Raw genomic sequence first — 115,343 nt, 5'->3', positions numbered from 1 at the left:
AATTTCCAAATAAACCTAACTTTTTATCCTTAGAAACTTCACCTGCCAAAGTATACTGGCATCCAAGTTCTTTACACTTTTTTATTATAACTTCACTGGCCTCTTCAGGCATTTCCCCTATAACCACAGGCACTCCTGCTTTAATGATGCCAGCCTTTTCCCCAGCAATCTCTCCAAGAGTATTTCCCAGGTACTGTGTATGCTCCAAACCGATAGAAGTGATTGCACAAACCTCTGGCTTCACACTCAATCCATTGGTTGAATCTTTCGCTCCACCAAGACCTGTTTCAAGTACCACATATTTAACATTTTGCTCTTTAAAATAGAGCATCGCCATTGCTAACCAATAGTCAAACATAGTTGGTTCTAGATTCAACTCTAGTGATAGTAAGCGTTCTCCCAACCTAGTCACATCTTCTCTGGATATTTGCTTTCCATCGATTTGAATACGCTCTGTGTACTCAATAAGATGAGGCGATGTGAAAAGACCTACCTTAAAATGCTCCTTAGATGTAAAAGAAGCAGCCTGTAAGATACTACTCACAAAAGCTGCTACTGAACCCTTACCGTTGGTTCCAGCAATGTGAATGATATGTAAATCCTTCTCAGGATAGTCCAGAGCTTTCATAAGCTCCTTCGTTACATCTCTTCCACATGCTTTGCCAAATCGGCGTTTATTATCAATTGTAAAAACTATTTCTTCGTATGTCATTGCACTTAAATGACCATTATCAAGCCTCCGTCATTGGCATACATGCTGCTGACGCCGCGTGTATCAACAATGAAGATTTCCTTGAACTTAGCCATAGACTCCATTTTTTCCTTTAATGATAAAGCACGCTCTAAACAGTTGCAATGAGATATTGCAAGAATCTTCTCCTCGCAGTTTTCTGTAACATCTACAAGACACTGGCCCATTTTATCCAAAGCCTTTACCATGCCTCTTGCCTGACCAAGCTGCTGAATGCTGCCCTCGTCAGTAGAGCCCATAACAGGCTTGATATTTAATGTGCCGGCAATAGCTGCCTTTAGATTAGAAAGACGACCTGCCTTCCTGAGTGTTTCAAGTGTCTCAAGAACGAAGAATGTGTGCTGACCTGCAATGTATTCTTCAACTGTTTTTACTACCTCTTCAAAGGACATACCCTTGTTTTCGCACTCGGCAATCTTAAGACCGATAAGTGTTTCACCAATGGATGCTGACTTTGAATCAAAAACATATATCTGCTTTGACTCATCGTCCTCTTCATATAAATCCTTTGCGAGGCATGCACTATTATATGAACCAGATAATTGTGCTGAAAGTGTAACAATGTAGATTCGCTCTGCATCGCACTCCATCTCTACCATATAGGCATTTGGTGAAGGGCAAGCTGATTTAGGAGATGTGCTGCATTCTGCAACAGCCTTTAAAAATGATGCCTGATCAAAAGTCTCATCATCGATGATTTGCTGTTCTCCTACCTCCAGAGTGAGAGGGACGTTAACAAAATGTCCATCCTCCTGCATTTCTTTTGTTAACTCTCCACAACTATCAATAATAACTCTATACATGGTATACAATTCCTCCGTGGTACTTATTATAGCACCCCTATTGTTCCACGTAAATAGTTTTTATTAATTCATCATGTAGTTTTTAAAACCACATGTATATTATCTCCATTTTATAGTTATTACATTTGAGTTTTCGTCCAATAGATAGTAAACGGACTGTAGCTCCTGTATATAGTCGGAAATGTGCTTCTCATCAAAGAAGTAGGTCTGCACTCTTGTGTATAAATCGGAATTACTAAACTTTAATGATATCTCTTCATCTCCGGCATTGTATGATTCTGCTAATCGATTACCAATAGAATCTACGCCAAACCAGTCATAATAGAGGCCCTTTTTCACAAAATAATTGTCTGCATTAGAAAGACATTCTGGAACCTCAAATGATGATGTTATAACGTGATTTTGGCTGATTTCCTCTGTCGTCATAGCAAGGTATGCGTAGTTGATTCTTTTTGTTGTGTCGTTGTTGTCATCCAGATATTTGCTATTTCCCCATGTAACATCCATGTAGTAATAAGCATCGTCTAAGTACACCAAATTCCATGCATGGCTTTCGTTATTGGCTGTTCCTGTAACTATAGTGCTCTTTATACCCAGCTGATCCAGTAGATACCACGCCGCATCTGCATATCCTTGGCACACTGTAGACTGATATAAAAATACGCTTAGGATGTTTTGATTCTCCTCACTGTCTGCATCATAATCAACCTTTTCTATTAAGGTTTCAAATACATAAAGTGCCTTATCAAAATCACTTGCCTCTGGATTTATGCCATACAACCAATCAGCAACCACCGAATCAATCTTGACCTGGTAAATATCCCTTTGCTCCTGATTCATGGTGTATTTAGGTTCAAATTCAAGTCCCAGGATATTACTACCAGATGCATATGTATTGTATTGGTAACCACTTACCCAGAACAAGTTACCGTAATCTGCCATTACCCCTTCATAGGCCTTGGCAAGCACATCTTTATCCTTGGTAGAAAGGGTAATCTTGTCCTTATAGTTAATAATGCAGTCATATATCTGATCGTAGGTTTCTTTCTCCTCCTCTGAAAGGGTCTGGTATACGTATCTGTCATATGATACAGACTCTACAATGACTGGTTCCCCAATCATTGCCTCCATGGATTCCCCCTTGTACCAGTCAACTAAATCATCAACACTTCTAACGCTAGTCAGCCCCTCTAAATCAAAGTCCTCTTTTGTAAAACTGAGAAATAAACAAACTGCCATGAACAAGCCTGTCATTATCAACAGTGCAGCTATTAAATTAACAATAGTGTGTATAAATCTTTTCAAACTTTCTCCTAAAAAAACAAGGCAGCGTAATTTCTTACACTGCCTCTCCCCTTAATCTTTTTTGTATTGCCTTAAAGCTTGTTTTTCATAACATAACCAAAGGTATCCGAAAAATAGATTAATGAATAAAAAATTGATTAACGTACAACTGTTACGTTAACAGCCTGTGGTCCCTTTGCCCCATCAGTTACTTCATACTCAACTGTAGCACCTTCTTCGAGAGTCTTGAATCCCTCTGAGTTGATGCCGCTGAAGTGAACGAATACATCGTTTCCAGCTTCGTCTGAGATAAATCCGTAGCCCTTTGAATTGTTGAACCACTTAACTGTACCTTTGCTCATGCTAAAGTACCTCCAATATATTACTTGCCAAGCTTTGCTTGACTAAACTTAGTTTAACAGAACACTTATTCAAAGTAAAGAAAATGTCCGAATATTTTGAACAAATTTTTATTTTCGTTACTTAATGCCTGTTAATGCCTCTTAATACTGGAGTTACATAACAGTAAGTCATTAATTAGCAGCTGCTTTTTCAGGTATCATACCAGTTGTCCTAACAAGGATTCTAGGACCACCTTTTTTCTCTATATAATCCTCAGTGATGATTACCTGACCAATATTATCATCCTTAGGAATTTCATACATAATATCCAGCATAAATTCCTCTATGATAGAGCGAAGACCTCTGGCTCCAAGCTTTTTATCAAGAGCCTTTCTAGCAATAGCATGAAGCGCCCCATCCTCGAAATCAAGCTTAACCTCATCAAGCTCAAGAAGCTTCTGGTACTGCTTGATAATTGCATTCTTTGGCTCCTTGAGAATACGAACAAGCATATCCTCATCAAGCGTTTCTGTAGCAAATACAATTGGAAGACGTCCGATGAATTCCGGAATCATACCAAACTCTCTTAAATCCTCCACTGTAACCTTCTGAAGGATGTTTTTATCGTCGTCATATTTATCCTTAAGATCTGCCATAAATCCCATAGATGAATGCTTATTAAGACGAGCCTTAATAATCTCATCCATAGCTGGGAAAGCGCCACCGCAAATAAATAGAATATTGCGTGTGTTGATTGTAGTGGTAGGCACCATAGCGTTCTTGCTGGAAGCTCCGATAGGTACTTCAACGTCCGCACCTTCAAGAAGCTTAAGCATACCCTGCTGTACAGATTCGCCACTTACATCACGCTGATTTGCATTTTTCTTTTTTGCAAGCTTATCAATCTCATCGATGAATATGATACCCTGCTGACAACGCTCAACATCGTTTCCAGCTGCTGCAAGAAGCTTGCTGACTACTGATTCGATGTCATCGCCAATATAGCCTGCTTCTGTAAGAGATGTGGCGTCTGTGATAGCAAGAGGCACATCCAAAAGACGAGCTAATGTGCGAACAAGATAAGTCTTTCCTGAACCTGTAGGTCCAAGCATAAGCATGTTTGACTTTTCGATTTCAATATCATCCATTGTGCCAGTAGCCACACGCTTATAATGATTGTAAACAGCAACAGACATAACCTTTTTAGCATAATCCTGTCCAACCACATACTCATCAAGCATAGCCTTGATTTTGTGAGGAGGGATGATGTTGTTGATGTCAATTGCTGGTGCTGGTCTATCTTCTTCCTTTTGAGTTGAAGCACCGTGAGCATTCTTTACCTTTGGTCCTTCGCCGAAGAGACTTCCAAGATTCAAAAAGCTGATGTTTGGAATCTTGTTCATATCAACATTGCTCTTTGAATTGTCGCCTCCACCGAAACCAAATCCTCCCATGGAATCGAAAGTGTGCTGCATGCACTCGCGGCATACACTCATTCCTGGAGCCATTTTAATTAATGGACCTGTGATATTGTCTGGTCTGTGGCAGATATAGCAAAACTCTGTTGGCTTATCTTCGTGGTCTGCTTTATCCTTTTTTACTTCCTGACCTGTAACTTCCTCTATAACCTCGTCTGAGATATCTGTAGTAGATTTCTCATCTGGGTCAAATTCTCTAAAATCTTTATCTGACATTACTAACTCCTATTCTAAACCCTGCATAAAACTAAACACTTCGTTGTAATACTCAATGATAATGTCATCTGTAGCATTGAATATTTCATGCTTGCTGCCTTCGAATCTTTTAAGCTGACAGTTCTGTGCCCGCTTTGAAAATTCGTTTTGAGCTTCTGGCATTACCAGAGTATCCATCGCTGCTTGCATTATTATAACAGGAATTTTTACTAGGCTTGCGTTTTTTAGAATTTTTTTAGAAACATTAAATGCCTCCCTGGACCAGCCAAAGGTGCATCCGTTTGTACGATAATGCTTTTCTCTTTCACGTTCCTCATATTGGAATGTGTATCTTGCCTTTGATAAAGCCGAGCATCTAGGATATTTGAAAGTGTGATCATAATCATGATACCCTGGCAAATATCTCTTTTTTAAGAATGGTATATAAGATAGCAACGCCAACATCTTTACAACTATTTTGCTGGTATCACCAGTAGAAAGCTCTATCATAGGTGATGAAAGAATAGCTCTTTTAAACACATCTGGGTATTGCTCCAAATATAATGCACCAATTCCTCCGCCCATTGAATGTGCAAACAGGATTAAACGCTCCGTAACACTTTCCGGCCTAACTATCTTTTCAATGAATTCGTTAAAATCCGATACGTAATCCTGAAAGCTGTTTACATGGATTTTGTAGTATCCATCCACTTCTCTATCAGAAAGGCCATGACCTCTGTGATCCAAAATAAACACAGAATAACCCATCTGATAGAAGTAATATAGCATCTCAGAATACTTGGTTGTGAACTCGCAATAGCCATGAGAGATAACAATGGATGCCTTTTCATCTGGGCGTACCAGCATTGCATAATGCAACTTCAAACCATCTTTATTCTCAAAATATCCTTCTTTAGTTTTATCCTTTAGAAAAGGAAGGACTTTGCCCTTCATAGTGTTGGCAAAATCCTGCTCCTTGATAAATATATCTTCAAATTTCATTTTAGTCCCAATTATAGCTGTTTACTATTTCTAATGCTTTGTCCGGATAGTTAGTAATGATACCATCCAATCCCATTTCGCATGCCATATGCATGTACTGCTTAGAATTTACAGTCCATGTGTTGATTTTCAATCCAAGCTCATGACATCTTTGTACGTAATTAGGATACTGCACATTATAAAGAGCAGGGTGAAGCGCTTCTACACCATGTTCTTTACCATATTCTGGCATATTTAGAGTGCCATCCATATAGAGGAATCCTGTCCTAGCAGTAGGATCAAGCTCCTTTATTTTCATGATACTGTAGTGATTGAAGGATGAATAGATTACCCTGTCTTCCATGCCAAATTCCTTGGTCATAGCAAGAATATCTGCCTCTATTCCCTCATAAAAAACGATACCTGTTTTAAGCTCAATATTGATGATTAGATTAGTTGGCTTAATAAGCTCGAACACTTCTCGCATGGTAGGAATAGGCGCTTCCTTACACTCTGGATGAGTTGCATTGTAATTGAATTGTCTAAGCTCATCTAAAGTGAAATCCTTAACATCTCCCTTGCCATTAGAAGTTCTATCGATTTTTTCGTCATGGATGACAACAAGCTGTCCATCCTTTGTCTTATGTATATCTAACTCTATACCGTCTGCCCCCATTCTAACTGCCTCTTTGAAGGCAGGAAGAGTGTTTTCAGGGAAATAACCGCTGGCTCCCCTGTGAGCAAATACTAATGGTTTATTCATTGTTTTATTACCTCTTTTCCTTGCTTTTGTAACATCAATCCATATCTTCAAAAGCTTCCAAGCCGCGTTTAGCCTCCACATTTCCATCTCCATGTTTTACAAACATCATTGTTATAAATGCCATTATCGCAAATACGGTAGCATATGGGAAAAGTGTGATATATCCCACATGTAAAAGTAACCAACCTGCAACAATAGGAGTTACAATTTGTGCCGCCATAGAGAATGTGTAGTAGTATCCTGTGAATTTGCCGATATCCGAACCCTTACACATTTCTACAACCATAGGAAGCGAATTTACATTGATAAATGCCCAACCTATACCCACACATGCAAAAAGAACATAAAGCAGTGGTGAAAAGCTTGGATGAATCAATGTAAATATGAAACCTGCAAAAAAGCTACCTCCCAGAATTACGATTCCAAGAAGAATTGTCTTCTTTCTGCCTATCTTAGATGCCACAATACCGGATGGTATAAAGAAAACAATAGCACCTGCTGTAGCTACAAGAAGACATAATGAAGCATCTCCTAATGCCATATCCCACATTCTGACTGCATAGGTGGTAAACCAGGTCTCCATGCCATTGTAAGCAATGAACCACAGTGCTACAGAAATAAGTAAGAATACTAATGAACGCTTTACGTCCTTTGGAAGCACTTCATTTCCTGATTCATCCTCGATTGTGAACACTTCCTCTGGATGAAGAAGCTCATAGTTTTCCACCTGCTTGTTAAGTGCCACCTCATCTACAGTGATCATTACGATGCAAAGAGACACAAGCATGATTCCTGCTACTACTGCAAACACCAACATGTAATTTACGTGCTCCAAATCCTTTATCTTTGAAGCAGGGTAAAGAACTGCCGCAACTCCAAGATAAATGATTCCTCCAATGGCTCCCATCAAATTGATGATAGCGTTGGCTCTTGAACGGAATGGCTTGATAGTACAATCTGCCATAAGAGCAACGGCTGGACTACGGTATGTACCCATTGCCACAAGAAGTGCGCCAAGTATTCCAATGAACAAAATCTCTTTTTCAATTGTTGGATTGGCAAAATAGCTATTATCAACAATTGGCAACAGCATCATAAGAATAACTGCTGCGATAGTTCCAAAAAGAATGAATGGCTTACGCTTACCCATCTTGCTTTTGCACTTATCTGATATAGCACCAAACATTGGTAGTAAGAAAAGTGCAAGCACATTATCCATGGCCATAATTACCCCGGATATGGTCTCATTTAGATGAAATGTGCTTGTAAGTACAAGCGGAATCAACGCGTTGTACATCTGCCAAAATGCGCAAATCGAAAGAAATGCAAACCCCATTTGCACTGTCTTCTTAACATCTAATTTCATTATTTAATTCCCCCCTATACTACGCTGGTTACGATAACAAGCCTGCTGATTTCTCCGCTCGATAACATATCTCGCTTGAGAAATAGTAGAGCTTGTTATCTATCAGCTCATTGTGCTCTGCTATTAGATTCACTATGCACGATAAATCAGCATCTGCTCCTCGTGCTGAGCCACTACGTCATCGATAGCCTTTATACGTCCCTTTATTGCATATTCAATCTGCTTGATTTCCTTTGCAAGCGGATTGAGCTCTTTATAGATTGCCTCCATATGCTGCTTCATATTGTCTGTTTCGTACCCCTCAGGAAACTCCAATACTACTAAATGACGAACAACCTTTGTATCCTCTTCAACCTTTGTAAGGAAGCTGATAGATTTAATATCATCATGCTCCTGTCCATATTCCTTAAGCTTGCTACGAATAGCAACAACCTCTTCTGTCTCCTTTGGAACACCAAGAAGTATTCTCTTTCCTGCTGGAATCTTCTGCTCCTGAACAGCGCCTGCTCCATCTTCCTTGATTCCGAAATCGTTTTTGTAGCCCGGTGTGTTTGTGATAGTGTCCAAATATGGAATTGGAAGTGTACATGGAACTTCGTTAAATGGATTAACAGCAATTCCTGAATAAACATTTCCGCGCTTAAGCATTCCGTATACATCCTGGAATGAAAGGATTTGAGTGTGCACTCTCTGTCCATCCTTTGCAAGATTCTTCCATCTGCGAAGTGATGCCCAGTCTGTAAAAAGTGGAAGTACTAAGCTGTCTTTACCTTCTGGTGTGCCAGTAAGCTTAATCTGAGACTTAAGCATGTAGAATCCGATTTTTGTATCCTTGCTAATTTTTGCAACACCATTTTCATTAAGCTCAGGCTCAATATCCATTTTGATTGGTGTAATGAAATGACCATGACTAAGCCAATAAGCAAGTGTTGCATGGAAGCCATTATCCTTGCCAAACTTAACCATACCATTAATAATTCCTGCTAATGCTGGATTTTCGATAGAAACCCTTGGGTCCACCTTTTCCTGTGGCTTAAGATTTGTGATGACAGCATACTTACGAACTGCCACCTCGTCTGGAAGATTGAGCTGTAGAGAAACTGATGTGTTCTCTGCCTCATCTACGATTGAAGTCTTTTCTTCAATAAGAGCCTCAACAGCCTGAATTTCGCATTCTGCAACCTGTGCATTGGCCTGATATAAATATACCTGGTCGCCCTTGTGGAGCTGGCCGTAAAGCTGTCCTGAAATAATGCTTCCATTTCCGTCAAGCATTGATGTGACACCCTCTACCAATACGAAGAATCTATTGCTAGTATCTACCTTGTCAGTCACGTCAGTATCTTCGATATTGAGGTTTTCAGTTGCCTTTGTGTTAACCTCTTGTTCTTTTTTCTTTTTGTCAAATAAACCCATAACAAATTCTCCTGATTTAATAATTCGATTATTCTATTATAATCGAAACCAACATAAAAAAAAACCTCTCACACGCCTGTGTGAGAAGTCTTTCTTTATCAGTAAAATAGGCTTATAAAGCCTCGCCGAATGTGTTTGAAGTAACCAATCCATAGTATTTTACATACCAGTCAATTGCCTCTTCGATTTCTGCTTTACAATCGGCTTCTTTTTCATATCCATAATAATTAAACTTTTTGTCAAACTTTGTTTCGTATTGTACTGTTGTGGTGGTTGTACCAAGAATCTTTTCATAGCCACATTCACCCTTTTCATTGATGCTAACATTGTTGATTTCAACATATGTATAGAATGTAAATGTATCTGTGTCTAATGAATCTGTATCAGAAAGCATCACTGAACACTCAAAAACAGCAATTACTTCATTTCCTTCAGAGTAATCTGCCTCCTGGAGAAGGTATGAACCTAAGTACTTTATGCTCTGCATTTCCTCCATTTCACTAAGACGAGAAACATCCGTAATCTTCTTTTCGCAATCTTCGATTACAGAACCCATGCTCTCCTCAGTAATCTCTGTAGAATCCTTAAGAAGATGTCCAAGGCCCTCTACTTTGTAATCCTTTGTAACAGCTGTTGGAACCATGCCATATTTCTCTGCACACATTTCAGCAAGCTCATCCTCACTGTATGATGGTGCAAATGTTACGGTAATGATATCTCCCTCTGATAAGTAGTAGCTCTGGCTTGATGAATATGAGAAATCGTTATAAACTGCATCTTCCTTAACTACCTTGATAGATGCCTTACCTTCTCCATCAATACCTGTATAAGAAATTTCGATTCCATCGAATGGATCGAACTCTTTGACCTCTTCAAGCTTTTCTACTGTGTATGTAGTATCCTCGTACTCAACCTTGACACCATATTTCTTTTCGATGGAATCAGCCTTTATCTTCCAAGAAACTGATACTTCATCTCCGTTTGAAAGCTTCTTTTCTGGATCCACATCATAGCTGATTTTATTGCCAACTGCTTCTTCCATATAATCTGCAGGGCCATAGTGTGAAGTGAATGACTTCTTTACCTTTGATTTATCATCAAATCTAGACTTGCTATATAAATCTTCCCAGAATGACTCATCGATTGTAACTTCAGCCTTGCCCATTGAATCATAGCCTGTGAACTCTACAGTCACGTAATCATTTACATTGATTGTCTTTGAACGATGTAAAACAAATACTGCTGCTACAGCTGCTGCAACCACTAGAACTGCAATAATAATCCACACAAAAATTGGTGGCTTTTTGCTTCCGCCTTCATTATTTGCCTTGGCAGCTTTCTTAGCAGCCTTAGCTGCTCTCTTTTCAGCCTTCTTCGCTTCCTTGGCAGCCTTTTTTGCAGCTTTCACATCCACCTGCTGAGGCATAGGTTGTGGAGCTGGCTGTGGAATTGGCTGTGGTTGTACTGGTGGAACTGGCTGTTCTACTGGAGCCTGTTGCTGAGGTACTGGCTGAGGAGCTGGCTGTTCAGCTGCTTGTACTGGAGTACCACATCCAGTACAGAATCTAGTACCTGGAATTATTTCTCTACCGCATTTTACACAAAACATTTAGATTAATCCTCCCTCTAAATCTGTTCGCAATTTGTATATTATGATTTTGCCAAATATTAAGTATAAAATCAATACTTATTTTTCAAATTTTATTATTTTTACATTTTGAACTAAATTTTAATATTCTAGTAGTAGATTATTGTTTAAGATTATTGCCAATATCTGTTTAAATCGGTAAAATAAATGTGTTTAATGTATTTCACACTTTTCATTTATAGGGAGGTAATCTATGGGTAAAAAAAATGGTTTTATTTCTGAGTTTAAAGAATTTATTCTTCGTGGAAATGTAATGGACATGGCTGTCGGTGTTATCGTAGGTGGCGCTTTCACAGCTATCGTGACTTCCCTTAACGAAGATATCCTCACTCCAATCCTTGGAATCTTTGGAGGAACAGATTTTTCTGAGTTAAAGGTTACCCTTGGAACTGGAGAGGCCGCACCTGTTCTTACATATGGTAATTTTATTACAGCAATTATCAATTTCCTTATTACTGCTCTTGTAATCTTCTGCATTATCAAGGGTATCAACAGAGGAACAGAAAGAGCCGCTGCTCTTTTAAAGAAAAATAAAGAAGAGGCTGAGGCAGCAGAGCCAACCGAGAAGGATTGCCCATACTGCTACAGCAAGATTCACATCAAGGCAACTCGTTGCCCACATTGTACAGCTCAGCTTTAATATTGATTAAAAAATGCAGTGGGAATTATTCTTCCCACTGCATTCCTTTTTCATACATTCTATCCAACAGCTCATTAAGAGGCATAGGTTTTCCGAAGTAGAAGCCTTGAGCCCTTTCACAACCAGCTTCCTTAAGGAATTCATAGTGTTCCTTAGTCTCAACGCCTTCACATAGAGGAGATGCTCCCAATTGATTTGCGGTCTTTATAATATAACTCATTAAAGTTTTAGTCTTTGGATTTTTATCTGCGCTTCGCAGAAATACCATATCAAGCTTCAATACATCGAATTGATAATCTGCCAGGGTGGTAAGTGATGAATAGCCACTGCCAAAATCATCAATCCAAATCTCGTAGCCTGCCTCGCGGATTCTGCCTACCTCTTCTTTGATTAGTCCAGTATTATCTGTAAAGGCACTTTCTGTGATTTCCACATCTATCATGTTTCTTGGAACTTCGTATATTTCACAGAAATCCGAAAGAAGCTTATATACATTACAAATCTCAAAATCCAGCCTTGAAATATTTACTGATATTGGAACCAAAGATTCTCCCTCATCAGCAAGCTTTCTATAATCCTGACAAACTTTTTTTACTACGAATTCATCTACAAGATGAATTAAATGAAAATGCTCCAATGTTTCAATAAAGTATCCTGGAGGAAGCATTCCATTTTCAGGATCCACCCATCTTACAAGAGCTTCATATCCACATATCTTTCCTGTGTTGACTCTTATAATTGGCTGATAGAATACCTTTATATAATCCTTTGCAATGGCCTCATCAATATGGTCAACAACAAACTGCTGACGGCGCAGGCCATCACGAATAATATCATCGTAAACACGATAGTTTACATCATGTCGGCTTTTTATACTATTACAAGCAAGTCTTGCATGATCGCATGCTAATCCAACTTCTGCACGGCGGTCTTCCATGAAATATATACCTGCTTTTATTTTTACTTTTTTATTTACATCATCTGTGAGAAGCATTCTACGGTATACTTCTTCAACACACTCAATAACTTCTTCCTTTGGAGTTGTGCAATACACTACAAAGTGGTCATCTGAAAATCTTGCTACAGTACCACCATAGAAAACTTCGCTTATAGTCCGACCAAAATCACACAAAAGCTCGTCGCCCATCTTGAAACCATGGCGCTCATTGTAGAGTTTGAAGTTTGGAATATCAAAATGGACAAAGGACGCAACTTGTCTGCGTGACTCTGGAGCTGTCAAAAGCACCTGAACCTTATTATAGAAATAAGCCATATTTAATAAACCTGTAAGCTCATCTGTTTCTCTATTTGCTGACAGCACCTCTGCCTCAGCATAGGAATTACTTGTAGTGTTCAAGTATTCATTTTGATCAACGTCAACTATGAATACAGAATAGTAGCTCTTTCCATCGCCACAGTGAAGAAGATGCCCAAAATCTTCAATATAGCGTAAGTCTCCTTGCTTGGTAATTATTCTATATCGCACATAATCATGTCTTTTTTCTGCATAGATGGTCTGGGCCTCGATTTGATTTTCAATTTTATATAAATCGTCTGGGTGAACCATTCCTTTAAAATTGCCGCCAACCAGTTCCATAAACTCATCAAAGCTATCACAGCCAAACAGCCTTACTACATTTGGCTCAGCAAATACTATATGTTCATCGCCACCTGCTTCGTAAACAAAAAAGCCGCCTGGTAGCCCCTTTGGAATTTGCCCAGTCATTATGGTGTCGTTGTGTTCTTCTCTCATTCTTACCCCCAAAGTATGCAAAATAAAGATAGTTTACCAATTTACTTACATATTCTTTTTTGATTCTACTATACAATTGTGTCTAAAAAATGGAGATTTCCGACTATTATGTCCTTTATGTGAATTAATATACACCCCCTTGTTTCTTTCAAAACAAAGAGTATAATGTGTAAGAACTTTTAAGTTATATTGAGGTATACCAATGAAATATTTAAAACAATTCTTAATCATTCTTGCAGTTTCACTTCTTGGAGAGATTTGCAAAGCAGTTCTCCCACTTCCTATACCTGCAAGCATTTATGGCATGGTCTTTATGTTTATTTTTCTTCTCACAGGAATTCTCAAGCTTGACCAGGTTAAAGAATCAGGAAAATTCCTGATTGAAATTATGCCTGTTATGTTTATCCCAGCAGGAGTTGGTCTTATGTCATCTTGGAATGTACTTGAGCCTGTTCTCATACCAGTTTCAGTAATTACTGTTATCACAATCTTTACAGTAATGGCTGCTACAGGATTAGTATCACAGGGAATTATTCGTATGGGAAAGAAGGAGGAAGCATAATGACAGAGTTTATGGCGACCAGCGCATACGCTGGAGTAACAATCAGCCTCGTTTCCTATGGTTTAGGTGCATGGTTAAAAAAGAAATTTGGATTTGGATTCTTTAATCCTCTTCTGATATCTATCATATTTACAATCATTTTTTTATGTACATGTGGCATCAGCTACGAAACATACAATGAAGGAGCCAAGTATTTAAGCTGGCTTTTAACACCTTCAACAGTATGCCTTGCTATTCCACTATATGAAGAATTTGAGCTTCTCAAGAAGAATGCCAAGGCCGTAATTCTTGGTATAACAGCCGGTGTTCTTACTAGCCTTGTCACAGTATTTGTATTAGCAAAGCTTATGGGACTTTCCCATGAGAACTACGTTACACTTCTTCCAAAGTCAATCACCACAGCTATCGGCATGGGTGTTTCAGAAGAGCTTGGCGGATATGTAACAATCACCGTTGCAGTAATTGTTATCACCGGAGTAATCGGAAATATTCTTGGAGAATTCATTTGCAAGCTGTTTAGAATCCACGAGCCAATCTCTAAAGGATTAGCCCTCGGCACTGCTGCCCACGCTATTGGCACAGCAAAAGCTATGGAAATCGGTGAAATTGAAGGCGCTATGAGTTCTCTTTCAATCGCCGTTGCCGGCATCCTTACAGTTGTGTTTGCCACTGTATTTGCTGGATTAATTTAATGTTTGAATAAAAGTGGTCAAAATCGACCACTTTTTTTATAGCTTTGTATATCCTATTTCATCAGCTCTATCTTGCAGTACTGCATCAATTCCGTCTTGGTCATATATCAAATATCCTTCATCTTTGAATCGAACTCCAAGCTCCGCCAAATCAGCCTTCCCTTCTTCAGTCTCCACTTTCTCATAGTTATCATCAAAGGTATAGAACGAATAGAAGTATTCTCTATCATCATAATTCTCTTCGAAATAGTACTCTAGGACAGCTATATGCTCAGCATCAAGGCCTTCGGTTGAAATTGAAGTCTTTGAATCACCTTGATAAATATCATATGTATCTAATAAAGAAAGCGTTTCTGTAACACCATAGAAAAACTTATATTCTCCGTCTGCATCCACAAAAGAATATTCCGTATCATGAATATTATAAGCAGAACTCAAATAACGTTCGATTGTTCCATCTTCATTGATTTTTTCCGTTGCTCTATCTGAATTGTCCCTGGCGTAACAAATAACAAATTTATCATCTACTTTTTTTATTATCATATCCAGGCTATACATCGCACTAAGCTGCGCCTCAACAAGAAGCTCGCTCTCACCATCACTGCCACAATCAATTATTAAGTATGTTATATCTGCCTCGTTCTGAAAATCTTCTATCTGATTTAAAGCTTCACAGATTTCATCTATGGTATAGCTTTCACTTTTGGTCAGGACCTGTGATAATTCTAAATAAACTGTGCTATCCCCTTTTCCAGTATATTCAACCTTTGCATTCCCGCTTTCAACATCCGCATAAACTGAATCAGCGATATTGTCCTCTGTGCTATCTGTTGATTGTTCAGTGGCATCTTCTCCAGTATGTTCTGCTGCATTATCTACTATGCTCTCGCTAACATTTTCTGATACATTTTCTCCACATCCAGCCATTGTGAGTGCCGCAAATGTAGTCATGACTATGGCCATATATTTTTTTCTTTTCATATACATTATTCTTTCTTCTCCTTTTTTATTCCCAGAACACACCACCTTATGAAAGGTATGCGGCTCATGATTTCATACAGAAGGTAGGAGCCTGCGAATGCTGCTATTGCAACCAACAGGTATACGATGACAGGGGCAAGGAACGGACATAATGTATGCAGATACCATCCGCTGACCGCTATCATCAGATAATGGAATACGTAGAGGCCCCATGATTTTCGGCACATCCACTTAGAGAAAGCATTCGTGAAATTTCCCCATTTTTTCATGAAGGCAAGTATACCGAGAGTCCCAAACCATGCGTATACATTGCACATGATTGTATCCAGAACCACATGATCCGGATAAGACTGACCTATATATAAAATCACGAAAGCTATGCAGGATGTGAGGGCAAGGAAGCTCAATAACAGCCAGTTTTTGCCAAGTCGATCCATCACGACCTCATGGGACAGTACAAAGTAGCCGATCAAAAAACCCAGTCCGTAGATACCGAATCTGTACACCACTATTATCGGTGTGTTAAGTATCTGCGCCGCTCCGAATACAGGTATGACAAGAAGTATAAGTATCAAAAGATTGGCTTTGCCGCAGACATTATAGAATCTGTCTTTTTCAATCCTTCTGATCAGTACCAGCATCAGGCTAAAGAGCCATAGCATCTGTATGTACCACAGAGGGCCTGAGCCGCTGACTGCCATTATCAGGAAAAGGATTGGCCCCGGTACATTGCCCATGAAATCAAATGCACCGGAAATCAGCATATTGTAGTAACCAAGAACCCAGCCGAAAACCAGAAGACCAATTGTTGATGGCACAAGATATTTTCTCGTCCTTACTCTGATGAATTCCTTTTCTGTTCGTTTAGTTAGTTCATAGCGGGCTGACATACCTGATACCACAAACAGAAGTAACATAAACCAAGGATATACAATGTACTGATATGTATCCTGGGGCTGATGTTTACTGAAAGGTCCGATGATGCCATGTTGTGTTACACCGTTGAATATGTAAATTACATGATAGATGACTACCAGCACTACTGTTATCCAGCGAATATTATCCAAGTACACCTTCCTCATATTTCCACCACCTTTGCCAAATATTTTAACACTTTTTCTCAATCATAAAAAAGTAAGCTCCACCTGTCTACCAAGCGAAGCTTACATATTTTGCTATTTTTTCTTCAGCACAGCAAGAGCAGCGTAATGACGCACTTCAAATTTTTCCGGTGCCTTCTCCATAAGCAATTCTTTATGCTCATTTTCCCATGCAAGCAATTCCTCATCAGAAAGTGAAGCACCTACACCACGACAAGCCTTCATCCTGCCGTGCCAGCTTTCTCTTGTAAAAGGAACCATAACATCGTATTCTTCATGATCTTCTGATTCAAAATAACGATAGGTCACATCCGGTATCCATATCGGATGTCTTGTCTCACCAGCTCCTGTCCATTCAGGATTATACTTCAATGCCAATTCTTCACTTGCACCCGCGATTGCATCCTCATAAGGCAGCCAAGCCATGTATAAAACGAGAAGCCTGCCGTTGGGCTTGAGCAACTTCGCCAAATGAGGCATTACTCTCTCATGGTCAAAATACCAGAAGCACTGACAAGCTGTAATAACATCAAAGCTTTCAACCGGAAAATTTAGGTTTTCTGTAGCTTCTGCTTGAAATCTAATATTCATACCGGCAGCTTTAGCCAACTGTTCAGCCTGCTCGATCTGTTCCGGTGAAATATCTGTTCCCGTCCATGTTGCACCATAATAATACATATTTCGTGGAAGGACACCTGTTCCTGTTCCGAGATCCAGCACGTTTTGACCTTTTATGCATAGTCCTCTGTCTACGATTTTTTGATAAAAAATGTCCGGATAAATATCTCTGTACATCGCATAGTCTTTTGATGTTTTACCCCAATCAAAAGCTTTTCCGCCGTCTATCCTTTCGTCAATAATTTCCATTGATACACCTCAAATAGTATTTTATTGATTATAACATCTATCTGCATTGCTGTTGAGACACTAGTGTAAATATATACTTTGTCTTCTCCTTTGTCATAAATATCCCCTTCCTAAAATAATCCTAGAAACTATTGACACAAACCATTTTCGTCTTTATTATAATAATCAAGAAATGGGTTTTTTACCGTACGTGTTAGGAACTAACAGCCAAGCGGGTTGCTCGTTTCTTTTTTTATGTTTATTATGTCGTATAAATACTTCCTGCCATCTAAATCATGTCTAATTATCAAATTTACATTAAAGACGTTATACCTTTCCACTTTATTATCAACTCCATATACAGGCAAAGCAAAACAAGAATCATAACGATACCAACCATTAGCTCCATCAATATTATGTTTTTTCTTTTTATTCTCTGTATGCTTTCCATTTGTTGCTATCTCAATTAATTCTCCTAATCCCTGAGCTGCGTTAGCTTTTGCCTTAGCAACTGCACCTTTCAAGCTATAGGTATAATCTGAACCAGTATATTCATCGGGTAAATCAGTTCCAATATAAACAACTTCATTAGAGCCAGCTATAGTGTAATTATTTCCAACAAATCCTTTTAAATACTCCTTTACATCATCCCAATTCATCGATCGCTTTCCCTTAAAAGCAATATCATTAATCATTACAATATTGTTTCCATCTGCATCTTGAATCACAGACACATTTACATTATTCTTCAAATACTAAAAATCCCTTTCATATTACTTCTTTGTGGTCACAAATTGTGACCCTCAAAAATTAAATATCCTCTAGCTTCGTCAGCTCCCCCAACTTCTTCGCATATGTCAGCAGCCTCTTTTGGGCGTCCTCATTTAAACCTTCATATTCCATTAAAAGCTGCTTTTCCCTATAATCTACCTTAGTCTCCTTAACCTCAGCTTCATCTATACCTTTACCAGTAAGAAGAGCCTCAGGTGATACTTCTAATACTCTGCATATATCCATTATCTTATCAGCAGAAGGAGTATGTCCTTTTGTCTTCCAATCACTGATTGTACTTGGTGCTATACCAGCTGCTTTACCAAATGCATTTTGACTCATACCTCTAGCCTTAATTAAATAAAAGATTCTTTCTGTAATAGTCATATTTCTATCCTCACCTCATCGGTTAATCCTAAAACGACTTATCCTCAAGCGGCGTAATATATTTTGAAAACTCAAAATCCTCAACCCCGTCTATTAATATTATATTACTGTACTGACTTGGCGAAAGCATTTTTATCATTTCTGTTTGCGATATATAAAAATCAATTCCTAAGTGTTGACAATGCATTAAATCCACCCCAACATCTTCAAACTCTTTATTCGAAATAATATACAGAATATTTTCAATACAGCTATAATTACTGTAATCTCTACCTGAAATATCATGTCCATAATTTTTTTCAATAAATGAGTCTTCGTACTCATCATAAGTAGGGATGACTAAATCTCCATCTATAACTTTTAACTCATCAAAAGCATAATCTGAATCATATAACGCAAAAAAGATTCCCTTTCCTGCCAAAAATGATTCTATGTGTACTCCATATTCATTTATATGAATATATTGAGTCAACCTAATATTGTATTTTTTCATAATATCATAATCGACCAAATCATTTATCTTCTTTTTAGTATCCTCCATAGAACTGATTAAATCAGCCTTACGAACCATATTCTCTTTTTCTTCCTCAAGCTCTTTGGGATACTCCACATCATTTATATATTTTTCTACTGATTCATAACCTGCGTCATATGCTTTACGTTCCATGATTCCACCTGCTAGCATAAACTTTAGTGGATAAAAACTTCTAAGAGTTTCCGCTCTGCTTCTCAAAGTATCCACCCTTGTATATTCCAAATGCTTTATCCTATTTGAAAGCTCTACGTCACTTAATATAATATTGTTATATTTAGTTTCTTCTACAAGTTTTGGAAGTCCATTCTTTTCAACAATCAACTCTGGAAATGCATTTGCAAAACTTTCAAGACTATCATACCCCAATTTTTTAACTACATCCTCGGCTAACAAAAACACCTTATTTTCGACTATTACTCTGTTTTTAAATAAATATTCTTTTCCCATCATAATTCTCCTCGCAAAAAATACATAAAAATCTATTGACATAAACCATCTCCGGTAAGACGTATGTAATTATTACGTCATAACGTATATATTATCATTAAAATTCTCCTTCTTCAATCAAAAAAGCTCCCAAACTTTTTCAAGTTCGGAAGCTGATTTTATACTGTATTTAGTTCCTATATCCTATCAATTTTTGCCACCGTCTCCACATGATAAGTTCCTGGGAACATATCAACGCAGGCAAGGCGTGTTACTTTGTAGCCGCGGGCCAAGAATACCTCTAGGTCACGTGCAAGGCTTGTAGGCTTGCATGAGATGTAAACAAGGCTGTCTACACCGTAGTCGATGATTTTATCAAGAGCCTTTGGATGGATACCATCACGAGGTGGATCCAGAATGATGTAGTCTGGCTTTTCTGTGATGTCATCAAGAACCTTGAGAACATCGCCTGCGATGAAATCGCAGTTATCAAGGTTATTAAGCTTTGCGTTTTCTTTGGCAGCTTCAACTGCCTCTGCGATGATTTCCACACCAGTTACATGTTTTGCTGCAGGTGCAATAACCTGAGCGATTGTGCCTGTACCTGAATAAAGATCATAAACCTCTGCTCCGTCAGCACCTGTAGATATGAAATCACGAGCTGTGCTGTAAAGCACCTCTGCTCCAAGGGAGTTTGTCTGGAAGAATGAAAATGGTGTGATGGTAAATGAAAGTCCAAGTAACTCCTCCTTGAACCAGCTCTGGCCGTAAAGGATTTCTGTGCCTTCATCTGCAACTACATCTGCTTCTCTATCATTCTTTGTGTGAAGGATTCCAGCGATTTTACCGTCCCACTCAGTGCAACTTACAAGAGCGTCCTTCCAGCCTGCCAAAAGAGCAATCTCATAAAGAGATGATATCTGTGTGCTTGTAACTAAGTCTACCAGGATTTCCCCTGTTTTGGCTGCCTTACGAACAAGTAAATGACGAAGATATCCCTCATGAGTGTTCTTGCGATAATATGGCTGTCCTGCCTTTGTGAAATAATCCAAAGTCATGGTAAGAACTCGGCGCATATCTGCATCGATAATCTGACATCCGTCTACTGTGACAACATCGTAGAAGCTGCCCTTTTTGTGCATACCAAGAGTAAGTGGGCCGTCCTTTACCTCATCACCAAATGAGAACTCCATTTTGTTGCGGTATTCAAACTGCTTTGGGCTGGATTTGATGCCTTCGTATGTGGATGTCCAAACATCCTCACCAATAACTGGTGCCATCAAATCATGAATCATGCCTTCTTTGATGGAAAGCTGATTTTCATATGAAAGTGACTGATAAGTACAACCACCACATTTGCCAAAGTGAACACATGCTGGTGTGTCCATTTCAAGTGGTGATGGTGCATCCACTGAAAGAAGATTTCCCTGTGCCTTTTCCTTTGAGGATTTCTTTACACGAACTGACACAGTCTGACCAGGCAACACGCCCTTAACTCTGAGCTTATCGCCTTCTGCGGTCTCCATTATTCCTTTGTTTGGAAAAGATACTTTTACAACCTTTCCCTGTACTATTTCTCCACGTTTCATACTTTCTTTAATTTTGCAAAGGACGCAAACATCTTCTTGATGCCTACGCCATCGAAGTCCACTGTAACCTCGTAGTCACGGCCTTCATCAATGATATCCTTTACTGTACCTTCCTTAAATTTGATATGGCTTACTCTATCGCCTATGCCATAATCCAATGTAGTCTTTTCGATTTTAGTGCCATTTTTATTGGCAACAGCTGTGGTAGAGCTTCCTACCGTATATACGTTAGAACTGTATGTATTTCTAACTGATTCGTTTCTAGAGCCGTAGCTTGTAGCTATAGTAGGGCCCTTGCCTGTAGGACGCTGATATACTGAATACTCTCCTATTGGAGTGCTAGAGTAGTCATCCATTGGCTTTGGCTCCCAAAGGTTGCCCTTAACAAGTTCATTAGGGATTTCCTTAACGAATCTGGAAATCTTATGGAACTGAGTTTCGCCACGAATCATACGCATGCGAGCGCTTGTCATTGTAAGGTGTTCCTTGGCTCGTGTGATACCTACGTATGCCAAACGACGCTCTTCCTCAAGCTCAGAATCAGCTCCGCCACCGTCAAAAATAGCTGCCTGCCCTGGGAATAATCCATCCTCCATGCCGGCCATGTATACGTATGGGAACTCCAATCCCTTTGCTCCATGAAGAGTCATAAGTACAACGTAGTTGTCGCTCTCCTCGTAGCTATCTATATCTGCAACAAGGGCAACATCCTCCAAGAATCCAGAAAGTGAAGGCTCCTCACCATCATCCCTGGCATCCTTTTCATAAGCAACTGCCTTTGTAAGTAACTCGTCGATATTTTCAATACGAGCCTTTGCCTCGTCTGTTCCCTCTGCCTTTAGCTCTGCAACATAATCTGTCTGATCAAGGATTTCCTCTACCAATGCAGATACTGACTCCTCAACGGCGATTTTCTTAAGCTTTTCAATAAGGTCTGTGAAGCCCTTTATCTTGCTAGCAGCCTTTCCAATTGATGGAATATCGTTTGCATGTAACAATGCTTCATAGAAATTCAAGCCATGCTCCCTAGCATAGTCTGAAACCTTTGTGATAGTGGTAGCTCCAATTCCTCGTTTTGGAATATTGATAATACGCTGAACAGCAATATCATCATTACCATTATCAACTGTCTTTAAGTAAGCGAGAACATCCTTGATTTCCTTACGGCTGTAGAAGTTTACACCACCAACGATTTTGTATGGGATGCCCTCGTAAATCATTTTTTCTTCTATAAGACGTGACTGAGCATTGGTGCGATAAAGTACGGCACAATCGCGATAATCTGCCTCTCCTCTGCGAACAACTGAGCCAATGTTGCTAGCGATGTAGCTGGCTTCCTCATATGCACTATCAAACTGCTGGAACTGGATTTTATCTCCATCCTCTGCCTCTGTCCAGAGAGCCTTTTCCTTACGGCCTTCATTATTAGCAATGACCGCATTAGCAGCATTCAAAATATTTCCAGTGCTTCGATAGTTTTGCTCCAGCTTGATAACATGAGCACTTGGGAAGTGCTGCTCAAAGTTCAGGATGTTGTAAATATCTGCTCCACGGAACTTGTAGATAGACTGGTCGTCATCACCAACTACGCAAAGATTCTGCTGGCCACCGATAAGAAGGCGAACCAACTCGAACTGAGCTGCATTGGTATCCTGATACTCGTCAACCATGATGTATTTGAATTTGTCATTATAATATGCACGAACATCCCCATCCAAACGGAGAAGCTCTACAGTCTTCATGATAAGATCGTCGAAATCGAAAGCATTATTCTGACGAAGACGTGCCTGATACTCACGATAAACTGTGGCCTGACGGGACATATTGAAATCTCCCATGGCACGGTTTGTGAATTCCTCTGGACTGATGAGCTTGTTTTTAGCATCGGAAATGACATTTAAAAATGTGCGTTCCTTAAACTGCTTTGTATCAATCTGGAGATACTTGCATACTTCCTTCATCAAAGTCTTGCAATCGTCTGTGTCGTAAATTGTGAAATTGCTAGTGTATCCCTGACCGAGATTCTCACAGAACCTGCGAAGAATACGAACACAGCTAGCATGGAAAGTTGCAACCCAAACACCGTCAGAACCAAAGCCAACGATATTATCAATACGCTCCCTCATTTCCCTAGCTGCCTTATTCGTAAAGGTGATAGCCATGATATTATATGGCATAACCCCCTGCTCTATTAAATAAGCAACGCGGTGTGTAAGTACTCTTGTTTTGCCTGAGCCAGCGCCAGCCAAAATAAGAACAGGGCCATCGATAGTCTCAACGCCCTCACGCTGCTTGTCGTTTAACATACTTAAATCCATAACATAAAATATCCTTTATTGCATGATATATTTTCGAAAATTTGTTCTGATTTATTCTATCACATCAGAACTATTCTATCTATATAATCCAAAAGATTACTTTGGATTTTCTTGAGAACTTTCCTCTTTTGTTTGTGTCTTGCTGTCTCTTTCAGCAAGGTATTGCTCAATCATCATCTTCTTTACAAAAACATCGAAAGCAAGCTCGCAGATGAATGTGAATTCCTGCAAATCCTGTCGGGATTCATCATCCTGATCAGCAAAGGCTTCCTTACTGAGATTGTATTTGCGGATGATATCCTTCGTAACATCCCTTGCAACCTTGCTCTCATATCCAACCATAGCTGAATAAATATCAAAGAAGCCCAGCCCCTCCTTTGCACCGAAATAGCGCTCGTTGATTGGGTCAAGAATGCTTTTGATATCCTTCATAGAAAGGAAATTTTTCAGATAATATATGAATATTAGATTTAGCATATGATCCCTAGAATATTTCTTTTTTTCTGGAGATGGCAAAATCTGATTCTTGGTGTAGTTGTTAATCATGGTCTTTGTCATAGCCTTGTCTTCTGTGGCCTCACGGACAGTTCCAAGCTCCTGATCCAAGAAAGTGAGCACCTGATCCATATATAAATCAATATTTGGAATATCTTCTGGATGAACATAATCTATCTCAGCAAGTTGATGTAATATTTCATTAAGTCTCTTTTTGGTGTCCATATTTCCTCCTTGACGCTACAACATGTTTCAATAAAAAAATAAGATGTAGTCTCAAAAACTACATCTTATATCTTATCATAAAAAACTATCTTTGTCTTTCCGACTTACTCTCTTATCCACACTTCCATTTCGTTTTCTCCACGATTTGCCCAAGCATAATATGGAATGAATGTAAGTGAAGCATCCTGCTCTGCAGGTCTGCTATTTGTGTAAAGATCACTGGATTTGGAAAGCTCCAATCGCTTTCCAGTGGTCTTTATAATTCCTACTCCATTTAACAAATCTGCTTTGTACTGGTATTCAAAGGAAGCATCCTCTGGCAAACGCAGACAATTTAGTGATGTTCCATTATCAACACCTTCCAAGCAGTAAACGAAAGGACCTCTGGAGATAGCGACTTTTCCAATGTCCTCTGAAACTAGCGGGTTACAATAGTTTCTCTTTACCTCCATAGGGAATATCAACTCTACATCCATTGAATCCCCAGCTGACAATTCCACATAATGGTAGCCATCTTCCTTTGAAATCTCTGAAACTATTCCATTAATCTTTAATGATGCTCCAGAGGACCATGCAGGGATTCTAATTCCAATTTTTACAACAGATTCTGTTTCATTTTTGATAGCAATAATATCCTTTTCATCCCAAGGATACTCTGTGGTCTGCTTAATTGTTACAGTGCCATTTTTTAACTTTAATGATGAAGCCGAATCAATATACTGATTAATCAAAATAGCGTCATCAGATATCGTATATACGTAGTCGTCCAGAGATGTTATCATTCGGGCCAAGTTTGGTGGGCAGCATGCGCAGCCTAGCCATGATGGGCGTACCGGCTTTACGTGGCTCTTTCCTGGGTCTTTTAAAGATTTAGCAGGATTTACCTCCAACGGATTTACGTAGAAGAAATGCTTGCCATCCAAAGCCATTCCAGCCAGAGCGCAGTTATAAAGAGCTCGTTCCATTACCTCTGCATATTCTGCCTTAGGTTCTATTCTAAGCATCTGTCTTGCAAAGAATATTAAACCTATTGCAGCACAAGTTTCACAGTACATAGTGTCATTTGGCAAATCATAATCAAGGGTAAATGATTCGCCGTGGAAAGTTGAGCCAATACCGCCGGTAATAAACATTCTTCTTGAAGTAATATTGTTCCAAAGCTTTTTACATGCCTCATAAATCTCTGCATCGCCAGTAGTAGCTGCCAAATCTGCCAATGCTGTACACATGTATACTACGCGCACTGCATGACCTTCTGCTGTGTCCTGCTGCAATATAGGCTTATGGTTCTGGAAATATGTATCTGCTGCTTTTTCAATTCCGTTTAAAGCATTAGGTCCTTCGTATTTTGCAGCTTGTTCTCTAAAGAAATCTGGATGCTTTCCTCTTTCCATTAAAAAGTATTTTGCAAGATTTAAATATCTATTTTCTCCTGTAACATGGAATAATCTTAAAAGACCAATTTCAATTTCCTCATGTCCATCATACCCATGGATTTTTCCATCCTCAGGTCCGAAATTGTCATCAATATTGTCCGCTGCCTTCTTTGCCACAGACAACACCTTCTCATTTCCTGTAGCAACATAATACGCTACTGCAGCCTCAATAAAATGCCCCATGCAATATAGCTCATGGCTCCCAGCCAAACTCTGATAGCGATATTGGATACCAAGGATTGAATAAAATGTATCCAAATAACCATCCTCTTCCTGGGCATCAGCAATTAAATCTATTACCTCAAGCGCCTTCTTTTCTAACTCAGGGTCCATCTTTTCCCTAAGAGAATATGCTACCGCCTCAAGCCATTTATAAACATCACTATCCTGGAACGTCCAACCATAGTGAGTGCCTTTTGCTCTACCTGCAGCAATTCTGAAATTCTCCATTGCATGACTCTTTTCGCTAGGTATTCCGTCGTCGTTCAAACGCTCTTTTTCAATTTTAATTCCTGCCACATCATTGAGAACATTCCATTGAAATGGAATCATTTCGGTACGAACCAGATTTCTGTACCTTCCCCAAAACTCCGACGTAATCTTTACATTATTCCCCATTTTTGTCTCCTCCTGTTATATGTTTATAATAATCAAAAAAAGGAGTCAGGACAATATCCTGACTCCTTAGTATTACTTAATTTACTGACCAATTCTTTTGAGGACTAAATCATATCCATCATTACCATAATTAAGCGCACGATTAACACGGCTGATAGTTGCAGAACTAGCACCCGTTTCGTCAGCGATATCCTGATATGTTCTTTCCTCTCTGAGCATCTTAGCAACTTCGAAGCGTTGCTTCATAGCTACCATCTCATTTACTGTACATAAATCCTCAAAAAATTCATATGCTTCTTCTACTGTCTCAAGACTGAGTATAGCTCTAAGAAGCTCATCCATTTCTGCTGTTTCTAATTTTTTATTCATTTTTATAACTACTCCTGTAAAATCCCCGCCTATAAGACTATACTTACTACACTATTACTGTAGCACACTAAAGTCTTAAAGTAAAGGATTACATAAAAAATATTGTTTTCGCAAAAATCGGCCCCCATTACCTGAGAGCCGAAGATTATTGTACGATATATTTTTGTAATTGTAAAGGATTTTGTTTGCCATAGAAAGACACTCTTGAGAAAATTTCCGTCTACAGGATAACAACACCCTTTTCGCTAGCGTATTTTACGTCCTCTTCTGGCCAGAATGAACACTGAACCTCACCGATGTGACACTTGCGTAAGAAGAACATACAAATACGGCTCTGGCCAATTCCACCGCCGATTGTATATGGAAGCTTCTTATCAAGGATTGCCTTCTGGAAAGGAAGCTCTGCTCTGTCTGTGCAGCCAGACTTTTCAAGCTGGCTCTTAAGGCTGTCTTCATCTACTCTAATACCCATTGATGAAAGCTCAAGTGAAATATCATCAACTGGATAGTAAACAATAATATCTCCGTTAAGCTGCCAATCATCGTAATCAGGTGCACGACCATCGTGCTTCTCTCCTGACTTAAGTAAATCGCCAATCTTCATAAGGAAGATTGCGCCATATTCCTTGGCTGCTTCATACTCACGCTGACTAGGAGTAAGATTTGGCCATCTATCCTCGAGCTCCTGAGTAGTGATGAAGTGAATCTCCTCAGGCAAAATGCACTGAACATAATCGTAGGCATTGGCAATATATTTCTCAGTCACACGAAGAGCTGCATAAACGCTCTTAACATATTTCTTAAGAGTCTCTTCAGTACGAGCTGACTTTTCTATGATGCACTCCCAATCCCATTGATCTACGTAAATAGAGTGAATATTATCAGTATCTTCATCCCTACGGATAGCATTCATATCTGTGTAGAGGCCTTCGCCTACATTAAAGCCATATCTACCAAGGGCCATTCTCTTCCACTTTGCAAGAGAGTGAACAACTTCAACTGCCTTATCGCCCTGCTCTTTTACACCGAACGAAACTGGGCGCTCAACGCCATTAAGATTATCGTTAAGACCTGACTCTGGCTCAACAAAAAGTGGAGCTGTTACACGATGTAAATTAAGCTCTGCAGTAAGCTGTGCCTGGAAAAAATCCTTCACCTTCTTAATAGCTATCTGTGTCTCTTTGAGGTCCAACGCTGACGCATACCCCTCAGGAATGTAAATCTTGCTCATATTCTCCTCCTAGTCTTCTTTCTACGTAAGGCGACATCCAAATTCTCCGTGCTCCCGCAGGGCACCCTCCGCACTCTCGCGAGGGTCCTCCCGCCGGCGTAGGTCCTCCCTCGCTCGGCACGGTATCCCCTGCTCGCGCTTACCAAGGTAATGTTGTCGCCTTGGATATTAAGTGAGTAATCATAAAGGAGAGACATACATGTCTTTCTAAAGACCTTAAAGTGCCGTCCCTACTTAGATGGTGCTTTAGCAGCATCTTATGTAGGGCAACGAGCACGACAAGAGCGAAAGCGTGTCTAAGAAAGATATGTATGGCTCAACGAATATGATTACGGATTAAAGGTCGCAGTTACCTACAGTACGTGGGAATGGGATAACGTCGCGGATGTTGCCCATGCCTGTGAGGTACATTACGCAGCGCTCGAAGCCGAGTCCGAAGCCGGCATGGCGAGAGCTACCGTATTTACGAAGGTCAAGGTAGAACTGGTAATCTTCTTCCTTAAGGCCGCATTCCTGCATTCTCTTAAGGAGTACATCATAGTCGTCCTCACGCTGTGAACCACCGATAATTTCACCGATACCTGGAACGAGGCAGTCCATAGCTGCAACTGTCTTGCCGTCTTCGTTGAGCTTCATATAGAAAGCCTTGATTTCCTTTGGATAATCTGTAACAAATACTGGCTTGCCAAAAATCTTTTCTGTAAGGTATCTCTCGTGCTCTGTCTGAAGATCACAGCCCCAAGATACCTTGTAATCGAATTCATCGTTGTGCTTTTCAAGCTCTGCAACTGCATCTGTGTATGTGATGCGTCCGAAGTCAGAATTAGCAACGTGATGAAGTCTATCAAGAAGTCCCTTGTCGATGAAGTTGTTGAAGAACTCCATCTCCTCTGGAGCATGCTCAAGAACGTAGTTGATAACGTACTTTAACATGTCCTCTGCGAGAATCATGTCATCCTCAAGATCTGCAAATGAAATTTCTGGCTCAATCATCCAGAACTCTGCTGCGTGACGAGTTGTGTTTGAGTTCTCAGCACGGAATGTAGGTCCAAATGTGTAGATGTTCTTGAATGCCTGAGCATATGTCTCACCATTTAACTGGCCTGAAACTGTAAGGTTTGTAGCATGACCAAAGAAATCCTGTGAGAAATCTACCTTACCATCCTCTGTCTTAGGAATGTTGTTAAGATCCATTGTTGTAACCTGGAACATCTCACCAGCACCCTCACAGTCAGAGCCTGTGATAAGTGGTGTGTGTACATATACGAAATCACGCTCCTGGAAGAACTTGTGAATAGCGTATGCACAAAGAGAACGAACTCTGAATACTGCCTGGAATGTGTTTGTACGTGGACGAAGATGTGTCTGTGTACGAAGGTATTCCATTGTGTGTCTCTTTGGCTGAATTGGATAATCTGGTGTAGACTTTCCTTCGATATCAACCTTTGTTGCCTGAATCTCAAATGGCTGCTTTGCCTCTGGTGTAACAACTACAGTACCTGTTACGTATACTGCTGCACCAACATTTAAATGACAAACCTCATCGAAGTTGTCGATTTTGTCCTGATTGAACACAACCTGTACTGGGTTGAAAAATGTACCATCTGCAAGTACTAAGAAACCGAATGTCTTTGAATCACGCATGTTGCGTACCCATCCAGCTACTGTAACTTCCTTGCCATCATAGTCTTTGAAATTTCTTGAAAGTGTTCTTACGTCTGTTGTTTTAACGCTCATATTCTTTCTCCTTATTACGACTTAGCATAAATTAAGCCCCATCAAGCTGTGCTTGATGAGGCCTTCTAATTCTTACATATTTGAACAATCTTCAAATCTCATCAACACAATAAAATTAAATCCCCTGATTATTATTCACGGAATTGTTATTGTTATTATTGAGATTATTAAGCATAGATGTAAATGCCATGATTGTTCTCCTTCTTTATTTGAGTAAAGTATAGTTATTTGACAATTCAATGTCAACCCCTATATGGCAAAAGGTACTTCAAATCAAAAACGTCAAGTCTTGCTATCTATTTTTTTGAAACATATAATAGAGTCGTTACATTAAAGACAGGAGTTAGAGTTAAATGAATAAAAAAGAAGTAAATGAAATAAAGCGCCGTTTTAAGAAGGACGCATGTAACTTTGATAAAATGGTCGGTTGCTATGTAGATGCAAACAAAGAAATGGTTCTTACTTTCAAAGAAACCTTTCTTAATCTTGAGGATGAGGAATTTCATAAGTACCTTGAAATTGCCAACAAAGCAATGTCTGGTACAATCGGAAACAATCTTTTAGAGCTTCCTTTTGATCCAGAATCAGAAATCGAGGGAAGCGGTCACGATTTACTTATGCGACTTCGTGAGTCACGTCTTCAGGACGAGAAGCTCCTCATCGAATACTACAATCGTATTATTGAATCATATGATTATGTTGGAAATTTCTTAATTCTTTTATATCACGACACATACGATATTCCAGTTAAGACATCAGACGATTTAAAGCTTGATGAGTCAGAGGAAGTATACGACTATATCATCTGCGCTATCTGTCCAGTACAGCTTTCTAAGCCAGGACTTGGATATCGCGAGCAGGAAAACCGTATCGGTGCTAGAGACCGCGATTGGGTTGTTGGTCCTGTTGACACAGCATTTACATTCCCTTGCTTTACAGAGCGTACTACTGACTTACACGCTTGCTTAGCATACACAAAAAACACAAAGGAGCCTCACGTAGAATTCTGGGAAAACTGCATCGGCTGCGGCACAAAGAAGACTTCTACTCAGAAGAAAAACGCATTCGACAATATGCTTAACCAGGTTCTTGGAGAGGAAACAGAAGATACAATCGAGACAAAGCTTGATATTCAGCAGAATCTTTCTGATTTCATCACTGTTGAAACAGAGCGTCTTGGCCCTGAAGAGCCAATCATTCTTGAGGCACAGGATGTTGCAAATATCCTTACAGATTCTGGTCTTTCAGATACAAAGGTTGAAAAGGTTCAGGCTAATTTTGAGAACTATTTTGAGGAGGCTCTTCCACTTGCAGAAGAAATCCTTGATGAAAAAGCTCTTAAGAATAACGAGCTTCGTGTAGAAAAAAATGTTCTTAAGGAAAGAGTTGTAGATCTTACAAAGCAGCTTAAAGAAGTTAGCGGCGTAACAGCAGATGGAAAAGAAGCTGATATCGTTGTTAAGGTTTCAGAAACAAAGGCTGCTGATGTTACAACAGCCTATGTAGATGGCAAAAAATGTCTTTGCGTACCTATTGATCCTGAAGACCTATTAATGCTCAATGGCGAACAGCTTTAATTAAGCATTAGATTCTCTAAAAAAAGTTTTTCGAATCCAGGGTTGTCATTTAAAATGACTACCTTGGATTTTTCTTTTATCTCATTAAGAATTTCTTCATCACCATGAAGAATATATTCTATCCCTCCAAGCAATGCAGTATTTCCCACAGATTCATATTTGGCTGCCAGTTCCTTTGGAATCAATCCTATATCTGCAGCCGGCCATACACTTGCAGATGCGCCTAGGCCTCCTGCCACATATAGATGGTCGATATCCTTCATTGTCAATCCAGCCTCCTGCACTAAAAGCTGAATAGCTGAGTGAACCGCAGACTTAGCAAGCAGCACCTGTTGAATATCCTCGCCAGTGATTGACACTCCAGGAGCCACCGGATATCCAGTCTCACAGTACTCATCCAAAAGTAATCCACCATCATCTATTATCTTATTTCGATGAAGCTCATGAACAAGGTCGATAATACCGCTTCCGCAAATTCCTATAGGCTGCTCTCCGGCGATGGTTGTATATGTGCATTTTCCTTTGTTGATGCTCAAATGATTGATTGCACCGCGCACAGAAGCTACGCCACAACTAAGAGAAGCACCTTCTAAAGCAGGGCCTGCAGACGCAGATGAGCACCAATATTTATCTCCATCAAACAAGACAAGCTCAGCATTTGTTCCCAAATCTACAAGCAGGAATTTATCCTGTGCTTTATTATTTTTCTTTGCCTGCATTGCCAAATAGAACAATCCAGAAACAATATCCCCGCCAACAAAGGCACTTATCGACGGCATAAAGAAAATATTGCGACCTTTTTCCACAAAACTAACACTATCGAGTGTGTATGGAATAAATGGGTACTGAGCCAAACCATCGACAGTGTACCCCAGCAGTAAATGTGTCATAACAGTATTTCCACAGAAAACAATCTTGTGCATGAGGAAATCTTCCCCAAGGATTTTCTTTCCAAGCTCGGTTAAATCCTGACGGATACAATTCTTTAATTCCTCTCCATGGCCATCCATGGCAGCCTTCACTCTGCTCATAACATCGGCACCAAATTTAGCCTGGGAATTGGTGCAGTTGCGCTGACGAAGAATCTTTCCTGTAGATAAATCAATAATAGCTGTAGCAAGAGTAGTTGTGCCTACATCCACTGCAATACCAATATTATTCTTATCAATAGCTTCATCCTCTGCAACTTCGTCTGCAAGAACTGATGTAATTTCACCTGCCAATGATGCTGGGACCTGAATTTTGCAGTCCTTTGTGATAACGCACTTACAGCCAACTCTCCAGCCGGCTCTCATATCTGAAAAATCCAGAGCCTTTTCATCTGCAGAGGTCATCTGTGGTGCGCCATAAAGAAATTGAATGTTGCAACTCAGACATTTGCCTATTCCACCGCAAGGGCGATAAAAGCTTAGTCCAAGCTGCTCCATTGCGTCTACGAACTTGATTGGTTCGTCTGACATCAAGATATGCTCTTTTTGTGGAGTTTCTCCATCGATGATAATTTTAATTTCCATGTATTCTATCGTATTCCTCTAATGAATGTAAGTTCATAGTAAACTCACCATCATTATCCACCATAATTGTCATATAAGTGTGTTCACGACTATTTTGTCGTGGGAATGCAATACTACCAGGATTTGCTATAATCAAATCCTCGTAATGATCGATTGTAGGCACGTGAGTATGACCATAAAGTACAATGTCGCAGCCTTTATTTCTTGCGGCTTCAGCGATTTTCTCGTAGCCATAATTTACTCCGTAATAGTGTCCGTGAGTAAGCATAATCACATGCTTTCCAACCTCAAGCACCACCTCGTTAGGAAGATTTGTCCCCCAATCGCAATTTCCACAGACACATTCTGCAGGAGCTTCCGACATCATCCAAAGATTATCCTCTACCCCCTGTCCATCACCCAAGTGATAGATTCTGTCTGGATTTTCTACGTGAATGGCGTCACGAAGATTTTCCGATCTGCCATGTGTATCACTAACAACTAATATTTTCATGCTTATAAATAACTTCCTTTATCATTCTAAGAGCCTGTCCTCTGTGGCTTATTGCATTTTTATCCTCTGGAGAAAGACTTGCTGTACTAACATCTTTGTCCCAAAGATAAAAAATAGGGTCGTATCCAAAGCCGTTTGTGCCCATTGGCTCCCAGCCGATGTATCCCTCGATTGTGCCGCGTACAACTGCATCCTCACCGTCAGGGAAAACTGCTGAAACTGCACACACAAATCTTGCGCTTCTATCCTGCTTTTCTACACCATCAAGACGCTCTATAAGATTTGCATTCTTAATATCGTAAGATGTATCCTCGCCCATATATCTGGCAGAATAAATACCTGGCTCCTTGTTGAGAGCATCAATTTCCAAACCGCTATCATCAGCAAGCACAATTGCATCCTTTGCTACTGCTGCAATTGCTCTTGATTTGATCAAGGAATTCTCCTCAAATGTGGCTCCATCCTCCACAATATCAATATCAATGCCAGCCTCCTTCATTGAAAGAATTTCGAAATCCTCCTCTCCAAGAATCTCGCGAATCTCTCTCATTTTGTTGGCATTGCCAGTTGCAAAAATCACTTTTCTTTTCACTACAATTATTCCCTTCTACAAATTAATATAAATATTCAATTACTGCATCGTACAAAGCCTTTGCAGCCTTTGCCTGATATTCAGAATCCTGCAGCAAATCCAACTCCTTTTGATTTGTCATAAAACCTACCTCTACAAGTGCAACTGGTGGCTCTGACATTCTAATAATATAGACCTCGTCGCCTACTACCGTGCCCTTCGACTTTGAGCCCAACTCATTTAAAAGATGCACAAGGCAAAGTGTTGAAAATGACTTTGATTCCCCGGTGGTATCTCCACCCTCGTACATAACTTCTGTACCGTTGATAGAAGACATTCTACCTGATGCAGTTGAATTGTTATGTACAGACAGGAATAAATCTGCCTCTGAATCGTTGGCCAGGCCAACTCTGTTTTCAAATGACGGATTGGTGTCGTCAGTTCGTGTATAGTAAACGCCAATGTTTTTATCAGTTCTGTCAAATAGTTTTTTCAACTCTAGCACTATGTCCAGATTCAAATCCTTTTCATATACGCCCTGCTTTGTGGCACCTGGAACATTTCCACCATGACCGGCATCTACCACCACTACATAATCGTAAATCTCATGTGGATCTACAAAGTCAAAGTAGATGTATTCGTCTTCAGAAGTCATCTGAACTTCCAAAACATCATCCATGGTGATTTCAATTACACCTACCAGATTTTCACTGTCGTAGGTTACGTCAACAATATTGTTTGACGCGCCACGCATAGGATAATTGCTGAAATAATCTTTTCCGATACCATCTATCGTAATTGCGATAGTTTTATCTACGTGGATGTTATCAATGCTCACACTGGCACTGGTAACATTTTGTGGCAAAGTTAATCTGATTTGGTGACCCTTCAAAACAGACTCCCTTGTAGCCGCACTTTCTTCCTGCAAAGCTTCCTCACTGGAGCGCAGCATATCCATAACAGATATTCTTCCTCCTGAAAGCTTTTCATCCTCCACTTGTAAAGCGATTATGTGCATATTCGGCACATAAATCAGCAGGCAACTCATCAAAATGGTGATTGCCAAAATAACAGCCGTAAAGGCTCCCATCACTTTTTGTTCCATATTATTCGAACACTTCCACAACATTATTTGCGTAGGCCTTGATGCAAAGGTTTGCCTGCACCACGTCCTCCACGTTCTCCCAATCTAAACCATTATTACTGATAAATCCCTTGCCGTCAGTAATGTCTACTGCCTGAGTCATAGAATCAGTTACATACTCAACTGCCAAAGGACGAACAGTATCAGGTGTATTCACATATAAAACTACTGCAAAGCTTTCTCCCTCTGCTACAGTCTTTGGGGAATTAAACTTGATAGTGTAATAACCCTTCTGTGAAACTGTACCTGATGCAACCAGCTCCTTCTCCGAAAGCGAGCTTGTGTTTTCGTAGTTGGAAACAAAATACACCTGATAGCTGGTGTCAGTGCCAAGTGCGTAAAAGCCTGCTGCCTCAATCTGCTGATCTGCATCAGCCACAAATGTGTTGGCACCATAAGCCCACTGCTTGCTATAGCCAATCTGTCCAACCCAACCACACAAATCACTTTGGTAAATATAATTGTATGTATTGTTGGTATCTATTTTGACATAAGATACCGCCTGGTTACCAATATTTGAATCATAGTAAGAAATATAGAAAACACCATCATCACCGAAGCCTGTGCCCCAACTGTTTTGGCAGATGAAAGCGCCATTAGCAGGAACATCCTCGCTGAAGTTTGATGCCGGATAATCGTCGTCCCATCCAATTATAACCACATCGTGATTTGGCTTTGCATTTCCTGTGTAGCAATATGAATTGGTTCTGCGATTGTAGCTGCTAGAACCTGTCAGATTTGATGTAGATACACTGGCATAAATGGATGTAGAAACGCCACCATACTGATATACTGCCCACTTTATCTCGTCCAGATTTTCTGCATCATAAAAATGAGCCTCCTGAAGGTGAATCTGATTCTCCTGAGTCTCACCAGTCAAGTTGGAAATAATTGCAGGTGTAGTATCACTCTCCTCTGTCTGCTCCTCCACTGGTCCCTGCCATGAAAGTAAGTATGCAAGGGCCATAGTGTATTTGCCGCCTGCCGACTGATCAAGGTCGAAGCTATTTTCATTTATCATTGAATCTACTGAGAAAAGATGCTGATGAACTGGAAGCAATGAAGACTCCAAGGCCTCCAACGAAGCACATGCCCAACATGTAGAAGTTGAACCCTGATTTCTGATTGTGCTGACGCGATTAACATCTCTAAGATCATAATCTCTAGGCAATGAAGGAACTTTGTTGTACTGAATGTTTACAGTGTATGTAGACTGGTCGTATTCATAAGCGTAGCCAAATGCCTTACACAAATCCTCAATGCCAATATAGAGCTCCCCTAAGTGCATAGAAGGAGCAATAGAAAGGTCGATTTCATCGCCATTTTCTGTGGCGCTTGTATTGTCTAAAATGTATTCGTATACATTGTCTGTTATCTGAACTAAAGCAGCAGACTCATCCTCCATAAAGGCTGAGCCTTTCAGCACAGAACGAATAAACTCTAAGGATCCAACTGGATTCAAAGAGTCGTCCAAAATGGCATAGCTCTGTGTATTAGAATACTCCTGTCCGTTGATGAAAATCTTGAGCTGATTTGAATCGTTAAGATTTTTGGACATAAGAGGATACAGCACATCCTCATTCAGTGCTGCTCCACGGAAAGTTTCTACTGCTGCGTATCTGTCATTCCAATTATTTAATTTCCAAAATAAAGTGATTGCCAATATTAAGGCAAACGCTAAAAATCTCTTGGAAAGTTTCATTTATTTAGTCCTTCTTCTTTGGCTTAGGTCCTAAAAACTGGTAGAAGTATGTCTTGATCATTCCGTTGTAGATTTTACGGTTCTTATCTGCCTTCTTGCCAATGGACTTTGGTGCATCCTCATAGCTGGTGATTACATACATAGACCAGCTATCCAAGGCTTTAAATGCATCTCCAAGCTTGCCGTAGATTTCTGGCAAATCCTTTTTGTCCTCCAAACGCTCACCGTATGGTGGGTTTGTAAGAATAAAGCCATACTTTTTAGGATGGCGAAGATTTGCAACATCTCTGGCCTGGAAATGAATCAGGTGATCAACCCCTGCTTGCTTTGCATTCAAGCGGGCTATCTTTACCATTTCAGGATCTATATCAAAACCTTGTAGGTCGCATTCGATATCTGTATTTACTTCTGCTCTGGCTTCATCCAAGCAATCCTTCCATGTCTGTGAATCGATAAGATTTGTCCAATCCATGGAAGTGAAGTCTCTGTTGAGACCAGGTGCAATATTTGCAGCCATCATAGCCGCTTCTATTAAAAATGTACCTGAGCCACAGAATGGGTCCACAAGGATTCGGTCTGCACGCCATGGTGTAAGCTCAATTAAAGCTGCTGCCATAGTCTCAGAAAGCGGAGCCTTGCTAGTGTATGTTCTGTAGCCTCTCTTGTGAAGAGGAACACCAGTAGAATCCAAAGTAACTACAACATCATCCTTTAATAAGAAGATTCTTACTGGATAGTCAGCACCATCCTCGTCAAACCAGTTGATATCGTAATATGATTTCATACGCTCAACCATAGCTTTTTTTGCGATGGACTGAATGTCTGTCAAAGAGAAAAGCTTACTTTTCACTGAAGTAGCTTTTGTAACCCAGAATTTGCCATCCTTAGGAATATATTCTTCCCATGGAAGGGATTTGATTCCCTGAAATAGCTCCTCAAATGTGGTGGCATGGAAACGGCCAACCTCAACAAGCACACGCTCTGCGCAGCGCAAATGAATATTTGCACGACATATAGCCTCCGCATCACCTGTGAAGGTCACTCTTCCGTCAGTAACTTCTGTAATGTCGTATCCCAAATCATATATTTCTCTTTTAAGTGGTGCCTCAAGTCCAAAATGACATGGGCAACTAATGGTAAAAATCTTCGTTTTCAAATAATATATAACACTCTTTCTTAATTGATTTTTCAAGGAAAACCTAGATAAAAATATCTTAAGCTACAGCCCATAACAAGTCAATGCAATAAAAATTTTTTAAATATTCTATTGCATTGGATAACCCGTTATATTATAATCTGAAACGTAACTAGGAGTTTCCTAGTTGCACCCTTATTAATTATTTATACTCCCCTCAAAAAGACCGAGTTCTCGGTCTTTTTACTTTCCCATTATTTTTTATAACAAAATCGAGTAATTCATCGTACACAATGAGTTTCCGTTGCGCACAACCAAAGTTTGCTATTTTTGCAAAAGAAAAGGACCGCTTTGCAGTCCTTTTAAACCATATTCAGTTCTACTTGAAATGTGCTAATGCCTCTGCAAATCGAACTTCATCAAAAGGTTTGATAACAAAATCCTTGGCTCCTGCCTCAATAGCTTCTATAACGTAGCACTTCTGACCCATGGCACTTACCACCAGAATCTTGGCTTCTGGATCAAATTCCATAATCTGCTTAATAGCATCTATGCCATTTGAACTTCGACCAATGGTATGTCCATCAACAGTCATTGTGATATCCATCGTCACTATATCAGGCTTTAACTCCTTGTATTTTTCAACCGCTGCATCACTGCAATCGGCCTCAGCTACAACAGTACAGCCATTTCTTTCAACTTCGCCTTTGACAACTGCTCTCATAAACTTTGAGTCATCAACAACCAGTACAGTTTTTCCCAAATGGCATCCTCCTCATTCATTCAACAAACGTATTTGGATGTGTAGGTATATTATAGCACAAGATGCCCCTATCTAATTATGAAATAAATGTTAAATATTAACGTCCTACTGGAGTTTGTAGGAGTTAACATATTCTAGGTAGACCCTCACCTTGCAAAATATCAAGAAAACGTCTGCCACCTATTTCTGTTTTCATTATAAGCGCACCTACCTCGCTGTCGTTTTCAGGTGTATTAACCGCTCCAATCATACATGCATTTTCGCCATATTTACATCCACGGATGATTTCCACTGCTTGCGCAGCATACTCCTTTGGAACTATGGCAACCAACTTACCTTCGTTTCCCATGTATAGTGGGTCAAGCCCAAGCAATCCACAGAAAGACTTTACCTGTGCCGATACAGGAAGCTTTTCCTGGAAAATCTCAAATCTAAGACCGCTTGCTAAGGCAAGTTCCTTTAATACTGTTGCTAGACCACCTCTTGTAACATCTCTTAATACATGAACTGGAATCTTATTTTCTATAAGCTTCCCTACCATCTCCTGAAGTGGGGCATTATCACTTTCGATTGTGTTCTTGATGCCCATTCTTTGGCTGAGAACCGTAGCATGATGGTCTCCAACATTTCCTGAGACAATAATCACATCATCATCCTGGGCGTTTTTTGCCTTGATGTCCACACCCTTTGGAACAAATCCAACACCAGCAGTGTTGATATAAATTCCTCCATTGCCTTCGATAACCTTTGTATCTCCGGCAACAATTTTCACTCCAGCTTCCTTTGCTGTAGCGGCCATGGATTTTACAAGGCGTCTAAGCTGCTCTATATCACAGCCCTCTTCCAGAATGAAACCGCATGTGATGTATTTAGGCGCAGCCCCGCGCATGCAAAGGTCATTAACCGTGCCGCAAATGCAAAGGCGACCTATATCTCCACCTGGAAATTCAAGTGGCGTAACCACAAAACTGTCTGTTGTCATGGCGATAGTGGCATCACCAGGCACTACAGCAGCATCCTCCATTTCTGAAAGAACGTCGCTATCAAACTGAGCTTCAAATATCTCTTTTATTAATTCTCCAGTTGCACGGCCACCTGAGCCATGCTCCATAATAATCTTATCCATATCTATTTTACCCATATTCCACAAACAATTACATTAACAAGCATTATGAACTTTTTACTCGACTAGAATGTCTCGTTCAAAGTTATAATAGCTTGTTAATTATTGTTTGTTCATTTAGTTATTTAATTGTTTATTAAATAGTTATTGAAACATGCGCCCTCTTCGGAAACCATGCAGGCCCCCTCCGGCGTCATTGGTGTGCACACCTTTCCAAATAATGGACAATCCTTTGGTGTAGCCTTGCCCATCAGGATATCGCCGCATCGGCATGCCTTGTTTCGCTTGTTATCTTCATCAAGCCCATCGCTTCCTGCATCAAAGCTTGCATATTCATCTCTCAGCAAAAGGCCGGAGCCTGGGATGATTCCCATGCCTCGCCATACCACGTCGGCAGGCCTAAAATACTTATTGAGCTGAGAAACGATTATATCGTTCTGGCCCTGTTCAACCACTGATGTGTAATAGTTTTTGACCTGCGGCTGATTGTTTATAACCATTTGAACCAAGCCATATATGCCTATAACTAGCTCCTTTGCACCAAAACCTGATACTGCAAAAGGTATGCTGTATTTATCTGCCAAATCGTTGAAATAATCGGCTCCTGTGACGGCGCTAACATGGCCTGGAGCAATGAAACCGTCTATCTGCGCACCATTGTCGCAAAGATATGAAATAGCTCCCGGCATTGTCTTTAAAGCTGTAAGAATCTTTATATTAGAAAGCCCCTTGGCAATTGCATTGTCTAAAAGCAATGTGTAGACAGGGGCAGTTGTTTCAAAACCTACTGCTGCAAAAACATATTCCCTATCCGGATGATTCTTTGCCAGTGCAAGAACATCCATTGGTGAATAAACCATCTCCACTGAGCCGCCCCGGCCCTTTGCTTCGTTCAAGCTTTCTTTGGAGCCTGGCACACGAAGCAAATCTCCAAATGTGGTGACTGTAGTGTTTGGCTCAAGACAAATATCTATTAGCTTGTCGATATAAGCTGTGGGTGTGACACACACTGGGCATCCTGGCCCTGACAAAAGCTGAATCTTATCAGAGAGAATATCCCTGATTCCATGAGTCGCTATGGCATGAGTGTGGCTTCCGCACACCTCCATCAGCCTGATTGGCTTGCCATCATAATTTCTTAAAAAATCTACAATCTCAGAGAACTCCATTAACCTTCTAGGCCTCCCATCAGCTCAATGATTTCCTCTGCTTCGTCCTTTTTCAAAGTCTGAATAACGCAGCCTGCATGAACTAGGGCGTAATCTCCCTCTTTAACATTTACAAGGCCTGCATATGCTTCAACTTCGTTTCCATTAAAGTCTACTGTGACCTTGCCGTCCTTTAATCTTTTTACTAAACCTGGTATTGCTACACACATTTTTCTACCTCTTTGTATACCTTTTCAAATTGTGATAAAAAAGCCTGCCCCAAACAGATTCCACCATCTCCCGGTGGCAACTGATTAGCTGTATATACTTTGAAGCCCAAGTCCTCTAGCTTACTGACAGTACTTTCCATCAGAATTCGATTTAAGAATGTTCCTCCAGATAATACTACCTGTTTATTCTTATCTAGATTATTCTCGTATTCCTTTGAAATTTCAACTATATAATCTGAAACTGCCTCTATAAAGCCTCTGGCAATTTCAGCTTTATCTACCCCATTTGATATCGCATATACGATATCACGAAACAACTCTTTTGTACAACCATCCGAATTCAAATGCAGTTTGTATGCCTTATTTGTTGTAGCCGCAATGTTTTCCAGTTCAATTGGAGCCTGCCCTTCGTATGAATTGTAATGACATATATCAAGAAGTGCCGACACAGCATCAAATAATCGTCCCATTGATGAAGATGTGACAGTGTTTATATTTTTATCAAGAGCTGCCATAATCAACTGGGTGTTCATGTTTATTTCTGTTGGCTGAAGACCGTTTCCATGAAGCATTGCTGTGAGGATTGTATCGCAGTTCTTTGCGCCTTCATCTCCGCCTATAAGTTTTACTGGCTTCAAATGAGCCACACGGTCCATCTGTTTATCTTTCCATAAGAAAGTCTCACCGCCCCATATGTTTTTGTCGTCACCATAGCCTGTTCCATCAAAAGCAAAACCTAGGAGTGTTCCATTTAGAGCGTGCTCTGCAATTACCGAAGCCACATGAGCTTTGTGATGCTGGATTTCTATATCAAAAGTGGAATTGTTTCTACTAAAATATCCAGGATGCTTATCCACAACACTTTTCTGTGGAGTAAAGCCAAATATTGTTTCCATGGCTTTCTTTTCCTTTTTATAGAACTCCTGGCAGCTGACTGATTCCATGTCTCCCAGATATTGACTCACATAGGCTAACCCATTTTTTACATAGCAAAAGCTGGACTTTAAATCCCCACCGGCTGCAAAAATCTCCCCTGGGATATCCACAGGAATTGGCGCTGGCACATGGCCTCGCCCTCGCCTGATGAATTGTTGCTTGCCCGCCACTACCTTCATTACAGAATCATCCATTGGGCGCAGGATTCGTCTGTTGTGGGATAAGATTGCTAGTGGTACGTCTCGCATCTCATCTGTTTCGGCCCGCTGTCGCAACCATTCTTCCATTTTATCATCGTCAGTTTCTAGCACATCTCCACTGGCATTTCCACTTGTCATGATAAGTGGCCCCAAAGCTTTGGTCAGGAGTATCTGCACTGGGTTGCATGGAAGCATAGCTCCTATATCTGGGCTTGTGAGACATACGTTGTCTGCAAGCTTTTGTTCTAATTCGTATTTACGTTTTACAAGGACAATAGGCCTCGCAGGGCTTTCCAGTAGCTCAGCTTCCTTTTCATTGATGTTGCAATATTCTTTTGCCTGCTCTAAATCATAAAACATCACCGCAAAAGCCTTGGCTTCGCGATGTTTTAGTAGCCTTAGATTTGCCACTGCTTTCTCGTTAAATGGGTCGCACACCAAATGATATCCACCGATATCTTTTACAGCTAGAATTCCACCATTCAGTATATGGACAATTGCATCTTTTAGAGGCATAAAATCCTTATTGGAATTGTCTAAAAATTCACTTGTGAACTTTCTGTGAACTATGTTTTTTGCAAGATATCCTGCATTTTGCAAGTTATCCACATTATTTTGGCCCGAAATAGCTGTAAATGAAAGTTTTGGCCCACATTTATTGCAAGCTATAGTCTGAGCATGACGCCTAATATCCAGCTTGCCTGTGTACTCTTTCTGGCACTCCGAACACATATCAAAATCCTGCATTGTAATGGTATCTCTATCATAGGGCAATCGCTCCAGTATAGAGTATCTTGGCCCGCAAACTGTGCAGCTAATAAAAGGATGCAAGTATCTTCTGTTGGTAGAGTCCAGCAGCTCCTTCTTGCAGTTCTCACAGGTTGCAATGTCCGCTGGGATGAGAGGAAGGTTTGCCTGGATATCCTGGTCGGATTCAACTATGGTGAAGCCTTTGCCTTCCAGTTCCGATGTTTCGGCAGCATCAATCTCTTCCACCTCAACAGATGTTACAAAGCCCCCCGTCGGCACTTCCACTGCCAATCGACTTTGCAATTCTCCCAGTTTCTCCTCGTCTCCTGATGCGCACACCGTCACAATTCCTCCGGTATTTCGCACCCATCCATCTATATTCAATTCATCTGCCAGCTTAGCCACAAAAGGACGATACCCTATCCCCTGGACCAAGCCCTTGACTGTGAATTTCTTTATCATATAAATATCCTATGTTATTTCAATCGTTATTATTCTTAACAAGCAAACGCTCCCAGCCACAGCCAGGAGCGTTTAAATAATCATGTTTGATAACAAAACAAGGCACTAAGCCTCTGGCTTTGTCCCGCCTGCAGGAGCTGTTGCAGCGGCTGGCTTAGCAGCAGGCTTTGGTGGCTCATAAGGCACTTCTACTGAGTAGTTGAACTTCTCAGGGCCTGGCTCCTGATAGCCTGGTGTAATAGATAAACATTTCTTTGGGCACTTCTCTGTGCAGTAGCCACACTGGATACAATCAAAGCGATTGATAGTCCATGTTTTCGCTGCTCTGTCAACTTTTATTGCTCCTGGTGGGCAGCTGCGCATGCACATACCGCAAAGAATGCACTGATCTTTATTAATGTCTACATGACCTCTTGTGCGCTCTGGATACTCTCTTTGTACAAAAGGATACTGAGTAGTAGCAGGCTCAGAAAAGAGGTTCTTTAACACTTGTTTTGTAAAAGGCAATATCTGTCCCATAATCCTCCTCCTATCTCTCGGTACAACTTATACAAGGGTCTATTGTGAGCACCAGCAATGGTACATCGCCATACTGGCATCCCTGAAGTGTTTGAGTAAGAGCTGGGATGTTGGCGAAGGTAGGGGTGCGGACTCTGAAGCGATCAAGGAACTTTGTTCCGTTTGCACGTACATGATAGAACGCCTCTCCACGTGGCTGCTCAACGCGGATGAATGACTCACCGTTTGGCATGCCTGTAACCTTTGTATTGATTTCTGTATCTGGAATCTTGGCAACGCACTGTCTGATGATATCGATTGACTGGAAGAGCTCTCCGATACGCACTTCGCAGCGAGCGTACGAATCACACTTGTTAGATGTGATTACCTCGAAATCAATATCATTGTAAGCTGCATAGCCGTTCTTTCTCATATCAACATTGATGCCCGAAGCTCTCATCATAGGGCCTACAGCGCCACGACGAATAGCGTCCTCTCCAGTGATGATGCCCACATCTACAAGACGGCTCTTTACTGTGTAGTCGTCAAGGAAGATGCTTGTTGTCTCACGGATTTCCTTTTCCATATCATCCAGCTGACGAACGAAATCCTTAAGCATATCATTTGGCATATCCTTCAGCACACCACCGATTGTGTTTACTGAGAAAATAACGCGGCCACCTGTTGATGCCTCAAACATATCAAGAATCTTCTCACGAAGTCTCCATGAGTGCATGAACAATGACTCAAATCCAAAGCCATCGGCAAGAAGTCCCAGCCAAAGCAAGTGGCTGTGAAGGCGGCTCATCTCTGCCCAAATTGTACGTAAGTAATCTGCACGACGAGGAACCTCTACGTTCATAATATCCTCAAGTGCCATGCAGTAGCTCATGCCGTGCATGAATGAACAGATTCCGCAGATTCGCTCTGCCACATATACCATCTCATTGAAATCCTTCTTGCCTGTAAGGCTTTCAAGTCCTCTGTGGATGAATCCGATAGAAGGAATTGCTGCCAAAACCTTCTCGTCCTCCAAAACTAAATCAAGATGGATTGGTTCAGGAAGGACAGGATGCTGTGGGCCGTAAGGTACTATACTTCTGTTTCCCATACTACTTATCCTCCTTTTCGATAAATGGCGTCTCTACATCGATGCGATAAAGCTTATCGTGTAAATCCACCTTGATATTTTCTACGTTGAGTCCCCAAAGCTCGTGCATTTCATTCTCATAATATATTGCTGATTTGTATACACGAGAGATTGATGGGACCTCTTCATCACGCTCAGCGATGAGTCTGTAATTTGCAAAATCGTATCCATTTGCAAATGAATACGTTACTTCATAATGATTTTCTGCTTTTGGGAATGAGCAGCAAATCTGGCAAAGTCTCCAAAGAGCATTCTTCTTTTCCATGATTACCTGGAGGAGCTCAGCCTTGTCGATTAAATATAAATCCTTTTTTAATTCTTGCATGATTTCCTCCTACTAATTAGCCTTCTGCTCTGCCTTAAGAGCCTCTGCCTTTTCTTTGAACAGGCCGATGCCCTTTACAACACCATCTATAATTGACTCTGGTCGAGCAGCACATCCTGGGACGTAGATGTCTACAGGAATAACTGTGTCAGCGCCACCTTTGATGTTGTAGCACTCTTTAAAAATTCCGCCTGTGCATGCACATGTACCAACAGCGATTACAACCTTTGGCTGTGGCATCTGCTCGTAAATCTGCTTTACAACAGCTTCATTCTGAGAATTGATACCACCAGTAATGAGGAAAATATCAGCATGCATTGGGTTACCTGTGTTGATAACACCAAATCTTTCTACATCGTAAACAGGTGTAGTACAAGCTAAAACCTCTATATCACATCCATTACAGCTACTTCCATCATAGTGAAGGAGCCATGGTGATTTATGTATTGTACTCATTTCTTATCCTCCTAACTCCAAACATTAACCCATGATAATCTCTAACAAGAAGAGATTCATACCAGCTGCAACGATTGTTACGCCCCAAGCAAGCTTGAGCATAAGCTGCCATTTTACTCTTGCAGATGTGTTGTCGATGAGAATTTCAAGGAACCACACAACAAGAATTGCAACGATAGCGCCAATCGCTGAAAGTGGGTTGCTGTTAAGGAAGAATAATCCAACTATGCCAAGAAGGATTGCATTTTCGTACCACTCAGCAAGTGTAACCATTCCGTACTCCTTACCTACCATCTCGGAAGTCACGCCCTTGATGACCTCCTGATGAGCATGATGAGATGTGGAAATGTCGAATGGTGACTTCCTAAATTTGATTGTAAGAATAAATACAAAGCCTACAAAAAATCCTGGCAAGTAAATGATGTTGGAATATGTTGAATTCATCACTATCTCATTTACATTGAATGTTTTTGTAGCCAGATAAAATCCAACTGCCACCAACAATTCCATTGGCTCGCATGACATAATCTGCACCAGTTCTCTGTGCGTTCCCTGAGAAGAGTATGGTGAGTGAGTTGATGTAGCTGCCAAAATCAAAAACATTGCTGCTGTTGAAAGTGAAAATACAACAAGTAATAAATCAAAGCCAGCGAAAAAGATTACTCCTGATAGTACGATAAAAAATACGTATGAGTAAATCATAAATAGCTGCTGCTTGTTTGCTGTTAAAAATTCTTTTTCAAAAAGCTTTTTGATATCGAAGAAAGGCTGGAGAACCGAAGGTCCACGTCTTCCCTGCATACGTGCAGAAATCTTTCTATCGAAGCCATCTAAAAGTCCGATAACAAAAGGTGCTAAAAGTACATAAAGTACTGCAATTATAATTCGAGTTGTAGTCATTAGAACGCACCTCCTATCACGATAATCATATAAACAATAATGATAAATGTGGAAATCATTATCGCAGGAGTGAACAGCTTCTTCTCACCCATGATGTCTTCCATGTAGAAGTTTGCAATGTGCATCTCCTTTGGATCACCTGTGGCTGATACGAAGTTGAAGTTGTCACCAGCATTGGCACCACCCATGTATGTGATAACCTGCTTTGCTTTTTGTCCCTTTGTCAGAACATAGTTTACAAATGGGACCACAAAGATGCCTACCAAAAGTACAATCATGATGACCATATTCTGGTATGAGATAACCTGTGTTGCTGTGCCAAACATATCATTTGAAAGTGGCTTTAACACATGCTTTGACAGCCATGGGAACCCAAGGATAAGTGCGAGCATCATAAATGCATGGAAGAACATCGAAATATACTCGTTCTTCTTTGTAAGATCTCGTGACTTTTCACGTGGTGAAGCTCCAAGAATCTTTGACATCCACTTTGTCCAATAAAACATTGTAGTTGCTGAACCAAAGCAAATGAAAAGTACCATAAGTGTTGATACATAAACCGATGTAGTATCAATAAATGCCTTAAGTGCTGCCCACTTAGAAATAAGCATTCCAAATGGTGCAAGGAACATGCCTGCGATACCAATCATAAGGATTACAGCTAGCTTAGGGAAGATTGAAATCAATCCCTGCATATCCTCAACGTCGCGGCTGCCTGTTGTGTTTTCAATAGCACCAACGCACTGGAAAAGCATAGACTTTGAAACAGCATGGAAAATCACAAGAAATACTGCTGCCCAAATTGTCTCCTCATAGCCGCAGCCTGTACATGCAACTATAAGACCAAGGTTCGAAATTGTAGAATAAGCCAGCACCTTCTTGCCATCAGAAACTGATATAGCAAGGCAAGATGCAGCAAGGAATGTGAAGCCACCAATAAGGGCTACCATGTTTCCTACATAGTTATCTGCCATTGCAACAGATATTCTGATTAACAAATAAACACCAGCTTTTACCATTGTCGCACTATGAAGAAGTGCAGATGATGGTGTAGGCGCAACCATGGCACCAAGCAACCATCCTGAGAATGGGAACTGTGCCGATTTTGTAAGTGCCGCAAAAGCCAAGCATGCTATTGGAAGCATGTTTCTGATGTTGGTAGGATCTGCCTGAACTAAATCAATATAGTCAAACAGATTTACAGTTCCATACCATAAATATCCAACTGAGATTGCCGCTGCCAATCCACATCCACCAAGCAAGTTCATCCATAAAGCCTTAAATGAATTGTTTATAGCCTCATCAGTTCTTGTATATCCAATCAACAGGAATGATGTTACAGATGTGATTTCCCAGAAGAAATACAGACTACATAGATTTGCTGAAAATACCAAACCAAACATAGCACCAAAAAATACAAATATCATGGCCAAGAAAAAGCTTCTTCTATCCTTTAGCTCTTTGTGATGATGAATGTGATAGCCATGCATATATCCCACTGCGTACACTCCAATCAATGTACCAACAATTCCAATAATCAAAATCATAATCAATGTGAGATAATCAAATCGCATTGTGTAACTGTTTGGAATTTTGGGCCCTGCCAGCTCCAAAACGGTTGGTATCACTGTGGATACAATGGTTAGCAAAGATATAATTGTCTTCTTATACTTTGCACAAAGATACATAATGAAAAACATTAAAAGAATATCGCCTACAAGGAAAACATGACTGAATGTTTCCTGGTATGGTAATGAGAAATTCAGTGTTTGGCCGCCAGCCCTAAACCACTGAACCGCTGTAATGATGGATAGAATCATTACAATTGCGCATCCTAGATAGACAAAAAAAGCCCTGCATTTTGAATGATGAATCAATGCAGGAAAAATTGCCCACAGAAATGGCAGACAGATTAACGCTGTTACTAGCATTTCCATATGTTATTAACCTCCATAGTATTACATTATATCTTTTGATATATTTTTAACACATCAGATATACTATACCACAAATTTACTAACATAGCGTTGATTTTTTTATCTTTTTATGGTTATTTTTCCACAAAAATACACCCTGTCAGAAAACTCTCCGACAGGGTGTAAAAATTATAATTTATTCCATATGTCCGTCTCTGTACATTGAGAACTTATCCATTGGGTAATTCTTAAGGTTTTCAAGAATCTTACGTCCATCAGCCTTGCCAATAAGACCTGTTCTAGCCTTAAGGATTTCTCTCTCAGCCTTGTGCTTAGAAGGTCCGCCAACGCAACCTCCATCACAAATCATTCCTTCGATGAAGTCTACATCAAGCTTACCGCTCTTAAGAAGCATAAGCGCCTTTTTACATTCAGCACCACCTGCACACTGCATAAGCTTGATATCGTCTGTGTTCTGTCCACGCTCCTGCATACACTCGATAACAGCCTTTGCAACACCGCCTGAAGAAGCAAAATTCTTACCAAATGTTGATGACTCCTGATAGTTCTCCTCTACTGGCTCAAACTCTACGCCCTTTGAACGCATAAGTGCACGAAGCTCACCAAATGTGATAACGTAATCTGCATTTCCTGGAACTGACTCATCAGCAGCCTCAGACTTCTTTGCAATACATGGTCCAACGAATACTGTAACAACGTCATCTCCCTGTGTAGCCTTAAGAAGACGTGAGATAGCACACATAGGTGAAATTGTTGAAGACATGTTGTTCTCGAACTGCTCTGGGAAGTGCTTTCTAAGCATGTTGATGAAAGCAGGGCAGCAAGATGTTGTCATCTTACGTCCTTCTTCCTTTGCCTCAAACCACTCAGCAGACTCGTAAGCAGCTGTCATATCTCCACCGAGACCTACTTCTACCATGTCTGTGAATCCAATCTTCTTGCAAGCTTCCTTAACTGCTGCCATAGAGATGTCCTCACCGAACTGTCCCTCTGTAGCAGGTGCGCACATAGCGTAAACCTTCTTGCCTTCAAGGATAGCCTTGATGATATGTACAAGATATGTCTTTGATCCGATAGCACCAAATGGGCAGCTATGGATACAGTGACCACATGAGATACACTTCTCATCATCGATTACGCAGTGACCGTACTCATCGTAAGAAATAGCGCCAACTGGGCAAGCCTTCTTACATGGTCTCTCAAGGTGAACGATTGCTCCGTAAGGACATTCCTTAGCACACATACCGCACTCTTTACATTTTGAAGGATCGATATGCATTCTGTTATCACCTGGAGCGATAGCGCCAAACTTACAAGAGTTGAGACATGCCTTTCCAAGACAGAAACGGCAGTTATCTGTAACTGAGTATGATGCGATTGAGCAGTCATCACATGCAGGCTGGATAACCTGTACTACGTTCTTAGAATCTGGGTTAGTAGGAAGATTCTCGGCGCATGAAAGGATAACACGCTGTCTTACGATTTCGCGCTCCTTGTAAACGCAACAACGATATGTTGGTCTTGGGCCAGGGATGATTTCATAACAAACCTGTTCCTTGTGAGAAGCATCGAGCTCACCCTTCCAAGCAAGCTTACACACTTCTTCCATGATGTTGTGCTTTAAACGCACAATACTTTGATCTGAAGTTACCATATTTTTCTCCTTTTACATTGTTTGCCAGTTTAATTTAAAACCTCTAGACTTCTGTCTAATATTCCATTGAAATGGGCAATGGCCATTCCATAGTTTACTATTGGAACCCCCTGCTCCACGCAATGCTTAGTTCGACTTTGCATCTCGCTAGCATTAATCATGCAGCCCCCGCAATGAACTACTAATTTATATTTTGATAAATCCTCTGGAAATTCATTTCCTGAAGAAAATTCAAAATCAACATCCTTACCTGTGTGCTTTCTAATCCATCCAGGTAATTTTACTGTGCCAATGTCATTGCACTGTCTGTGATGTGTGCAAGCTTCGGCAATCAAAACCTTATCATTGTCCTGCAGATTTTTAAGTGCAGCGACGCCCTTTAGCTGGGTGTTAAGGCTTCCTCTGTATCTTGCCATCAATATGCTAAATGATGTCAAAAGTATATTTTCAGGCACCATCTTTGATACTGTTTCAAATGCTTGTGAATCAGTAATAACAAGTGATACCGATTTATCTTCATTAAGTACCTCTGTAAGCTCTTCTGGCTGGCAGCAGATGGCTTTGCATCTGTGGTCCAGCAAATCTCTGAGAACCATTTGCTGAGGCAAGATGATACGTCCCTTTGGGGCCGATTCATCAATTGGAATGACAAGCACAACTGTGCTCTTTTCTGGTACTAAATCAGCGACGAGTGGTGGCTCTGTAATCTTTGGAGCAAGCTGAAGAAGTGCCTGCTTTACAGCCGCCATATCATCTGTTGTGGCATCCACATAAAGAAGCTTTTCCTCTGATGACAGTTCCTCAAAAGGATGACCTGCCACCTCATCCACGTGATTTTCAATGATGATGTATGGCACCTTGCGTTCCTTAACCATCTTTAGGAAATCAACCTCTTCTTCTGTGAGGTGGTCTGCTCTGGCATCAAGTACCAAAACAACGATATCCATCTCATCAAGGATGCGGTATGTTCTTTCTTTTCTAAGCTCACCTAGCTCTCCCTCATCATCGAAACCAGCTGTATCAATAATGACAACTGGCCCCAATGGAAGAAGCTCCATAGTCTTTCTAACTGGATCTGTGGTGGTACCCTTGTGCGCAGACACAAGTGATACCGCCTGATTTGTAAGCTTATTTACAATGCTTGATTTACCTGCATTTCTAATTCCAAAGAAGCCAATGTGAACACGCTGGCCACTAGGTGTATTATTCAAGGACATTTTATTTTTCCTTTACCAAGACTTAGACATTATGATTATACAAAATAACTTTGTCTATTTTATTAAAAATCTGAGAACTTAGAAGCGGAAATCACGTCTGTCTGAGTTCTTAATAGCTTCGATATTTTCAAGAGCTGTCTTTCTAACATTTTCCTTAGGAATCTTCTTGAGCTCGTCTTCAATCATCTTGTAGCCGATTTCTCTTGTCTCCTCTGAAGCGTAGTCAACAAGGTACTCTGTAAGAGTCATAAGAGCGTTTGGATGGCAGCAGTTGATAATCTGGCCGCTCTTGCAAAGTGACATGAATCTGTCACCAGTACGTCCTGCACGGTAGCAAGCTGTACAGAATGAAGGGATGTGACCAGTCTCCATAAGCCAACGAACAACCTCATCAAGTGTACGCTGATCTGAAACATCAAACTGCTCTGTATCGTGTGGTCTCTCCTCTTCTGTGTAGCCACCTACTGATGTACGGCTTCCACCTGAAACCTGTGAAATACCAACCTGAAGCATCTTGCGACGAACTTCCTCAGACTCACGAGTAGAAATAATCATACCTGTGTAAGGAACTGCGATTCTGATACAAGCTGCAATCTTTGTGAACATCTCATCTGGGATTGAGTTGTCGAATGCCTCTGGATTGATGTCGTCAGCGTGCTTTACACGTGGAACTGAGATTGTGTGAGGGCCTACGCCGTGAACAGCCTCAAGGTGCTCAGCGTGCATAAGAAGTCCTGCGAACTCATACTTGTAGCTTTCAAGTCCGAAGAGAACTCCAAGTCCTACATCGTCGATTCCACCTTCCATAGCACGGTCCATAGCCTCTGTATGGTATGCGTAATCGTGCTTTGGTCCTGTTGGGTGAAGCTCCTCATAGCTCTTTTTGTTGTATGTCTCCTGGAAGAGGATGTATGTACCGATTCCTGCTTCCTTGAGCTTGCGATAGTTTTCAACTGTTGTAGCTGCGATATTTACATTTACACGACGGATATCGCCATTCTTGTGGTGAATGCTGTAGATTGTGTTGATGCACTCGAGGATGTACTCGATTGGGTTGTTTACAGGATCCTCACCAGCTTCGATGGCAAGTCTCTTGTGACCCATATCCTGAAGTGCGATAACCTCAGCCTTAACCTCTTCCTGTGTAAGCTTCTTGCGGCCGATGTGCTTGTTCTTTGCGTGATATGGACAGTAAACACAACCATTTACACAATAGTTTGAAAGATAAAGTGGTGCAAAGAGAACGATACGGTTGCCATAGAAAGCATCCTTGATTTCCTGTGCTACCTGATACATCTTTTCGATGTATTTAGGCTCCTCGCATGCCAGTAAAACTGATGCCTCACGGTGAGTAAGACCTTTGCATACACATCCTTCTGCTGTCTTTACTGGACGAGCCTTTTCTAGTAATTCTTCGATTAACTCGAAGTTGTTCTTATTTGCCTCTGCATACTCAATAGTATCTAAGATTTCCTGATTGTCGATAAACTCTTCTGCTTTTAAAGATTTTACATTGTACATTTTTATACCTCTACTCAACATCCTGCTAGTTAAAGTAACAAGCATTATGATTTCTTCCGTCGACTAACATGTCTCCTTCAGAAATATAATAGCTTGTTACTTACTAGCTAAATTAACTAAATTATAAAACCAGCTCTGTTTCCAGGGTCAGTAACAATTTTATACCCAATACTCTCCATGCGCTGGCCTAAGCAGCCTAAGCACTCGGCAGCTTCCTCTCCTGTGCAAATCTTATTATCGTATAAAGCGTATTTTTTTCTAACACCGGTAGGTGAAAGATTTGGCATGACTACATTTGCGCCAGCCTTTATCCCCATTTCCCTGCCCTTTGGATGAATTGTGCCAAGGGCTGTGGTGGCTGGAAGTAGTACCTGCGGATAAATCATCCTTAGTAATGAAAGACAAAACAGTGTTGTCTCCAATGTGCCACTAGGGCTATTTGCAAATGGTGTTTCCTTATGGCTAATGAATGGACCTATGCCACACATATCTGGCTTGAATTCTTCAACGAATTTCAAATCCATAGCTAAGTCATAAGTGGTCTGGCCAGGTGATTCCACCATGAAGCCTGCACCAACCTGATAACCAATCTCTTTAAGATTCTTCAAGCATTCCATGCGATTATCCCATGAAAGCTCTGCCGGATGAAGCTTTGCATAAAGCTCTGGGTTGGCAGTTTCATGCCTGAGCAAGTAGCGTCTAGCACCTGCCTCGTAGTACTTTTGATAGCTTTCCTTTGAGCGTTCCCCGATGGAAAGGGTAACAACCATATCCTCATGGGATACCTTTATTCTGCGAATGATATCGCATATATCCTCATCGCTATATGAGAAATCCTCACCGCCCTGTAGGACGATAGTTCTGAAACCAAGTGCGTAGCCTTCATCGGCGCACTCTACAATGGTATCAGCCGAAAGACGGTATCTCTCACAGTTGTGATTGTCTCTTCTGATTCCGCAGTATAAACAGTTGTTTCTGCAGAAATTTGTGAACTCCACCAGACCTCTGATGAAAACTTTATTTCCATAATGCTGATTTTGAAAGTGGCGTGCATACTCTGCTGCAAGATCCATCAGCTCCTGATTGCGGTGATCAAGTAAATACTGGTACTCTTCGGTCTGAAGTGAATGTTCTGTATTTAATTTATCTAATAACTGTCTTGCTTTTGTATCCATAAATTAATTGATAAAAAATATCGTTTATTTTTTCACAATCAATACTATACCATAAAACTATATAGCTTTTTTGTTTATTCTTTCATTTTGCTGTTCTTTTTTGTATACAAAAATTTACTAGAAAAAAGAGAGCTGGCAACCGCTGCCAACTCTCTCTTTTTTCGTAGGATAATTATTGTTGTTTACTCAATTGGAGCTTCTTTAACTGCTTTCTGGTTTTATGATTCTCCAACATCGTCTTTATCATCCTCACTTTCAGAATTAGAACCTTCATAACCTCTTAACCTCACCCTTCGAATTTTATTTAAGTAATTGTCGCAGTTAAAACCTAATTACTTAATCTTCTTTGCATTTGCCTTCTTCTTAGCATATGCTGTAGTTCCTGTAAGAACTGCAATGATAAGGAGTAACCATCCCCACCATGTTCTTGCGAAGAATCCCTTCTGAGCTTCTCCTGCAAGTGGTACTAAATCTTCTTCAACTGTTGTTGTATCTTCTGTATCCTCAACTACTGCATCATCTGCATCGCCACCTGCAAGTGGTGTCTCAGCATCGTTGATTGTAGTTGTGTTATCGTTTGCTGCAACTGTTCTAGCTCTACGAGCTCTTCTTGCCTGGCCTGCTGCAGGTACTGCATCATCAGGAATAACTTCCTCATCTGCTTCTTCAACAGTTGTTGCTGTTGTAACTGATGGATATTTAACAGGCTCACCTGCTGGAATATAGATTGCAGGATACTTAGCATCATATGCATTCTTTGTATCATTAAGAGCTTTCTTAGCGTCATCCAGATTCTTCTGAGCGTTATTCTTATTACTTTCTGCAATTGTAAGAAGCTGTTCCCATTCAGCAACTAATTCTTCCTTCTCGGAATCCTTATCTAATTCTTCAAGCTTAGCCTGAATTGCATCTACCTTTTTCTGCGCATCGTCTAATGCTGTCTGAGCGTCATCAATTTCCTTAAGAAGTTTCGCATAAGCCTTTACTTTGTCCATAAATGCTGTGTAACCAGAACCCTCCGCATCAGAAATCTGTGTAGTACCATTCTTCTTTTCTGTTTTATATGTTGTGATTGTCTTGTTGTAGCTTAACGAAGCCTGATACCAATCCTCATATTTGACATTGCTTTTGCTTACATCCATGCCAGTTGCGTCCATATTTTTGAGCTGTTCATTAACAGCAGCTTGAGCATCTTTTAGCTTGTCATAGTGTGTAGTTTGATCTGCTACATCTGTTGCAGCCACATAATATATTTTTGCCTTTTTCCAATTTCCGTCAGCCCAATCAAAATCGACATATATTCCACCGATACTTTCAACATATGCTTTCGCATTTTCTCTAGCTTCATCCTCTGCCAATTTAGCATTACCACCAAAGAAGTTATATATCTTTTTAAATTGATCAGCTACCACTCCCCATGTGTTGAAATGATTATCAATATGGGCTACTTTATCATAAGATATTTCATAGGATCCTTTTACATTATACTCTATGGAAAGACCTAAATTATTAACCTCTTTGCTGGTCCATGCAGCATCATCAGTTTTGTAGCTGTAATTATAGTACTTATACTTATTTCCATATTCTTCTTTTATTTTACCTTGTGCATAGCCTTTAACATCATCAATACATTCCTTGCCTTTGTTTGGATTCCATGCGGCATCAAAGTTATTCTTATTTACTTTCTTTACATCAGTATATCTAGCAATAAAGTTACCTACAGCTGTGTATGTGGTATTCTTTGTTAGAAGAACTTCAAACTCTGCACTACCAACTAAGCCAATGATAGCTTCCTTGATTCTTTCTGCTTCATCTGCATCTTCAAAGTACTCTTTAGTAACAACTGGCTCATTGTTAATATAAATAGTAATTCCATTAAGGTTTGTGCCTTTAACAGCCTTGATGTAATTTCCCTTTTCATCAAAGAAGTGTGTAATCTCTCCAGCATAATCATCTGCAGCATCTTTATCGTTATTACCGAGCACAACATATTCAAAAGGAGTATTTGCCAACTGCTCTTCTTTAAGTTCTTCAGCAGTCTTGTATTCTACTTTCTCAACACCTTCAACTGTCGTCGTGATAGCATATCTTTTTACAGCAGTACGAGCGGATACCTTTGCTTCCATTTCCTGCTTTGTAAAAGCATAATCTGTAGTAGTGCCATCATTATCTTTTACTGTATAAGTGTAAAGAATCTCGTTGATTTCAAAAGTGCCATCCTGCTTAATTGAATATGTATACTCTCTCTCAATTGTCTTGCCAGTGCTGTCCACATAAGAAACTACATACTTGTCATACTTGTCATCTTTGTCATCTGCTTTTGTAACTGTAATTTTAGCTGCACCGAAATCTATTTTATCGTTTTCGTCCTTTGTGAGTACATCTGCATATGCTGTTGGGATGTAATAATATCTCATAATTGCATCCACATAAGCCGCTGTATCTGTATCTTTATTCTTCTCGGCTGTAAGAATAGCATCAGCACCAGCATTAGCAAAATCCTTCTCTGCATCTTCCAGAGCAGCCTTTAACTCAGAGAGCTTATCAGTTGCAGCAGTAAGCTTTTTTTCTGCTGCATCTAAATCATCGGAAAGATTCTGTTTCTTGGTAATATACTCTTGACGAGCAGAATTTAAATCTTTAACGGCCTGATTATAATTCTCCAATTTTGTCTCATAATCACTCTTGGCTGTTTCAAAATTCTTTTCAGCCTTGGCTACTGAAGACTCTGCCTTTGCAATAAGACTATCTGCTTCATCCTTTGTTCCTGTAGCAACAGCCTGAGCCGCAGCCTTAACATCATTATTAGCCTGTGTAATGTCACCATTTGCGCTAGTAGCCGCAGCTGTAGCTTCGACTAAAGCTGTACCAGCTTGAGAATTTGCGGTATCCATATCTTCTGCAGCCTGGTTTAAATCTGCTGCATCAGAATCTGCTTTAGCAATCTCTGTTCCAGCTGCCTGTGCATCATCTTGAACTGCTTCTGCTCCCTTTTCATAAGTAACAGAACCACCTTCAATATATTTACTATCATATGTGTCAGAAGTAATATCTTCGTCCCCTGCTGCGTCAACAACATCCTGAACTTCTTCAAGAGTAGTTTTAGGTGCTACAGGAGTAGCAGGCTCTGCTGATGGTGTTGCAGGAGTAGCAGGCTGTACATCTGCTGATGGTGCTGCAGGAGTAGCAGGCTGTACATCTGCTGATGGCTGTACTCCGTTGTAACTAGCATTAAGAGTAGCTGTATCATTAGCAACTACTGCTTCAGGCGATGGTGTAACCACTGGCTCAACTACCGCTCCTGTATCCGCTGGCTGTCCCCCTTCTGTTGACTCCTCTGCAAATACAGGTACGCTAAGTGAGCTTGCAATTGTGATCGCTGATAAGCCAACTGACATTGCTTTTACTACATTCTTCTTCATACGTATAAATTCCTTTCCCTAAACCGTACATTACACATTGTTAACATTCCATGATTGTTATGTGAACGTTGCGTGAACATCTGTTATAAAATATAACACCGAAAATCGTTACGTACAATAACGCTGGCAAAATGTGACATTTTTTGGCAAGATGTTTCCACAAAAAAACTAGCCAGCATATGCTGACTAGTTAGTAACTATTACTGATTTAATTTATCGATGAGCTTTATAGCTGCTCGGCGCTTTGCTTCGAGGATACCAACGCCAACTCCTGCAGTTGAAACACCTGCAAGTCCGACGAACCATTTGCCTCTTTCCATGAGGCCTGCCAGGGTGATTCCTGTAGGTGACTGTTCCTCTTCGATTGTGACTGTTTCCTCTGGTGCAGGTTCCTCAGGCAGATCCTGTGGAATCTCTGCCTCGCCACCATATCCATATCCGCCAGCATTGCCACTTGGGAAAGTGATTATGTGAATCTCTTCTACTGATTCCTCATCTTCGATTTCTTCTTCCTCTAGCTCCTCCTCTTCGTTTTCCTCTTCATCTTGGATAACCTCTTCGGAATCTGCCGGAGCTAATACTATAGAAGAAACTGTGTTGAATCTGGCTTCATATGTTGATTTTGCTGTTGCTAAAGCTTCCTTTGCATCTGCCAGATTTGATTTTGCTATGTCGTAATCAGCCTGAGCTTTTTCAAGCTCACCCTGAAGTCTTGCAAGCTCCATTCCTGTATTAATATCGCTTGCGGCATCTAAATCTGCAATCTGCTGCTTCAAGCTAGATACTGTCTGCTTGGCTGATTCAAAATCCGCCTTTGCTGAGCTGACAGCCTCTGAAAGAGCTTTGTAAGCATTATATTTTTCAGTAATCTTTGATATATATGAAGCGTAATCCTTGGATGCGCTTGTAAATACCTGATTATTATTTACTTCGTAACCATAAGCCTCAGCTGTTGTTTTGTGCTCTGTAATGTTTAATAGCTTGCTTTTATCAAAAGCAACACCTGTAGCATTATTCTGAGTCTTAGCATCATCAACTATTGCATTTTTAAGGTCGTCCTCTGATGTGTATTTTGAGTTCTTAACAGTGGATGAAACGCTGGTGCCTTGGTAGTACCTGAAGTAGCCATATGGATATTCTGCTGCTGTACTTGTAACTACTCTTCCCTTTGTTTCTTCGAACTTAATCAAATCATTGAAATCACTATACGTCCATCTGTTTTCTGGACGCTTAGTATAAGTTGATTCAATCACCCAGCCATAATAACTAGGAATATAAAATCCTGTGGCAGTCCAATAAGAATACTCAATCACGCCATCCTTCAACTGCTCAGCCTCTTCCTTTGTAAGAGTCACTGTGTTGCCGTTGATGTCCTGGTATTCGTATACTAAATCTCTATCGTAAATACGAACCTCGCCAGATTTGTAATCTACCGTATATCCGTAATTAGCGCTTACAGTACGTACAACATTGCCATCGGCATCCACAATATCATATGAAATACCAATAACATTTCCTTTGTAAGGTGTGACTGTAAAGTTTGAAACAGACTGGCCATCAGCAAGCTCTGTGTTTGGTGCGTAGTAATGTTCTACCACCGTAGCGATGTATGATGTGACATCGGATTTATCTGCGTCTGCTGCAATAAGTGCATCGGCGCCAGCTGCTGCAAGGTCCTGGCCTGCTGCCTCTAGCTGCTCTTCTAATGAAGCGAGCTTTTCCTGGGCGTCTGTAAGTGTAGCCTCTGCATCTGATAAATCTGATGTAGCCTGTGATTTTTTATTATTGTATTCTTCAGCTGCAGCTTCGTATTCAGCTTTAGCTGATTCGTATTCTGAAAGTTTGTTGTTATAAGTTTCCTCTGCTGATGCGAACTGCTTTTCTGCTTCCTCAACAGTGGCGGTAGCATCTGCGATAATAGCTTCTGCACTTTCCTGATCAGTGTTTGTGTCTGCCACTGCAACCGCTGCTGCATTTGCCACTTCGCTAGCCTGGCCTGTGACCTGTGCTAAGCCTGAAGCAGTATCATTTGCTGAAGCAAGGCTTTCATCTGCTGCTGCAATGCTTGAATCCATGGAATCCTTTGCATCTGCCACACCTGAAACTGCTGTAGCTGCATCAGCAACCTGAGTGTTTGCATCGGTAATATCCTGTGTGATTGCCTGTGAATCAGAAGTAGCGTTTTCCTCTACCACACCTGCATCTACTGCATCGCTTACCTCTGTAGAAACATCTGCATCAGCAAGTGTCTCTGCGACCGATTCAGTTACGCTAGCGCTACTTTCTACTGCAGCTTCCTCTGGCGAAACAACCTGCTGCTCTTTAGTATCTGAAGGCACAACAACAGAGCCTTCAGAATTCTCTGAAGCCTCTACCTGTATCGGAAATACGATACTACCAGCTAATGTAATTGTAGATAATCCAGCTGCCAAAGCCTTTGCTGAACCTCTCCTCATAACTTTCTGTGCCCTTTCAATTTAAAAAGTCCAAATTCCCTGCTTATAGCGTAACATAAAAAAAGTTAGACGCAACGCCCTTGGCAAGATTGATTAAAATCTGGCAAAAGTATTACGGCTAACTTAAAATATTTTATCTATTACTAAATTGATAATCCTTTATCTGTTGAGAAATTTCCGATACTTTACGAGCTGAAATCGGGAATATACTCTTATCATCCATGTAAATATCGCCACCCTCGAGGTGATGAATAAAGTCCATATTAATAATTATGCCGCGATTTACCATGATGAATCTTTTGTCTGCACCAGCCAAATCCAAGAATTCGCCTGATGTAAGTCTGACTCTGCTGGTTGTGCCATCATCCTTGTTGATTTCCAGGTAATGGCCATCTGTTGTTACTGAGATAATATCCTTTAAATATACCTTTTCATCTATCGGCCCAGCTGATAGTTTAATAAAGGCTGCATCCATAGGTGTATGCTCAATTATCTCTGTCAGAACCTGATCTATTCTTTCTATTGTAAATGGTTTTGTGACGTAGTCAAATGCATGTAGTGAAAATGCATCTGGATAATGACCTTCCGACGCTGTCATGAATATAAGGAAAGTCCTCTCCGTCATCTCTCTAAGTTTTTTTGCTGCTTCTATGCCATCCATGTCCGGCATGAAGATGTCCATGAATACAATGTCGAATCTTCTTTCTGATAAAACAGAGATAAAATCTGGTCCGCTTGAGAATTCCTCAACTTCTAGAGGTATCTCCTTGCTCGCAGAAAGTTTTTCTACCATCATTTTCAATTGCATTCTAAATATACTTTCGTCATCTATTACTGCAACTCTCATATTGGCCCCCTATATCTTTGTATAAGAAATGATACCACAATTTTCTCAAGTTGATAATGAAAATCAGAAAATTATTTTATATAATGATTTTATGGAACTTTTAATTAACAATATTACATACATTAACATAATAATTTTGCTGGCTGGAGCCACCTCGCTGCACCTTGGTGCAAGCTTTTTAAAGAGGGAGAAACACACTAAAGGATTTTTCAAATATTCGGTGTTCATGCTAGCCTTAGGAAATGGTCTATGCTGTATGGGATACTCTATCATGTCCCTCAGCCCAGACCTTAGATTTGCATACTATTTTAGAGTGCTGGGGCTAATTGGAATCGATATTTATCTTATGGCTGAAATCCTTCTTGTAACCAGCTGTTTGAATTTCAGCCGATTTGCAGAGTACTTGATTATCGGTTTGTCCGGTCTGGCATCCCTATTCGATATTGTAATTTTCGGTAGTAGAGAATCTGATACTTTTGTACGCTATGAAAACTACACCGCATATGTCCGTCTGGATCCATATCGACACCTTTTCCATTATACGTTCTTAACTATAATGGGAATTTCTATGTTCATAATCGCCTGCGTTTGGGCTGTAAATGTTCGATTTAAACGAGAAAAACGTCTCGTATTTTTCGCATATGTTTCAAACTTGATTCTGGCTGCATCATGCATTCCAGATTTCCGTATATACGATAGTGATTTTAATCTCACCCACGTGTTTTATTGCACTGGTATGCTTTTCGCATTTATTGTTTTCTTTGTTGCATCCAACAACTATATGATGTTCAACATCACCGTTAACAGTATCAGTAAAGACATTTTTTCTACATTAGGTACTGGCCTTTTAGTATTTGACACCAACTATCATCTTAATCTATCCAATGAATACGCTGACAAACTTCTGGGGCTTGATAATGAACCACATCGTATTCGTTTAAAGGAGATTTTTGAGTTAAAAACAGGTGAACCGCTGAAGATGTTTGAAAAAGCCTCCAGTGGAGATATAATTGACTATCGATTGACGTCAAAGTTGACAAACAAGGTTATCCTAGTCAATTTCTCTTGCAAATTTGACCGAAGCAACCAGCCAATGTGCTACATCCTCGTAGCTACAGACCTTACAGAGGAAAACAGACTTATCGATGAGGCACAGGCTGCTAATAAAGCAAAGTCAGAATTCATCAGTAATATTTCTCATGAAATCCGTACTCCTATCAATATTATTTCCGGTATGGATGAACTGATTCGTCGCGAATGCAAGGATGAAACTATTTTGAAGTACGCCGAAAACATCAACGTTGCTTCGAAGAACCTTACATCTTTAATAAATGATGTGCTCGATTTCTCAAAGATTGAATCAGGTAAGCTTGAAGTTGTTTCCGGGGAATACAACATTCAGCACCTTTTGATAGAGTGCTATCACATGTTTGCAGGCCTTTCTTCACAGAAGAATCAAATGCTTTCATTTACTTGCGACCCAAATCTTCCTGCAGGATTGATTGGTGATGACATTAGAATTAAGCAGATTCTATCTAATCTTCTATCTAACGCTGTGAAATACACTCCAGAAGGTGGAAGCATACAATTTAGCGCTACATACAAAGAGAGAAACGATAACTTCCTTGCACTTGTTATCCAGGTCAAGGACAATGGTATCGGTATAAAAGAGGAAGACTTACCTCATATTTTTGAGAACTTCCAGCGATTTGAGCTTTCTAGAAACAGAACAATCCAGGGTACTGGCCTGGGCTTAACCATCACTCAAAACCTGGTATCCTTACTACACGGTGTTATCAACGTAGAAAGTACTTACCAGCATGGCTCTACATTCACCGTTGAAATACCTCAGCAGATAAGCAACCCTGAGCCAATCGGTGAGTTAACTGATTTGGATATGCGCAAGAAGCTTACCTATACCAATAGCTTTATTGCACCAAAAGCTCGAATACTTGCAGTAGACGATGTGCAAATGAATCTGGATGTATTTGTTGGTCTATTAAAGAAAACGCAGATACAGATTGATACCGCTTTAAACGGGCCTGACGCTCTTGCGTTATCCCATAAACGTAAATACGATATCATCTTCCTGGATCACATGATGCCAGAGATGGACGGTATTGAAGTGCTTAAACGCATTCGAGCAAACGGTGCCAGTGCAAACCTTGAAACACCTGTTGTTATGCTCACTGCTAATGCAATGATGGGTGCTGATAAGAAATACTTGGAAAACGGATTTACGGATTATCTTTCAAAACCTATAAAACCTGATGCTTTGGATGAAATGGTACTTAAGCATTTACCAGAGGAACTGATTCAAGCGGAGGAGGAACCAAAAGCCGATTCTAATCAGGAACCAGAAGAAAGCGAATTCATCAAGTCACTTAGCTTTATAGATGCCAAGGCAGGCTTAGCATTTGCTGCAGGCGACGAAGATTTCTATCGCCAGATTGTGACTACATTTGTTAACGAGGACAAGCGAGAAGCGTTAAACAGCCTACTTCAAAAAGAGGACTGGGCTAATTATCAAATCATCGCCCACTCCCTCAAAGGTACCGCTCTCACCATCGGTGCCGAGGATCTTTCCAGTGCCGCAAAAGAACTCGAATTCGCAGCAAAAGAAAACAAAATTGACTATATTAAAAGCCATCACAACGACGTCATTGACCAGTACGGAAAGTTGCTAGAAAAACTAAAAAACGCATTGCAATTATCAATCTAATTTAGTATACTAGTCTGCGGACGCCGGCTTGTCGGAATTGGCAGACGAGGCAGACTCAAAATCTGTTGATGGCAACATCGTGCGGGTTCAAGTCCCGCAGCCGGCATATGGAAATGAAAAAGACCTAGGTACATACCTAGGTCTTTTTCTATAAAATTAAAAATAACTCTGTATTTTCCTCCCCAACATTGTTATACTATCCATTAAAAATTAAGTTCAAAAAAATAATCAGAATAAAAATAATCGGAGTGCCTACTATAAGTGCTATTAAATAGATTTCACACACTATACTCTTAAGATACTTGGTAATTCTACCACAACCTGATTCTTTCCATGGCGCTTGCCATAATAAAGCTTGGCGTCAGCGTCTTCCATCATGTCCTTAATTGTTAGACCATCATGGTATTCACTTACACCCATAGTTACAGTAACCCCAACGGCTTCTTCTTTTTTATATTTTAGTCTGTCATCAGCAATATCTTTCCTTATACGTTCTGCCGCAGATTGTGCCTGTTCCTTTGGTGCCTTGAGCATAATGCATATCTCTTCTCCTCCCCATCTAAAAACATAATCAGTTTTCTTTACGCCAGTAAGAATTGAATGGGCTACATATTTAAGTACCTCGTCACCAAAGTCGTGACCATAGGTATCATTGACATGCTTAAAATCATCTATATCCGCCATAATGATGCAGAATGTAGATTTTTCTTTTTGCGACTGCTTAATTACTTTTTTTAGCAAACTATCCATTGTTCTTCGATTAAGAAGATGTGTCAGAGTATCATAATTTGCATACTTTTCCAGCTCATCAATCAGGTATTTACTTCCTAAATGAGTCAAACTTAAAAGTAGAAATGCTGAGAAGATCAAGTAGCTTATTCTTATTAGATAAAACGGTATATGGTTAGGGCCATCTGGTTCCCACATTATTTCAGGAGAAATAATCCAAGAAAGCACCGTTGAGGCCAAAACTGCTGCTGTTACAACACTTGTAAGCCTCATATCAAAGAAGAAAACGGTAAAGAATATAAAGAATGGCGCAAAAGCCCACCACTGGCCATAAGGAATCAAATAGATTGTAAAATTAAATTGAATAATAATGCCAATTCCTACCGCGATTTTATGCAGCTTCAACTTGCTCTGTTTTTCCAGACTGTCGCCCTGCAGACCTGCACGATAAAAGTGAAGAGCCAACATAAAATAACAAAGATTTGTTAAATCAAAAATCAGCAATGCATCCCATGAAACCTCTTGATAGAATCCTGCTATTTTGGTCAGAGTATATGCTACTGCTGATGTAGCTGCAACGGTAGTCGGAATAAGTATTACAAACCTGTACACTCTAGCCAAAAACACATCCAATGCTGACAGACCAACCATTGGTTCATATTCTTCTTTAGTAAACTGACCATACTGTTTTTCCGCCATAAATTTAAACATACTCCTTCCATTATTAAATTAGATTAGCATTTAATTGTTTTAATTCTGTGTCAAATATGTGGAAAGACTTCAAAAGGGGCTGTCGCTTTAGATGATTTGTTAATGGATGTGACTCCTATGGTTGAAGGCTTATTTTTATTTATTTCTACATATAAAAAATTAAGTTCAAAAAAATAATCAGAAAAAAATAATCGGAGTGACAAGACTTGAACTTGCGGCCTCTATATCAAAGCTGCACAAACCGTTTATCGCAAGTCGACGAGAGTATGCTGCTTTCGAGATGCTTAGTGATATATACAATACATGTATATAATTAACCCATAAAAAAAGAATGGATATACCATTCTTAATCCCGCCGATGGAATATTTGGATTCGGGCATTACCCATGCCTTCCTGCGGTCTAATTAAAAGCTACCATCATCAGCGAATATTATCAATAGTTTTTTCTAAATAATATTTATTATTTACTAACTCTGTATTTTCCTCCCCAACATTGTTATACTATCCATTAAAAATATAAGGGAGGAACATCATGATTATTAAACACGAAATACCAATACTTGAATACGACGACCACTCAGCTGAAGTAATAGCTCCAGCATATGAATGGAATAATGTAACCCTTCCAAAGAAATGTCTTTTTGCATTCCTTGGAGATGTAGTTGAAAACTATGCCAAGGAAAATAATGCCAAGAAAGTGGAAGAATTCAAAACTTTTTCTCACATTGTAAATATTTATGTTTTAAAAAATGGAGACGAAGATATCTGCCTGGTGCAGCCAATAATCGGTGCTCCTGCCGCTGCTTCACTTTTGGATTCGTTGATAGCATGCGGGTGTGAAAAGATAATTGCAGTTGGTTCCTGCGGTGTACTGGCTGATTTACCAGAGAACGCCTTTATCGTCCCAACAAGAGCTCTTAGAGCCGAGGGCACTTCATATCATTACCTTCCTGCTTCTCGCTTTATCGAGCTTGATCCAGAGCCTGTGGAGGCCATTGAAAGCTGTTTCAAAGCTCATAATCTTCCATTTGTAACCTGCACCACCTGGACTACAGATGCATTTTTCAGAGAAACAAAAGATATGGTTAAACACAGATTAGATGAGGGTTGTTCTGTTGTTGAAATGGAATGCTCTGCCCTTGCCGCTGTCAGCAGGAAACGCGGTGCCAAGTTTGGACAGTTCCTTTTCACTGGAGATTCTTTGGCAAATGTTCATGATTATGATGCAAGAGATTTCGGCAAAGACTCTCACGAAAAAGCTTTATTGCTGGGACTTGATGTATTAAAACACTATAACTAAAACTATAGATAAATTTAAAAAGACAAGGCTCACAAAAAAGCCTTGTCTTTCTTAATATAATCAAATTTATTTTACGTAATTGATAAGAAGCTTGAATGTGTTTTCAACACCCTTCTTGTGAGAGCGTTCGTATCCGTGGCTTGCATAAACACCAGATCCGATAAGTCCATGTTTTACATCGTAGCCCGCGTTAAGAGCCGCATCAGCGTCTGAACCATAGTGAGGGTAAACATCTACGGCAAAATCAATTTCGTTGTCTTTAGCGGCCTTTATCAAAGCAGAAACCACATCATAGTTGTAAGGGCCACCGCTATCCTTTGCACAGATACTTACCTGTGTCTCTTTACAATCAAGGCCCTCACCAATGCATCCCATATCTACCGAAAGGATCTCTGTAACGCCATCTGGAACGGTTCCGCATGCGCCATGTCCCACCTCTTCGTAAACAGTGATGTGATGGTATACCTTTCTCTCTGGTGTGATTTTGTTGTCTGCCAAATATTTAGCCTGTCCAAGAAGAATTCCAACAGAAAGCTTATCATCAAGAAAACGGCTTTTGATGTAGCCTGACTCTGTAACTCTTGTGCGTGGCTCGAAAGCAACAATATCGCCAATCATAATGCCAAGAGCTTTTGTGTCATCTGCAGATGAAACTTCCTCATCAACAACCACTTCCATACCCTTAAACTCACGTGTCTTTGTAGAGTAATCTCCATTAACGTGAACAGATGCATCATTAAGCTGAAATGTTCCCTCGTAAACCTTGCCATCTCTTGTGTAGATGCGACAGTTCTCAGACTCACCATTGTTTGGATTGAATCCACCAAGTGGAGTAAGCTCAAGATTTCCGTTGTCCTTAATCTTGCAAACCATTCCACCAAGTGTATCCATGTGAGCTTCGATAAGAAGCGCATCATCCTCTGCCTTTCCTCCCAAATCAACAAGGATACCGCCCTTAGTGGTCATCTGAGGCTTGTAACCAAGCTTTTCATATTCTGCCATAAGATGCTTAGCAGCAGTGGCTGTGAACCCTGTAGGGCTATCTATGCCCAGAATATCAACAGTTTGATTTACCATGTAGTCTACGTATTTACTAGTGTCCATTTATATACCTCCTAAAATTATAATCAGTTGTGTAAAACCAGTTTACATTAACACTTTATTATGTTAAAGTATTCCCAATCAGAGAAAAGAAGATAATAAAAAAGAGCTGGTGACGGGAATTGAACCCGTGACCCCTTCCTTACCAAGGAAGTGCTCTACCTCTGAGCCACACCAGCTTGCTTATTCAGCAAGAAAAAGCATATCAAAGTTGAGTATCATTGTCAAGGAGATGAATAGCTATGAAAACCCCATTTGTTACAAAAGAAAAGATTCAAGAAATTACACAAACAATCCCAACTCCTTTCAACATTTATGACGAAAAAGGAATCCGAGAAAATGCCCGTGCAGTAAACAAGGCATTTAGCTGGAATAAAGGTTTTAAAGAATATTTTGCAGTTAAGGCAAATCCAAACCCATTCATCCTAAAAATTCTTCAGGAAGAAGGTTGCGGCGTTGACTGTGCATCATATGTAGAGCTTGCATTATCAGACCAGATTGGTTTCAAAAAAGACGATATAATGTTTTCTTCTAATGATACTCCTGCTAGCGAATTCAAGTACGCTGATGAATTAGGTGTTATCGTAAACTTAGACGACTTTACACACATTGATTTCTACGAGAAAGCCGTTGGTCATTTTCCTAAGAAGATGTGTTGCAGATACAATCCAGGCGGTGTATATGAGCTTTCAAACGGTATTATGGATAATCCTGGGGATAGCAAGTATGGAATGACTAAAGAGCAGATTTTCGAGGCATATCAGGTTCTTAGAGATAAGGGTGTTGAGGAGTTCGGAATCCATGCATTCTTAGTTTCAAATACTGTTACAAATGATTACTACCCTGCCCTTGCAAAGACTTTGTTCGAGCTTATTGTTGAGCTTAAGGAAAAGACAGGTATTGCTATTTCATTTGTTAATCTTTCTGGTGGTGTTGGTATTGCATACCGTCCAGATCAAAAACCAAACGATATTGCAGTGATTGGTGAAGGCGTTCACAAGGCATTTGATGAAATTCTAGTTCCTGCAGGTCTTGGAGATGTTGCCATTTTCACTGAGATGGGTCGTTTTATGATGGGACCTTACGGTGGACTTGTTACAACAGCAATCCACGAAAAGCACATTTACAAGGAGTACATCGGAGTAGATGCATGTGCTGTAGACCTTATGCGTCCAGCTGTATACGGTTCATATCATCATGTAACAGTTCTCGGAAAGGAAAATGCTCCTGAGGATAAGGTATACGATATCACCGGTTCTCTCTGCGAAAACTGCGATAAATTTGCTGTAGACCGTCAGCTTCCACAAATCGACATGGGAGACATCCTATTTATCCACGATACAGGTGCTCATGGTTACTCAATGGGATATAACTACAACGGAAAGCTAAAGAGCGCCGAAGTTCTTCTTAAGGAAGATGGAAGCTTCAAGCTTATCCGTCGTCCAGAAACAATCAAGGATTATCTTGCTACATTCGATGGACTTGGAGTTGTTGATAATCTATTAAAATAATCACTTATATGTGCATAAACAAAAAGCTAGGAGCAATAACTCCTAGCTTTTCTTTATATACAAGCTCTAATATACAAATCTGTACGCTCCTGCAAATCTACAAACGAACCGTCATCCAGCTGTATTAGCGGACTTGCTAAAGCGTTCTTTTTAACCATAGTGATAATTCCACGAGAATTATCCGAAAGAAGCACACCCGTCCCAATATAGGACTGGGCAATGTTCTGTAGAAAGACATGTAAGACATTTTGATCGTATTTGCTTGGCTCCACTCTTTGGAACTGAGCAATTACTTCAAATGGACAAATTCCAGCTCGATAAACTCTATCAGCTGTCATCGCATCATACACATCTGTAATAGCTATTATCTTTGAAAAAGGATTAATAAAGTCCTTTGTAAGCCCATAAGGATAACCGCTGCCATCATTACGCTCATGGTGCTGAAGAGCTGCAAGCTTTATGCGTCTGTCTATTGGCAAATCACTAAGCAGATTATATCCAAGAAGTGGATGCTCAGCCATTCGGCCAAACTCTTCTGCATTAAGTGGACCTGGCTTTGTCAAAATACTGTGAGGCACAAGAGATTTTCCTATATCGTGATAAAGACCACACATAGTAAGAACATCCAGCTCTTTCTCATCTGTAATACCAAGCCATCCTCCACATACCCTGGAAATGATTGCCACGTTAACAGAATGCCTGAATGTGCTACGGTCAATCTCCTGAATGTTTAGCATCATAGCCATAATGCCAAGACCTGTAGAATGCTTTTCAAACACCGAATGAATCTCCTGGATTAATTCGGTATCATCCAATGCCCCCTGTTTCTCAACCAAATCACTGATAATCCCTTCAAGCCTATCGGAGCATTTTTCATATGCTCGTTTAAACTCTTTGAACTCCTCACTGTTGAGAATTCGCCAAGACTGGGTCTCACCGATGAACTCATCAGGCGCATCAAATTGATATTTTTCAATCGCATCTTCCTCGTCCTGAATCTTGAGTTCTTTGATGCCATAATAGCTCATGTGCAAAAGCTGCTGAGCTGTTATGGCAGTACCTTCATCGGCAAGAACCTGTCCCTTAGGACTTATTATCTTTTCAGCCAGAATCATTCCCGGCTTCATTTCGTCTACGTTAATAATTTTCATATGACAATTTATCTAGCACCTTTATCGTATGGAATTCCTTCTGCCTTTGGTGCACGTGAATTCTGTGATGTAAATGCAAGAACGATAAGTGAAACAATGTAAGGGAACATGTTGTAAACAGTTCCTGAAATAGGTAATGCGTGTAAGAATCCGATTGCTGTATATACGTTTGAAAGTGATCTAAATACAGCGAAAAGAATTGCTGACCATGCAATACGCTCTGGCTTCCACTGACCAAAAATCATAACTGCAAGAGCAAGGAAACCTGCTCCGGCAACACCGTAATCAAAATGCCATGTTGAGTTTGCTGCTGCGATATAAATGATTCCACCGAGACCTGCAAGGAATCCTGAAATAAGAACACCTGCATATCTCATTGCGTAAACATTGATACCTACTGAATCAGCTGCCTGTGGATGCTCACCACATGCTCTAAGTCTAAGAGCAAACTTTGTCTTGTAAAATACAATAATTGCTGCTACAAGAAGAACTAAACCAACAACTTCAAACCAGTTGAAGTCGATTTTGCTAGTGTGAATAATAAATGCTTTGTAACCTCTGTTGTAATCAAGCTTTGCAGAGAAATCTGAACCGTGAGAACGAGTTGTGTTGAAAGCCTTGATAATAACAGTAGCTGCTGCTGTTGCAAGCATGTTTACAGCTGTACCTACAAGGGTCTGATCTGCCTTGAAGTTGATGCAGGCAACTGCGATTAACAGTGATGAAAGCATACCTGCGATTGCTGCTGCACAAAGTGTGCAAACGATGATTGCTGCCTTTGGCCAATTTTCAGGAACAAGAACCATTACCATAGCACCTGCCATAGCTCCGAATACCATGATTCCTTCAAGACCAAGATTGATGATACCGCTTCGCTCTGAGAACATACCACCCAAAGCTACAAGAATCAGTACTGCTGATGAGATGAGGGTGTATTGAATAAGTAAAGCCATACTACACCTCCTTTTCTTCAGCTTTTGCTGACTTTGTTGCTGGCTCGGCATTGGCGTTAACCTTTACCTTAGCTGGTCTATTAACTACTGACTTAAAGAACAATACGAAACCGCAAAGGTAAATGATAATAGCTATAACTAAATCAGCAACCTGTGGGTTGTAATAGTTTGTGTTGAGGTACTGACCACCAAGAGTAATGTACTCTACAAATAAGCCAGCGAAAATTGTTCCAATTGGATGTAAACCACCAAGGAACGCAACGGCGATTCCTGAGAATCCCATGCCTGGAACTGAAGCAGAAATTGTGTAATGCTCCATTCCTGTAAGATAGAACTGAGAAGCTGCAAATCCTGAAATAGCACCTGAAATAACAAGTGTAAGGATGATATTACGCTTTGCATTCATACCTGCATATTTAGCAGCCTCTTTGTTGTGACCTGTTGCCTTTAATTCATAACCAAATGTTGTCTTGTTAAGAACTACAAGGATTGCGATAGCAATAATAATTGTTGCTGGTATTGCGATTGTTGTGTATTTATTGCCACCGAAGAAATCCTGTATGAATCCAGGTAATATTGCTGAAGGGTTAACTGATACAATATCAAATGTCTCAGACTTTGTCTGATTCATACATTTTTCGCCACCAATGATAATATTGCAAAGATATAAGCCAATCCAGTTGAGCATGATACCTGCGATAACTTCGTTTACGTTGAAGTATGCCTTAAGGAGTCCTGCCATAAATCCCCAAAGAGCACCTGCAGCAATTGCTGCAACAACACATAAGAACCAATTCCAACCCAATGCCAATGAGCAATAAAGGCTGGCGATAATACCTACTGTGTACTGACCGGCAGCTCCGATATTGAATAAGCCTGCCTTGTAAGCAAAAAGAATTGCTTCAGCACAAAGAATAAGTGGCATTGATTTTACAAGGAATGATCCCATGTATTTCATAAGAACTGTTGCGTTCCCGCTAAACTTGAAAAAGTTTGTAATGATTGCCTGCATACCTTCAGTCGCATGCTCAGCATTCATTGTAAGTAGAATGATATATCCGATGAATATACCTAAAACTGCACATAGAATTGACGCAATAATCGTCTGAACGGCAGGGCGTCTAAAAAAGCTAATCTTCTCTCCCATTAGTTAGCCTCCTTTCCGTTGTCTCGCTTTGCGCCTGACATATAAAGGCCGAGTTCCTGAAGTGTAGTCTGCTTTGGATCTAACTCTCCAACGATTTCGCCTTCATACATAACAAGAATTCTATCAGATAGGTTCATAACCTCATCCAACTCTAAAGAAACAAGTAAGATTGCCTTACCGTTGTCTCTTTCTTTAACGATTTCCTCGTGGATATATTCGATAGCACCAACATCAAGACCTCTTGTAGGCTGAACAGCAACAAGAAGCTCATGGTCTCTATCCATCTCACGAGCAACGATAGCCTTCTGCTGGTTACCACCAGACATAGAACGGACAATTGTGCGAGCGCCCTGACCAGAACGAACATCAAATGCACTTGCAAGTCTGTCAGAGTACTGTCTCATCTCTTTCTTTTTGATAAGTCCACCCTTTTGGAAAGCTGGCTCGAAATATCTCTGAAGAATCATGTTTTCCTCGAGAGTATAGTCAAGAACAAGACCATGCTTATGTCTGTCTTCTGGGATATGACTCATACCATGTGTGTTCTTATATCTAATAGATTTCTTTGTGATATCCTCACCACAAAGAGTGATTTTACCACTTGAAATATCATCGAGACCTGTAAGAGCTCCAACGAACTCTGTCTGACCGTTTCCGTCGATACCAGCGATACATACGATTTCACCAGCGCGAACATTGAATGAAACGTTGTGTACAGAATCATTTGCATGAATCTTACTCTTTACACAAACATTCTCTACCTTCAATACTTCTTTGCCAGGATTTGCTGGCGCCTTGTCTACTGCAAACTTTACATTACGTCCAACCATCATAGAAGAAAGCTCTTCCTTGGTAGTGTTTGCAACATCAACTGTACCGATGTATTTACCCTTTCTAAGGATTGAACATCTGTCAGCAACTTCCATGATTTCGTTGAGCTTGTGAGTGATGAAGAGGATTGACTTACCTTCTGCTGCAAGCTCCTTCATGATTTTCATAAGCTCATCTATTTCCTGAGGTGTAAGAACAGCTGTAGGCTCATCAAAGATAAGAACTTCGTTATCTCTGTAGAGCATCTTAAGGATTTCTACACGCTGCTGCATACCAACAGTGATATCCTCTACCATAGCATCAGGATCAACCTTAAGATTGTACTTTTCAGACAATCTAATAACCTTTGCTCTAGCTTCTTCCTTTGTGAGGAAACCAAACTTGCTTGGCTCTGATCCAAGAATGATGTTATCAAGTACCGAGAAGATATCTACCAACATAAAGTGCTGATGAACCATTCCGATACCAAGGTCTGTAGCATCATTCGGATTGCTAATTTTAACCTCTTTACCGTCTTTTTTAATTACTCCCTTTTCTGGAGTGTACAGTCCAAAAAGAACGCTCATAAGCGTGGACTTTCCAGCTCCATTTTCACCGAGAAGTGCATGAATTTCTCCGCGCTTAAGTTGCAAAGTGATGTCGTCATTTGCAATTATGCCTGGAAATTCTTTTGTAATATGCAGCATCTCAATTACATAATCTTCCATCGCAATACCTTTCTACAATAAAATTTTTGATTTACGCCTAGCCTGACTCAGCTAGCAAAACCATAAAAATCATTACACCTCATATAATGATTTTTAGAGCCTTGCTATAATTTCAAAAAAAGGGAAGGACTAAGCCTTCCCTTTGTAATCCAGTTACGCCTTAGTGAATATTATCAAACTCTGTAACCTTGATTGTTGTTGTTGGCATAGCATCGATGCTTACGTCAACTTTGATTGTTCCATCATACATCTGAGAAACAAGTGTGTTGTAATCATCAACTGTGAAGTTTTCCATTGTCCATGTGTCTGTTGGAAGCTGAACATAGTTTAAAGAAGGATCTGTACCTGATACAAGACCAAGGTTCTCGATCTTTCCTGCATGAGCATCCCACTTTCCATTGACAACATCTGTAAGTGTAGCCTCTACTGTTGCAGCAAGACCCTTCATAGCAGATGTTACGCAAAGACCATCAACATCATACTGATCGTGAATTACGCCTGACTGATCAACGTCGACACCAACAACGTGTCCGTTAGCCTTTACAGCAGCTTCGCAAGCTGATGTGTAGATACCACCACCACAAGCGAATACGATTTCAGTACCGTTTGAGTACCAAGAATCCATAGTAGCTGTGATAGCCTCATCACCCTGGAACTGACCACCATATACATAATTAACTTCAACCTCAGAAGAATTTCCAAGCTCCTCAGCAGCCTTATCAGCACCTGCTACGAAACCGTATCCATAACGGATAACAGCTGGAACAGCGATACCACCAAGGAAACCAAGCTTTGTATAGCCTTCTTTAACTACTGCATAACCTGCCATGTAACCAGCAAGCTCTTCCTGGTATGTGAATGCACATACGTTTGAAGGGATTTCTGTCATGCCTGCATCAGCGAAGTCGCCCTCACCACAGTCAAGTGCGATGATTGTAACATCTGGATAAGTGTCAGCAACTTCTGCAATCATAGCAGCAAAAAGATAACCTGGACAAACTACTACGTTGTAACCATCAGCTACTGCGTTCTCAAATGCAGCAACACGGTCATCGTCTGTGTTGTCTGCTGGCTTATAGTACTGGAAATCAGCACCTGTCTCAGCAGAAAATGCCTGAATAGCCTCGTATGTTGTCTGGTTGAATGACTGATCTGTGATATCACCAGAGTCAGTAATCATTGCGATTCTGAAATCGCTTGCTGCCTCAGATTCTGCAGCCCCCTCAGTTGTTGTAGCTGATGTGCTGTCAGATGATGCAGATGATCCACATGCAACAAATGTTGATACAGCCATTGCAGCTACGAGAAGTACACTTAATAACTTCTTTTTCATTCTTCTATTCCTCCTATTTGCTTTGTTTCTTCTGATAAAGAAACACATAGTTAAATTATAATTTATTTTGCTATTTTTGCAACAAATATAGGACTTTTTGTGACTATTCTATGTACAAGTTTTTAGGTCCAAACCCCAAAGGAAGTATCTCTTTAAGTGTTTTGTTTGTTATCTTGACATCATTCGGAGTAATGTTAGACAAATCGTCTACATTTTTAACTTCTGCAAGAATAATTCTAAATGTATCAGGATCACCAAATTCATTAAGAACCTGTCGGCATACACCGCATGGTGCACAAAGAGGAAGATCCTTTAGATTATCCATTCCACCAACTACTGCAATGGCTTCGTATTCTTTGTAGCCTTCACTTACCGCTTTGAATACTGCAGTTCGCTCAGCACAATTTGTAGGAGTGTACCCGGCATTTTCCACGTTACATCCCTTAAAAACTGTACCGTCTTTGCATAAAAGAGCTGCACCAACCTTATGATGTGAATATGGTGTGTACGCCATTTCTCTAGCTTCTAGAGCTAACTTTACTAATTCAAAATCTGTCATATTATTCACCTACTTCTGTAGCACTTAATTCGGTATCATCAGCTGCAAGGTAAACCTTTGCCTGCTTGCCCCATTTATTACTTGGATAAAGCTCAACAACACGATTAAAGCATTCAAGTGCTAACTCAGTCTCTCCTGTAAGTCTGTAGCAGTCTCCAAGTAAGAACAGAGCTGCTCCGCTATTGTATGTCTCGTCTATTTCAACAACTGTCTTGAAATTTGTGATTGCACTTTCATAGTTTTCTTCTGTATAGAAGTTGTTGCCATCATCGTAATATCCCTGGATAATTGTAGGTGACAAGCTAGCATATAAATTGTCGTATGCTGTCTGCCCCTGTTCCCCAAGAACATCTCTGGTGACAAGCTGAATGTAATCAGCTGCAGTTACGCTATCGCCCTCATTGTAATAATTCTGAGCAGCAAAAAGATTATCGTAAGATGTAGCAACATCCTGCTTATCATCATAAGCACTTAAGCTTGACTGTAAATTCTCAATTTCTGTTTGAAGAGATTCATTTTCTGTTTTTGCATCTGACAATTCTTCATTCAATGCAAGAACAGTGTCAGTATTATCATCTGTCATATTATCTCTTACTGTAGGTACAACAAGGAAGAAGCAAATCAACAAACCGATAACTAATCCAAGCAAAATATTCATGAAGCTTGCTCTTGAGTTGTCCAACATGCTTCTGAATGAATTCTCAGACATGATAACTGTATCGTTACCGTCTGCGAATGTGACTACATCATTTTTCTTTCTTCTTCTGCCTGTATTCTGTTCCTTAAGGCGTTCCTTAACCTCGTGGATATATCGTATAGTCGTAGTATTGTTGCTATCGATTTTAGCTGCCTGACTAAGGAACTTTCTTGCATCAGCATACTTCTTTTCCTGGATATAAAGAAGGGAAAGTAACTGCAAGGCCTTTACGAAATTGGGGTTCTGGCTTACAACCTTTTTCAGTTGAATCATCGCCAAATCTCTACTGCCCGCTTTGCAGTACTCAATAGCCTGATTATATTTTTTGATTGTGGAATTAGTCTTTGTTAAAAGACCTGGATCACTTTCAATTTCTGCAAGGTATCTATCTGCATCAGGATTATCTTCCTCCTGCAGATTTTTTGAGAGAACCCACTCATTTAAAGCTCTAACCATCTCTCCAGTCTGATAATAGCAGAGTCCAAGAAGGTTACGTGCTCTAGTATTATACTTGTAGTATTGAAGTGATGATTTCAGCGAATCAATTGCACCAGATAAATCTCTGACCTTGGCCTTTTCCAAGCCCTGATTATAGAACACATAAGATGTGTATATGATTTGTTTGTATAACAAAATATCGGCACCGCAGTTGTAACAAACTTTGTCGTTACCAACTTCGGCACCACACATAAAACATTGCATTTATTATTCTCCGTAAAATATAAGCTTCAATTATTTCCCATTATTCTGCTGAGTAGATAAGTTCATTAACAAGTCTGTTAAGTCTGTTAAATCTCTGGCCTTAATATCTGCCTCGGCCTGTTCTACTTCTATGGCAGGTTCATATTTTTTTAATTCTTCTTCGAAATCTATCATGATTTACCTCTGTCTAGCCTCTTATTTTAACCAGTCTTATGCCTTCTTCGCTTTTTTCTATCTCGATTGCTTCATGATTCTCATTGATACTTGCATGATGATCATCTACAGAAAGATTGCTTCCTGCATATAGACGTCTATACACCTTGATAGTAGCGCCCTTGCCAGACATAATAACTTCTTTCATGTAATTAAGCTTTTTTGTTTCCTCCAAAACGATAGCCTCATCTCGAATACGTACTCGGAGAAGTTGCATACGTCTTGGATCTTCTTTTACATTGATACCGCGTTCTTCGCCTAACTTGTCGAAATCCTCGATACCCTTTTTTATCTTCTGAACATTGGCAGTAAGTGCCATTATTTTCTTCGCTAACATTTCGTATTCAGCAGCACGCTCAACATCAACGCCTACCGATACATTTGTAATAGTTCCAAATGAGTTGCCTATATCATTGACTTCTACACCCTGAACCGCCGAAACATAGCCTCCTATAATAGAAGCATTGTTTCCATTTAATTCTATATGGCCATCACAGGAGATTTTACTCTTAAAGAAATAGTCTGCTGTAATATTGCCTGAACATGTGATGATTGCATACTCTACGAACTGAGCGGTTATAGAACCCTTGCAATCAATAACTGTTTTTTCATTTCCCTTTATGCCTGAAAGCAGGAATAAATCCTTACCTGCACGAATGTCACAGTCCTCTATAAGCCCATGTATTATGACATTTCCTGCTGCATCAATAACGGCACCATCATGTACGCCGCCATGCACAATAACATCACCATTAAACTTGATGTTACCGGTTTCAATACCAACATCCCCTTGCACTTCATGAACAGGAGAAACTAAAATCTTCCCCTGATTTACTTCTATTTTTCCAGTAATCTTTGCTGTGTATGTAAGATTGTCACTTGATCTATCGAAGCCTCGACCAATCAATGGTGGCAAATCTCTCACAGGCTTTGGTTCAAGAATCTGTCCACGTACAGACATACCTCTACTACCTTGAACCGCTGGGTGATATGTAGCAATAACATCGCCCTCCTGCACTGTCTCTATAGTCTTAATACTCATATAGTCGGCAGTGCCATCTGGACGAATTGTTGGTTTTCTATTGAAGTTTGTATCAAAAAGATACTCGTAATATCCTGGGGTACCTTGCTGCTGTGGTGTGCCCGTCGCAACCTTTATAGGCCTTCCGTAAATTGGACTATCGGCAAGCTTTGCCAGCATCTCCTGATCGATACCAAAGGAAACATTGGCATTATTCAAGAACCCAAGTAACTGTGCTGCAGTAAACTTAGGTACTTCATTTTTTCCATCAGGAATCTTGAAAGTCATAGTAGCTTCCAAGCCATCTGATGACACTTGTACTTTTGGTGCAAACGCGCTAACCGGCTGAGCCATAAGTCCCCCAAAACATTATGCTAGTAGTATTTTAAGTACATAATAACCATAGTAAATGTATAGTACTATATATTAAGATAATTATAGTTATTATTTCTAATTTTGTCATGAAATATTCTAATTTTACTAGATTTTTCATGAAATTTTCACAGCTGATTAGTATTTGCCGTCGTTTGGAAGTCCTTTAACTGCTTTTACAACTCTACTTGTACCAAGTCTTGAAGCTCCAAGGTCAATAAACTTCTGAGCATCCTCAAGTGAAGCGATTCCGCCTGCAGCCTTGATAAGCTTACCATTTGTCATGTGAGCTGCCATAAGCTTGATATCGTCAAATGTAGCTCCACCTGTAGAGAAGCCTGTTGAAGTCTTGATGTAATCTGCATCTGATTTAGAAACAACTTCGCACATCTTAATCTTCTCTTCATCTGTAAGAAGACAGCACTCGATGATTACCTTAAGAAGCTTACCCTTGCAAGCAGCCTTGATTGCGTTAATCTCAGCAAGAACATCATCATATCTGCCTTCCTTAACCCAACCTACATTGATAACCATATCTACTTCTGAAGCACCGTTATCTACAGCATCACTTGCCATGAAGCACTTAGAAGCTGTTGTTGCATAACCATTAGGGAAGCCAATTACTGTGCAGATTGGAAGATGTCCGCCCTGCTCCTTTACATAATCAGCAGCCTGCTTTACAAAGCTAGCTGGGATGCAAACTGAAGCAGTCTCATACTTCATTCCATCATCAACAATCCCCTTGATGTCGTTCCATGTTGCATCCACACCAAGAAGTGTGTGGTCGCATTTGCTTAAAATGTTTTTAATATCCATAGTTTCCTCCTATTTCATAGATGCTAGGCGGGCCTCAACCTGAGCCATCATCGCTTCGTATTTAGCAAGCTTTTCACGCTCTTCAGCAACCTTTGCCTCTGGAGCCTTGCTCATAAATTTTTCATTTGAGAGCATTCCGCGAGAACGAGCGAGCTCTTTCTCAAGCTTCTCTTTTTCTTTTGTAAGACGCTCTTTTTCCTTTTCAAAATCTACAAGATCTTCAAGTGGAACAAAGAGTGTTGCATCAGGAATAACTGCTGAAACAGCATCATCACCTATACCAAGCTTATCTGCCTGAACATATACTTCTGTTGCACCTGCAAGTGTCTTGAAGATTGGTGTAATCTCATCAAATGTAGCACGTACATCAGCATTATCTGAAACGATGTGGATAGCTGCCTTCTTTGAAGGTGGAACATCCATATCTGTACGAAGCTGTCTCATGCCACGAACAACGTCCTTCGCACGCTCAACCTTTGCCTCATCAACTGGGAAGTTCTTTGACTCATCATACTCAGGCCAAGCTGAAAGCATGATTGTCTCTTCCTCACTCTGAAGTGTACAGAAGATTTCTTCTGTGATGAATGGCATAAATGGATGAAGAAGCTTAAGTGCGTTTGTAAGCGCATACTTAGCTGTCCAAAGTGCAGCATTCTTGCTTGCTGTATATTCCTCTGAGTACATACGTGGCTTAACGATTTCGATATACCAATCGCAGAACTCATCCCAAATAAAGTCATAAACTTTCTGAACTGCAATACCAAGTTCATACTTATCCATGTTTTCTGTAACATCCTTTGCAAGAGTGTTAACTGCAGAGATAATCCACTTATCTTCTGTTGCAAGGTCTGCTGTAGCAGGCTCAGTAACCTGGTTGTCAGCAAGATTCATCAAGATAAATCTTGAAGCGTTCCATACCTTGTTTGCAAAGTTACGGCTGTTTTCAACACGCTCGTTATAGAATCTCATATCATTTCCAGGTGCATTACCTGTGATAAGAGTAAGACGAAGTGCATCAGCGCCATACTTATCAATAATTTCAAGTGGATCGATACCATTTCCAAGTGACTTAGACATCTTGCGTCCCTGTGAATCTCTAACAAGGCCGTGGATAAGTACTGTGTGGAATGGGCTCTTACCTGTGTGAGCGTATCCTGAGAATACCATTCTGATTACCCAGAAGAAGATGATATCGTATCCGGTAACAAGCACATCTGTTGGATAGAAGTAATCAAGCTCTTCTGTGTTGTTTGGCCAACCAAGTGTTGAGAATGGCCAAAGAGCTGATGAGAACCATGTATCAAGTGTATCCTCATCCTGCTTCATATGAGTGTGTCCACACTTAGGGCAAACTGTTGGAGCCTCTGAAGCTTTAGCAACAACTGTCTCACCACACTTCTCGCAGTAGTAAGCAGGGATTCTATGGCCCCACCATAACTGACGTGAAATACACCAATCACGAATGTTCTCAAGCCAGTGTAAATATGTCTTGTCATAATTCTTTGGAACAAACTGAAGCTCACCTGTCTTGATAGCTTCGATAGCTGGCTTTGCAAGCTCTTCCATTGCAACGAACCACTGTGGCTTAACCATTGGCTCTACTGTTGTCTTACATCTATCATGTGTACCAACGTTGTGTGTATGGTCTTCAATCTTTACAAGGAGCCCCATCTCATCCATCTTCTTAACGATGATTTCACGAGCCTCGTATCTATCCATTCCCTCGAACTCGCCACCGTTTGAATTGATAGTAGCATCATCATTGAGAATGTTGATTACAGGAAGATTGTGTCTCTTTCCTACTTCAAAATCGTTAGGGTCATGTGCTGGAGTAATCTTAACTACACCAGTACCAAATTCCATATCTACATATTCATCAGCAACAACTGGAATCTCACGATTTACAAATGGAAGCATTACTGTCTTGCCGATGATATCCTGGTATCTTTCATCCTTAGGGTTTACAGCAACAGCTGTATCACCAAGCATTGTCTCTGGACGTGTGGTAGCAAATGTAACAAAACGACCTGGCTCGCCAACGATTTCGTACTTCATGTGCCAGAAATGTCCTGCCTGCTCCTCGTGCTCAACCTCTGCGTCAGAGATAGAAGTCTGGCAAACTGGACACCAGTTGATGATACGGTTGCCCTTGTAGATGTATCCTTCGTTGTAAAGCTTAACAAATACTTCTTCTACAGCCTTTGAGCAGCCTTCATCCATTGTGAATCTCTCACGCTCCCAATCAGCAGATGAACCCATCTTCTTAAGCTGGTTGATGATACGTGTTCCATACTCATCTTTCCATTCCCAGCACTTCTCAAGGAATCCCTCACGACCAAGAGCATCCTTTTCGATTCCCTGCTTCTTAAGATGCTCGATAACCTTTACCTCTGTAGCAATTGCCGCATGGTCTGTACCTGGCTGCCAAAGAGCTGAGTAGCCCTGCATTCTCTTATATCTAATAAGGATATCCTGCATTGTGTTATCCAATGCATGTCCCATGTGAAGCTGTCCTGTAATATTTGGTGGTGGCATCACAATAGTGAATGGCTTCTTGCTGCGATCTACCTCAGCATGAAAATAACCATTCTCTTCCCACTTCTTATAGAGTCTGTCTTCTAGACCCTTAGGATCATAAGTTTTTGCTAATTCTTTCATCCCTAATTCCTTTCTAAACTGCGGTGGCTTCAAGTTTTTCTATTGCTTGTTACGCTCACAATCCTGAGATATTGCTTCAGTCGACTAACACGTCTCCTTCAGCAACACTCAGAGATTGTATAGCTACAAGCAACTTACACTTCTTGTGCCACCTTAATATGCATACGAATTAAAAAAGCCCTATGCACGTATTACTACGTACACAGGGCGAAAATTCGCGTTACCACCTGCATTTATAACTCATCTTATTCCTTACGGGAACGACTCGGGTTGGCTTGTACACGACTGCATCAAACTGGCCGCGCTTTGTTCACCACCTGCTCCGAAGCTACCTTCCACAATTCTATCCTAGGCCACCTTTCAGCCGGTGAGCGGCCCTCTCTACAGGACGAGGTCTGTGTACTCCTCTCCATCAACGCATTTAAACTTATCTAATAATAGAAAAATTTCCCTATTCTGTCAAGATGAGGGAGGCAATCTGAATGGATGTATCATATGAATTTATTCTAGGAAAGTATTGAATTTGCAGTCTCTACTTTTTCTAATGTAATACTTCAAACTGCCTCTCTTATTTCAGCCACATCCCCATTTCACATTACAAATTAAAAAAATTTTTTTCACCCATAATCCCAGACAAAATAACGCCTCACGGCATTCCGTTATAAATCCAAAAACAAAAATAAAAAAATTTCTTCTTGTAATTTTCCATTCTCCGTGATATAGTCTCCAAGTATCTTTTGATACATCTTGGCGTTTCGCCAAATTTTTCTCAATCATTTTTAAATAGTGCAAAATCTCAAATGAAAGGAGTTGATTGAATCCAAGAAGAAAAAAACAGAATACAAACAAAGCTTAATCAATTGAATAAGTTATTAAAGACTCTGCCAGAAGGAGATTTATCAATAGGGCACTGTTCTAACTCAACAATTGATGACGCTACTTTTGCGCCCGATTTTACAATCTTGCACCCACAAACTGGGCAGATTATGTATTGGGAACATTTTGGTCTTATGGAAGATGAGAAGTATTTAAATGACTTCAGCCATAAGATTATGTGCTATGCAAAAAATCAAATCTATCTAGGCGAAAATCTGATTGCTACGTTTGAAACTTCAGATTGTCCCCTAGACTATCAGTCTATCAACAATAAAATCAAACAATTTCTTAAATAAGGAGATATGAGTTATATGAAAAAGAAATTAAATGATACAAGGGACAACTATACCCTTTTACAGGACATTATTGACACTTATAGATATCCAGATGGCACTTTAAATAAAATTGCTGTGTTCATTTCTACACTGGCGCTGGTGCTACTTGTAACACTCGGTCATTTCATGATTGCAGGTATTAAAAATCTTCGCTCTATGAAGACCGTTTCAGCATCAGAACTTACTGTAGATGAAATACAAGAATACATAACTAATTCGTATTTAGATGCAATTGACGACTACACCGATGGCGATTTAAACCAAGAAGCTGCCAAAAGGAAAATTCTAAAATTCCTTGCGGAGTATATTGAATCTTCAAATGGTTTTACTACAGAGCAAAACCAGGCTTTGGAAGAAATCATCAATCAGTATCTTACTGAAAATGATATTTATTCTGATATCCAAAGCAACAAGGATGCCATTGATGCTCTCACAAAAATAATAGAAACCAAGTACGCCGAAAATAAAGCTTACGTGGATCAGCTCATCCAGTTACTTCAGGCACAATTAGATGAGAATACAAATACTGATAGTAAACACTACAAAGAACTGCTAAGCGAAATCGGAAAGCTTAAGGCTTATACTGATGGCCAGCTTAATGATAAATCAGCAAATCTTACTTCCATGATTGATGAGCTTAGACGTACTTATAAGAATTCACTCGGTGCTTCTGACTATTCATCGGGAGGCGTTTACGGTAAAGGGGCATACGTTATATATAACGAGCATCTTTATGTTTCATTAAAAGATAACAACACAGCCTCTCCATCAGATAGCAGCTCTTGGGAATTAACCGATTTAGAAAAGATTCTTAACAACTTAGAAAAAACAATATTCCAAGAAATGGAGTCCATGCACGATGAGCTCAAACTATCGCAAGAAGAAGGGGATGCAGTACTAAAAAATGACATGGATTCTAAAGATAACGACTTACAGGAGCAAATCAATCGTATCAACGACCGCATATCCGACAATGAAACCTATTTTGAATTCGGATATGATCCTGCCACAAACTCACATGGTTACTACGTTGGCGATAGCTTTAAACCTTTTTAATATTAGGAGGAGTTAATGAAAAAAATGGTCAAAAAAATCATCAACACTTTACTGTCGTTGGTGGTTGTATTTAGTGCGCTCTTTGGTTCTTCAATATCAGCGCAGGCAAAAGAACATACCGTATATGCGAATCAGAATTCCATATTTATTCCCTTTAGATCTGACTACACAAACTATTTATCTAAATATTCATCCACCAAAAGCTATGCAGTTCAATATGTCTGGCTGAAGCTTTTTAATGAGGAGCTTCATTGGACCAATGATAAGCCTTGGTTTAATCCCAATTTTACAAGCTGGACTAACAAATATTACAGCGATTATGTTAGTCCAAAGGGTGATGTCAAATCGTCTAAAGACATTCAGATTACATATAATCCTGAATTCGATGCTTTTTTATACCAAACAATAATCAATAATCCTGAATTTATCATTAACTGGATAAATGAACAGCCTCAAGTTTTTAGTGAATATACAAAAAGAATACATGACCACCCCATTCTCGCTGATGGTCTAATATATCTAACTTCAAGTGGAACCTACCTTGGTGATGGAAAGGATTCAGATACAAATGTATTCCTTATGGGTGCCAACTCTACTTCCGAAGAAAAACTTAATGCTAAATGGACAGCACAACGCACCGCCAGTGATACTCACGATATTGATATTCTAAGGGCATTCGGAAGCAACTATTCCAGCCTTAACGATACACAGAAAACTTGGGTAAAGACCTACATTGAATTTCTCGTAGATGATTACATTCAAAATAGAACTAACGGAATTGCTTCTCTAAATAATTCTTCAGAATTATATAGTTTGATGGCTGTTTCTGGTTACGGATTTACTCGCGGAGAAGTTAATCAAGAATTTTTCAATTACTGTATCAACACCCCAGAATGTAAAGTGGGTGATTTAATTGCAAACTCCATTGAACGTTTTGATAAACTATCGGAATTACGATATGGAGTAAAAGACATTTGTAGGTTCAGCGACATGGGTGCTATTTGGGCATCTGATGCTGATTGTGACTACGGAAATGATTGGCCCGGCGGCCGTTCTTCTGGTGCTAATAAAGGTGACGAAGACTACGATTGGTTATGCTGGAACATATGCTTTAACAACGATTCCTACTATTCGACTTTCAGAAATCTTGTAGAAGGCCATCCAACAACAAAACAGCAAATGGAAGATTGGCTTTCCAGATATTACCTTAGCCCTAACAATCCTAATCATCCAACCATTCCATCTGGTAGTAGCTCAGCATTGATTGGCAAATGGGGAATTGGAGGCTGTCATTTAAATCTTGTAGAAACTGGGTCATGGGATTGTTCTGGTCACACCGATACATCCGGAACTATACGAGCAACTAAACCTATTGGCGCAAAAACCATCGTCCTTACAACTAACGGAAATACGTATCAATACATGTATGGTTCTTCATTAAGCTACACTATCAGGAATGCCTATGGCCAGGTCATTTCCTCAGGTAGTGCACCTAAAGGATTTTGGTCTTCAAGTGCCACCATTAGCGTGCCCACAAAGTACATTTGGCAAGAACTATATATCGAAGCTCATGGAACAGTAGAGCAAGGTCATAAAGGACATAACTCTAGTGGCGCTTGTATCAGCACTGCTATGGCAGAGTATTTACACACTAACGCCCCAGGCCTATTCCCAGATCAGCCGAAATACCACACCATGACGTCCACATATTATTACGTCGATATAAATGCCTGCCAAAGAAATGGTCATTCATACAAACCGGCAGCTTATTCTTGGTCTCCTGACCATTCCCACTGTATCTGTACTATGCAGTGTCCAAATTGCAATAATACATACACCGTAACATCTACTAATGTTGCTACTCAATCCTATAGCGATAAAACAATTTATACTGCCACATTTGGAATAAAATCTGTAGACGAAAGCACAACCAATTCCGAGCAACGCTCAGCTACAGTCTACCATGGTTCCGGTTTGAAAATATTCACTTCCGATGACATATCCGGCGCCCCTGCTGGAATAGGCTATGGTTCATGTACACTTGCTGCAGACAAAATAAGCCCTGGCCCGCAAGCTATTTCAATTAATCTGGTTGCCTGTGATGCCGTTATATCATTAATGAATTCAAAGGGAGCAATTGTCGATCAACGCAACCTTTCCTCTGGTTCCACATCTGTAGCCGTTATGGATGCTGTTTTTGACTTATCAGACCGCTCCGACAAAGATTTAATGGGATTATATATAGTAATCAATGCTCAAACCATTGTAAAAAACTACAATAGCTCCGGCAATTACATTGGAAATGCTTTTGGACCTTACCGCATTAACCAAATCAAAATAGAATATTAACTAGGAATAGAAAGGCATTAATAAATGAAAAGAAAACTAATCACTTTAATACTAGCCACAACTGTATCTTCGTTGTTCTTTTCCACCACAGTTTACGCTGATGATAATAACAAACAAGTATATGAATCTTCTGAAGAAATCGTGTCACCAGATGAGGCAGCAGAAACAGAAGCAGATGGAGAAGACACTGAAGCAGTTGGAGAAGACACTGAAGTAATAGAAGAAACTGAACAAACTGAAGAAAACACCACTTTCAATGAAAAGCCAGACGAATTATCCCCTGAATCATTTGATGAAATAGTCGAAGATTCACCTGAAACATCAACTGAAATTGAGGAAGAAAGAAGTGAGATTGTGGAGGTAATCGAAAAAACCCATGAATATCTTTGCACTGTCAACATTACCTATAAAAAAGAATACTGCGAAGCATACTTTGAAGGAGCTGAAACTACATTAGTTGAGCTTTCATCTTCTTTTGAGGTTCCCGAGGGGGCATCATATACTATTTTCTTCGATGACGTATCTGAAAAAACTATAAAAGCCATCCTAGATGAATGTAACCTTCCTGAATTTGCAAATACCGGTTTTGATATTAATGCAAAAATTGATATTGCTGGAAATATCACTATCGAAAACATACTAGAAACAGCGCCTAAAGAAGTAGTTACTGAATGCGTAGTTCAACTTAATGAAGTTGAACTTGAAGATGATTTTGAAGCTGATGTAAATCTAGATGATATACTCACACAGCTTAATAGTATGTCTGAATCGGAGGCTGAATCTGCTATTGCAAATCTTAATATGTTAAATTCCTCCGAAAATTAATCGCAAAAAAGCCTTATCACACTCGGTGATAAGGCTTTATATTATTTAGCTTAATTTTAGATTAACCCAAAGTGCTTTAATCCATTGTATATGCCATCATCGTCAAAGGCAGTTGTCACATAATCTGCTGTTGCCTTTGCACGTTCAGTGCCGTTTCCCATTGCAATACCTACAGCAGCTGCTGCAAGCATATCTAAATCATTCTCGCTGTCGCCAAATGCATATGTATTCTTTGGATCAATGCCTGCAAGCTCACATGCTTTCATCATGCCTGTCGCTTTGGTATGACCTATAGGCACCAACTCACAAACAGTATCACTATGCTCGATAATCTGATAGTCCTTACGAAGTCTATCATAGCACTCTATTCTCATTTCCTCATCAACATCTGTTGCGCATGACATTTTGTTGATAGTCCACTTGCCATAATTGCTGTCGATTCCAAGCAAATTACTTCCCATGTCCCTGCGCAATATGTTGCCAAATCCATCATCCAGTCCAAACTCACGGTCTTCCATATACAACTGATTTGGACCTTCGAGAATAGGTCTGAATCCGTATCCACGAATCATCTCAACTGTTTCTATAGCTTTATCCGCATCGATTAATTTTTCGTAGACTGTTTTTCCACCTATTTCAATATGACATCCACATGAACAAACAATTCCATCAAATCCCAAGCTAAGTAAATCTGGATCCTGTATGAAAGACCTTGCTCGTCCACTACAGATAAATGCAAGATGTCCATTTTCCCTAAGTTGTTTTATTCCCTCTCTACAGCTATCTGGAATGAATTTATCGTAGTTCCAAAGTGTACCATCTATATCAAAAAATACTGCTGATTTCTCTGCCATTACATTTCCTCTATTCTATACCCAAAGCCTCATCCAAAGATTATGTTTGGCTCGGGTAAAATTATGTCTGCGATAATAACTGATTCTATAAAGTTTTGGCTTTGAGCCTATGTGCACAAAACCGTTTAGCACTTTCAGCTTGTCCTCCGGTATATCCTTTAGCCTAAGAATCTCTCTGGCAAAAACTCGGGCTTCATTTATGAAAGCCTTTTTCTTGCAAAGAAATCCATTTGCTATGTCCCCTGCGTTACGAGCCACCTTTTCAGAAGTTGATTCTGTAACTGCGCCCATGGTGTTGTGACCAGTCTGTCGATAATAAACCAAAGGCTCTTCAATTGCATAAACTGTTCCAAATATGGATGCTATCTCAAGAAGCCACGCATCATGCATTGGCACATTTTCCCACTGAACGCTATCGCATGACACAGCTATGTCCCTCAAAGCTCTATTAAAGCACATAGTTGTCCCTGCAGCCGGATTGTCGATAATAATCTGAGTGTAGGCTGTGTTCTTTGGGCTTCTACCTAAGTATCGTATAAACGAATTATCTATAACATTAAGATTCTCATCCACAACTGTCATATCCGTAAATACGATAGCTGGTTTCCTATCCATTCCACCAGCGTCTATCTCTGTTTCAAGTAGCTTCTCTATGCTCTTCTTAACCTTATCTGGATACCAAACATCATCCTGGTCACAAAAGAAATAGTAGTCCGCCTCTACTTCAGATAGCAAATACATGAAATTTGCCTTAGGGCTTCCTGTTGGATGTCCATAAATGATTTCCATTCTATCTGGATGCTTATCCCTGTATTCGTTTAAAATATCGATGGTCTCGTCTGAGGAACCATCATCATGTGCAACTATTCGAAAATCCTGATTTGTCTGTCCGAAAAGACTGTCCAGCTGAGCACGCAAATACTTTGCCCCATTATATGTGGCAAGTAGAATTGCTACATCTTTCATTCCATATCTCCTAGATTATCTGTTAAAACCATACTTGGTCTTAGTCTCTCGCTTAAACTTAAGGTTAAAAATAAATATTCCAAGATTTGCTAAAGAGCATCCGACTTTACCTATCAAGCTACTCTTTCTAAACTGAGCTTTATATGTAATCATTTCGTGGAGAGTGATTATGTCTTCCTCTTTAAAATAATCACAATCGTATAGTAATTCTATAAAGTCGTATACTGAAGCATCTGTGGCAGATGTATCTGCGGAAATGTTTGCTCCAGTGTATTTATGAATGTATAAAGCTTCTTTTAAATAAGCAGCTCGCTTTCCTGCTGCAAGCATAAGAAGCCATAAATAATAATCATCAGCGCCATTTACTCTGACCAAATGCTCCTTCCAAAATTCTGGAATCGCACTTTTCTTTATCAAACACTGTCCAGGTGAGATGATTTGAATTCCTACCTTGAGATATGTCTGCAAATCCCAAACTCTATTCCAGTGAGCATCAGTTCTATACCATGATAAATATGAGCCATCTGCCTGCTCCAGCTTCGCATTTGCGATAATCATATCACACGATTTTGAAGAAATTGCATCTACCATTTTTACAAGAGCATCTGCTTCGAGCAAATCATCTTGATCAAGGAACATAACATAATCCCCGGTTGATGACTGTAATCCTGATACCCTGCTGTAGTGTATTCCCTTGTTTTCTGGATTTGTAATAACAGAAAAGTATTGGTTGTTAATTGGCAATGCCTCTAGCTTTTTCCATGGGCTGTCATTTACAAGTACAACCTCTAGGCTGTGCCCAGCAGCCTCTAATGATTTGCGATTTGCTTCCATGCAAGCCACATATTTTTCCATATATTTTTCCCCTTCATAGAATGGGGTAATCACTGATATTTTCATTATTCTCGCCTCTAATCTTACATGCTTGCTTTGTATTTCTTTCCGAAAAACTTAGCTTGCAAAAATCCTAGAATCTTCTTTGGCCAATTGATTGGTTCCATATCGATTACAGGACATTCCACAATGGATAAACCTTCCTCCTGCTTTTTATCAATCCAAACATTAAAAAGAATTTCACTAACTCTTCCATAAAGTCGTGCTGAAAATGCATCCAATGATGAAGCATCTATCTTTTCTTCCATACGGCCAAGGATATCAAATAACCAAGTACAATACTCATCCAATTCCTTCTTTGGCATAATGGCCATATTAAACATATATCCCCATGACCTTGCATAAACCTTTACCAATGAACTCATGTATTCTGGATAATATTGACCTACGATTTTTTTTGCTATATCCAAATGTGCGCCATCTAATGTATGGGCATAATGACTATACAAACTTTCAATATAGTAACGGCGCTTTTTAGGGACTATAACATCTGCCCTTGTAAGAAGTGCCTTTGCCTCGTCATGAGATAGCACTGAATCAAAACATCCATGATGCTTTCTGTAACTTTTAGACTTTAGCGAAAAATATCTTCTGTAATGAACCAAGCCTATAGCCTCTGCATCCAAATTCTTCCATGCATAATAAAGACCAGTCAACTCACAATAATAAGGATTCTTAGCAGAGATATTATCTCCCTCATCGTCCCTTAAAATATTACCTATACTATCTTTGCCTGCTGCACCTACCTGAAGTGGAACATAATCCTCTCCACTTGGAACCTGAAATGGTTTGTGCATTGCAATAATAATTTTTATATCCAAATCTATCTCCTAATTAAAAGTATAGGGCACCATAAAGGTGCCCTAGCATAACCTGATTAAACGTGGCCTAAGCTTCTTCCTCGTCCTCTTCATCGGCGATTGCAGCTGCTGCTCCTGACACTGCAGAAACTACTGCTATAACTGCCACTATAACTACTAAAAGTATTAATACAAAAAAGAAAATTAAAAACCCTTGATCTGTCATCCTTAACCTCCTCTTCGAAACTTAGCTATATTATACCTTAGCCAATTGTTAAAAGCAAATCAGCCTATCTAAGCTGCTTAGCCCTATTAAACACTCCAGGGAAATGGCTCTTAGTATACTTCATAAGTCTGGCTCTTCTAAGAGCTGTCCCAAACATTCCCTCTGTCAGAGGCTTATACAAAAGCTTCAGAGTCTTGGAATCCTCCGGCATATATCTGCGAAGATTTTGATACAGTTCTGTCTCTGCTTCCGCATTACACCATTTCAAAATATCGTCTGTCTTTACGCCTGACTCCAACTGGCGAACCATTGCTGATTGGAAGCTTCTGAAGTATTCCTTTGAAAGAGTACCCAGCGCTTCGAAATCGCAGGTCCTCCATTTCTGTTGCTGGTCATAGATTCTCTCGATACGAATCTTTTGGAGCTTAAAGTAGTCCTCGATTTCTCCACCTGTAAGACGAACCTGTCCCTGATTTCTGTAGTGATATAAAACATCGTTTAGCACTGTAAGTGATGTTGTGTAATCTAAAAAGTCGCAGTTAAAAAGAATATCTTCTACATGCTTAATCTTTTGATACTGAAGATTATTCTCCTTAATGATGCTTGTCTTGTAGCATTTATTCCAAGGATAACCAAGCATTGTTATGGCTTCCATCTGCATCGCCATTTTATGGATTGTTGCAGCATCACTTGTGGTAACCATATCATCATCATAATCCATCATATCAAGGGTAATCCCCTTCATGAATTCGATTTTGCCTGCTGCATTTCTATAATCCTCAGTAAAGCTATATACAAGCAAATCCACAGGGTTTCTTTCCAAGGCTGCTGCACATACTCTAAGAAGATTTCTTTCATATAAATCGTCTGGGTCCAGGAATAAAATGTAGTCCCCAGTGGCATGCTCTATGCCTGTATTTCTAGCAGCAGATACTCCTTGATTTGTCTCATGCTTAACATAATAGAAGCGGTCATCACGCTCCATATATCCTCTAGCAATGTCTCCCGAAGAATCCGGAGAACAATCATCCACTATGATAACTTCAAAGTTGTCATAGGTCTGCATTTGAAGACAGCCAAGTGCATCACCAATATAGTCGCCCACTCCGTATGTAGGCATTATTACGGAAAATTTGATTTCCTCGCTCATACTTCAAATAATACCAAAAAGCCACATAGTCCGCAACATGTCTTAATTTTTTTAATCAATTAAAAAATCCCCCGGCCGTTACCGACCAAGGGATTCGTATATACGTTAGTGACATCCACAGCTTCCGCCGCAGCTACCACAGTCTCCACCACACGCTGGATGTTCGCCACGCTTGCGAGCTTTGACTAATGAATGAACTATTGCTGCAACAATTGCAATTAATATAACTACTACTATGAATGTACCCATAATTATTACCTCTTATTTGTTGTATTTATCCTTACGGAACAATCCGTATACAAGGCAGCAGATAGCTGCGATACCAAAGATTGTACCGAATGTGAATCCTTCGCCTGTGAATACCTTACCTACCTGATATACGATAAGTCCGATTACCCATGCGAAACCACACTGATATCCGATTGCTGTCCAGAACCACTTTGTGTTGTTCATTTCGCGCTTGATTGCGCCCATAGCAGCGAAGCAAGGAGCGCAAAGAAGGTTGAATGCAAGGAATGCAAAACCTGAAGCATCAGTAAATGCTGCACGCATTGTCTCGTAAACATCACCAGAAGCACCGTAGATAATAGCAAGTGTACCAACGATGTTTTCCTTAGCAACAAGACCTGTGATAGAAGCAACTGTTGCCTCCCAATCACCAAATCCAAGTGGAATGAAAATCCATGCAAGGCATCTACCAAGTGTAGCAAGGATAGAATGATCAATCTGGTCTTCCTCAAGCATTGTAAATGCTCCATCAACAACACCAAAGAATGTACAGAACCAAACTACGATTGTTGAAAGTAAGATAATTGTACCAGCTTTCTTGATGAATGACCAGCCACGCTCCCACATGCTGCGGAGTACGTTACCAACTGTTGGCCAGTGGTATGCTGGAAGCTCCATAACAAATGGTGCTGGGTCGCCTGCGAAGAGCTTTGTCTTCTTAAGCATGATACCAGATACGATGATTGCAAAAATTCCAAGGAAGTATGCTGCTGGTGCAACCCAAGCTGCTCCACCAAAGATAGCGCCTGCTACCATTGCGATGAATGGAAGCTTAGCTCCACATGGAATAAATGTTGTTGTCATGATTGTCATCTTGCGATCTCTATCATTTTCGATAGTACGTGATGCCATGATACCTGGAACACCACAACCTGTACCGATAAGCATTGGAATAAATGACTTACCTGAAAGACCAAACTTTCTGAAGATACGGTCCATGATGAAAGCAACACGAGCCATGTATCCACAAGACTCAAGGAATGCAAGGAAGATGAAAAGTACAAGCATCTGTGGAACGAATCCGAGAACTGCACCTACACCTGCCACGATACCATCAAGGATAAGTCCCTTAACTACATCGTTACAACCGATTGCATCAAGACCAGCTTCTACAAACACAGGAACACCTGGAATCCAAATTCCATAGTTTGCCGGGTCTGGCTCTTCATTTGCCTCAACATAAGCTGCAGCTGCCTCATAATCAGCAAGTGTAGCTGTCTCGTATTCAACAGCAGCTGTCTCTTCATCCTCTACAGGATATTCGAAATCGCCTGTTGGCTCTGTGCCATTCTCTTCTACATATAAATCATAGCCATCTACGATAAGCTGATTTGCTGTATACTCATCTGCTGCATCTGCATAATCAGCAGAACCAATAGCAAATAAATGCCATCCATCGCCGAACACACCATCATTTGCCCAATCAGTAGCCCATGTACCAACTGTTGTAACTGATACAAAATATACAAGGAACATAACTACTGCAAAGATTGGAAGTGCAAGGAATCTGTTTGTAACAATCTGATCAATCTTATCAGATGTTGTCATTCCCTTTGAACCCTTCTTTACACAACCATTGATGATTGTACCGATGTAGTTATATCTTTCGCCAGTGATGATTGACTCTGAATCATCATCCATTTCCTTCTCGCATGAAGCAATGTCGTTTTCGATGTGAGCGATAACATCAGATGTAAGACCAAGCTTTTCCTGAATCTTTTCATCACGCTCAAATAATTTAATTGAATACCATCTCTGAACATTTTCATCAGAAATATTATGTAAGCAAAGCTCCTCGATGTGAGCAAGTGCATGCTCTACTGAACCATCAAATCTGTGCTTTGGTGACTGTGGCTTAGCTTCCTTTCCAGCCTTAACTGCTGCATCAACGATTTCCTTAAGACCTCTGTTCTTTAAAGCAGAAAGCTCATAAACTGGAACACCGATTTCTTCTGAAAGCTTTGCAGCGTTAATCTTATCACCATTCTTTTCTACAACGTCCATCATGTTGATACCGATAACTACTGGGATACCAAGCTCAACAATCTGTGTTGTAAGATAAAGGTTTCTTTCAAGGTTTGTACCATCGATAACATTGATAATTGCATCTGGCTTTTCATCAATAAGATAGTTACGAGATACAACCTCCTCTAATGTATATGGAGAGAGTGAATAGATACCAGGAAGGTCAACGATTGTAACTTCCTTATCACCTTTGAATTTACCCTCTTTGTACTCTACAGTAACACCTGGCCAGTTACCAACGAACTGGTTAGAACCTGTAAGTGCATTGAACAATGTTGTTTTACCGCAGTTTGGATTACCTGCAAGCGCAATACGAATTCCCACTTTTCTAATCCTCCTTTAAAAGAATCATTTCTGCATCAGCCTTACGTACAGAAAGCTCATATCCTCTAACTGTAATTTCAACTGGATCTCCCAATGGAGCAATCTTACGAACGTAAATCTCAACACCCTTTGTAATACCCATGTCCATGATTCTTCTCTTTACAGCGCCTTCGCCAGTAAGCTTAGCAACTGTAACTGTTTCACCGACACTTACATCTCTTAATGTCTTCATTTTTCTCTCCTTTTTACTATATAAATATCTTTTGAGCCAGTTGTTTATCAACAGCTACTCTTGACTCCTTAACATTAACGATTAGGTTTCCACCTATCTCGTTTACTACTGTTACAAATCCCCCTGGCACAAAACCAAGCTCTTGCAAGTGACGCTTCACTTCTTCTGAACCGCCAATTCGCTTAATCATCTGTTCTTCGCCTGTTGGCGCAACTACTAATGGCATCATATATTACTTCCTTACTTTTATTTATCCCTCAATTAGCTGTACCGGCCTATAATTAATCACACCCAACCAATGTTAGCTAATATGAATTAGCGTTAGCCTTCTCTAACGCATATATAACATAGCACAATTCAGATGTGGTTTCAAGTATCTAACTCAAGTTTTCTATATTTAATTTTAGAAAGGCGTCTCTCACTTGAATTAGTGTAAACAAAAAAAACAGAGCTTCACGTATGTGAAACTCTGCTAAAGATATTCAGTATTAAACTAGACCCATGAGTAGTCCTATTGTATGTACTATAAAAGTGCAAATCCATGCGATTGCACACTGCCAAATAACAACGCATACTGCCCACTTGCTTCCCATCTCTCTTTTTATAGATGCGATGGCTGCAACACATGGTGTGTATAGAAGTGAGAATACCAACAAACAAAATGCTGTCAGAGTGGACATCGAAGCTGCAACACCAGTACTTCCAAATAGTACTTCCAATACAGAAACCACACTTTCCTTTGCCATAAATCCTGAAATAAGGGATGTACAGATTCTCCAATCTCCCAAACCTACAGGTGCAAAGAGTGGCGCTAAACCGCCAGCTATAAGTGCAAGAATGCTATCCTTTTGATCTGATACTAAATTGAGATGTGTATCAAAGCTTTGAAGAACCCAGACAATTACAGTAGCAAGGAAAATTACAGTGAATGCTCTCTGTAAGAAATCCTTTGCCTTTTCCCAAAGCAACTGAATTACGTTTCTGGCACTAGGTAATCTATAGTTTGGTAGCTCCATAACAAATGGAACAGCCTCGCCTTTGAATCTAACCTTTTTGAAGAACAATGCCGCAAGCACTCCTAAGAATATACCAAGGAAATACAAAACTGTAATCACAAGCCATCCATGGTTAGGGAAAAATGCTGCTACAAAGAAGGTGTAGATTGGCAGCTTTGCTGTACAGCTCATAAATGGTGTCAGCAAAATTGTCATCTTTCTATCTCTGTCACTTGGTAATGTTCTGGTAGACATAACTGCTGGAACAGTACATCCAAATCCAATCAAAAGTGGAACGATACTTCTTCCAGATAATCCGATTTTACGAAGTAGCTTATCCATGAAGAAAGCTACTCTGGCAATGTAACCACTATCCTCCAATATTGATAGGAAGAAAAACATTGTTATGATGATAGGCAAGAAGCTTAGTACGCCTCCTACACCTTCAAAAATGCCTCCAATAACAAGCTCGTGAACAGTTACATTAACATTAGCAGCTGTCAGTGCATTGTCTGTAATATTGGTCAACGCTTCAATTCCTATTTCTAACAAGCCCTGAAGCCATGCTCCTATAACATTGAAAGTAAGGAAAAATACAAGTGCCATTACGCAAATAAAAATTGGGATTGCAGTGTATTTACCTATAAGCCATTTGTCAATTTTCTGACTGCGAATGTGCTCTTTACTTTCTCTAGGTTTGATTACACATTCATTGCAAACTTTTTCAATGAAAGCAAATCTCATGTCTGCCATGGCAGCACTTCTATCGAGACCTCTTTCCTTTTCCATCTGCTTTGTGATGTGCTCTAATGTCTCTATTTCATTTTCATCTAAATCAAGACGCTTTATTATCTGCGCATCGTTTTCGATGGCTTTGCTGGCTGCAAAGCGAACAGGGATATCTGCTCTTTTAGCATGATCCTCCATAAGATGAATAACACCATGGATACATCTATGCACTGCACCGCCGTTATCGTTTTCATCACAGAAATCGTCTATCTCTGGCTTTTCCTGATACTGAGCTATATGAAGTGCATGAGCAACTAACTCATCAATACCTTCGTTTTTAGCTGCAGAAATAGGAACAACTGGAACCCCCAACATTTTTTCCATTCGGTTAATATCTACCGAACCACCGTTGCCTCTTAATTCATCCATCATATTAAGAGCAACAACCATAGGAATATTAAGTTCCAAAAGCTGCATTGTAAGGTAAAGGTTACGCTCGATGTTTGTAGCATCAACGATATTGATTATAGCCTTTGGCTTTTCTTTTAAAACAAAGTCTCTGCTGACAAGCTCTTCACTAGAATATGGTGACATTGAATATATTCCAGGAAGGTCTGTAATGCATGTATATTCTTTACCCCTGATTGCACCATCTTTTCTATCTACTGTAACACCAGGGAAATTACCAACGTGTTGATTGGCTCCAGTGAGTTGATTAAAGAGAGTAGTCTTACCACAATTCTGATTGCCCACAAGGGCAAATGTAAGCATCTCGCCCTTTGGAAGTGGGGTGCCGTCACCCTTGAGATGATACTTTCCTTCCTCACCTAAGCCAGGATGGTTTATATCATGCTTATCTTTCTTGGCAGTAATGCTTTCCTCCTGCGCTTTCTTTTCCACAAGAGTGGCTTTTATCTGAGCAGCATCAGCCAATCTGAGGGTGAGCTCATAGCCGTGTACGCGAAGCTCCATAGGATCACCCATAGGTGCCAATCTAACAAGAGTAACCTCTACACCTGGTATAACTCCCATATCCAAGAAATGTTGTCTAAGTTCCCCTTCTCCTCCTACTTCATCAATTCTCGCTGTTTGTCCAATCTCTAAATCTCTAATGGTCATTTATTATTTTCCAATCATTGTACCAGTCTGGCCGCCTACAGCATTGCCAGCATCTGATAGTTTTGTGATTAATACCTTTCTAATTGCTGAATCACCAATATAATCAATAGCTGCCTGAATCTTTGGTGCCATATCTGTCTCACCAAACTCTCCATCCTCAAGCATCTTTTTTGCTTCTGCAATTGAGATATAGTCGAGAGGCTCCTCGTTTGGCTTGCCAAAGTTTTTGCATACCTTTGTAACACTAGTAAGAATAACCAGCATGTCTGCTTCAAGCTCTGCAGCAAGAAGACCTGCAGCTGTATCCTTTTCAACAACTGCTGATGCACCCTTTAGGCTGTTGTCCTGAGTGAGAACAGGAATACCGCCGCCACCTGCTGCAATAACAACCTGGTCTGCTTCGCACAAAGCTTTGATAGCATCAATTTCAACGATCTCGATTGGCTTTGGAGCAGCAACAATTCTTCTGTAGCCGCCTTCAACCTTAACTGTGTGATTTCCTTTTGCTTCCTCGGCTTCTGCCTGCTCCTCCGTCATAACTCTGCCAATAATCTTTGTTGGCCTATAGAAGGCTTCATCATATGGATCAACTGTAACCTGTGTAAGGATAGTTGAAACTGGCTTGTAAATACCACATCCCACAAGCTCTGAACGGATAGCCTGCTGCAAATCGTAACCGATATATCCCTGGCTCATTGCTGAACAAACTGACATTGGTGTAGATGTATAATCAGGATGGTTCTGGTAGAACTCAGACATTGCAGTGTGAATCATACTAACCTGTGGCCCGTTGCTGTGAGTAACGACAACCTGATAATCCTGCTTGATAAACTCTGCTACTGCAACTGCGGTACGCTTTGTTGCATTCCATTGCTCAAGTACAGTTGTACCTAATGCGTCGTGTCCCAGTGCGATAACTATCTTCTTTTTTCCCATATGCTGCCTCCACTTTTAGAATATATTTTTAATCTTGCACCTTAATATTTTCTACGGGTTCGCTTTCCGCTTGAAAAAGCAAGTGCAATAAGCGTTCCAAGTACGACTCCACCAAAATCAAACCAAAGGTCTCTTACTTCCCCTGAGCGTCCTACAACAAAAAGCTGTATTGTCTCATCAATGAATGCTATAAAAAGACCTGTAAGGGCTGGAGTTGTGAATCTGTTAAACCTTCCATATATTTTGTTTGCAAAAGCTACTGTAAGTAGAATTCCTAAAATAAGAAACTCTGTAATATGAGCAGCTTTTCTAACAATAACCATTCCACCTTCGCTTGCAAGTAAAGCTGGGAATATTTTACCTAGATAATATAATACGCGTCCACTTTCTAGCTCCGATACTGTGGCTGGCTGCATGCTGTGTCCCCAAATCAGCATAATCCAGAGAGCAATTACTACTGTTATAAAAATTCTTTTCTTATCCATAAGTGCTATTGTAGCATATATTCCACTAAAATAGATTTGTTATTTAAACTATTTTCCAATCATTAACATTAACCACACCATAAGTGGTAATTCTCAATTCCGGTATTACAGGTAATGCTGTAAAGCTTAATGTCATAAATGGATCAATATTTTTGTTTACGCCTAACTTATAGGCAGCCTCATGAATCTCATCCAGCTTTGTTTTTGCATCAGCAGCACTTACCTCGCTCATCAATCCGGCAACAGTAAGAGGATAAGTCTTAAGCACCTTTTCGCCATCGTACACCACAATTCCACCGCCGATTTTCTTTAGCTCATTGATGGCCGTAGATATATCTTCCTCCGCCACTCCTATAGCGATGATGTTGTGTGCGTCGTGTGCAACAGAGGTTGCGATTGCCCCTCTTTTCAGGCCGTATCCTTTTATAAATCCCATTCCTATATGGCCTGTGCCATTATGTCTTTCCACAACAACAGCCTTTAGAATATCCTTTGATACATCTATTGCCTCGGATTTACCCTCATTTGTAGTTATCAGCTGACCTTCTACCAAACCAAGAACTGGCAAAGCTTCTTTGTTTAGCAACAGTTCTTTTGTTATCACTGGTAGGTTAAAGGTGTTATGAGACTTTTCTATAAGTTCAGAAGATATATTGCTTTTGCAATGTGCCGCTAAATATTCAGAGGTCATTTCCACCCCTGCTTTAAATACCCTATCAATATCCACCGTTTTTACATCATTTAACACCACAAAATCTGCGAGAAATCCAGGTGAGATAGCACCTCTATCTCGCAGTCCAAAGTATACTCCGGCAGAGCATGAAGCCATTTTGTAAGCAATTACTGGGTCAACTCCCAAACTGATTGCTTTTCTGATTATATTATCGATGTGGCCATAATCCATTATGTCATTGATGTGCCTATCATCAGTGCAGAACATGCATCTGGATGCATATGGTTCTTTACACAAATCAATTAGAGCCTCTAGATTTTGCGCAGCTGTACCTTCTCTTATCATTATCCAAAGACCAGTACCTAGCTTTTCCATTGCCTCATCTATATTTGAGCATTCATGGTCTGAAAGAACTCCTGCTGCAACATAAGCCATCAATTGCTGTCCTGTTACCAACGGAGCATGTCCATCTATCAGCTTATCCTCCATAATGGCAAGATAAGTCTTGTCAACCACGTCGAATCTGCGATTAACAACACCATTTACATCCATCAGCTCGGCAATTCCATATACCCTTTTGTTTGATAGGAACGGCTTCATATCCTGGGCAAATATCTGGGCGCCACTTTCGTCATACTCACAGGATGGTACGCAGGATGGAATCATAAAAAATATATCCATAGGAAGATTTTCCGTAGCTTCCAGCATATACTTTATTCCATCGGTTCCCATTACGTTTGCAATCTCATGAGGATCCGTCAGTATTGCTGTGGTTCCATGAAGAATTGCCTCTTTTGCAAAAATTTCCGGAACAACCGTAGTGCTTTCTATATGAATATGACCATCGATAAATCCAGGCACAATTGTCTTGCCTGTCATATCGATGGTCACTTTACCTTCGTATTTACCTATTCCCGCAAAGCTGCCTTTGCTAATTGCGATGTCACCTTTTTTGAATTGATTTGTGAATACGTCAAGATATACTCCATTGCGCAGTACTAAATCAGCTGGCATTTCGCCAGCTGAAACTTTCAAAAATTCTTCGTACTCGCTTCTTGTCATATTCTTCTGCTGATAATTCAAATTATTCTCCTTATATAAAGCCGAACATTTAAAACTATTTTACTGCAGCAATTTCATCCTCTAACCAAGCAACAACTTCATCAAGTCCTTCGCCAGTCTTTCCACTTACAAAGAAAATCTTTGCATTTGGATTGAGCTTCAAAATTCTTTCTGTAACCTTTTCCTTACTAAAATCAAAGTACTCAAGTGTATCAATCTTATTGATTAATACTACATCACTAATCTCAAACATAAGAGGATACTTAAGAGGCTTATCATCTCCTTCTGGAACTGAAAGCAACATAAGATTTTTATTGGCACCAACATCAAACTCTGCTGGGCAAACAAGATTACCAATGTTTTCCAAAATCAATAAATCTAAATCAGTTGTGTCGTATTCCATCAATGCACGGCTTGTCATGTCAGCATCGATGTGACAAAGTCCCATATTGTGAATCTGGATAGACTGAACGCCAGTAGCATCAGCTACACGCTGAGCATCAATGCTTGTTTCGATATCAACGTCCATCTCTCCGATTTTGTATTTATCTTTCATTCTATTAATAAGAGCAGAAAGTGTAGTTGTCTTTCCTGATCCAGGACCAGACATTACATTTAAAAAGAATGTGCCCTGCTCTTTCATTTGATTTCTAATTGCATCAGCTGCTGCTTCGTTTTCCGCAAATACGCTTTCACCGATTTCAATTACTTTAACTTCACCCATTATTAATACTCCTAACTAAAAAACATACGAAATACTCGTATGATTTATTATACCTATACGGCGTGTAAAAAACCATATCTATTTAAAAAGGAAGTCCCGGCTTAAAGTAGAAAGTCACTCCTTTTGTTTCGTGTGAATTTTTATAAATTCGCTGTGAATAAAAAAAAGCCGGCGCCAACGCGCCGACTGGAAGTTCGGGGAGTGCGACCAAAGTTGCCCTTGGTCGCTGAGTTATGAAAAATTTGGTATTAGCTTTTCGCTAGTACGATATAGAATATAACACTTAATACACATTTGTGCAAGTCTTTTTTCATAATTTCTTCACAATTTTTCAAAATTTATTTTTTGTCAAATTATCCCTCAAACCCTTGAATATTCGCACTTTATCGCTTTACTCAAAAAAAGAGTTTCTAAAAATTAAAGTAGTTGTTTCTTAATATAATCCACAAATGCCCTTGCTTGCTTGCTCTGTCTTCCGCTCTCATTTGTGAGAATTCCAAAGTCGATACTACCTCTTGTATTTTTGAGTCGAATTCCTGGTCTAATTCCTAAATCATAACTATTAAAACTATCTGCACTAAGATTTGCTAATGAATTATTTTTCAATAATGCATGCATAACATAATCACTATTTGTAATTACAGCAATATCGTTTTTAATATTTACAGGCTCACCATCCTCCGTTTGGAATGACTCCTGTCTGATATAATCATCCTGCTCAGACTGAATATACTTTAAATCATGTATGATCTTGCTCGAATAATCTCTATTCTGCTGAACATCATCTGGCTGAAAATATATCATTCCATCCACTGATTTTAGCCTTTCAAATTTAAGCTGATATTTTTTTATTTCATATTCAAACTGCAACCTTGTATCTGGAAATACGTATACAAATCCAACCTCATCCTCCATTATTCTCATACGATTTATAATGTTATGAGTTGTGTCTGTATGAATGCTGTAGCAAATATCATCATCTTTATTTAATTCATAAAAATCTGAGAAACAGTTTGCCAACCATGAACTATGGTTAATACTAATTTTTACGATGTTATTGTTCTCCACACTAGTTGTTTCTAGTGCTTCAAAATCAGAAACAAGAACGCTAGCCTTATTGTGAAACTTTACTCCTTCGTATGTTAAAGCAATACCTTTGCTCTCTCTTTGAAAAAGGTTGTAGCCTAATTCCTTTTCGAGAGCAGAGATTACCTTGCTAACACTAGATTGAGTTGTATATAAAACCTTTGCGGCTTCACTAAAAGACCCTACATCTGCAGCTACAACAAAGTATTTTAATTGCTTTATTTCCATAATAATCCCCCATCATTATGCTTTAACAGCTTTGATACTAAACATTTTGTCTGGTATATAAAACTCGTCATGCTCTACAAATATTCTATTTCCAAAATCATCATCAACCTCAATTGATGAAAATCCCATATCAGATAAAACATGTTCATCCCAATGTGGTCTATCCAGCATACTTATTGTAAGCATGTGATAAATATCGTGGCATTCTTCTTTAAGGCTGTCAGGTATATCCTTGTGAGCAAGATTTTCTGGGCTTTTAAGGTTATGAGCTCCCTTAGCATATTCTGCATCAAAATTAAGCAGTACTCCCCCCTTTTTAAGAACTCTGTGCCACTGAGCGTATGCATCAATAGGATGTGGCAGTGTCCATGTAAGATTTCTGCTGATTACCACATCAAATTCTTCATCTCCAAAATCAAGATTCTCTGCATCTCCAACTATTGCTTTTACCCTAGAAGAATCCATATCGTATATACGAATCATTTCATTGGCTTTAGCAACCATTTCTTCAGTTAAATCTATTCCTGTAACATCGTGTCCAAGCTTTCCTAAAATGATTTCAAAAAAACCTGCACCGCATCCAACATCAAGAATTTTAAGACTTCTTCCAGTTGGTAAATACTTTTCTATTTCCTTAAGCCATCTATCAGCTTTATTGCTTTCTATTTCATCATGTCTTAAATCGAAAAAGCCATCTGCTCTTTTAGTCCAGTAACTTTCTACTTTTTCTTTTATATTATCTGCCTCTTCCTCAAAGGCAATATAGTGTAACTCACCCATTAAAATAACCCTTTTACCGTTCTAACCATAAATAGTGGGGTAGAATTATAATTTATCCTTTCTTTTTCGGAATATAATCTGCTTCCAATGTCTTCGATAACAGACACCTGTCCTGCATCAATGCTATTTAAAAAATCCAAATCCCACTTAGGACGAATTTTATCTGTAAGTGGCAATGACAGAGCGATGCGTTCCATCTGCTCAAAATTATCGCCAATGTTGTAGTCTTCAAGACAACTGTTTTTTACATTGTCTCGATCTGTTTTATACTGCTGAAGCTTATCTTCATCTACTAAATATGAATACCAATTTGCGTCAAACACTAGCATCAGTCCGCCTGGCTTCAAAACAGAGAGCCACTGAGAATATGCTCTTGCTGGGTCTGGAAGATTCCAAGTAAGATTTCGTGAAAATACCACATCAAAAGAATCTTTTTCAAATGGAAGGTTTAATGCGTCTCCCTGAACAAAACTGATTTGTTTTGATAGTTCACCTGCATTAGCCTTTGCTTCTTCCAGCATAGTCTCTGCAAAATCGAAGGCAGTAACCTGGTAGCCTGCCTCTGATAAAATGATAGATATAAAACCAGGACCTGCACCAACATCCAAAATTCTTATTGAGCCAGGGTTCCTGTCAGGGTAACACTTAGATATCTCTGACACCAAAAACTCTTTCCATGTGTCGTGCTGAATCCCAGATAATTCTTCTTTATTAACTTCTGAATAGCCCTTGGCCCTGTTAATCCAATAGGCTTTATTATCATTTGCTAACTTTTCCATAATCTTAAAAACAAAAAACTATTCAGAAACTGGATTGTTTCCGAACAGTTTTTATTTTACTTTATTTTACTGTTAATAGCCATAGTTTTGGGCTATGTTGGACCAAAAGTTCTTTTTGTTGTGCCATTTTCAATCAGAATGGCTCGATCACAAAACATTTCTACAAGTGCCATGTTGTGGCTGATAAATATAATAGTAATATTTTGTTTTCTTCTTAGCTCCTGTAACAGTTCGATTACCTGTTTTTGTACAGTGGCATCCAAGGCGCTAGTGGCCTCGTCGCAGATAAGTATATCTGGATTCATAGCTAATGCTCTTGCTATGGCAGCTCGCTGGCATTGGCCTCCACTGATTTGGTGTGGGTATTTATTTTTTAACTCCCTTTGTAGACCACACATATCAAAAAGATAATCTATCTTTTCGTCAATTTTGTCCTGTGGTACCCCCTTATTTTTTAAACCTTCACCTACACCATAACCAATAGTTTTACGTGGATTAAAGGATTCATTTGGGTTTTGAAATACCATCTGGCTACCGAGTCTAATTCCCTTTTGTTCTTTTCCATTGATGATGATTTTTCCATCTGTAGCCGGAATTAGCCCAAGCATAATTCGTGCCAATGTGCTTTTTCCACTTCCAGATTCCCCAACTATTCCTAGACATTCGCCCTGGTTCACCTGAAAAGAAATGCCCTTCAAGACCTCTGTATTCTGTTTATCATTTCTAGAAAATGTCTTACATATATTTTCTACTGTAATGAAAGGTTCCATCCTTTTCTCCCTGAAACTGGTACTGCATCACATAAAAGCTTAGTATAATCATTTTGAGGATTACTCAAAACATCAGCGGCCTTACCAGATTCCATTACCATTCCATCTTTTAATACTAATATCTTATCTGCTATTCTTGGCACAATCGACATATCGTGGGTAACTATAATAATTGATGTTCCAAGATTTTTGCGCATGTTATTCAGTTCCTCTAAAACCATATCTGTAGCCTTAGGGTCCAATGCGCTTGTTGGCTCATCTGCCAAAAGTAATGGTGGATTGAGCAGCATCGCCATAGCGATTCCCACACGTTGATTCATTCCACCTGACAACTCAAAAGGATAGCTTTTCCATAGTTTTTCCGGTTCACTAAAGTTCAGCTTATGGAATAGCTCTACTGCCTTTGTTTTTACTTCTTGTTTACTTATTTTTTCATGGGCTCTCACTGCTTCAGTTATCTGATCTCCAATTGTCCTTATTGGGCAAAAGGAGCCTAGTGAATCCTGGAATATCATTCCGATTTTTTTGCCACGTATATTTCTATACTCTTTTTCCTTTTTAGCAAAGAGATTTTCCCCTTCGAATATCGCTTCACCTTGTGTTATTTTTCCATCGGAATTTAATATACCAATTATGGACTTTACTATTGTAGATTTACCACTGCCAGATTCACCTACTAAAGCAAGTACCTCCCCTTTATTAATAGAAAAGCTTACGCTATTAACTGCCACTTTTCCATCAAATTCTATACTTACTGAATTGTAATCAAAAAAAGTTTCATTCATAGCGTAAGCTCTCCTCAAATTAATTAATGTCTAATTCTGCTGTAAGCTCATAATAATCACTAGAATGAGCTGTCAAGCCTGTAACGTTGGACTTGCAAATCATGCTCATACGAAGGAATGAGCAGAATACAAATGCATCATCATCCAAAATTATTTGCTGCATCTGAACAGCTAAATCGTTTCTTTCATCAACATCAAATGTGTTGTTCATCTCCTGTGCAAGCTCCTCTAATTTTGCATTAGAATATGCCCCACGGTTCTTTGTTGAATCTGATAAACAGTGTGTACTGAAGAAATACATTGGATCACCGATTCCAGCAGTAACAAATGCTGCTGCATATACATCCCAGCCTGTAGGCTCTGAAACGATTGTGCCGTGATCAGCTGTTACATTTAACTGTACATCGATTCCGATATCTTTCAAATTAGCCTGAGCGCTCTCAGCTAAAAGAGGAAGCTCCTGTCTACTAGGATATGACACCCAATTGATTGTTAAAGTCTTTCCATCTTTTTCTCTGATTCCATCACCATCAGTATCAACCCAACCTGCTGCTTCGAGAACTTCCTTAGCCTTTTCAGGGTCATACTCCTTGGCATTTACGCCCGCACCAAATGGGAATGTATCTGGGAATGCACCTGAACCTACATAACCATATCCATTTAATAACGTATTTACGAATCCCTCTTTATCAATGCCAAGAGCAATGGCCTCTCGTACTGCATCATCCTTTATGATATCTGAATTGTAATTCATCTGAAGGTAGAACGCGCGGCTTGTTGCTGTGCTTGTAAATACATAATCATCATTTTCAAATAATGGATAACTTGCATATGCCATACCATAAGCAGCATCAATGTCACCATTCTGAAGTGCCATTGCAAGTGTATCTCCATCAGAGATAGTAAGAACAGTTACTTCATCAATATTTACATTTCCACCCCAGTAATTCTCGTTCTTTACTAGATTTAAATGGTCATCTGTAACCAACTCTGTTGCAACAAATGGACCTGTACCAACAACGATTCCATCTGCATTTCCTGCAGTAACATCTATAATACATCCATAAGGGTCACAAAGATAATTAATTAATGTTGGCTTTGGTGTTGTAGTTTTAATTGTAAGCTCAAGGCCATCTGCCTCAATTGAATCAATTGCCAAATCTCCTGCTGCACGTTCATGAACTGCAACCAAATCCTCGATGCAAGCCTTTACTGCCTCTGCATCACAAGGATTTCCATTAGAGAATGTTACGCCATCCTTAAGTGTAATCTTCCATGTTAATTCATCAATGTTTTCATAACTTTCAGCAATCCATGGCTCAAGTTCCATATTGTCATTGAACTTGAATAGTGTCTCTCCCACTCCATATCTAATTGCTGCCCATCCACAATATGTGTCATGTGGATCAATATTTGCCTCTTCATTTTCTGCATTAAATGTTGTGTCTCCAAAGACAAATGTCTTTTTCCCTGATTCTGCGCTAGAATCAGCTGTCTGGTTTTCTGCTTTTGTTCCACAGCCTACAAATGTAGCTGCTGTAAGTGTCAAAGCAAGAAACATTGCTACTAACTTTTTCATTATAAATACTCCTTATTTTATATATTAAAAATTTCTTTATTATAGAAATTTCTAATTTTTATTCTTTAACGATCCTGATATGTTTTTCGGATCGACTGCGTCACGTAATGTATCTCCAAAAAGATTGAAAATAACTACTGATATAAAAATTGCAATTCCAGGTGATAATACAACCCATGGGTAAGTCTGCAACATGCTTCGTCCATTAGACATCATACTTCCCCACTCTGCTACAGGTGGCTGCGCGCCAAGGCCTAGGAATGATAAACCTGCGATTTCCATCATCATTGTTCCAATATCTAATGTGGCTGTAACTATGATTGGTCCTAATATATTTGGAATCACATGACGGCAAATTATTTGAAGAGAATTATCTCCTGCTAATTTTGCTGCCTCAATGTAAGCACAATCCTTTATAGATAGTGTAAGTCCTCTAGCCACTCGAGAATACTTTGGCCAGCTTATAACCGCCAATGCTATTACCGCATTTACGATACCTCCACCTAGTATTGCTGCAACTGCAAGTGCAAATACTAATCCTGGAAAAGCAAGACATAAATCAGATATTCTCATAACAACAAAATCAACTTTATTACCAAAGTATCCGCATATAATTCCTATGGTTGTGCCAAATACTGCAATAATTGCTACCAGAGCCAGTGTCGATAATATGCTTACCTGTCCTCCTATTATTACCCTTGAAAACATATCTCTGCCGTAGGCATCCGTACCCATAAGGTGCTGTAAACTAGGAGTTTGATATGCAATACTTAAATCCTGCTCATAAGGGTCATATGGACATATAAATGGTGCAAAAATAGCCATGCAAATAACAAGCAAAACTAAGGCACTCATTACGATTAATTTCATTTTCTTTTTCATGATTCTCTATCCCCCAATCTAATTCTTGGGTCCAAGAATCTGTATGATAAATCTGTAATGAGATTAACTAGCACATAGATGATGGCCATCCACATTACATACGCCTGAATGATAGGATAGTCTCGCATATTTATTGCATCTACTGCCATTTTTCCCACTCCGTCCCACATGAAAATGGATTCCACAATAGCTGTTCCACCCAAAAGACTTCCAATGGACAGCGCCAACAATGTAATTATTGTTACAAGTGTGGCACGAAGCACGCTTCCCATTAATGTAACGGAAAACTTTACACCTCTTGCTTTTGCCCCCACAATATAATCCTTACTCAATTCATCCAACACAGTTGTGCGAACCTGACGCAAATATTTTGAAGACATAGCTATAGCCAAAGTCAAAGTTGGCATGATTATACTAGTGCTATTAATATCCTTTGAAATAATTGGTAGCCATCCCAATTTGATTCCTAGGAAATACATAAGTACCAAGGATACAAAAAAATTAGGCAAACTATTTCCAATAAAGCTAAAAAATCTAATTATGTAGTCTATGAATTTGTTTTGATATACAGCTGATATTACTCCAAGAGGAATGGATATTATGACTGTAAGCACAATCGATGTAACTGTAAGCAGTATTGTGGCAGGAAGCTTTGAAACAAAAGTCTCAAACACATCCTTGCCAGAGACATAGCTAACGCCCATATCTCCGTGAAGCAAATTGCCAAGCCATCTAAAATATTGAACTAAAAATGGAGAATTAAGGCCTAATTGTTCCCTTGCCATTTCAAGCTGTGTCTCTGAAATAACCTGTCCTGTGTTCAACATTTTCTGCTCAACAACATCGCTTCCTGCAAGTCTCATCATTGCAAATGAAAGAAATGTAATTGCAAACAGAATCGGTATTAACTGTAATACCCTTTTAATTATATATACCAAAAAAATACCCCTTATTCTTTAAAACATACAAAGTAAATTTTATAATCATACTTTGTTTATCGCAATAGATTTAAGGGGTATTGTGTATTCATTTATGTATAGCTTATATTCCGTTTTGGAATACCTTTATTACATGAATCGCTCCATAACTTCTGTGGTATGCATGGCCAAGATTCCTGCTCCAAAAGCTTCCATGATTTCTGTATAGCTATCATCTATAAACATAATTTCGTCCATATTGTAGCCGTCGCGTTCTGCAATCATTTTCATTATAAGAACTTTTTTATGTCGTGTTTCTGTTGAAATCAGATCTCCATGATGCTCGAAAACACCTGGGTAACACTCTCTCAGACGGTTATACTTCGAGTTGTATTCAAAAGAATTACTACACTCTGTTAAGCCATATATTTTAACACCATGATTAAAATGCAAATCATCAATAAGATTCTTTACTCCTCTAGGAGCCTGGCATTTGATGTAAGCATTATTGTTTATGTTATATTTCAGCCAGTCGTTAGCATCTTCAAAACCTACTATTCTTTTGCCCGCTTCGTTATACATTTTAAGACAAAGAAGTGTGTTATCTACATCACCAAACAACACCTTTATCTTTTTTAGTTTCTCCTTCATGATTATGACTCCTTTCGACCGCTTTCTATTAATTCCTTTTCAAAGGCTTCTGGATTTTTTAAATAATAATCCTGATGTTCTTCCTCTGCCTCATAAAAGCTTTTAAACTTTTCTACGGAGATTTGAACCTTCTCACCTGTCTCCTGCTCCAGCTCCTCTATCTTCTTTTCAGCAATTGCCTTTTCCTCATCTGTATTGTAATAAATGGCCAATGTGTATGAAAAACCTTTATCAATGAACTGGCCTTCTCCATCAAATGGATCAACGTTTGCAAGATAAATATCAAGCAATTTGTCATAGGTCACATTTGCTGGATCATATGTCAATTCAATAGTTTCCCTATGTCCTGTCTTTTGCGCCTTAACATCCTCATATGTAGGATTTACTTCATCACCACCTGAATAACCACATGTCACCTGATCTACTCCATATATTTTATAAATAGGTGTTACACACCAAAAACATCCACCTGCAAAATATGCTTTCATGATTGTACCTCCAAAACTAGTCTGTAGAAATTATATCACATACCATTGAATTGTATCAGCTTTTCTTCTGCAATATTAAAGAAGCGCTAGCATTGCTAGCGCTTCTCTTTTAGAATTATTGAATTACATCAAAGTTAAGTATTGTGGCTTCATCATATTCATTCTGAATGCTTTCTACTACGTCAGAGCTTTCTGATTTTGTCTCTTCCCCTGCTACCTCATGATAGTAGAATTCTTCGTTACCTTCATCATCATATTCTATCCATGAAGACTCCACTTCAATTAACTCATTATTTTCTATAGTGTATTTTGCTGTGCCATGATGAATTCCAACATACAAGTATCCATCCTTTACAGCAAGTGGATAAGCAGTGCCTATAGATGATACATTACCAATACACTCTGGCACACCATCATTATAAACATATATGGCCGAATCAATGGCTGCCATATTACCATCCATATTATCGTAAGCAAATGTACATACTAATAATGCATCTGTATCACCGATTGTTTCGTTTGTATAACCCATTCCCGGCTCAAGAACTGTGTCTACAATCTGAGTAAATGTATCACAACCTGATATATCTAGGTTTAATGGATATTCTGCTATTTCAGGCTCTTCCTCAGTTGTTTCTTCTTCCTCTTCTGGTTCACTTTCAACTGATTCTTGTACCTGATTAGTCTCCTCTGAGCTTTCTAATTCTGATGTGTTATCTATGTTGGACTGTCCACATCCAACTAACAATAAACCACAAAGACAACATACAAGTAATTTTTTCATCTCTTCCTCTCCAATTTAACTATATATTATATTTCCAAACACTCTTCATCTGGGATACTAATGTATTTACATCCCAGTGTTTGTTGCTATTCGTAGGACTATTAGGATCATTTACAATTTCCATACAAAGCGCAATACGCATTATCACTCATAATGAATTTTTATCATAACACCTATATACTGTCAACTAATCTAGCGTGCGTGAGAGGGCGCTGACGTCCAGTGGACGTCGTTTAGCGCCGACCGAGCCGGCAGGCGAGAGTTCGAACCTGTTCGAATTCGACCTGCCGGTGAGTTAAAAGAAAAAAGAGATAGGTAAAACCTATCTCTTTTTCTTTTAATTTAGCGTGCGTGAGAGGATTCGAACCCCCGACACCTTGGTCCGTAGCCAAGTGCTCTATCCAGCTGAGCTACACACACACAATATTCAGTTTCACTCAAAGAGTGAATGCCGTAGACCGGAATCGAACCGGTACGATGTCGCCACCACGGGATTTTAAGTCCCGCGCGTCTGCCAGTTCCGCCACTACGGCATCTACAATCAAATTAATGATTGTGAATGGGACCTACAGGGCTCGAACCTGTGACCCCCTGCTTGTAAGGCAGATGCTCTCCCAGCTGAGCTAAGATCCCACAAATAATATAGAACTGGAAACGACCCCAGAGGGACTTGAACCCTCGACCTCCGCCGTGACAGGGCGGCGCTCTAACCAACTGAGCCATGAGGCCATATTATATTTATAGAAAGTGGACCCTCAGGGACTCGAACCCTGGACCGACCGGTTATGAGCCGGTTGCTCTAACCAACTGAGCTAAAGGTCCATATTGTGTATACAAGCAAGACCCTTATAAAAAAAATTGGCCTCTTTCTACTCAATAGAAAAAAGCCGATGATCGGACTCGAACCGATAACCTGCTGATTACAAATCAGCTGCTCTGCCAATTGAGCCACATCGGCTTATTGTTTGCCAAAGGCAAGTGACTCCGACGGGAATTGAACCCGTGTTACCGCCGTGAAAGGGCGATGTCTTAACCGCTTGACCACGGAGCCATCAGCTCCCCAAGTAGGACTCGAACCTACGACAACTCGGTTAACAGCCGAGTGCTCTACCAACTGAGCTATTGAGGATTATTATTTTGGTTGACTAGCAACCTCAAAACTTCACACAGTATTCCGAATCTACATATCTTCCTTTTAGAATAAACCTTCGATCTATTAGTATTCATCAGCTGAATGCGTTACCACACTTACACCTTGAACCTATCTACCTTATCGTCTATAAGGGATCTTATTTCCTTAAAGGAATGGGATATCTCATCTTGAGGGGGGCTTCACGCTTAGATGCCTTCAGCGTTTATCCCGTCCAGACTTGGCTACTCAGCTATGCCGTTGGTCGACAGCTGATACACCAGTGGTCCGTCCACCCCGGTCCTCTCGTACTAGGGGCAGCTCCTCTCAAATATCCTACGCCCGCGCCGGATAGGGACCGAACTGTCTCACGACGTTCTGAACCCAGCTCGCGTACCGCTTTAATGGGCGAACAGCCCAACCCTTGGGACCTGCTACAGCCCCAGGATGCGATGAGCCGACATCGAGGTGCCAAACCACTCCGTCGATGTGAACTCTTGGGAGTGATAAGCCTGTTATCCCCAGGGTAGCTTTTATCCGTTGAGCGATGGCAATCCCACTTTATACCACCGGATCACTAAGTCCTACTTTCGTACCTGCTCCACCCGTCGGTGTCGCAGTCAAGCTCCCTTCTGCCTTTGCACTCTTCAAATGGTTTCCGACCATTCTGAGGGAACCTTTGAGCGCCTCCGATACCCTTTCGGAGGCGACCGCCCCAGTCAAACTCCCCGCCTGGCATTGTCCCACCACCGGTTCACGGCGGCTGGTTAGAAATCCAATACTACAAGGGTGGTATCCCAACAGTGACTCATATGAAACTGGCGTCCCATAATCTTAGTCTCCCACCTATCCTGTACATGCAGTACCGAATCCCAGTACCAAACTGGAGTAAAGCTCCATGGGGTCTTTCCGTCCTGGCGCGGGTAACCAGCATCTTCACTGGTACTTCAATTTCACCGGATGCATTGTCGAGACAGTGCTCAAATCATTACGCCTTTCGTGCGGGTCGGAACTTACCCGACAAGGAATTTCGCTACCTTAGGACCGTTATAGTTACGGCCGCCGTTTACTGGGGCTTAAATTCAAAGCTTCGCTTGCGCTAACCTCTCCTCTTAACCTTCCAGCACCGGGCAGGCGTCAGCCCATATACATCACCTTACGGTTTCGCATAGACCTGTGTTTTTGCTAAACAGTTGCTTGAGCCTATTCTCTGCGGCCTACATAAGTAGGCACCCCTTCTCCCGAAGTTACGGGGTCATTTTGCCGAATTCCTTAACAATGCTTCTTCCGTCGGCCTTAGGATTCTCTCCTCATCCACCTGTGTCGGTTTACGGTACGGGTACAATAAATACAATAGCGGCTTTTCTCGGCACAGACTCTACTTACTTCTCTACTTTAATTTCGATACGCATCACGCTTTTGTGTTGATAGGCGGATTTGCCAACCTATCCACTCTTTCGCTTGCACCAGTCTTTCCATTCCTGGCTTAAGTTTTATCCATGCGTCCCCACAGTTCTGATTTATTGCAGTACAGGAATCTCAACCTGTTATCCATCGACTACGTCTTTCGACCTCGCCTTAGGCCCCGACTTACCCAGAGCAGATCAGCTTTACTCTGGAAACCTTAGATATTCGGCCTGAAGGATTCTCACCTTCATCTCGCTACTCATTCCGGCATTCTCTCTTCTTGTTCCTCCACTGCTCTTTACAGTACAGCTTCGTCGTACGCAAGAATGCTCCTCTACCAATTAACTTACGTTAATTCCTAAGCTTCGGTGTTGTGTTTTAGCCCCGGACATTTTCGGCGCAGGACCTCTCGACTAGTGAGCTGTTACGCACTCTTTGAATGTATGGCTGCTTCTGAGCCAACATCCTAGTTGTCTATGAAATCCCACATCCTTTACCACTTAACACACACTTTGGGACCTTAGCTGTAGGTCTGGGCTGTTTCCCTTTTGACTATCCAACTTATCTCGTATAGTCTGACTCCCGTACATCGGCTATCTGGCATTCGGAGTTTGATATCTCTTGGTAAGCTTTGACGCCCCCTTAAGAATTCAGTGCTCTACCTCCAGTAGTCTAATACGAGGCTAGCCCTAAAGCTATTTCGAGGAGAACCAGCTATCTCCGGGTTCGATTGGAATTTCTCCGCTATCCACACCTCATGCCCACCCTTTTCAACGGATGTGGCTTCGGCCCTCCATTTCCTTTTACGGAAACTTCAGCCTGGACATGGATAGGTCACCCGGTTTCGGGTCTACAACCACTGACTAATCGCCCTTT

The 115,343-nt window shown here is 40.1% G+C and carries 98 protein-coding genes, 10 tRNA genes and 1 rRNA gene (2 of these 109 cut by a window edge); 12 read left to right on the top strand and 97 right to left on the bottom strand.

The genetic code is table 11. From position 1 onward, the window contains the following. The 10 genes from BO15_RS0106450 to BO15_RS0106405 form a co-directional block, all read right to left on the bottom strand. A protein-coding gene (locus BO15_RS0106450) for a bifunctional folylpolyglutamate synthase/dihydrofolate synthase (protein ID WP_033153391.1) crosses the window boundary here: on the bottom strand, nt 1-712 show its 5' portion. The gene continues 494 nt to the left of window position 1, outside the view; the window shows 712 of its 1,206 coding nt (coding positions 1-712); it begins with the start codon at nt 710-712; its stop codon lies off the left edge, out of view. A 5-nt stretch (nt 713-717) separates the two neighbouring features. Continuing rightward, nucleotides 718-1,554: a DegV family protein gene (locus tag BO15_RS0106445; protein WP_033153389.1), complete on the bottom strand. Its 837-nt coding sequence runs from the start codon at nt 1,552-1,554 to the stop codon at nt 718-720. A gap of 99 nt (nt 1,555-1,653) precedes the next feature. Then, nucleotides 1,654-2,859: a transglutaminase domain-containing protein gene (locus BO15_RS0106440; RefSeq protein WP_033153387.1), complete on the bottom strand. Its 1,206-nt coding sequence runs from the start codon at nt 2,857-2,859 to the stop codon at nt 1,654-1,656. A gap of 137 nt (nt 2,860-2,996) precedes the next feature. Further along, nucleotides 2,997-3,200 carry a cold-shock protein gene (locus tag BO15_RS0106435; RefSeq protein ID WP_028235478.1) on the bottom strand — a complete coding sequence of 68 codons (204 nt, stop codon included), beginning with the start codon at nt 3,198-3,200 and terminating at the stop codon, nt 2,997-2,999. Between the two features lie 171 nt (nt 3,201-3,371). After that, nucleotides 3,372-4,874: an ATP-dependent Clp protease ATP-binding subunit ClpX gene (gene clpX / locus BO15_RS0106430; RefSeq protein WP_033153385.1), complete on the bottom strand. Its 1,503-nt coding sequence runs from the start codon at nt 4,872-4,874 to the stop codon at nt 3,372-3,374. A 9-nt stretch (nt 4,875-4,883) separates the two neighbouring features. Next, the gene (locus BO15_RS0106425; protein WP_052169805.1) at nt 4,884-5,855 is read right to left on the bottom strand and encodes an alpha/beta hydrolase; all 972 of its coding nucleotides are present in this window, start codon (nt 5,853-5,855) and stop codon (nt 4,884-4,886) included. Nucleotide 5,856: 1 nt separating this feature from the next. Beyond that, nucleotides 5,857-6,597, bottom strand: a complete 741-nt coding sequence (locus BO15_RS0106420) for a glycerophosphodiester phosphodiesterase (protein WP_033154737.1) — start codon at nt 6,595-6,597, stop codon at nt 5,857-5,859. Nucleotides 6,598-6,631: 34 nt separating this feature from the next. Further along, nucleotides 6,632-7,963: an MFS transporter gene (locus BO15_RS0106415; protein WP_033153383.1), complete on the bottom strand. Its 1,332-nt coding sequence runs from the start codon at nt 7,961-7,963 to the stop codon at nt 6,632-6,634. A gap of 132 nt (nt 7,964-8,095) precedes the next feature. After that, a complete protein-coding gene (locus BO15_RS0106410; RefSeq protein ID WP_033153381.1) occupies nt 8,096-9,379 on the bottom strand; it encodes an SseB family protein in 1,284 nt (427 codons plus the stop codon). A 112-nt stretch (nt 9,380-9,491) separates the two neighbouring features. Then, complete coding sequence (locus BO15_RS0106405) at nt 9,492-10,988, bottom strand: zinc ribbon domain-containing protein (protein ID WP_033153379.1); 1,497 nt, start codon at nt 10,986-10,988, stop codon at nt 9,492-9,494. A 232-nt stretch (nt 10,989-11,220) separates the two neighbouring features. Between BO15_RS0106405 and mscL the strand changes: the two genes are divergently transcribed. Further along, complete coding sequence (gene mscL, locus BO15_RS0106400) at nt 11,221-11,667, top strand: large conductance mechanosensitive channel protein MscL (RefSeq protein ID WP_033153374.1); 447 nt, start codon at nt 11,221-11,223, stop codon at nt 11,665-11,667. A 25-nt stretch (nt 11,668-11,692) separates the two neighbouring features. Here mscL and BO15_RS0106395 read toward each other — a convergent pair whose 3' ends face one another. Continuing rightward, nucleotides 11,693-13,420 (bottom strand): EAL domain-containing protein, encoded by a 1,728-nt coding sequence (locus BO15_RS0106395; protein ID WP_052169804.1) that lies wholly within the window; start codon nt 13,418-13,420, stop codon nt 11,693-11,695. 202 nt (nt 13,421-13,622) lie between these two features. Between BO15_RS0106395 and BO15_RS0106390 the strand changes: the two genes are divergently transcribed. Further along, on the top strand, nt 13,623-13,982 hold the full coding sequence (locus BO15_RS0106390) for a CidA/LrgA family protein (RefSeq protein WP_033153372.1): 360 nt from the start codon (nt 13,623-13,625) through the stop codon (nt 13,980-13,982). Next, nucleotides 13,982-14,674 (top strand): LrgB family protein, encoded by a 693-nt coding sequence (locus tag BO15_RS0106385; RefSeq protein WP_033153370.1) that lies wholly within the window; start codon nt 13,982-13,984, stop codon nt 14,672-14,674. Before BO15_RS0106390 ends, BO15_RS0106385 begins: the two co-directional genes overlap by 1 nt. 36 nt (nt 14,675-14,710) lie before the next feature. Here BO15_RS0106385 and BO15_RS0106380 read toward each other — a convergent pair whose 3' ends face one another. The 13 genes from BO15_RS0106380 to asnS all read right to left on the bottom strand — a co-directional run bounded on the left by BO15_RS0106380 (nt 14,711) and on the right by asnS (nt 29,738). Continuing rightward, nucleotides 14,711-15,655, bottom strand: coding sequence for a hypothetical protein (locus BO15_RS0106380; RefSeq protein WP_167541215.1), 945 nt, complete (start codon nt 15,653-15,655; stop codon nt 14,711-14,713). Nucleotides 15,656-15,660: 5 nt separating this feature from the next. Then, the gene (locus tag BO15_RS0106375) at nt 15,661-16,779 is read right to left on the bottom strand and encodes an acyltransferase family protein (protein ID WP_242843757.1); all 1,119 of its coding nucleotides are present in this window, start codon (nt 16,777-16,779) and stop codon (nt 15,661-15,663) included. A gap of 51 nt (nt 16,780-16,830) precedes the next feature. Further along, nucleotides 16,831-17,622, bottom strand: a complete 792-nt coding sequence (locus BO15_RS0106370; RefSeq protein ID WP_033153358.1) for a class I SAM-dependent methyltransferase — start codon at nt 17,620-17,622, stop codon at nt 16,831-16,833. A 200-nt stretch (nt 17,623-17,822) separates the two neighbouring features. Next, nucleotides 17,823-18,353 (bottom strand): hypothetical protein, encoded by a 531-nt coding sequence (locus BO15_RS13820; protein ID WP_033153356.1) that lies wholly within the window; start codon nt 18,351-18,353, stop codon nt 17,823-17,825. A 58-nt stretch (nt 18,354-18,411) separates the two neighbouring features. Beyond that, entirely contained in the window at nt 18,412-18,759 is a 348-nt protein-coding gene (locus BO15_RS13815; protein ID WP_033153355.1) for a helix-turn-helix domain-containing protein, read from the bottom strand. A gap of 28 nt (nt 18,760-18,787) precedes the next feature. Then, nucleotides 18,788-19,783: a hypothetical protein gene (locus BO15_RS0106355; protein ID WP_157752324.1), complete on the bottom strand. Its 996-nt coding sequence runs from the start codon at nt 19,781-19,783 to the stop codon at nt 18,788-18,790. A 134-nt stretch (nt 19,784-19,917) separates the two neighbouring features. After that, a complete protein-coding gene (gene rlmD, locus BO15_RS0106350) occupies nt 19,918-21,309 on the bottom strand; it encodes a 23S rRNA (uracil(1939)-C(5))-methyltransferase RlmD (RefSeq protein ID WP_033153351.1) in 1,392 nt (463 codons plus the stop codon). Next, nucleotides 21,306-23,627, bottom strand: a complete 2,322-nt coding sequence (locus BO15_RS0106345) for an ATP-dependent helicase (protein ID WP_033153349.1) — start codon at nt 23,625-23,627, stop codon at nt 21,306-21,308. Before BO15_RS0106345 ends, rlmD begins: the two co-directional genes overlap by 4 nt. Before the next feature lie 96 nt (nt 23,628-23,723). After that, nucleotides 23,724-24,347, bottom strand: a complete 624-nt coding sequence (locus BO15_RS0106340; RefSeq protein WP_033153347.1) for a DUF1836 domain-containing protein — start codon at nt 24,345-24,347, stop codon at nt 23,724-23,726. A gap of 104 nt (nt 24,348-24,451) precedes the next feature. After that, the gene (locus tag BO15_RS0106335; RefSeq protein WP_033153346.1) at nt 24,452-26,401 is read right to left on the bottom strand and encodes a glycoside hydrolase family 127 protein; all 1,950 of its coding nucleotides are present in this window, start codon (nt 26,399-26,401) and stop codon (nt 24,452-24,454) included. A gap of 81 nt (nt 26,402-26,482) precedes the next feature. Continuing rightward, nucleotides 26,483-26,770, bottom strand: coding sequence for a YerC/YecD family TrpR-related protein (locus tag BO15_RS0106330; protein ID WP_033153343.1), 288 nt, complete (start codon nt 26,768-26,770; stop codon nt 26,483-26,485). A gap of 220 nt (nt 26,771-26,990) precedes the next feature. Then, complete coding sequence (gene asnA, locus BO15_RS0106325) at nt 26,991-28,001, bottom strand: aspartate--ammonia ligase (protein ID WP_033153341.1); 1,011 nt, start codon at nt 27,999-28,001, stop codon at nt 26,991-26,993. Nucleotides 28,002-28,337: 336 nt separating this feature from the next. Continuing rightward, nucleotides 28,338-29,738 (bottom strand): asparagine--tRNA ligase, encoded by a 1,401-nt coding sequence (asnS, locus tag BO15_RS0106320; protein ID WP_033153339.1) that lies wholly within the window; start codon nt 29,736-29,738, stop codon nt 28,338-28,340. A gap of 353 nt (nt 29,739-30,091) precedes the next feature. On the opposite strand from asnS, the gene BO15_RS0106315 reads away from it, so the two are divergent. Next, nucleotides 30,092-31,315, top strand: coding sequence for a DUF4317 domain-containing protein (locus BO15_RS0106315; protein ID WP_033153337.1), 1,224 nt, complete (start codon nt 30,092-30,094; stop codon nt 31,313-31,315). On the opposite strand, the gene BO15_RS0106310 is transcribed toward BO15_RS0106315, so the two are convergent. From BO15_RS0106310 to BO15_RS0106195, 24 genes are all read right to left on the bottom strand, one after another. Continuing rightward, complete coding sequence (locus BO15_RS0106310) at nt 31,312-32,829, bottom strand: ASKHA domain-containing protein (RefSeq protein WP_033153334.1); 1,518 nt, start codon at nt 32,827-32,829, stop codon at nt 31,312-31,314. The two genes, BO15_RS0106315 and BO15_RS0106310, sit on opposite strands and share 4 nt — an antisense overlap. Further along, nucleotides 32,819-33,322, bottom strand: a complete 504-nt coding sequence (locus BO15_RS0106305) for a metallophosphoesterase family protein (protein ID WP_033153333.1) — start codon at nt 33,320-33,322, stop codon at nt 32,819-32,821. The genes BO15_RS0106310 and BO15_RS0106305 overlap by 11 nt, the downstream gene beginning before the upstream one ends. Then, nucleotides 33,303-33,914 (bottom strand): RdgB/HAM1 family non-canonical purine NTP pyrophosphatase, encoded by a 612-nt coding sequence (gene rdgB, locus BO15_RS0106300; protein ID WP_033153331.1) that lies wholly within the window; start codon nt 33,912-33,914, stop codon nt 33,303-33,305. Before rdgB ends, BO15_RS0106305 begins: the two co-directional genes overlap by 20 nt. 22 nt (nt 33,915-33,936) lie before the next feature. Continuing rightward, on the bottom strand, nt 33,937-34,998 hold the full coding sequence (locus BO15_RS0106295; protein WP_033153329.1) for an N-acetylmuramoyl-L-alanine amidase family protein: 1,062 nt from the start codon (nt 34,996-34,998) through the stop codon (nt 33,937-33,939). 1 nt (nt 34,999) lies between these two features. After that, on the bottom strand, nt 35,000-36,739 hold the full coding sequence (locus BO15_RS0106290; protein ID WP_033153327.1) for a lectin like domain-containing protein: 1,740 nt from the start codon (nt 36,737-36,739) through the stop codon (nt 35,000-35,002). 4 nt (nt 36,740-36,743) lie between these two features. Beyond that, on the bottom strand, nt 36,744-37,895 hold the full coding sequence (locus BO15_RS0106285; protein WP_033153326.1) for a THUMP domain-containing class I SAM-dependent RNA methyltransferase: 1,152 nt from the start codon (nt 37,893-37,895) through the stop codon (nt 36,744-36,746). A 358-nt stretch (nt 37,896-38,253) separates the two neighbouring features. Then, on the bottom strand, nt 38,254-38,637 hold the full coding sequence (locus tag BO15_RS0106280; protein ID WP_033153324.1) for a response regulator: 384 nt from the start codon (nt 38,635-38,637) through the stop codon (nt 38,254-38,256). A gap of 124 nt (nt 38,638-38,761) precedes the next feature. Continuing rightward, the gene (hypE, locus tag BO15_RS0106275; protein ID WP_033154735.1) at nt 38,762-39,763 is read right to left on the bottom strand and encodes a hydrogenase expression/formation protein HypE; all 1,002 of its coding nucleotides are present in this window, start codon (nt 39,761-39,763) and stop codon (nt 38,762-38,764) included. Nucleotides 39,764-39,885: 122 nt separating this feature from the next. Further along, complete coding sequence (gene hypD, locus BO15_RS0106270; RefSeq protein ID WP_052169803.1) at nt 39,886-40,929, bottom strand: hydrogenase formation protein HypD; 1,044 nt, start codon at nt 40,927-40,929, stop codon at nt 39,886-39,888. Next, nucleotides 40,929-41,138: a HypC/HybG/HupF family hydrogenase formation chaperone gene (locus BO15_RS0106265; protein ID WP_033153322.1), complete on the bottom strand. Its 210-nt coding sequence runs from the start codon at nt 41,136-41,138 to the stop codon at nt 40,929-40,931. Before BO15_RS0106265 ends, hypD begins: the two co-directional genes overlap by 1 nt. Next, complete coding sequence (locus tag BO15_RS0106260) at nt 41,129-43,486, bottom strand: carbamoyltransferase HypF (protein WP_052169802.1); 2,358 nt, start codon at nt 43,484-43,486, stop codon at nt 41,129-41,131. The genes BO15_RS0106265 and BO15_RS0106260 overlap by 10 nt, the downstream gene beginning before the upstream one ends. Before the next feature lie 105 nt (nt 43,487-43,591). Continuing rightward, nucleotides 43,592-44,005: a 4Fe-4S dicluster domain-containing protein gene (locus tag BO15_RS0106255; protein ID WP_033153320.1), complete on the bottom strand. Its 414-nt coding sequence runs from the start codon at nt 44,003-44,005 to the stop codon at nt 43,592-43,594. Nucleotides 44,006-44,015: 10 nt separating this feature from the next. Then, nucleotides 44,016-45,095 (bottom strand): nickel-dependent hydrogenase large subunit, encoded by a 1,080-nt coding sequence (locus BO15_RS0106250; protein WP_033153318.1) that lies wholly within the window; start codon nt 45,093-45,095, stop codon nt 44,016-44,018. A gap of 1 nt (nt 45,096) precedes the next feature. Further along, nucleotides 45,097-45,459 (bottom strand): NADH-quinone oxidoreductase subunit C, encoded by a 363-nt coding sequence (locus tag BO15_RS0106245; protein ID WP_033153317.1) that lies wholly within the window; start codon nt 45,457-45,459, stop codon nt 45,097-45,099. 12 nt (nt 45,460-45,471) lie between these two features. Further along, nucleotides 45,472-45,915, bottom strand: a complete 444-nt coding sequence (locus BO15_RS0106240; protein WP_033153316.1) for an NADH-quinone oxidoreductase subunit B family protein — start codon at nt 45,913-45,915, stop codon at nt 45,472-45,474. A 24-nt stretch (nt 45,916-45,939) separates the two neighbouring features. Continuing rightward, the gene (locus tag BO15_RS0106235; RefSeq protein ID WP_033153314.1) at nt 45,940-46,815 is read right to left on the bottom strand and encodes an NADH-quinone oxidoreductase subunit H; all 876 of its coding nucleotides are present in this window, start codon (nt 46,813-46,815) and stop codon (nt 45,940-45,942) included. Beyond that, nucleotides 46,815-48,752, bottom strand: a complete 1,938-nt coding sequence (locus tag BO15_RS0106230) for an NADH-quinone oxidoreductase subunit L (RefSeq protein WP_033153313.1) — start codon at nt 48,750-48,752, stop codon at nt 46,815-46,817. Before BO15_RS0106230 ends, BO15_RS0106235 begins: the two co-directional genes overlap by 1 nt. Before the next feature lie 175 nt (nt 48,753-48,927). Continuing rightward, nucleotides 48,928-50,406: a 4Fe-4S dicluster domain-containing protein gene (locus BO15_RS0106225; RefSeq protein WP_033153311.1), complete on the bottom strand. Its 1,479-nt coding sequence runs from the start codon at nt 50,404-50,406 to the stop codon at nt 48,928-48,930. 29 nt (nt 50,407-50,435) lie between these two features. Next, the gene (gene hydF, locus BO15_RS0106220) at nt 50,436-51,623 is read right to left on the bottom strand and encodes a [FeFe] hydrogenase H-cluster maturation GTPase HydF (protein WP_033153308.1); all 1,188 of its coding nucleotides are present in this window, start codon (nt 51,621-51,623) and stop codon (nt 50,436-50,438) included. 78 nt (nt 51,624-51,701) lie between these two features. Continuing rightward, nucleotides 51,702-53,144, bottom strand: coding sequence for a [FeFe] hydrogenase H-cluster radical SAM maturase HydG (gene hydG, locus BO15_RS0106215; RefSeq protein ID WP_033153306.1), 1,443 nt, complete (start codon nt 53,142-53,144; stop codon nt 51,702-51,704). Nucleotides 53,145-53,260: 116 nt separating this feature from the next. Further along, the gene (hydE, locus tag BO15_RS0106210; RefSeq protein ID WP_033153304.1) at nt 53,261-54,319 is read right to left on the bottom strand and encodes a [FeFe] hydrogenase H-cluster radical SAM maturase HydE; all 1,059 of its coding nucleotides are present in this window, start codon (nt 54,317-54,319) and stop codon (nt 53,261-53,263) included. A 332-nt stretch (nt 54,320-54,651) separates the two neighbouring features. Further along, a complete protein-coding gene (locus tag BO15_RS0106205; RefSeq protein WP_033153303.1) occupies nt 54,652-57,741 on the bottom strand; it encodes a hypothetical protein in 3,090 nt (1,029 codons plus the stop codon). A gap of 200 nt (nt 57,742-57,941) precedes the next feature. After that, nucleotides 57,942-60,197, bottom strand: coding sequence for a hypothetical protein (locus BO15_RS0106200; protein ID WP_033153301.1), 2,256 nt, complete (start codon nt 60,195-60,197; stop codon nt 57,942-57,944). A gap of 133 nt (nt 60,198-60,330) precedes the next feature. Then, nucleotides 60,331-61,044, bottom strand: a complete 714-nt coding sequence (locus BO15_RS0106195; protein WP_033153299.1) for a LytR/AlgR family response regulator transcription factor — start codon at nt 61,042-61,044, stop codon at nt 60,331-60,333. A gap of 91 nt (nt 61,045-61,135) precedes the next feature. On the opposite strand from BO15_RS0106195, the gene BO15_RS13125 reads away from it, so the two are divergent. Beyond that, entirely contained in the window at nt 61,136-63,766 is a 2,631-nt protein-coding gene (locus tag BO15_RS13125; RefSeq protein WP_167541214.1) for a hybrid sensor histidine kinase/response regulator, read from the top strand. 22 nt (nt 63,767-63,788) lie between these two features. Beyond that, nucleotides 63,789-63,872: transfer RNA gene (locus BO15_RS0106185), tRNA-Leu, on the top strand. Between the two features lie 179 nt (nt 63,873-64,051). Here the strand turns inward: BO15_RS0106185 and BO15_RS13120 are convergent. Further along, the gene (locus BO15_RS13120) at nt 64,052-65,194 is read right to left on the bottom strand and encodes a GGDEF domain-containing protein (RefSeq protein WP_167541213.1); all 1,143 of its coding nucleotides are present in this window, start codon (nt 65,192-65,194) and stop codon (nt 64,052-64,054) included. 545 nt (nt 65,195-65,739) lie between these two features. On the opposite strand from BO15_RS13120, the gene BO15_RS0106175 reads away from it, so the two are divergent. Further along, a complete protein-coding gene (locus BO15_RS0106175; RefSeq protein ID WP_033153297.1) occupies nt 65,740-66,507 on the top strand; it encodes a nucleoside phosphorylase in 768 nt (255 codons plus the stop codon). Nucleotides 66,508-66,573: 66 nt separating this feature from the next. Here BO15_RS0106175 and BO15_RS0106170 read toward each other — a convergent pair whose 3' ends face one another. Then, entirely contained in the window at nt 66,574-67,611 is a 1,038-nt protein-coding gene (locus tag BO15_RS0106170; RefSeq protein ID WP_033153295.1) for a M42 family metallopeptidase, read from the bottom strand. Between the two features lie 104 nt (nt 67,612-67,715). Next, nucleotides 67,716-67,787 (bottom strand) — tRNA-Thr (locus BO15_RS0106165). A gap of 63 nt (nt 67,788-67,850) precedes the next feature. Between BO15_RS0106165 and BO15_RS0106160 the strand changes: the two genes are divergently transcribed. Beyond that, nucleotides 67,851-69,119 (top strand): diaminopimelate decarboxylase, encoded by a 1,269-nt coding sequence (locus BO15_RS0106160; protein ID WP_033153294.1) that lies wholly within the window; start codon nt 67,851-67,853, stop codon nt 69,117-69,119. 53 nt (nt 69,120-69,172) lie between these two features. Here the strand turns inward: BO15_RS0106160 and BO15_RS0106155 are convergent, their stop codons facing one another. The 11 genes from BO15_RS0106155 to BO15_RS0106110 all read right to left on the bottom strand — a co-directional run bounded on the left by BO15_RS0106155 (nt 69,173) and on the right by BO15_RS0106110 (nt 82,279). Beyond that, complete coding sequence (locus BO15_RS0106155; protein ID WP_033153291.1) at nt 69,173-70,270, bottom strand: HD-GYP domain-containing protein; 1,098 nt, start codon at nt 70,268-70,270, stop codon at nt 69,173-69,175. A gap of 8 nt (nt 70,271-70,278) precedes the next feature. Then, nucleotides 70,279-71,223 (bottom strand): ABC transporter permease, encoded by a 945-nt coding sequence (locus BO15_RS0106150; RefSeq protein ID WP_033153290.1) that lies wholly within the window; start codon nt 71,221-71,223, stop codon nt 70,279-70,281. Between the two features lies 1 nt (nt 71,224). After that, nucleotides 71,225-72,370, bottom strand: a complete 1,146-nt coding sequence (locus BO15_RS0106145) for an ABC transporter permease (RefSeq protein ID WP_033153289.1) — start codon at nt 72,368-72,370, stop codon at nt 71,225-71,227. Continuing rightward, nucleotides 72,370-73,908: an ABC transporter ATP-binding protein gene (locus BO15_RS0106140; protein ID WP_033153288.1), complete on the bottom strand. Its 1,539-nt coding sequence runs from the start codon at nt 73,906-73,908 to the stop codon at nt 72,370-72,372. The genes BO15_RS0106145 and BO15_RS0106140 overlap by 1 nt, the downstream gene beginning before the upstream one ends. Before the next feature lie 160 nt (nt 73,909-74,068). After that, nucleotides 74,069-75,241, bottom strand: coding sequence for a BMP family lipoprotein (locus BO15_RS0106135; RefSeq protein ID WP_033153286.1), 1,173 nt, complete (start codon nt 75,239-75,241; stop codon nt 74,069-74,071). 103 nt (nt 75,242-75,344) lie between these two features. After that, the gene (locus BO15_RS0106130) at nt 75,345-75,800 is read right to left on the bottom strand and encodes a cytidine deaminase (RefSeq protein ID WP_033153284.1); all 456 of its coding nucleotides are present in this window, start codon (nt 75,798-75,800) and stop codon (nt 75,345-75,347) included. 1 nt (nt 75,801) lies between these two features. Continuing rightward, entirely contained in the window at nt 75,802-77,199 is a 1,398-nt protein-coding gene (locus tag BO15_RS0106125) for a tetratricopeptide repeat protein (RefSeq protein ID WP_033153282.1), read from the bottom strand. A gap of 30 nt (nt 77,200-77,229) precedes the next feature. Further along, nucleotides 77,230-77,373, bottom strand: coding sequence for a hypothetical protein (locus tag BO15_RS13680; protein WP_167541212.1), 144 nt, complete (start codon nt 77,371-77,373; stop codon nt 77,230-77,232). A 13-nt stretch (nt 77,374-77,386) separates the two neighbouring features. After that, complete coding sequence (locus BO15_RS0106120) at nt 77,387-78,787, bottom strand: FapA family protein (protein WP_052169799.1); 1,401 nt, start codon at nt 78,785-78,787, stop codon at nt 77,387-77,389. A gap of 156 nt (nt 78,788-78,943) precedes the next feature. Then, nucleotides 78,944-79,621: a deoxyribose-phosphate aldolase gene (gene deoC / locus BO15_RS0106115; RefSeq protein WP_033153280.1), complete on the bottom strand. Its 678-nt coding sequence runs from the start codon at nt 79,619-79,621 to the stop codon at nt 78,944-78,946. A gap of 9 nt (nt 79,622-79,630) precedes the next feature. Next, entirely contained in the window at nt 79,631-82,279 is a 2,649-nt protein-coding gene (locus BO15_RS0106110) for a valine--tRNA ligase (RefSeq protein WP_033153278.1), read from the bottom strand. Nucleotides 82,280-83,139: 860 nt separating this feature from the next. On the opposite strand from BO15_RS0106110, the gene BO15_RS0106105 reads away from it, so the two are divergent. From BO15_RS0106105 to BO15_RS0106090, 4 genes are read left to right on the top strand one after another with little or no spacing between them, the layout of a single operon-like run. Continuing rightward, nucleotides 83,140-83,451 carry a hypothetical protein gene (locus BO15_RS0106105; protein WP_033153277.1) on the top strand — a complete coding sequence of 104 codons (312 nt, stop codon included), beginning with the start codon at nt 83,140-83,142 and terminating at the stop codon, nt 83,449-83,451. Nucleotides 83,452-83,466: 15 nt separating this feature from the next. Next, nucleotides 83,467-84,546, top strand: a complete 1,080-nt coding sequence (locus BO15_RS0106100) for a hypothetical protein (protein ID WP_033153274.1) — start codon at nt 83,467-83,469, stop codon at nt 84,544-84,546. A 15-nt stretch (nt 84,547-84,561) separates the two neighbouring features. Beyond that, nucleotides 84,562-86,895: a hypothetical protein gene (locus BO15_RS0106095; RefSeq protein ID WP_033153273.1), complete on the top strand. Its 2,334-nt coding sequence runs from the start codon at nt 84,562-84,564 to the stop codon at nt 86,893-86,895. 24 nt (nt 86,896-86,919) lie between these two features. After that, complete coding sequence (locus BO15_RS0106090; RefSeq protein ID WP_033153271.1) at nt 86,920-87,720, top strand: hypothetical protein; 801 nt, start codon at nt 86,920-86,922, stop codon at nt 87,718-87,720. 56 nt (nt 87,721-87,776) lie between these two features. Here BO15_RS0106090 and BO15_RS0106085 read toward each other — a convergent pair whose 3' ends face one another. The 35 genes from BO15_RS0106085 to BO15_RS0105920 form a co-directional block, all read right to left on the bottom strand. Then, nucleotides 87,777-88,574 (bottom strand): HAD hydrolase family protein, encoded by a 798-nt coding sequence (locus BO15_RS0106085; RefSeq protein ID WP_033153269.1) that lies wholly within the window; start codon nt 88,572-88,574, stop codon nt 87,777-87,779. Nucleotides 88,575-88,589: 15 nt separating this feature from the next. Further along, the gene (locus BO15_RS0106080; protein ID WP_052169798.1) at nt 88,590-89,540 is read right to left on the bottom strand and encodes a glycosyltransferase family 2 protein; all 951 of its coding nucleotides are present in this window, start codon (nt 89,538-89,540) and stop codon (nt 88,590-88,592) included. 15 nt (nt 89,541-89,555) lie between these two features. Further along, nucleotides 89,556-90,440, bottom strand: coding sequence for a glycosyltransferase family 2 protein (locus tag BO15_RS0106075; RefSeq protein ID WP_033153267.1), 885 nt, complete (start codon nt 90,438-90,440; stop codon nt 89,556-89,558). A gap of 17 nt (nt 90,441-90,457) precedes the next feature. Then, nucleotides 90,458-91,255 (bottom strand): DUF4422 domain-containing protein, encoded by a 798-nt coding sequence (locus BO15_RS0106070; RefSeq protein WP_242843756.1) that lies wholly within the window; start codon nt 91,253-91,255, stop codon nt 90,458-90,460. A gap of 67 nt (nt 91,256-91,322) precedes the next feature. Beyond that, on the bottom strand, nt 91,323-91,460 hold the full coding sequence (locus BO15_RS13675) for a hypothetical protein (RefSeq protein WP_167541211.1): 138 nt from the start codon (nt 91,458-91,460) through the stop codon (nt 91,323-91,325). Between the two features lie 64 nt (nt 91,461-91,524). Then, a complete protein-coding gene (locus tag BO15_RS0106065) occupies nt 91,525-92,610 on the bottom strand; it encodes a glycosyltransferase family 2 protein (protein WP_081828570.1) in 1,086 nt (361 codons plus the stop codon). Between the two features lie 105 nt (nt 92,611-92,715). Continuing rightward, nucleotides 92,716-92,859, bottom strand: coding sequence for a FeoB-associated Cys-rich membrane protein (locus BO15_RS0106060; RefSeq protein WP_033153263.1), 144 nt, complete (start codon nt 92,857-92,859; stop codon nt 92,716-92,718). Between the two features lie 12 nt (nt 92,860-92,871). Then, the gene (feoB, locus tag BO15_RS0106055; protein WP_033153261.1) at nt 92,872-95,247 is read right to left on the bottom strand and encodes a ferrous iron transporter B; all 2,376 of its coding nucleotides are present in this window, start codon (nt 95,245-95,247) and stop codon (nt 92,872-92,874) included. A 4-nt stretch (nt 95,248-95,251) separates the two neighbouring features. Continuing rightward, the gene (locus tag BO15_RS0106050; protein ID WP_033153260.1) at nt 95,252-95,479 is read right to left on the bottom strand and encodes a FeoA family protein; all 228 of its coding nucleotides are present in this window, start codon (nt 95,477-95,479) and stop codon (nt 95,252-95,254) included. A gap of 16 nt (nt 95,480-95,495) precedes the next feature. After that, nucleotides 95,496-95,705, bottom strand: coding sequence for a FeoA family protein (locus tag BO15_RS0106045; RefSeq protein WP_334291136.1), 210 nt, complete (start codon nt 95,703-95,705; stop codon nt 95,496-95,498). Between the two features lie 262 nt (nt 95,706-95,967). After that, nucleotides 95,968-98,322: a ferrous iron transport protein B gene (gene feoB, locus BO15_RS0106040; RefSeq protein WP_033153256.1), complete on the bottom strand. Its 2,355-nt coding sequence runs from the start codon at nt 98,320-98,322 to the stop codon at nt 95,968-95,970. A 3-nt stretch (nt 98,323-98,325) separates the two neighbouring features. Next, nucleotides 98,326-99,258, bottom strand: a complete 933-nt coding sequence (gene arcC / locus BO15_RS0106035) for a carbamate kinase (protein ID WP_033153254.1) — start codon at nt 99,256-99,258, stop codon at nt 98,326-98,328. Nucleotides 99,259-99,299: 41 nt separating this feature from the next. Then, nucleotides 99,300-99,743 (bottom strand): VanZ family protein, encoded by a 444-nt coding sequence (locus BO15_RS0106030; protein ID WP_081828569.1) that lies wholly within the window; start codon nt 99,741-99,743, stop codon nt 99,300-99,302. A gap of 43 nt (nt 99,744-99,786) precedes the next feature. Next, complete coding sequence (gene ade, locus BO15_RS0106025) at nt 99,787-101,499, bottom strand: adenine deaminase (protein WP_242843755.1); 1,713 nt, start codon at nt 101,497-101,499, stop codon at nt 99,787-99,789. Nucleotides 101,500-101,533: 34 nt separating this feature from the next. Then, nucleotides 101,534-102,202 (bottom strand): hydrogenase nickel incorporation protein HypB, encoded by a 669-nt coding sequence (hypB, locus tag BO15_RS0106020; protein WP_033153252.1) that lies wholly within the window; start codon nt 102,200-102,202, stop codon nt 101,534-101,536. Between the two features lie 417 nt (nt 102,203-102,619). Next, nucleotides 102,620-103,516: a LysR family transcriptional regulator gene (locus BO15_RS0106015; RefSeq protein WP_033153250.1), complete on the bottom strand. Its 897-nt coding sequence runs from the start codon at nt 103,514-103,516 to the stop codon at nt 102,620-102,622. 15 nt (nt 103,517-103,531) lie between these two features. Then, nucleotides 103,532-104,296 carry a class I SAM-dependent methyltransferase gene (locus tag BO15_RS0106010; protein WP_033153248.1) on the bottom strand — a complete coding sequence of 255 codons (765 nt, stop codon included), beginning with the start codon at nt 104,294-104,296 and terminating at the stop codon, nt 103,532-103,534. Beyond that, complete coding sequence (locus BO15_RS0106005) at nt 104,296-105,075, bottom strand: class I SAM-dependent methyltransferase (protein WP_033153246.1); 780 nt, start codon at nt 105,073-105,075, stop codon at nt 104,296-104,298. The genes BO15_RS0106010 and BO15_RS0106005 overlap by 1 nt, the downstream gene beginning before the upstream one ends. 92 nt (nt 105,076-105,167) lie before the next feature. Beyond that, a complete protein-coding gene (locus BO15_RS0106000; RefSeq protein WP_052169796.1) occupies nt 105,168-105,845 on the bottom strand; it encodes an ABC transporter ATP-binding protein in 678 nt (225 codons plus the stop codon). Continuing rightward, nucleotides 105,824-106,630 carry an ABC transporter ATP-binding protein gene (locus tag BO15_RS0105995; protein WP_033153244.1) on the bottom strand — a complete coding sequence of 269 codons (807 nt, stop codon included), beginning with the start codon at nt 106,628-106,630 and terminating at the stop codon, nt 105,824-105,826. Before BO15_RS0105995 ends, BO15_RS0106000 begins: the two co-directional genes overlap by 22 nt. Nucleotides 106,631-106,649: 19 nt before the next feature. Beyond that, the gene (locus BO15_RS0105990; protein WP_033153242.1) at nt 106,650-108,209 is read right to left on the bottom strand and encodes an ABC transporter substrate-binding protein; all 1,560 of its coding nucleotides are present in this window, start codon (nt 108,207-108,209) and stop codon (nt 106,650-106,652) included. Nucleotides 108,210-108,260: 51 nt separating this feature from the next. Next, nucleotides 108,261-109,091: a nickel transporter permease gene (gene nikC, locus BO15_RS0105985; RefSeq protein ID WP_033153241.1), complete on the bottom strand. Its 831-nt coding sequence runs from the start codon at nt 109,089-109,091 to the stop codon at nt 108,261-108,263. Further along, nucleotides 109,088-110,029 (bottom strand): nickel ABC transporter permease, encoded by a 942-nt coding sequence (gene nikB / locus BO15_RS0105980; protein WP_033153240.1) that lies wholly within the window; start codon nt 110,027-110,029, stop codon nt 109,088-109,090. Before nikB ends, nikC begins: the two co-directional genes overlap by 4 nt. A gap of 129 nt (nt 110,030-110,158) precedes the next feature. Further along, nucleotides 110,159-110,659 carry a hypothetical protein gene (locus tag BO15_RS0105975; RefSeq protein WP_033153238.1) on the bottom strand — a complete coding sequence of 167 codons (501 nt, stop codon included), beginning with the start codon at nt 110,657-110,659 and terminating at the stop codon, nt 110,159-110,161. 2 nt (nt 110,660-110,661) lie between these two features. After that, entirely contained in the window at nt 110,662-111,147 is a 486-nt protein-coding gene (gene msrA, locus BO15_RS0105970) for a peptide-methionine (S)-S-oxide reductase MsrA (protein WP_033153236.1), read from the bottom strand. Between the two features lie 115 nt (nt 111,148-111,262). Continuing rightward, the gene (locus BO15_RS0105965; protein WP_033153234.1) at nt 111,263-111,931 is read right to left on the bottom strand and encodes a hypothetical protein; all 669 of its coding nucleotides are present in this window, start codon (nt 111,929-111,931) and stop codon (nt 111,263-111,265) included. A gap of 346 nt (nt 111,932-112,277) precedes the next feature. Further along, a tRNA-Arg gene (locus BO15_RS0105960) sits at nt 112,278-112,351 on the bottom strand. A gap of 29 nt (nt 112,352-112,380) precedes the next feature. Further along, nucleotides 112,381-112,464: transfer RNA gene (locus tag BO15_RS0105955), tRNA-Leu, on the bottom strand. Between the two features lie 27 nt (nt 112,465-112,491). Continuing rightward, nucleotides 112,492-112,564 (bottom strand) — tRNA-Val (locus tag BO15_RS0105950). A 22-nt stretch (nt 112,565-112,586) separates the two neighbouring features. Continuing rightward, nucleotides 112,587-112,660 (bottom strand) — tRNA-Asp (locus BO15_RS0105945). 19 nt (nt 112,661-112,679) lie between these two features. Continuing rightward, nucleotides 112,680-112,753, bottom strand: a tRNA-Ile gene (locus tag BO15_RS0105940). Between the two features lie 63 nt (nt 112,754-112,816). Then, nucleotides 112,817-112,889 (bottom strand) — tRNA-Thr (locus BO15_RS0105935). 21 nt (nt 112,890-112,910) lie between these two features. After that, a tRNA-Glu gene (locus BO15_RS0105930) sits at nt 112,911-112,982 on the bottom strand. 5 nt (nt 112,983-112,987) lie between these two features. After that, nucleotides 112,988-113,060, bottom strand: a tRNA-Asn gene (locus BO15_RS0105925). Nucleotides 113,061-113,127: 67 nt separating this feature from the next. Further along, nucleotides 113,128-115,343 (bottom strand): 23S ribosomal RNA (locus tag BO15_RS0105920); it runs 678 nt beyond the window's last position.

The organism is Pseudobutyrivibrio ruminis HUN009 (assembly GCF_000703005.1).
Taxonomy (GTDB): domain Bacteria; phylum Bacillota; class Clostridia; order Lachnospirales; family Lachnospiraceae; genus Pseudobutyrivibrio; species Pseudobutyrivibrio ruminis_A.
This window is presented reverse-complemented; position numbering and strand designations above follow the sequence as displayed.

Excerpts from the sequence above, each read along its gene's own strand:
- BO15_RS0106445 (WP_033153389.1), bottom strand. The coding sequence starts at position 1,554 with ATGTATAGAGTTATTATTGATAGTTGTGGAGAGTTAACAAAAGAAATG.
- BO15_RS0106435 (WP_028235478.1), bottom strand. The coding sequence starts at position 3,200 with ATGAGCAAAGGTACAGTTAAGTGGTTCAACAATTCAAAGGGCTACGGA.
- clpX (WP_033153385.1), bottom strand. The coding sequence starts at position 4,874 with ATGTCAGATAAAGATTTTAGAGAATTTGACCCAGATGAGAAATCTACT.
- BO15_RS0106425 (WP_052169805.1), bottom strand. The coding sequence starts at position 5,855 with ATGAAATTTGAAGATATATTTATCAAGGAGCAGGATTTTGCCAACACT.
- BO15_RS0106420 (WP_033154737.1), bottom strand. The coding sequence starts at position 6,597 with ATGAATAAACCATTAGTATTTGCTCACAGGGGAGCCAGCGGTTATTTC.
- BO15_RS0106415 (WP_033153383.1), bottom strand. The coding sequence starts at position 7,963 with ATGAAATTAGATGTTAAGAAGACAGTGCAAATGGGGTTTGCATTTCTT.
- BO15_RS0106410 (WP_033153381.1), bottom strand. The coding sequence starts at position 9,379 with ATGGGTTTATTTGACAAAAAGAAAAAAGAACAAGAGGTTAACACAAAG.
- BO15_RS0106405 (WP_033153379.1), bottom strand. The coding sequence starts at position 10,988 with ATGTTTTGTGTAAAATGCGGTAGAGAAATAATTCCAGGTACTAGATTC.
- mscL (WP_033153374.1), top strand. The coding sequence starts at position 11,221 with ATGGGTAAAAAAAATGGTTTTATTTCTGAGTTTAAAGAATTTATTCTT.
- BO15_RS0106395 (WP_052169804.1), bottom strand. The coding sequence starts at position 13,420 with ATGAGAGAAGAACACAACGACACCATAATGACTGGGCAAATTCCAAAG.
- BO15_RS0106390 (WP_033153372.1), top strand. The coding sequence starts at position 13,623 with ATGAAATATTTAAAACAATTCTTAATCATTCTTGCAGTTTCACTTCTT.
- BO15_RS0106385 (WP_033153370.1), top strand. The coding sequence starts at position 13,982 with ATGACAGAGTTTATGGCGACCAGCGCATACGCTGGAGTAACAATCAGC.
- BO15_RS0106380 (WP_167541215.1), bottom strand. The coding sequence starts at position 15,655 with ATGAAAAGAAAAAAATATATGGCCATAGTCATGACTACATTTGCGGCA.
- BO15_RS0106370 (WP_033153358.1), bottom strand. The coding sequence starts at position 17,622 with ATGGAAATTATTGACGAAAGGATAGACGGCGGAAAAGCTTTTGATTGG.
- BO15_RS13815 (WP_033153355.1), bottom strand. The coding sequence starts at position 18,759 with ATGACTATTACAGAAAGAATCTTTTATTTAATTAAGGCTAGAGGTATG.
- BO15_RS0106355 (WP_157752324.1), bottom strand. The coding sequence starts at position 19,783 with ATGTCAATAGATTTTTATGTATTTTTTGCGAGGAGAATTATGATGGGA.
- rlmD (WP_033153351.1), bottom strand. The coding sequence starts at position 21,309 with ATGAAACGTGGAGAAATAGTACAGGGAAAGGTTGTAAAAGTATCTTTT.
- BO15_RS0106345 (WP_033153349.1), bottom strand. The coding sequence starts at position 23,627 with ATGGATTTAAGTATGTTAAACGACAAGCAGCGTGAGGGCGTTGAGACT.
- BO15_RS0106340 (WP_033153347.1), bottom strand. The coding sequence starts at position 24,347 with ATGGACACCAAAAAGAGACTTAATGAAATATTACATCAACTTGCTGAG.
- BO15_RS0106335 (WP_033153346.1), bottom strand. The coding sequence starts at position 26,401 with ATGGGGAATAATGTAAAGATTACGTCGGAGTTTTGGGGAAGGTACAGA.
- BO15_RS0106330 (WP_033153343.1), bottom strand. The coding sequence starts at position 26,770 with ATGAATAAAAAATTAGAAACAGCAGAAATGGATGAGCTTCTTAGAGCT.
- asnA (WP_033153341.1), bottom strand. The coding sequence starts at position 28,001 with ATGAGCAAGATTTACATTCCTGAGGGGTATGCGTCAGCGTTGGACCTC.
- asnS (WP_033153339.1), bottom strand. The coding sequence starts at position 29,738 with ATGAGCGTTAAAACAACAGACGTAAGAACACTTTCAAGAAATTTCAAA.
- BO15_RS0106315 (WP_033153337.1), top strand. The coding sequence starts at position 30,092 with ATGAATAAAAAAGAAGTAAATGAAATAAAGCGCCGTTTTAAGAAGGAC.
- BO15_RS0106310 (WP_033153334.1), bottom strand. The coding sequence starts at position 32,829 with ATGGAAATTAAAATTATCATCGATGGAGAAACTCCACAAAAAGAGCAT.
- BO15_RS0106305 (WP_033153333.1), bottom strand. The coding sequence starts at position 33,322 with ATGAAAATATTAGTTGTTAGTGATACACATGGCAGATCGGAAAATCTT.
- BO15_RS0106295 (WP_033153329.1), bottom strand. The coding sequence starts at position 34,998 with ATGGAACAAAAAGTGATGGGAGCCTTTACGGCTGTTATTTTGGCAATC.
- BO15_RS0106290 (WP_033153327.1), bottom strand. The coding sequence starts at position 36,739 with ATGAAACTTTCCAAGAGATTTTTAGCGTTTGCCTTAATATTGGCAATC.
- hypE (WP_033154735.1), bottom strand. The coding sequence starts at position 39,763 with ATGGATAAGATTATTATGGAGCATGGCTCAGGTGGCCGTGCAACTGGA.
- hypD (WP_052169803.1), bottom strand. The coding sequence starts at position 40,929 with ATGGAGTTCTCTGAGATTGTAGATTTTTTAAGAAATTATGATGGCAAG.
- BO15_RS0106265 (WP_033153322.1), bottom strand. The coding sequence starts at position 41,138 with ATGTGTGTAGCAATACCAGGTTTAGTAAAAAGATTAAAGGACGGCAAG.
- BO15_RS0106260 (WP_052169802.1), bottom strand. The coding sequence starts at position 43,486 with ATGATAAAGAAATTCACAGTCAAGGGCTTGGTCCAGGGGATAGGGTAT.
- BO15_RS0106255 (WP_033153320.1), bottom strand. The coding sequence starts at position 44,005 with ATGGGACAGATATTGCCTTTTACAAAACAAGTGTTAAAGAACCTCTTT.
- BO15_RS0106250 (WP_033153318.1), bottom strand. The coding sequence starts at position 45,095 with ATGGGAAACAGAAGTATAGTACCTTACGGCCCACAGCATCCTGTCCTT.
- BO15_RS0106245 (WP_033153317.1), bottom strand. The coding sequence starts at position 45,459 with ATGCAAGAATTAAAAAAGGATTTATATTTAATCGACAAGGCTGAGCTC.
- BO15_RS0106240 (WP_033153316.1), bottom strand. The coding sequence starts at position 45,915 with ATGAGTACAATACATAAATCACCATGGCTCCTTCACTATGATGGAAGT.
- BO15_RS0106235 (WP_033153314.1), bottom strand. The coding sequence starts at position 46,815 with ATGACTACAACTCGAATTATAATTGCAGTACTTTATGTACTTTTAGCA.
- BO15_RS0106230 (WP_033153313.1), bottom strand. The coding sequence starts at position 48,752 with ATGGAAATGCTAGTAACAGCGTTAATCTGTCTGCCATTTCTGTGGGCA.
- BO15_RS0106225 (WP_033153311.1), bottom strand. The coding sequence starts at position 50,406 with ATGGTAACTTCAGATCAAAGTATTGTGCGTTTAAAGCACAACATCATG.
- hydF (WP_033153308.1), bottom strand. The coding sequence starts at position 51,623 with ATGTCCTTGAATAATACACCTAGTGGCCAGCGTGTTCACATTGGCTTC.
- hydG (WP_033153306.1), bottom strand. The coding sequence starts at position 53,144 with ATGTACAATGTAAAATCTTTAAAAGCAGAAGAGTTTATCGACAATCAG.
- hydE (WP_033153304.1), bottom strand. The coding sequence starts at position 54,319 with ATGGATACAAAAGCAAGACAGTTATTAGATAAATTAAATACAGAACAT.
- BO15_RS0106205 (WP_033153303.1), bottom strand. The coding sequence starts at position 57,741 with ATGAAGAAGAATGTAGTAAAAGCAATGTCAGTTGGCTTATCAGCGATC.
- BO15_RS0106200 (WP_033153301.1), bottom strand. The coding sequence starts at position 60,197 with ATGAGGAGAGGTTCAGCAAAGGCTTTGGCAGCTGGATTATCTACAATT.
- BO15_RS0106195 (WP_033153299.1), bottom strand. The coding sequence starts at position 61,044 with ATGAGAGTTGCAGTAATAGATGACGAAAGTATATTTAGAATGCAATTG.
- BO15_RS13125 (WP_167541214.1), top strand. The coding sequence starts at position 61,136 with ATGGAACTTTTAATTAACAATATTACATACATTAACATAATAATTTTG.
- BO15_RS13120 (WP_167541213.1), bottom strand. The coding sequence starts at position 65,194 with ATGGCGGAAAAACAGTATGGTCAGTTTACTAAAGAAGAATATGAACCA.
- BO15_RS0106175 (WP_033153297.1), top strand. The coding sequence starts at position 65,740 with ATGATTATTAAACACGAAATACCAATACTTGAATACGACGACCACTCA.
- BO15_RS0106170 (WP_033153295.1), bottom strand. The coding sequence starts at position 67,611 with ATGGACACTAGTAAATACGTAGACTACATGGTAAATCAAACTGTTGAT.
- BO15_RS0106160 (WP_033153294.1), top strand. The coding sequence starts at position 67,851 with ATGAAAACCCCATTTGTTACAAAAGAAAAGATTCAAGAAATTACACAA.
- BO15_RS0106155 (WP_033153291.1), bottom strand. The coding sequence starts at position 70,270 with ATGAAAATTATTAACGTAGACGAAATGAAGCCGGGAATGATTCTGGCT.
- BO15_RS0106150 (WP_033153290.1), bottom strand. The coding sequence starts at position 71,223 with ATGGCTTTACTTATTCAATACACCCTCATCTCATCAGCAGTACTGATT.
- BO15_RS0106145 (WP_033153289.1), bottom strand. The coding sequence starts at position 72,370 with ATGGGAGAGAAGATTAGCTTTTTTAGACGCCCTGCCGTTCAGACGATT.
- BO15_RS0106140 (WP_033153288.1), bottom strand. The coding sequence starts at position 73,908 with ATGGAAGATTATGTAATTGAGATGCTGCATATTACAAAAGAATTTCCA.
- BO15_RS0106135 (WP_033153286.1), bottom strand. The coding sequence starts at position 75,241 with ATGAAAAAGAAGTTATTAAGTGTACTTCTCGTAGCTGCAATGGCTGTA.
- BO15_RS0106130 (WP_033153284.1), bottom strand. The coding sequence starts at position 75,800 with ATGACAGATTTTGAATTAGTAAAGTTAGCTCTAGAAGCTAGAGAAATG.
- BO15_RS0106125 (WP_033153282.1), bottom strand. The coding sequence starts at position 77,199 with ATGCAATGTTTTATGTGTGGTGCCGAAGTTGGTAACGACAAAGTTTGT.
- BO15_RS13680 (WP_167541212.1), bottom strand. The coding sequence starts at position 77,373 with ATGATAGATTTCGAAGAAGAATTAAAAAAATATGAACCTGCCATAGAA.
- BO15_RS0106120 (WP_052169799.1), bottom strand. The coding sequence starts at position 78,787 with ATGGCTCAGCCGGTTAGCGCGTTTGCACCAAAAGTACAAGTGTCATCA.
- deoC (WP_033153280.1), bottom strand. The coding sequence starts at position 79,621 with ATGGATATTAAAAACATTTTAAGCAAATGCGACCACACACTTCTTGGT.
- BO15_RS0106110 (WP_033153278.1), bottom strand. The coding sequence starts at position 82,279 with ATGAAAGAATTAGCAAAAACTTATGATCCTAAGGGTCTAGAAGACAGA.
- BO15_RS0106100 (WP_033153274.1), top strand. The coding sequence starts at position 83,467 with ATGAAAAAGAAATTAAATGATACAAGGGACAACTATACCCTTTTACAG.
- BO15_RS0106095 (WP_033153273.1), top strand. The coding sequence starts at position 84,562 with ATGAAAAAAATGGTCAAAAAAATCATCAACACTTTACTGTCGTTGGTG.
- BO15_RS0106090 (WP_033153271.1), top strand. The coding sequence starts at position 86,920 with ATGAAAAGAAAACTAATCACTTTAATACTAGCCACAACTGTATCTTCG.
- BO15_RS0106085 (WP_033153269.1), bottom strand. The coding sequence starts at position 88,574 with ATGGCAGAGAAATCAGCAGTATTTTTTGATATAGATGGTACACTTTGG.
- BO15_RS0106080 (WP_052169798.1), bottom strand. The coding sequence starts at position 89,540 with ATGAAAGATGTAGCAATTCTACTTGCCACATATAATGGGGCAAAGTAT.
- BO15_RS0106075 (WP_033153267.1), bottom strand. The coding sequence starts at position 90,440 with ATGAAAATATCAGTGATTACCCCATTCTATGAAGGGGAAAAATATATG.
- BO15_RS13675 (WP_167541211.1), bottom strand. The coding sequence starts at position 91,460 with ATGACAGATCAAGGGTTTTTAATTTTCTTTTTTGTATTAATACTTTTA.
- BO15_RS0106065 (WP_081828570.1), bottom strand. The coding sequence starts at position 92,610 with ATGAGCGAGGAAATCAAATTTTCCGTAATAATGCCTACATACGGAGTG.
- BO15_RS0106060 (WP_033153263.1), bottom strand. The coding sequence starts at position 92,859 with ATGGGTACATTCATAGTAGTAGTTATATTAATTGCAATTGTTGCAGCA.
- BO15_RS0106050 (WP_033153260.1), bottom strand. The coding sequence starts at position 95,479 with ATGAAGACATTAAGAGATGTAAGTGTCGGTGAAACAGTTACAGTTGCT.
- BO15_RS0106045 (WP_334291136.1), bottom strand. The coding sequence starts at position 95,705 with ATGCCATTAGTAGTTGCGCCAACAGGCGAAGAACAGATGATTAAGCGA.
- feoB (WP_033153256.1), bottom strand. The coding sequence starts at position 98,322 with ATGACCATTAGAGATTTAGAGATTGGACAAACAGCGAGAATTGATGAA.
- arcC (WP_033153254.1), bottom strand. The coding sequence starts at position 99,258 with ATGGGAAAAAAGAAGATAGTTATCGCACTGGGACACGACGCATTAGGT.
- BO15_RS0106030 (WP_081828569.1), bottom strand. The coding sequence starts at position 99,743 with ATGGATAAGAAAAGAATTTTTATAACAGTAGTAATTGCTCTCTGGATT.
- hypB (WP_033153252.1), bottom strand. The coding sequence starts at position 102,202 with ATGGGTGAAGTTAAAGTAATTGAAATCGGTGAAAGCGTATTTGCGGAA.
- BO15_RS0106015 (WP_033153250.1), bottom strand. The coding sequence starts at position 103,516 with ATGGAAATAAAGCAATTAAAATACTTTGTTGTAGCTGCAGATGTAGGG.
- BO15_RS0106010 (WP_033153248.1), bottom strand. The coding sequence starts at position 104,296 with ATGGGTGAGTTACACTATATTGCCTTTGAGGAAGAGGCAGATAATATA.
- BO15_RS0106005 (WP_033153246.1), bottom strand. The coding sequence starts at position 105,075 with ATGGAAAAGTTAGCAAATGATAATAAAGCCTATTGGATTAACAGGGCC.
- BO15_RS0106000 (WP_052169796.1), bottom strand. The coding sequence starts at position 105,845 with ATGGAACCTTTCATTACAGTAGAAAATATATGTAAGACATTTTCTAGA.
- BO15_RS0105995 (WP_033153244.1), bottom strand. The coding sequence starts at position 106,630 with ATGAATGAAACTTTTTTTGATTACAATTCAGTAAGTATAGAATTTGAT.
- BO15_RS0105990 (WP_033153242.1), bottom strand. The coding sequence starts at position 108,209 with ATGAAAAAGTTAGTAGCAATGTTTCTTGCTTTGACACTTACAGCAGCT.
- nikC (WP_033153241.1), bottom strand. The coding sequence starts at position 109,091 with ATGAAAAAGAAAATGAAATTAATCGTAATGAGTGCCTTAGTTTTGCTT.
- BO15_RS0105975 (WP_033153238.1), bottom strand. The coding sequence starts at position 110,659 with ATGAAGGAGAAACTAAAAAAGATAAAGGTGTTGTTTGGTGATGTAGAT.
- msrA (WP_033153236.1), bottom strand. The coding sequence starts at position 111,147 with ATGAAAGCATATTTTGCAGGTGGATGTTTTTGGTGTGTAACACCTATT.
- BO15_RS0105965 (WP_033153234.1), bottom strand. The coding sequence starts at position 111,931 with ATGAAAAAATTACTTGTATGTTGTCTTTGTGGTTTATTGTTAGTTGGA.